100 protein-coding genes and 1 riboswitch (2 of these 101 only partly in view) are annotated in these 115,343 nt (G+C 46.7%); of the genes, 42 read left to right on the top strand and 58 right to left on the bottom strand.

Features of this window, described 5'->3' with window-relative positions; translation table 11 throughout:
- The 3 genes in view from NAF29_RS01940 to frdD are tightly spaced (each overlapping or abutting the next) and all read left to right on the top strand, a layout consistent with a single transcriptional unit that may run on beyond the window.
- A protein-coding gene (locus NAF29_RS01940) for a succinate dehydrogenase/fumarate reductase iron-sulfur subunit (protein ID WP_251259799.1) crosses the window boundary here: on the top strand, positions 1-472 show its 3' portion. The gene continues 275 nt to the left of window position 1, outside the view; 472 of the gene's 747 nt are visible here — the last part of the coding sequence; the start codon falls outside the window, past its left edge; it ends in the stop codon at positions 470-472.
- Entirely contained in the window at positions 469-870 is a 402-nt protein-coding gene (locus tag NAF29_RS01935; RefSeq protein WP_251259798.1) for a fumarate reductase subunit C, read from the top strand. The genes NAF29_RS01940 and NAF29_RS01935 overlap by 4 nt, the downstream gene beginning before the upstream one ends.
- Complete coding sequence (gene frdD / locus NAF29_RS01930; RefSeq protein WP_251259797.1) at positions 867-1,229, top strand: fumarate reductase subunit FrdD; 363 nt, start codon at positions 867-869, stop codon at positions 1,227-1,229. The genes NAF29_RS01935 and frdD overlap by 4 nt, the downstream gene beginning before the upstream one ends.
- A 41-nt stretch (positions 1,230-1,270) precedes the next feature.
- Here the strand turns inward: frdD and NAF29_RS01925 are convergent, their stop codons facing one another.
- Entirely contained in the window at positions 1,271-1,864 is a 594-nt protein-coding gene (locus tag NAF29_RS01925; protein WP_251259796.1) for a hypothetical protein, read from the bottom strand.
- A gap of 269 nt (positions 1,865-2,133) precedes the next feature.
- Between NAF29_RS01925 and NAF29_RS01920 the strand changes: the two genes are divergently transcribed.
- Positions 2,134-2,379, top strand: a complete 246-nt coding sequence (locus NAF29_RS01920) for a hypothetical protein (RefSeq protein WP_251259795.1) — start codon at positions 2,134-2,136, stop codon at positions 2,377-2,379.
- Here NAF29_RS01920 and epmA read toward each other — a convergent pair.
- From epmA to efp, 4 genes are all read right to left on the bottom strand, one after another.
- A complete protein-coding gene (epmA, locus tag NAF29_RS01915) occupies positions 2,376-3,335 on the bottom strand; it encodes an elongation factor P--(R)-beta-lysine ligase (protein WP_251259794.1) in 960 nt (319 codons plus the stop codon). The genes NAF29_RS01920 and epmA overlap by 4 nt on opposite strands.
- Positions 3,336-3,440: 105 nt before the next feature.
- A complete protein-coding gene (locus tag NAF29_RS01910) occupies positions 3,441-4,913 on the bottom strand; it encodes a glycoside hydrolase family 13 protein (protein WP_251259793.1) in 1,473 nt (490 codons plus the stop codon).
- A gap of 45 nt (positions 4,914-4,958) precedes the next feature.
- Entirely contained in the window at positions 4,959-5,492 is a 534-nt protein-coding gene (locus tag NAF29_RS01905) for a hypothetical protein (RefSeq protein ID WP_251259792.1), read from the bottom strand.
- A 74-nt stretch (positions 5,493-5,566) separates the two neighbouring features.
- On the bottom strand, positions 5,567-6,133 hold the full coding sequence (efp, locus tag NAF29_RS01900) for an elongation factor P (RefSeq protein WP_251259791.1): 567 nt from the start codon (positions 6,131-6,133) through the stop codon (positions 5,567-5,569).
- A 210-nt stretch (positions 6,134-6,343) separates the two neighbouring features.
- Between efp and epmB the strand changes: the two genes are divergently transcribed.
- Together epmB and NAF29_RS01890 are read left to right on the top strand one after the other, a co-directional pair.
- The gene (gene epmB / locus NAF29_RS01895) at positions 6,344-7,366 is read left to right on the top strand and encodes an EF-P beta-lysylation protein EpmB (protein ID WP_251259790.1); all 1,023 of its coding nucleotides are present in this window, start codon (positions 6,344-6,346) and stop codon (positions 7,364-7,366) included.
- On the top strand, positions 7,366-7,695 hold the full coding sequence (locus tag NAF29_RS01890) for a hypothetical protein (RefSeq protein WP_251259789.1): 330 nt from the start codon (positions 7,366-7,368) through the stop codon (positions 7,693-7,695). The genes epmB and NAF29_RS01890 overlap by 1 nt, the downstream gene beginning before the upstream one ends.
- 16 nt (positions 7,696-7,711) lie before the next feature.
- Here the strand turns inward: NAF29_RS01890 and NAF29_RS01885 are convergent, their stop codons facing one another.
- Positions 7,712-8,134: a hypothetical protein gene (locus tag NAF29_RS01885; RefSeq protein WP_251259788.1), complete on the bottom strand. Its 423-nt coding sequence runs from the start codon at positions 8,132-8,134 to the stop codon at positions 7,712-7,714.
- Positions 8,135-8,230: 96 nt separating this feature from the next.
- Positions 8,231-9,943, bottom strand: coding sequence for a methyl-accepting chemotaxis protein (locus NAF29_RS01880; protein WP_251259787.1), 1,713 nt, complete (start codon positions 9,941-9,943; stop codon positions 8,231-8,233).
- Between the two features lie 129 nt (positions 9,944-10,072).
- Between NAF29_RS01880 and NAF29_RS01875 the strand changes: the two genes are divergently transcribed.
- The 3 genes from NAF29_RS01875 to NAF29_RS01865 all read left to right on the top strand — a co-directional run bounded on the left by NAF29_RS01875 (position 10,073) and on the right by NAF29_RS01865 (position 12,947).
- Positions 10,073-10,663, top strand: coding sequence for a putative glycoside hydrolase (locus tag NAF29_RS01875; RefSeq protein ID WP_251259786.1), 591 nt, complete (start codon positions 10,073-10,075; stop codon positions 10,661-10,663).
- Between the two features lie 119 nt (positions 10,664-10,782).
- Positions 10,783-11,961: a glycoside hydrolase family 26 protein gene (locus NAF29_RS01870; RefSeq protein WP_251259785.1), complete on the top strand. Its 1,179-nt coding sequence runs from the start codon at positions 10,783-10,785 to the stop codon at positions 11,959-11,961.
- Positions 11,961-12,947: an aldose epimerase family protein gene (locus NAF29_RS01865; protein ID WP_251259784.1), complete on the top strand. Its 987-nt coding sequence runs from the start codon at positions 11,961-11,963 to the stop codon at positions 12,945-12,947. Before NAF29_RS01870 ends, NAF29_RS01865 begins: the two co-directional genes overlap by 1 nt.
- Positions 12,948-12,976: 29 nt before the next feature.
- On the opposite strand, the gene NAF29_RS01860 is transcribed toward NAF29_RS01865, so the two are convergent.
- Entirely contained in the window at positions 12,977-14,158 is a 1,182-nt protein-coding gene (locus tag NAF29_RS01860) for an alginate lyase family protein (RefSeq protein WP_251259783.1), read from the bottom strand.
- Positions 14,159-14,213: 55 nt separating this feature from the next.
- A riboswitch (cyclic di-GMP riboswitch) is annotated at positions 14,214-14,300 on the bottom strand.
- A gap of 416 nt (positions 14,301-14,716) precedes the next feature.
- Here NAF29_RS01860 and NAF29_RS01855 point away from each other — a divergent pair.
- Positions 14,717-15,706, top strand: a complete 990-nt coding sequence (locus NAF29_RS01855) for a Gfo/Idh/MocA family protein (protein ID WP_251259782.1) — start codon at positions 14,717-14,719, stop codon at positions 15,704-15,706.
- Between the two features lie 70 nt (positions 15,707-15,776).
- On the opposite strand, the gene NAF29_RS01850 is transcribed toward NAF29_RS01855, so the two are convergent.
- Entirely contained in the window at positions 15,777-17,117 is a 1,341-nt protein-coding gene (locus NAF29_RS01850) for an MFS transporter (RefSeq protein WP_251259781.1), read from the bottom strand.
- Positions 17,118-17,275: 158 nt separating this feature from the next.
- Positions 17,276-18,319, bottom strand: a complete 1,044-nt coding sequence (locus tag NAF29_RS01845; protein ID WP_251259780.1) for a LacI family DNA-binding transcriptional regulator — start codon at positions 18,317-18,319, stop codon at positions 17,276-17,278.
- Positions 18,320-18,711: 392 nt separating this feature from the next.
- On the opposite strand from NAF29_RS01845, the gene NAF29_RS01840 reads away from it, so the two are divergent.
- On the top strand, positions 18,712-19,587 hold the full coding sequence (locus tag NAF29_RS01840; protein ID WP_251259779.1) for a diguanylate cyclase: 876 nt from the start codon (positions 18,712-18,714) through the stop codon (positions 19,585-19,587).
- A gap of 62 nt (positions 19,588-19,649) precedes the next feature.
- Here the strand turns inward: NAF29_RS01840 and tkt are convergent, their stop codons facing one another.
- Positions 19,650-21,641, bottom strand: coding sequence for a transketolase (gene tkt, locus NAF29_RS01835; protein WP_251259778.1), 1,992 nt, complete (start codon positions 21,639-21,641; stop codon positions 19,650-19,652).
- Between the two features lie 9 nt (positions 21,642-21,650).
- A complete protein-coding gene (gene tal, locus NAF29_RS01830) occupies positions 21,651-22,616 on the bottom strand; it encodes a transaldolase (RefSeq protein ID WP_251259777.1) in 966 nt (321 codons plus the stop codon).
- A gap of 496 nt (positions 22,617-23,112) precedes the next feature.
- On the opposite strand from tal, the gene NAF29_RS01825 reads away from it, so the two are divergent.
- Positions 23,113-24,294 carry an AraC family transcriptional regulator gene (locus NAF29_RS01825; protein WP_251259776.1) on the top strand — a complete coding sequence of 394 codons (1,182 nt, stop codon included), beginning with the start codon at positions 23,113-23,115 and terminating at the stop codon, positions 24,292-24,294.
- A gap of 34 nt (positions 24,295-24,328) precedes the next feature.
- Here NAF29_RS01825 and NAF29_RS01820 read toward each other — a convergent pair whose 3' ends face one another.
- From NAF29_RS01820 to NAF29_RS01805, 4 genes are all read right to left on the bottom strand, one after another.
- A complete protein-coding gene (locus NAF29_RS01820; protein WP_251259775.1) occupies positions 24,329-24,565 on the bottom strand; it encodes a DUF2375 family protein in 237 nt (78 codons plus the stop codon).
- A gap of 77 nt (positions 24,566-24,642) precedes the next feature.
- Positions 24,643-25,152 (bottom strand): putative 4-hydroxy-4-methyl-2-oxoglutarate aldolase, encoded by a 510-nt coding sequence (locus tag NAF29_RS01815; protein ID WP_251259774.1) that lies wholly within the window; start codon positions 25,150-25,152, stop codon positions 24,643-24,645.
- A gap of 103 nt (positions 25,153-25,255) precedes the next feature.
- Complete coding sequence (locus NAF29_RS01810) at positions 25,256-26,542, bottom strand: ammonium transporter (RefSeq protein ID WP_251259773.1); 1,287 nt, start codon at positions 26,540-26,542, stop codon at positions 25,256-25,258.
- Positions 26,543-26,574: 32 nt separating this feature from the next.
- A complete protein-coding gene (locus NAF29_RS01805; RefSeq protein WP_251259772.1) occupies positions 26,575-26,913 on the bottom strand; it encodes a P-II family nitrogen regulator in 339 nt (112 codons plus the stop codon).
- Between the two features lie 333 nt (positions 26,914-27,246).
- Here NAF29_RS01805 and NAF29_RS01800 point away from each other — a divergent pair, with 333 nt between their 5' ends.
- The 7 genes from NAF29_RS01800 (at position 27,247) to NAF29_RS01770 (ending at position 37,118) form a co-directional block, all read left to right on the top strand.
- Positions 27,247-29,691, top strand: a complete 2,445-nt coding sequence (locus NAF29_RS01800; protein WP_251259771.1) for a putative bifunctional diguanylate cyclase/phosphodiesterase — start codon at positions 27,247-27,249, stop codon at positions 29,689-29,691.
- 47 nt (positions 29,692-29,738) lie between these two features.
- Positions 29,739-30,611, top strand: coding sequence for a 50S ribosomal protein L11 methyltransferase (gene prmA / locus NAF29_RS01795; protein WP_251259770.1), 873 nt, complete (start codon positions 29,739-29,741; stop codon positions 30,609-30,611).
- A gap of 70 nt (positions 30,612-30,681) precedes the next feature.
- Entirely contained in the window at positions 30,682-31,650 is a 969-nt protein-coding gene (dusB, locus tag NAF29_RS01790) for a tRNA dihydrouridine synthase DusB (protein WP_251259769.1), read from the top strand.
- A gap of 29 nt (positions 31,651-31,679) precedes the next feature.
- Entirely contained in the window at positions 31,680-31,973 is a 294-nt protein-coding gene (gene fis / locus NAF29_RS01785; protein ID WP_251259768.1) for a DNA-binding transcriptional regulator Fis, read from the top strand.
- Between the two features lie 106 nt (positions 31,974-32,079).
- Positions 32,080-33,672, top strand: coding sequence for a bifunctional phosphoribosylaminoimidazolecarboxamide formyltransferase/IMP cyclohydrolase (gene purH, locus NAF29_RS01780; RefSeq protein WP_251259767.1), 1,593 nt, complete (start codon positions 32,080-32,082; stop codon positions 33,670-33,672).
- 93 nt (positions 33,673-33,765) lie between these two features.
- Positions 33,766-35,052, top strand: a complete 1,287-nt coding sequence (gene purD / locus NAF29_RS01775) for a phosphoribosylamine--glycine ligase (protein WP_251259766.1) — start codon at positions 33,766-33,768, stop codon at positions 35,050-35,052.
- Between the two features lie 122 nt (positions 35,053-35,174).
- A complete protein-coding gene (locus tag NAF29_RS01770) occupies positions 35,175-37,118 on the top strand; it encodes a diguanylate cyclase domain-containing protein (RefSeq protein WP_251259765.1) in 1,944 nt (647 codons plus the stop codon).
- A 55-nt stretch (positions 37,119-37,173) separates the two neighbouring features.
- Here the strand turns inward: NAF29_RS01770 and NAF29_RS01765 are convergent, their stop codons facing one another.
- Positions 37,174-39,405 (bottom strand): cation:dicarboxylate symporter family transporter, encoded by a 2,232-nt coding sequence (locus NAF29_RS01765; RefSeq protein WP_251259764.1) that lies wholly within the window; start codon positions 39,403-39,405, stop codon positions 37,174-37,176.
- Between the two features lie 167 nt (positions 39,406-39,572).
- Here NAF29_RS01765 and tpiA point away from each other — a divergent pair, with 167 nt between their 5' ends.
- Positions 39,573-40,325: a triose-phosphate isomerase gene (gene tpiA / locus NAF29_RS01760; protein ID WP_251259763.1), complete on the top strand. Its 753-nt coding sequence runs from the start codon at positions 39,573-39,575 to the stop codon at positions 40,323-40,325.
- A 70-nt stretch (positions 40,326-40,395) separates the two neighbouring features.
- Here the strand turns inward: tpiA and hemE are convergent, their stop codons facing one another.
- Positions 40,396-41,463 carry a uroporphyrinogen decarboxylase gene (gene hemE, locus NAF29_RS01755; RefSeq protein ID WP_251259762.1) on the bottom strand — a complete coding sequence of 356 codons (1,068 nt, stop codon included), beginning with the start codon at positions 41,461-41,463 and terminating at the stop codon, positions 40,396-40,398.
- Positions 41,464-41,852: 389 nt separating this feature from the next.
- Between hemE and rsd the strand changes: the two genes are divergently transcribed.
- Positions 41,853-42,329 (top strand): sigma D regulator, encoded by a 477-nt coding sequence (rsd, locus tag NAF29_RS01750; RefSeq protein ID WP_251259761.1) that lies wholly within the window; start codon positions 41,853-41,855, stop codon positions 42,327-42,329.
- A gap of 72 nt (positions 42,330-42,401) precedes the next feature.
- Here the strand turns inward: rsd and fkpA are convergent, their stop codons facing one another.
- Positions 42,402-43,202: an FKBP-type peptidyl-prolyl cis-trans isomerase gene (fkpA, locus tag NAF29_RS01745; protein ID WP_285817536.1), complete on the bottom strand. Its 801-nt coding sequence runs from the start codon at positions 43,200-43,202 to the stop codon at positions 42,402-42,404.
- A gap of 155 nt (positions 43,203-43,357) precedes the next feature.
- Here fkpA and NAF29_RS01740 point away from each other — a divergent pair, with 155 nt between their 5' ends.
- On the top strand, positions 43,358-44,341 hold the full coding sequence (locus NAF29_RS01740) for a WD40 repeat domain-containing protein (RefSeq protein WP_251259760.1): 984 nt from the start codon (positions 43,358-43,360) through the stop codon (positions 44,339-44,341).
- Positions 44,342-44,349: 8 nt separating this feature from the next.
- Complete coding sequence (locus tag NAF29_RS01735) at positions 44,350-44,580, top strand: SlyX family protein (protein WP_251259759.1); 231 nt, start codon at positions 44,350-44,352, stop codon at positions 44,578-44,580.
- An 11-nt stretch (positions 44,581-44,591) separates the two neighbouring features.
- Here the strand turns inward: NAF29_RS01735 and NAF29_RS01730 are convergent, their stop codons facing one another.
- Positions 44,592-44,783, bottom strand: a complete 192-nt coding sequence (locus tag NAF29_RS01730) for a YheV family putative zinc ribbon protein (RefSeq protein ID WP_251259758.1) — start codon at positions 44,781-44,783, stop codon at positions 44,592-44,594.
- A gap of 119 nt (positions 44,784-44,902) precedes the next feature.
- Here NAF29_RS01730 and NAF29_RS01725 point away from each other — a divergent pair, with 119 nt between their 5' ends.
- The 4 genes from NAF29_RS01725 (at position 44,903) to NAF29_RS01710 (ending at position 48,719) form a co-directional block, all read left to right on the top strand.
- Positions 44,903-46,810: an ATP-binding cassette domain-containing protein gene (locus NAF29_RS01725; protein ID WP_251259757.1), complete on the top strand. Its 1,908-nt coding sequence runs from the start codon at positions 44,903-44,905 to the stop codon at positions 46,808-46,810.
- 187 nt (positions 46,811-46,997) lie between these two features.
- Entirely contained in the window at positions 46,998-47,495 is a 498-nt protein-coding gene (locus tag NAF29_RS01720; RefSeq protein WP_251259756.1) for a hypothetical protein, read from the top strand.
- A gap of 59 nt (positions 47,496-47,554) precedes the next feature.
- Positions 47,555-47,776, top strand: coding sequence for a YheU family protein (locus tag NAF29_RS01715; RefSeq protein WP_251259755.1), 222 nt, complete (start codon positions 47,555-47,557; stop codon positions 47,774-47,776).
- 64 nt (positions 47,777-47,840) lie between these two features.
- On the top strand, positions 47,841-48,719 hold the full coding sequence (locus tag NAF29_RS01710) for a phosphoribulokinase (protein ID WP_251259754.1): 879 nt from the start codon (positions 47,841-47,843) through the stop codon (positions 48,717-48,719).
- 76 nt (positions 48,720-48,795) lie between these two features.
- On the opposite strand, the gene NAF29_RS01705 is transcribed toward NAF29_RS01710, so the two are convergent.
- On the bottom strand, positions 48,796-50,802 hold the full coding sequence (locus NAF29_RS01705; protein ID WP_251259753.1) for a methyl-accepting chemotaxis protein: 2,007 nt from the start codon (positions 50,800-50,802) through the stop codon (positions 48,796-48,798).
- A gap of 210 nt (positions 50,803-51,012) precedes the next feature.
- Positions 51,013-51,825, bottom strand: a complete 813-nt coding sequence (gene speD, locus NAF29_RS01700) for an adenosylmethionine decarboxylase (RefSeq protein ID WP_285817535.1) — start codon at positions 51,823-51,825, stop codon at positions 51,013-51,015.
- Between the two features lie 303 nt (positions 51,826-52,128).
- Here speD and crp point away from each other — a divergent pair, with 303 nt between their 5' ends.
- Positions 52,129-52,764, top strand: a complete 636-nt coding sequence (gene crp, locus NAF29_RS01695) for a cAMP-activated global transcriptional regulator CRP (RefSeq protein ID WP_251259752.1) — start codon at positions 52,129-52,131, stop codon at positions 52,762-52,764.
- A gap of 40 nt (positions 52,765-52,804) precedes the next feature.
- Positions 52,805-53,062, top strand: a complete 258-nt coding sequence (locus tag NAF29_RS01690; RefSeq protein WP_251259751.1) for a hypothetical protein — start codon at positions 52,805-52,807, stop codon at positions 53,060-53,062.
- Between the two features lie 32 nt (positions 53,063-53,094).
- Here the strand turns inward: NAF29_RS01690 and NAF29_RS01685 are convergent, their stop codons facing one another.
- The 6 genes from NAF29_RS01685 to NAF29_RS01660 all read right to left on the bottom strand — a co-directional run bounded on the left by NAF29_RS01685 (position 53,095) and on the right by NAF29_RS01660 (position 59,576).
- Positions 53,095-53,892 carry a DUF1338 domain-containing protein gene (locus NAF29_RS01685; RefSeq protein WP_285817534.1) on the bottom strand — a complete coding sequence of 266 codons (798 nt, stop codon included), beginning with the start codon at positions 53,890-53,892 and terminating at the stop codon, positions 53,095-53,097.
- A 24-nt stretch (positions 53,893-53,916) separates the two neighbouring features.
- Positions 53,917-55,407 (bottom strand): succinylglutamate-semialdehyde dehydrogenase, encoded by a 1,491-nt coding sequence (gene astD / locus NAF29_RS01680; RefSeq protein WP_251259750.1) that lies wholly within the window; start codon positions 55,405-55,407, stop codon positions 53,917-53,919.
- Positions 55,408-55,426: 19 nt separating this feature from the next.
- On the bottom strand, positions 55,427-56,443 hold the full coding sequence (gene astA / locus NAF29_RS01675) for an arginine N-succinyltransferase (RefSeq protein WP_251259749.1): 1,017 nt from the start codon (positions 56,441-56,443) through the stop codon (positions 55,427-55,429).
- A gap of 22 nt (positions 56,444-56,465) precedes the next feature.
- A complete protein-coding gene (locus tag NAF29_RS01670; RefSeq protein WP_251259748.1) occupies positions 56,466-57,683 on the bottom strand; it encodes an aspartate aminotransferase family protein in 1,218 nt (405 codons plus the stop codon).
- Between the two features lie 209 nt (positions 57,684-57,892).
- A complete protein-coding gene (locus tag NAF29_RS01665; protein WP_251259747.1) occupies positions 57,893-58,921 on the bottom strand; it encodes a hypothetical protein in 1,029 nt (342 codons plus the stop codon).
- A gap of 67 nt (positions 58,922-58,988) precedes the next feature.
- A complete protein-coding gene (locus NAF29_RS01660) occupies positions 58,989-59,576 on the bottom strand; it encodes an anthranilate synthase component II (RefSeq protein WP_251259746.1) in 588 nt (195 codons plus the stop codon).
- A gap of 637 nt (positions 59,577-60,213) precedes the next feature.
- Between NAF29_RS01660 and NAF29_RS01655 the strand changes: the two genes are divergently transcribed.
- The 3 genes from NAF29_RS01655 to NAF29_RS01645 all read left to right on the top strand — a co-directional run bounded on the left by NAF29_RS01655 (position 60,214) and on the right by NAF29_RS01645 (position 67,009).
- Entirely contained in the window at positions 60,214-62,880 is a 2,667-nt protein-coding gene (locus NAF29_RS01655) for a glycoside hydrolase family 16 protein (protein WP_251259745.1), read from the top strand.
- A 76-nt stretch (positions 62,881-62,956) separates the two neighbouring features.
- Positions 62,957-65,902, top strand: coding sequence for a TonB-dependent receptor (locus tag NAF29_RS01650; protein WP_251259744.1), 2,946 nt, complete (start codon positions 62,957-62,959; stop codon positions 65,900-65,902).
- 93 nt (positions 65,903-65,995) lie between these two features.
- Complete coding sequence (locus NAF29_RS01645) at positions 65,996-67,009, top strand: glycoside hydrolase family 17 protein (protein WP_251259743.1); 1,014 nt, start codon at positions 65,996-65,998, stop codon at positions 67,007-67,009.
- A gap of 57 nt (positions 67,010-67,066) precedes the next feature.
- Here NAF29_RS01645 and NAF29_RS01640 read toward each other — a convergent pair whose 3' ends face one another.
- The 3 genes from NAF29_RS01640 to NAF29_RS01630 form a co-directional block, all read right to left on the bottom strand.
- Positions 67,067-67,876 carry a LytR/AlgR family response regulator transcription factor gene (locus tag NAF29_RS01640; protein ID WP_251259742.1) on the bottom strand — a complete coding sequence of 270 codons (810 nt, stop codon included), beginning with the start codon at positions 67,874-67,876 and terminating at the stop codon, positions 67,067-67,069.
- Positions 67,877-68,016: 140 nt separating this feature from the next.
- Positions 68,017-69,483 (bottom strand): MFS transporter, encoded by a 1,467-nt coding sequence (locus tag NAF29_RS01635; protein WP_285817533.1) that lies wholly within the window; start codon positions 69,481-69,483, stop codon positions 68,017-68,019.
- A 174-nt stretch (positions 69,484-69,657) separates the two neighbouring features.
- Positions 69,658-71,391 carry a glycoside hydrolase family 30 protein gene (locus tag NAF29_RS01630; RefSeq protein WP_251259740.1) on the bottom strand — a complete coding sequence of 578 codons (1,734 nt, stop codon included), beginning with the start codon at positions 71,389-71,391 and terminating at the stop codon, positions 69,658-69,660.
- Positions 71,392-71,748: 357 nt separating this feature from the next.
- Here NAF29_RS01630 and NAF29_RS01625 point away from each other — a divergent pair, with 357 nt between their 5' ends.
- From NAF29_RS01625 to NAF29_RS01615, 3 genes are all read left to right on the top strand, one after another.
- Complete coding sequence (locus NAF29_RS01625) at positions 71,749-73,104, top strand: family 16 glycosylhydrolase (protein ID WP_251259739.1); 1,356 nt, start codon at positions 71,749-71,751, stop codon at positions 73,102-73,104.
- A gap of 60 nt (positions 73,105-73,164) precedes the next feature.
- Positions 73,165-76,620 (top strand): 1,3-beta-D-glucan phosphorylase, GH149 family, encoded by a 3,456-nt coding sequence (locus NAF29_RS01620; RefSeq protein ID WP_251259738.1) that lies wholly within the window; start codon positions 73,165-73,167, stop codon positions 76,618-76,620.
- A 157-nt stretch (positions 76,621-76,777) separates the two neighbouring features.
- The gene (locus NAF29_RS01615; RefSeq protein ID WP_251259737.1) at positions 76,778-77,953 is read left to right on the top strand and encodes a sensor histidine kinase; all 1,176 of its coding nucleotides are present in this window, start codon (positions 76,778-76,780) and stop codon (positions 77,951-77,953) included.
- Positions 77,954-78,080: 127 nt separating this feature from the next.
- Here NAF29_RS01615 and NAF29_RS01610 read toward each other — a convergent pair whose 3' ends face one another.
- The 7 genes from NAF29_RS01610 to NAF29_RS01580 all read right to left on the bottom strand — a co-directional run bounded on the left by NAF29_RS01610 (position 78,081) and on the right by NAF29_RS01580 (position 90,261).
- On the bottom strand, positions 78,081-78,737 hold the full coding sequence (locus NAF29_RS01610) for a nitroreductase family protein (RefSeq protein WP_251259736.1): 657 nt from the start codon (positions 78,735-78,737) through the stop codon (positions 78,081-78,083).
- A 263-nt stretch (positions 78,738-79,000) separates the two neighbouring features.
- On the bottom strand, positions 79,001-81,199 hold the full coding sequence (locus NAF29_RS01605) for a glycoside hydrolase family 3 C-terminal domain-containing protein (protein ID WP_251259735.1): 2,199 nt from the start codon (positions 81,197-81,199) through the stop codon (positions 79,001-79,003).
- 16 nt (positions 81,200-81,215) lie between these two features.
- A complete protein-coding gene (locus NAF29_RS01600; RefSeq protein WP_251259734.1) occupies positions 81,216-83,588 on the bottom strand; it encodes an alkaline phosphatase D family protein in 2,373 nt (790 codons plus the stop codon).
- An 11-nt stretch (positions 83,589-83,599) separates the two neighbouring features.
- Positions 83,600-85,987: an agarase gene (locus NAF29_RS01595; protein ID WP_251259733.1), complete on the bottom strand. Its 2,388-nt coding sequence runs from the start codon at positions 85,985-85,987 to the stop codon at positions 83,600-83,602.
- A gap of 315 nt (positions 85,988-86,302) precedes the next feature.
- Positions 86,303-86,803: an anaerobic ribonucleoside-triphosphate reductase-activating protein gene (gene nrdG, locus NAF29_RS01590; protein WP_251259732.1), complete on the bottom strand. Its 501-nt coding sequence runs from the start codon at positions 86,801-86,803 to the stop codon at positions 86,303-86,305.
- A gap of 5 nt (positions 86,804-86,808) precedes the next feature.
- Positions 86,809-88,938: an anaerobic ribonucleoside-triphosphate reductase gene (gene nrdD / locus NAF29_RS01585; RefSeq protein WP_251259731.1), complete on the bottom strand. Its 2,130-nt coding sequence runs from the start codon at positions 88,936-88,938 to the stop codon at positions 86,809-86,811.
- 150 nt (positions 88,939-89,088) lie between these two features.
- Positions 89,089-90,261, bottom strand: coding sequence for an NnrS family protein (locus NAF29_RS01580; RefSeq protein ID WP_251259730.1), 1,173 nt, complete (start codon positions 90,259-90,261; stop codon positions 89,089-89,091).
- Between the two features lie 107 nt (positions 90,262-90,368).
- Between NAF29_RS01580 and NAF29_RS01575 the strand changes: the two genes are divergently transcribed.
- Positions 90,369-90,950 carry a TMEM165/GDT1 family protein gene (locus NAF29_RS01575; protein ID WP_251259729.1) on the top strand — a complete coding sequence of 194 codons (582 nt, stop codon included), beginning with the start codon at positions 90,369-90,371 and terminating at the stop codon, positions 90,948-90,950.
- Here NAF29_RS01575 and arsJ read toward each other — a convergent pair.
- The 9 genes from arsJ to rpe form a co-directional block, all read right to left on the bottom strand.
- A complete protein-coding gene (gene arsJ / locus NAF29_RS01570; protein WP_251259728.1) occupies positions 90,926-92,131 on the bottom strand; it encodes an organoarsenical effux MFS transporter ArsJ in 1,206 nt (401 codons plus the stop codon). The two genes, NAF29_RS01575 and arsJ, sit on opposite strands and share 25 nt — an antisense overlap.
- Positions 92,132-92,161: 30 nt before the next feature.
- Entirely contained in the window at positions 92,162-93,169 is a 1,008-nt protein-coding gene (locus NAF29_RS01565) for an ArsJ-associated glyceraldehyde-3-phosphate dehydrogenase (RefSeq protein WP_251259727.1), read from the bottom strand.
- Positions 93,170-93,183: 14 nt separating this feature from the next.
- Positions 93,184-93,576, bottom strand: a complete 393-nt coding sequence (locus tag NAF29_RS18145) for a metalloregulator ArsR/SmtB family transcription factor (RefSeq protein WP_349665544.1) — start codon at positions 93,574-93,576, stop codon at positions 93,184-93,186.
- Between the two features lie 105 nt (positions 93,577-93,681).
- A complete protein-coding gene (locus tag NAF29_RS01555) occupies positions 93,682-94,092 on the bottom strand; it encodes a YeeE/YedE family protein (RefSeq protein ID WP_251259726.1) in 411 nt (136 codons plus the stop codon).
- Positions 94,093-94,102: 10 nt separating this feature from the next.
- Entirely contained in the window at positions 94,103-94,516 is a 414-nt protein-coding gene (locus NAF29_RS01550) for a YeeE/YedE family protein (protein ID WP_251259725.1), read from the bottom strand.
- A gap of 2 nt (positions 94,517-94,518) precedes the next feature.
- Complete coding sequence (locus tag NAF29_RS01545; RefSeq protein ID WP_251259724.1) at positions 94,519-96,177, bottom strand: FAD-dependent oxidoreductase; 1,659 nt, start codon at positions 96,175-96,177, stop codon at positions 94,519-94,521.
- 167 nt (positions 96,178-96,344) lie between these two features.
- A complete protein-coding gene (gene trpS / locus NAF29_RS01540) occupies positions 96,345-97,349 on the bottom strand; it encodes a tryptophan--tRNA ligase (RefSeq protein WP_251259723.1) in 1,005 nt (334 codons plus the stop codon).
- A gap of 11 nt (positions 97,350-97,360) precedes the next feature.
- Positions 97,361-98,056 carry a phosphoglycolate phosphatase gene (locus NAF29_RS01535; protein ID WP_251259722.1) on the bottom strand — a complete coding sequence of 232 codons (696 nt, stop codon included), beginning with the start codon at positions 98,054-98,056 and terminating at the stop codon, positions 97,361-97,363.
- An 8-nt stretch (positions 98,057-98,064) separates the two neighbouring features.
- Entirely contained in the window at positions 98,065-98,739 is a 675-nt protein-coding gene (gene rpe, locus NAF29_RS01530) for a ribulose-phosphate 3-epimerase (RefSeq protein ID WP_251259721.1), read from the bottom strand.
- Positions 98,740-99,061: 322 nt separating this feature from the next.
- Between rpe and NAF29_RS01525 the strand changes: the two genes are divergently transcribed.
- The 3 genes from NAF29_RS01525 to NAF29_RS01515 all read left to right on the top strand — a co-directional run bounded on the left by NAF29_RS01525 (position 99,062) and on the right by NAF29_RS01515 (position 100,437).
- Positions 99,062-99,739: a TorF family putative porin gene (locus NAF29_RS01525; RefSeq protein WP_251259720.1), complete on the top strand. Its 678-nt coding sequence runs from the start codon at positions 99,062-99,064 to the stop codon at positions 99,737-99,739.
- A gap of 179 nt (positions 99,740-99,918) precedes the next feature.
- Positions 99,919-100,257 (top strand): hypothetical protein, encoded by a 339-nt coding sequence (locus NAF29_RS01520; protein WP_251259719.1) that lies wholly within the window; start codon positions 99,919-99,921, stop codon positions 100,255-100,257.
- Entirely contained in the window at positions 100,258-100,437 is a 180-nt protein-coding gene (locus NAF29_RS01515; protein ID WP_251259718.1) for a DUF2970 domain-containing protein, read from the top strand.
- A 7-nt stretch (positions 100,438-100,444) separates the two neighbouring features.
- On the opposite strand, the gene NAF29_RS01510 is transcribed toward NAF29_RS01515, so the two are convergent.
- The 9 genes from NAF29_RS01510 to NAF29_RS01470 form a co-directional block, all read right to left on the bottom strand.
- Positions 100,445-101,275 (bottom strand): Dam family site-specific DNA-(adenine-N6)-methyltransferase, encoded by an 831-nt coding sequence (locus tag NAF29_RS01510; protein WP_251259717.1) that lies wholly within the window; start codon positions 101,273-101,275, stop codon positions 100,445-100,447.
- Positions 101,268-102,779: an SPOR domain-containing protein gene (locus NAF29_RS01505; protein WP_251259716.1), complete on the bottom strand. Its 1,512-nt coding sequence runs from the start codon at positions 102,777-102,779 to the stop codon at positions 101,268-101,270. The genes NAF29_RS01510 and NAF29_RS01505 overlap by 8 nt, the downstream gene beginning before the upstream one ends.
- A 20-nt stretch (positions 102,780-102,799) precedes the next feature.
- On the bottom strand, positions 102,800-103,870 hold the full coding sequence (gene aroB / locus NAF29_RS01500) for a 3-dehydroquinate synthase (protein WP_251259715.1): 1,071 nt from the start codon (positions 103,868-103,870) through the stop codon (positions 102,800-102,802).
- A gap of 17 nt (positions 103,871-103,887) precedes the next feature.
- On the bottom strand, positions 103,888-104,406 hold the full coding sequence (aroK, locus tag NAF29_RS01495; protein WP_251259714.1) for a shikimate kinase AroK: 519 nt from the start codon (positions 104,404-104,406) through the stop codon (positions 103,888-103,890).
- A gap of 191 nt (positions 104,407-104,597) precedes the next feature.
- Entirely contained in the window at positions 104,598-106,601 is a 2,004-nt protein-coding gene (locus NAF29_RS01490) for a type IV pilus secretin PilQ (protein ID WP_251259713.1), read from the bottom strand.
- A 34-nt stretch (positions 106,602-106,635) separates the two neighbouring features.
- Positions 106,636-107,154: a pilus assembly protein PilP gene (locus NAF29_RS01485; protein WP_251259712.1), complete on the bottom strand. Its 519-nt coding sequence runs from the start codon at positions 107,152-107,154 to the stop codon at positions 106,636-106,638.
- Positions 107,151-107,762 (bottom strand): type IV pilus inner membrane component PilO, encoded by a 612-nt coding sequence (locus NAF29_RS01480; protein ID WP_251259711.1) that lies wholly within the window; start codon positions 107,760-107,762, stop codon positions 107,151-107,153. Before NAF29_RS01480 ends, NAF29_RS01485 begins: the two co-directional genes overlap by 4 nt.
- Positions 107,752-108,339, bottom strand: coding sequence for a PilN domain-containing protein (locus tag NAF29_RS01475; protein WP_251259710.1), 588 nt, complete (start codon positions 108,337-108,339; stop codon positions 107,752-107,754). The genes NAF29_RS01480 and NAF29_RS01475 overlap by 11 nt, the downstream gene beginning before the upstream one ends.
- Positions 108,336-109,409: a pilus assembly protein PilM gene (locus NAF29_RS01470; protein ID WP_251259709.1), complete on the bottom strand. Its 1,074-nt coding sequence runs from the start codon at positions 109,407-109,409 to the stop codon at positions 108,336-108,338. The genes NAF29_RS01475 and NAF29_RS01470 overlap by 4 nt, the downstream gene beginning before the upstream one ends.
- 190 nt (positions 109,410-109,599) lie before the next feature.
- Between NAF29_RS01470 and NAF29_RS01465 the strand changes: the two genes are divergently transcribed.
- Together NAF29_RS01465 and NAF29_RS01460 are read left to right on the top strand one after the other, a co-directional pair.
- Complete coding sequence (locus NAF29_RS01465; protein ID WP_251259708.1) at positions 109,600-112,191, top strand: penicillin-binding protein 1A; 2,592 nt, start codon at positions 109,600-109,602, stop codon at positions 112,189-112,191.
- 43 nt (positions 112,192-112,234) lie between these two features.
- Positions 112,235-113,413 carry a cyclic di-GMP phosphodiesterase gene (locus tag NAF29_RS01460; protein WP_285817532.1) on the top strand — a complete coding sequence of 393 codons (1,179 nt, stop codon included), beginning with the start codon at positions 112,235-112,237 and terminating at the stop codon, positions 113,411-113,413.
- 4 nt (positions 113,414-113,417) lie between these two features.
- Here NAF29_RS01460 and NAF29_RS01455 read toward each other — a convergent pair whose 3' ends face one another.
- Positions 113,418-113,711: a PilZ domain-containing protein gene (locus tag NAF29_RS01455; protein WP_251259706.1), complete on the bottom strand. Its 294-nt coding sequence runs from the start codon at positions 113,709-113,711 to the stop codon at positions 113,418-113,420.
- Positions 113,712-113,779: 68 nt separating this feature from the next.
- Positions 113,780-114,685: a DNA-binding transcriptional regulator OxyR gene (gene oxyR, locus NAF29_RS01450; RefSeq protein WP_251259705.1), complete on the bottom strand. Its 906-nt coding sequence runs from the start codon at positions 114,683-114,685 to the stop codon at positions 113,780-113,782.
- A 196-nt stretch (positions 114,686-114,881) separates the two neighbouring features.
- Here oxyR and NAF29_RS01445 point away from each other — a divergent pair, with 196 nt between their 5' ends.
- Positions 114,882-115,343, top strand: partial view of an amino acid aminotransferase gene (locus NAF29_RS01445; protein ID WP_251259704.1) — the 5' end (the start) only. The gene runs 732 nt beyond the window's last position; the window shows 462 of its 1,194 coding nt (coding positions 1-462); it begins with the start codon at positions 114,882-114,884; its stop codon lies beyond the right edge, outside the window.

Genomic DNA, 115,343 nt, shown 5'->3' with positions numbered 1-115,343 from the left:
GTCACTGGCAAACTTTCCAATTGAACGTGATTTAGTCGCAGACATTGGCGACTTCGTTGAAAAACTAGAAGAAGTGAAGCCTTACATTATTCGCAAAGATGCGATTGAAATTAGCGACGGCGAGCACCTTCAGACACCCGCGCAATTGACGCGTTACCGTCAATATAGCCTCTGTATCAATTGCGGGTTGTGTTACGCAGCTTGCCCACAATATGGCCTTAATAATGAATTTATGGGGCCAGCAGCACTCACATTACTGCATCGCTACAATCAAGACTCTCGTGACCAAGGGCGCGATGATCGGATTGATATTGTGAATGCAGAAGAAGGCGTATGGGGCTGTACCTTTGTTGGCTATTGTTCAGAGGTCTGTCCGAAAGGTGTCGATCCAGCAGCGGCCATTCAGCAAGGAAAAGTTGAAAGTAGCACCGATTTTGTATTGTCTAAGTTGCGTCCACGGAGGTCAAAATGAGTAAGCGTAAACCCTACGTCAAACCCATGCCAAGAACTTGGTTTTTGAACAACTCATTCCACACCTGGTACATGATTCGTGAAGGCACCAGTGTTTTTGTGGGAAGCTATTCGCTCATTTTATTATGGGGACTTGCAGCTTTAGTGAAAGGCGAAGCTGCATGGGAAGGTTGGCTTTCAGTCATGCAGCATCCCGCTATGATGATTTTTCACACCATTGCTCTAGCCGCCAGCTTGTATCATGCCATCACTTGGTTCTCGTTAGCTCCCAAAGCAGTTCACCTGCAAAAAGGTGATAAAAAACTACCCGATGACCCTATTGTATGGGCGCATTACGCAACGTTTGTCATAGCTACCATTGTTATTATTGGATTTGTCGCTTGGGGAGGTGCCGCATGAGCCATTCAAACAAACCACGTGAACGTGCAGATGAACCCATCTTTTGGGGATTATTTGGCGGCGGTGGCGTTGTAGCAGCTTTTGCAACACCAGTGCTCATCTTGATCACAGGCTTGCTTGTGCCATTAGGAATTTTGCAGCTTGAATACGCCAACGTGGCCGCATTTGCAAATCACTGGATAGGGAAAATTGTGATTGTCACTGTGATATCACTTCCCATGTGGCATGCATGCCATCGAATTTTCCATGCCATGCATGATTTTAAGATTGATACCGCTCGCGGCTTCTTTAAATTATTTTGGTACGGTTTAGCATTTGCAGTAACCGTAGCCTGCGTTGCTTATCTGGTCACTTTATAAAGCACACTTGCTCTTTTTGAACGGCGCATTTGCGCCGTTTTTCATAAGTTTTCCACACTACCAAGCCCCTGCGTAGCTTTTTCGATCAACGAATTCGACACGCTAAAACCGCTCGCATCATCTATACCCAACACTTCCAGTAAATTACGCCGCCCTACACGCTGCAACTGCCCAAAACGGCTAAAACTGACTTCCAGTTCCCGATCACAGGCCACCACAAAAGGCTGAGGTCTTGCCAATACTCGGTCATTTAAACGCGTACCAATAAAAGGCATGTACGAATTAGCTTGCCCTGATGCTAGGTGTACCCACTTAATCCGCAATAGCAGCACATCATCGTCATTCATGCTTTCACGATTACATCGCACAAGAGTTGGGCCGTAACCACACTGCTGCTGAATTTTATACAACAGATTCATCATTTCTTGGGCAGGAAACAGCGGCACAGAACAGGCTTTACCTGCAAAATTAAGCTGCCAACCCAGTCGGCTTTGAAGTTGACATGCACGAGCCGAAATTAGGAAAAAGGCCAGCAACTCACTGTCGTTCACAGCGTAGGGGAAACTCAAACGTGGAGCTGAAAGCCCGTCCCACTCAACAATTCCGCCATTCCAACATTCAAACAAGGTGTTCATAGGTAACTCTGCCAAACAATCGCCTGAAGCAATCCAAAAGGTCCAATAACTTGCATTTGGTCTATTGCTTAAATGTAGTCAATGTTTCTATTTTCACTACTGAAATATTCGATGAAAGCTTTATAAATAGGGCTTTTGGGGCGGATTCAGTAAGTTACGCGCCATAAAAAAGAGGTCTTTCATCAAACTTCCAATTGCGACCGCGTTTTTGTCACAATTTATTAACAAATCAGAGTTAGATTGAATGAGGAATAAAAAGGAGAAGTTTGATGCAACATACAGCCATATTGCCAACAGAGCGACGCGGCAGCAAAGCTCAAATAAAGCTGACCGACGCGCAACGGCTATGCGTTGAAGGCATGAAGAAACTAGGTTGGGATATCTGGTTTGTTCGCATGACCCAACGCGGTCCATTAGTGGTTGTTTGTCGTGGCGATGCCATGTGCACTATTGATAGCCTAGGCAATGCGAACTTCTCATCTGAAGTGATGGTTCGCCATACCGATGCCAATTAAGCCCGCTGGACTGAAAAAGCCATCACTTCAGCAATGCTCTGTTTTGACTGCTGTAACATCAGCAGTCGGTCGATACCTAAGGCAACACCTGAACAGTCAGGCAGCCCTTTTTCCAACGCTTGTAAAAACAGCCCGTCAATTGGAGCTTCTGCCAACCCCATGCCCACGCGGGTTTGGTTATCTACACGGAAACGTTGGAGCTGCTCAGCCGCATCGGCCAATTCATAAAAACCATTGGCCAGCTCAATGCCTTTAAAATAGACCTCAAATCTGTCGGCTACTCGCTTATCCTGTTGATTAATGCGCGCGAGTGCCGCCTGAGAAGCCGGAAAATCATAGACAAATACGGGGCTATGCAGGCCGATATGTGGCTCTACGCCCATACTAAATAGGAGTTGCAGCAAGGTGTCTCGGTCGGTTTCAATAGCGGCTAGATCGGTGCAAGAATCTGGCGCTGACTGCGCTAGTTCCGTCAAACTAGCACTGAGAGGGTCAACGTCGAGCGTTTGCATAAATGCTTGCTGGTAGGTGATTCGGTCACACTGGCCACATTCTAAAATCAGCACCAATAGCGCTTCCATATCATCCATTAATTGGTGATGATCAAAACCCACTCGATACCACTCGAGCATGGTAAATTCTGGATTATGAAAGCGCCCTTGCTCTTCGTTACGAAACGCTTTTCCAATCTGATAAATACAGCCACTGCCAGAGCACAACAAACGCTTCATATGGAACTCAGGGGACGTCATCAAATACAGAGACTGTTCATCGCTTGACTCAGGCGATGCAAATTGGGTTTGAAAGGTATGAAGATGAGGGTCCGTAACCGATGCTTGCGACAATGCAGGTGTTTCAACCTCTAACACATTGCGCTCGGCAAAGAAGTTCCTGATACATCGCAATAACGCCGCGCGTGCGCGCAACATGTCTAAGTTTGCATCAGGTTGCCACATACATCTCACTCCAATTTATACCTACAGCGTCTGAGACGCTCAACTCAGCTTACTTGTACAGCAACTCAAAGCGCATGAACACCATCTGCCAAAAAGCCAGCCACATTAAACGGCTTTAGCGAGGCTCATTGGAGGAGTAGTGCGAAGGAGTACGACTTGATGGCGCGCAGGAAGATTCACCCATAATTCACGGCCGTGCGGCAATAGCCGCTCTGCACCACCGAATAGCAAAGTCCATTGTTCTGCGTCTGCTAATCGAATGGTTTGCGCTTCGCTGCCACGGTTGATCAGCACTTGCACCTGCTGATCATCCAATGTTCTTTGGTAGCCAAGCACTTCAGGTGGTAAGTCGGTATCAAACTCAACTTCGCCGGTACGCAATGCCGGTACTTGATGCCGTAAATGAATAATCTCACGCACATAAGCTAGCATTCGTTTGTCGGCCAAATCAGGCTGGTGCCACGGGTAAGCGCCTCGACAATGAGGGTCGTCTTCCCCGGTCATGCTAATTTCATCGCCGTAGTAAAGGCAAGGAGCACCGGGCATGGTCATTTGAAACAACATAGCTTGCTGTAACGCACTAATATCTTCGTGCACAATCCAAAGCGGGCGTGCCATATCATGGCTGCCCAGTAAGTTAAATTGTACATCGTTAATGTCTTTAGGCATGGCTCCGAGCATATTGCCTACGCCTTCGATAAATTCTTCGGTGGTTAGCGGCTCTAATGGCAACGCGTTTTTCTTGTAGTCCGTGCGCAAAGAGTGGTGACCAAAGTAGCTCAGAGCAAGGCTGCAAAATTCATAGTTCATGGTTGCATCAAACATGTCCCCTTGGAGCCAATGCGTTGCCCGCTCCCAGATCTCCCCGCAAATATAGGCCTCTGGATTAATGGCTTTGACGCGCTGACGAAACTCTCGCCAAAATAGGTCATCGTCAATTTCACCAGGCACATCTAATCGCCAGCCGTCTATACCAAACTCCAACCAATATTCAGCCACAGAAAAAATGTACTGACGCACGCCCGTATTATTGATGTTGAATTTGGGCAGTGCAGGCAGCCCCCACCACGCCTTGTAATTAGGTGGGTTGTCATCGTCGGAGTGATAAGGCCTTAACGGCCAATCCTCAATTTCAAACCAGTCGATATAGGGCGAATCTGTACCGTTTTCGAGAATATGATGAAATGCCCAAAAACCTCGACTGGCGTGATTAAATACACCGTCGAGAATCACTTTCATGTCGCGTGCATGGGCTTCATCAAGCAATTGCCGTAACGCTTGATCTCCGCCGAGCAGAGGATCCACGGCGAAGTAGTCGTAGGTATGATAGCGGTGATTGCAGGCAGAACTAAAAATAGGATTGAGGTAAATGGCATTGATGCCAAGATTTTGCAGATAATCAAGGCGTTCGCAAACGCCCAATAGGTCGCCTCCCTGAAACCCCTGCTCTCCGGGACAACTCCCCCACGGTTTTAGTGAAATTCCGAGAGGTAAGTGAGCGCCGCCCTGCCGCGCAAAACGATCTGGAAATATTTGATAAAAAACTGCGTGTTTAACCCAATCGGGAGTATTGACCATGATGCGCTCTCCACAGCTTGTTGCTGTATAAAACTAAGCGCTCAACTATTGCTTTTCAGCAAGCGCCGTTATTTGATCTTGATACTTAGCCACTGCGGCTTGATCCGCTTCACTCACATTCGAGAAACGGTTCGCCATGCTTTGCGTGTGTTGCAATAAATTGAGCATGGCCTCTTTTTGCTCTGTTGTCATGTTGGGATCGTTACGAATATCTTCTATTTCTTTGGTGAAATCTTCTCGAACAGATGTTTGCACCAGAGCAGCATAAGCAAACATGATTTGTTCGCCCGTTTGAGACCATCGCTCAGGCGTTTCAAATCCGTATCCACGCAACAATTTGACCATGTCTGCATACACTGGGGAATTTTGCATGACTTCATTGGTATTACCAATACCGGGAGCCACTGAAGCTTGCAGTGCATCGAGTTCACTTTGATGCTCGTTCGTCCAAAGTTGCACAGCGTCATAGCTTTTCAGCCAATTTGCAACAGTTTGGTCGGTTAAATCAGCGGCGTGCGAGGCTATTGTTGAAAACAACAATGAGAGACTAATGATTGTTCGAATAATTAGTGATGACATGAGAGCACACTCCTAATGCAAATCATTCCATTGACAGTCAGATTGGGCGTCCTGCCCAACCTGAACTCGCGTGACTATTTTACGCGAGAAACGTACTCGCCACTGCGAGTATCTACTTTGATCACTTCACCAATTTGAAGGAACAAAGGAACACGAACAACTGCGCCCGTGATAAGTGTTGCAGGCTTACCGCCTGTTCCGGCTGTATCGCCTTTGAGACCCGGATCGGTATCTGTAATTTCTAATTCAACGAAATTTGGCGGAGTCACAGTGATGGGTGCACCATCCCATAAGGTCAATGTGCAGATGTCTTGTTCCACTAACCATTTTTCTGCATCAGCCACAGCTTTTGCATCAGCAGCAAGCTGCTCAAACGTTTCATTATTCATGAAGTGCCAGAACTCACCATCGTTGTACAGGTAAGCTAATTCAACATCCATTACATCAGCAGCTTCAACAGTTTCACCTGACTTGAATGTTTTCTCGAGAACTTTACCTGAGATCAACTTACGAATCTTTACGCGGTTAAAGGCTTGCCCTTTACCAGGTTTTACGAATTCATTTTCAATGATGGTACAAGGCTCACCATCGAGCATAAATTTGAGTCCGCCTTTGAACTCACTAGTGCTAAAACTTGCCATGTTTTTCCCAATTCGGTTTCAATACTTATATCGCGGTCATGATACTAGAAATCAACGCGAGTGGCAGCACTTGCAACCGCTCTGAAGTGTATTTCGTTATTTAATCGGCATTATTGAAGCCGCTGTGCCACTAAATTTAATGGCAATGGCACATTTGCATTACTTCAGATCTGGCTATATTGTTAGCCCGCATTCGCTCAGGCCAAGATTATGACTTACGAAATCAGCACTCAATCAACAGAACACCCACCTTGGCAGTGGCAGCTCAAGCATGCGATCACAACACCTGAGCAATTGTTGGCAGCACTTAGTATTAATCCTGAACAATTGTCAGACCAAGGGCTTGCCAGGCGCCTATTTCCATTGCGAGTGCCGCGCGCATTTGTTGAGAAAATGGTTCCGGGAGATATTCATGATCCGCTGTTTCGCCAAGTGTGGCCCGATGCACAAGAATTTATTGATGCGCCGGGGTACGTCGCCGATCCACTACAAGAGCATGGCTCCGCCACTCCTGGTTTAATCCACAAATATAAAAGCCGCGTGTTGCTTGTGGTTCGAGGGGGGTGCGCGATTAATTGCAGATACTGCTTTCGGCGGCATTTTCCGTACGCGGAAAACAAGCCGGGAGAGCACCGGTGGCAAGACGCTTTATCTCACATTGCAAACCACAGTGAGATCAATGAGGTCATTTTATCGGGTGGCGACCCACTCATGGCGAATGATCAGCAATTGTTCAACTTGCTCAATAGTTTAGAACAAATACCACATCTCAAGCGCATTCGAATTCATTCCAGAATGCCGGTTGTGATCCCCGAACGCTTAACGGATGCATTGAAACAACGCTTGGCAAATGCTCGCCTCAAAACAATTTTGGTCTTGCATGTAAACCATGCCAACGAAATTGATGACCGCCTTTCTAAACGCTTATTAGAATGGAAAAAGGCTGGCATTTGGTTGCTCAATCAAGCGGTGATATTGAAAGGGATTAATGATAGTGTCGCGGCTCAAGTGGATTTGTCCGAAGCATTGTTTGATGGCGGTATTCAACCGTACTACCTTCATGCTTTCGATCCAGTTTCAGGGGCTGCGCATTTTGATGTAGACGACGATACTGCACGACAGATTTGCCAAGGCATGTTGGCCGAGTTGCCCGGCTTTTTAGTGCCCAAGTTAGTCCGAGAAATACCCGACCGTTCGAGCAAGACTCCATTAGATTTAAAATTGAGGTTCTGATGACCACCACAGATAAACACGCATTGGCAATTTCAATGCTGCAAAGCGAATTAAAACAACTCTATCGAAAGTGTGTCGATGCCGACCAGAAACTGGATGCACTGCGCAAAGACGGAAAAGCCAAATTTGCCGCATTATTTGATAAAGACTCGCCGTTTGAAAAAGAAGCACGTCATTTTGTGGAATACTTGGCTGAGCTTGCAGGCGATATAGAAACACTTGAACAGGAAAAGTCCGAGCAGTGGCCACATCACCTGAAATTGCTTTTACACAAAATCCAGATGATGCACCAGCTGCTGGAACAATTCAGCACCAGCCTCAAAAAGTAATTTTTGAAGCTGAGCGTTATTGCTGCCAGTTTTTAACGTTGAAGGCTTCTGGCAGCCAGTTACGCAACGTACCGGCCACATCACCCACAAAGCATACGCGACTGCGGTCTTCAATCTTGCTGAAGGCCTGCTTCACTTCATTGATCAAGTCATCGCGATCCGAAGAATTGAGAACAAATACATCAATCCCTTCGCGAGTTTCTGCTTCAACGCGGCTAAGAGCTTCTAACGCTCCAACGCCAACTGCTGTTAATTCAACTTCTTTGTCTTTCACTTCACCACCAGACCAACAGCAGAAAAACTGCTTATCATCTACTTTGGTGTCAAAGACCATGTAAGACACGTCGCCCTTTTTGGGGCTATCGACGCCTATCATTTCCAACACAGCAGAAGTACATTCTTCTGTGGCAGTGTTGGCGATCAGTTCACTTGAAATCATGACAATCTCCGGTTGATTATGGTGTCAAAAATTCACCACTCCGGTACTGCTATCAAGATCTATACCAGATCGTTTTCTGTGCAATTTGATTGCAAATTAAACGTCGAATTTCGACACGATATCTCGTTGTTGGCGCGCCAAACTATTGAGTTTATTCCCTGAATTAGATAGCTTTTCCGTCGTATCGAGTGAGTGTGCTGCTCCACTCGAAATGCCATTCACATTTTTCGAGATTTCACCGGCTGTCGCTAACTGTTCCTCTGTGGCCGTCGCTATCTGAGTCGACATATCGACAATACCGGCAATGATGCTGTGAATTTGGCCAATGCTAATTGACGCTTCATTGTTCTTATCATTACTGAGTGTCATCGATTGCATGCATTCACTGACCATCGATACAGCATCATGTACACCGCTTTGCAATGACGTGATCATGCCATTAATCTCATTGGTTGAATCGGCCGTCTTTTTTGCCAAAGAGCGAACTTCATCAGCTACAACGGCAAAGCCTCGACCGTGGCTTCCTGCTCGGGCAGCTTCAATGGCTGCATTCAGTGCCAACAAATTTGTTTGCTCTGCAATCAACTTGATGACATCTAAGATGCCACCAATATCTCGGCTTAGTTTTTCAACCGTTGCAATACGACTAGACGATTCCGACAAGCTATGACTCAAATTCTGGTTCAGCACCACATTCTGGGCAATCACTTGCGCACTTTGATCAGCTACCGATTGTGCTTCGAGCACTCGATCATTGGTCAATGCGGCTGAAGCCGACACTTCATTGAAGCTGTGTTCCATTTCGGTCACCGCCGTTGCCACACTTTCGGTGTCATTCCGTTGGCGGCTATTTTCATCGGCAATGACAGCGGCCAATTTCTGATTATTTTCGGCCACATCCGACATCTGATCCACACTAACGTTGATTGAGTGCACAATTTTCTGAAGATTCGCCACTGTACTATTGAGATGCGAGGCTAGTAATCCAAACTCGTCATCTCTTTGATAGTCCACTCGTTTTTGTAAATCCCCTTGTGCCAACTGTTTCAACACTGTGGACACCCGAGCTAGAGGAATCCGAATCGAGCGCGACACATTGACACTCAGCAGCACAGTGACCAACAAGGATGCCATCAGAATAATCACCGTGGACACCTGACTTTGATTGAGATCGGATACTACTTCAGCCGAGGTTTGTTCTACGTGCTCATTGGCGAACGATAATATGAGCTGCGAATAGGGGACTCCCGCACTGACATGCTCACGAATTTTCGATAACTGCAGCTGAATATCTTGTTGAATCCCTAGCGACTCTGATTCGTCAAGTTGAGACAGCAAACGTTGCTTAGCTTCAAATATACCTTGTGCAAGACGCCTAATTTTTTGAGCGCGATCTTCCAACAAAATCACATACTTGAGCATACCGTCATTGACTTTTTTGTGGTTCATTTCAAGCCTTTGACGAAGTAAACTCAAATCTTGACGAAAGAAGTAATCGGAATCTTTAAAGTCCACTCGTCGATCATCCAACTCGTCTTTTGACGTTGCCGCAGCATAATCAGAGATTGATTTGGTCATGCTGAGCAACGAGATCAACATATAATTCGCTTCTTCTACAATTTTTAGGTAAGTGCCCGTCAGTCGCTCTAACTGCTGACCTTGGTTGTCGCCTGTTTTCCACGACAACGCACTGGTAGCCGTTAATAAAATAGCCACGGTCATGAAGCCTAAAATGACTTTGTGAACCACTCCAATATGCCACCAACGCGATTGCATGCTTGTATTACTCGTACGACTCACTGCACTCATTATTTGACCTACGACTCAATTTAAAAGGTTACCGCTAACATTATCTAACCACATCGTATTAAATATGCCTATAGAATCAGCTCTCACTTTCAACAAATGAATCAAATTAACACGAAAATAGGCCGCTCAATGCAATATCTGATTAGCATTTCATGCATCATTTCACTGTTATTTCCCGCTTCATTAGCAGCGGAAGAATTTGACGTATTTACCTCCAGAGGAAAGCCAGGACGCGGGCTTTTAGAGCTGTTAGGAGACCCAAAATCAAACGAGTGGGCTCGCCCAATTTCGGATCACCAAAGCAGTCCAGCCTTTAATGTTCAATCGATGAAAACTGCGGATGGTGAGCGCGGTCGAACAATTATCATGACGGGTGACAACTGCGGGAATGGCCAATGCTTAGCTATGTACTACATCAAGTCAGCCCGCGGTAATGTAGACTTGTCGAGTTATCGTGAATTGTCATTTGATATAGAGATCATCGACACACCCAAGTCACCACTGCTGTTAAGAGTCGGAAGCTGGCCGAGTCGCATAGAGGTCGATGTTACACCTATGCTGCCCTATTCGGGCCAAGGGTGGAAAACCATACGCTATTCAATGAATGTGCTTCTCAACAACACACACGACAACTTTGACATTGGCGTTGTTCCAGACGTATTTGCACTCAGCTCTGCGCAAGCAGCGAGTTTTAATATCAAAAATATTCGCTGGCAATAACGGAATGGACATCAGACTCTGTAATCCAGATCTCACTATTCTTGAGAGATGATTGACAGCACCATTGATAGCGCTAACACTAATTTAACGATTTTCGGGATATTCAAATTGGATTTTTTATGATGAAGTCATTTCTCTCTTTGCTGGGTGTTTTGTTATTTGCCGTATCTTCACACGTAGGTGCAACTTCAATTGAAGGTAAATACACGCCAAAAGACGGCAAAACATTATTGATTATTGGCCAAGAACTCAGTGCTCTTAGAGGATACAAAGAGAGCCTTTGCTGCCCTACTCCAGGCGGTGTCACCACATATTTAGGCATTTATGCGCTGGATAAAGACGATCTGTTTTTTGGCGGTTTGGGGCTAGACAATGAGCTCAAAGTCGATACACGAGAAGCCGACTGGGGAGGTGGCCCATCCAACGCAATCACCACCATCAATTTGTTTCCGGAATCATCTCTGGCGATTGGATTGTCGCTCACCGAGGACTATACCAAACACGGCTTAGAGCGCCTCGCGAAGGGCGAATTCGATCATAACATTGCCAAGCTTGCAGAGTTGATTAAACATCACTCTCAGCCAGTGTTTGTTCGAGTTGGCTACGAATTTGATGGTGCTTGGAACAAAGGTTATGGCAACGTGGCTCAGTATATTGCAGCTTACCGCCATGTTGCGGACCAACTCCGATCCCACAAGGCCAACAACGCCGTGTTTGTTTGGCAATCAGCATCGTCACCTGCGGATGATTATATCGATGGTGGAGTTGAAGATGCACTGCGCTATTATCCCGGCGATGATTATGTTGATTGGATGGCGATATCATGGTTCCTCACGCCTGACCAGCAAGGCGCAAATAAGGACATCCCTTCGACTCAAAAGAGTCTAGCCAATGAAATTGTCAACTTTGCGCGCGATCGCAAAAAGCCTGTCATGATCGCCGAGTCGTCACCACAAGGATTTCATATTGGCGACTTATATCATGCCAATATTGGTGTCGTGATCGACGGTCCATCCGGTGAAAATAAAACGTCTGTGACGCCGGAATACATTTGGAATACATGGTACGTGCCGTACTTTGACTACATTGAAAGCAATCGAGATGTGATTCGCGCAGTCGCTTACATCAACACTGATTGGGACTCTCAGCCAATGTGGGGCAAGCCTTATCATTCAGGATTCTGGGGAGATTCTCGCGTTCAGGCAAATTCATACATTTTGGAAAAATGGTTAGCCCAAATCAGTCAGCCTCAATGGCTTCACGGCGGAGCTGAACTTACATCGAGCCTGAATCATTAATGGACATTACAACACAAATCACCATCGCTTCCGGTGACGTAGAGGTTGATGTGCTGCCTTGGGGCGGCACGATTCGGGCCATCAGGTTTCGCCATCAAGGCGAGCTGATGAACACTGTTTTAAGCTATGACAAACCAGAGATGTATCGTATTGACCCATTTTACATGGGCTGTACACCGGGCCGATACGCCAACCGCATTGCCAGGGCTGAATTTAAACTCAAAGGAGTCACGCATAAACTCACCGCCAACGAGAATGGCAACATACTTCATGGCGGCCGATACGGTTTTCAGCATCAGCCTTGGCAGGTCATTTATACCAAGCCGGATGAAGTCGCATTGCAGTATGTATCTCGCAATGGAGAGCAAGGATTTCCTGGGCAGCTGACGGTCAAGCAAACCATCAGGGCGACCGAAGATTCGGTCTCTATTTCTTATTATGCGGAAACCTCAGCCGCCACAGTGGTCAATTTAACCAACCATTGTTATTTCAACTTGGATCGAGAAAAACAGTACATTGGTGATCATTGGTTGCAGATCAATGCGTCGCAATTTACTGAAGTGAACGAGCAAGGCATTCCAACCGGACACTCAGCGCCCGTCAACAATACGCCGTTCGATTTTCGCCAAGCTCAACAACTTGCCAAAGTATTGGATGCAAAACATCCGCAATTACAGCACTCCGAAGGATTTGATCATAATTTTGAAATTGAACCCAACGGGAACCCATTGCATTGGGCTGCCATTTTGTATTCACCACAAACCGATTTGTCGATGACAGTGCTCTCCACTCAACCTGGCTTGCAGCTGTATTGCGGGCAATATCTCACCGGTCCATTTAAGCCGAAACAAGGTTTATGCTTGGAAGCGCAGCAATTTCCTGATGCGCCCAATCAGCCTCATTTCCCGAATGCCGAAGTGCATCCAGGCAAACCCTATCAAGAGAGAATTGTGTATCGATTTTCACAAGGACATCAGTCAAAGTAGTGGCACTTTGACTGATGAGGGGGAAAGAATTAGAGCGACAAGTTACGTGAACCATACAGCATTAACATATTGCCACCCATGCCCGTGCTATAAAGTGTGTTGTTACATTCTGCACGTTTGTTCAGCACAAAGTCGGTCACATCATGCTTTAAGTCCAATGGTGTTCGGCGCAAGTAAATCTCTGCCCATGCGGCTTTGTAGCAAACCATCTCATCTTTTTTCAAGAATATTTCCGAAGGCTCAGTACGAAGCTGTTCTTCAATCATCAGCTGCGCTAAACGAACTAAAGCTTCATCATTGTAACCATATGGATAGAATGGATCTGGCATGTACTCTAAGTTCGCAATTGATAATTCAGCAAGGCCAATAAGCGGCTGTAATGCATAGATATGATACTGATGAGCTTTGCTACCTCGAGCCATTTCAAGCGGCAATGTCCCATCGGCTTCAACTTCATTCAGGCCAATTTTAAGCCCTTCCATCGCCCAACCAAACTGCGCTTGGTTTTGCAATAAAACAGCAGAACGCCCAACACTAAAGCCATCCCAATAGCGGTGGTTATTACGACTCGTTTTTGAGCCTTCGATCGAGTCATAATACTCAATCACGGTGTCACCGAGCTGTGTCATCCAGTAACCAATCGAAGAGTTTTCATCCAATAACGGTGTACCTTCTGCATTACGGATCTTGGCAAATGAAGACGCTACCGCACCGAGTAAATCTGCAGATTTGTGATACCCCAAATTCTCGGCATGATCCCCTAACATTGCATCGGCATTGGCCCAATGCTCCAAATGCTCCACCACACACTGAGCAATCTCTTCACGCTCAATTGGCGTTGCAACATAACGATCTGAGTTCGAAATCAGCACTTTATTGAAATCATCCAGTGCTTTCTTTTCTGCTTCGTATATCGCCTGCTTTACAGGGTCAATTTCGCAACGACATGGTGTATCAAGATAAATACTACCAGATTCGAACTGATGTAAAGGTTCGATTAAGTCAGGACATGTGAACGACTTATTCGATAAGCTTTGGTTGTCTTTCTGCCAGATATGGCGTGCGTTATACGTGTCGTTTACATAGCCTGGTAGCATTTCTGCAGAGACCAACGCAGAGGCAAATGTGCCCGAAACAGCAAGTAAAGCAGTGAATAAAGAAGTTTTAATTTTGCGCACACGAGCAGGTGCGAGACTCAAAGAGTTTTGCATGGAAATTACCTTATCTAATACATAACACAGAAAAGGAAATTACCTTGGTAGGTAATTTGGCAGCCCCGCTATCGTAGGAATAAATTCCCTTAGACCGGTGGTTTTGCGTCACTGGTTTTCGCCAGCTTTGCCCTTTTCAAATTCGGGAGAAATTTTACGAGATATAGAACAAAAATCAACCAAAAATTTAAATTTTTATTAAATCGACAAGTGAAAATAAAACTTACCAACAAAAATCATCAACTTACGATCTCTGAAATATCTGCAACAAACAAAAGTATAGAACGATAGTTAGCGCCCGCTAACATAATATTTAAATGGCTGACACAAACTGACACCGATCAACAAAATACCAACAAACAATAATTGATTGTTATCAAGGAATGATATTTGCAATACCTGTTCGCGGCTAATTTCATCACGTATCGTTCAAAAAACGATAAATAAGGCGAACGTTCCGTCATAACTGGCTCTTAAAATAGTCGATGTCAGTCGCCATAAATGACACACTGGTGCGTGTTTAAATCAGCATGAAATAGATCTAACTGAGGAATTGTTATGACCGCAGATTTTCGTTGGGGCTTGATTGGCCCTGGCCGCATTGCCCACCGTTTTGCACAAGCTCTTGCTCACCATGGGTGCGGTGTTCTTCAGGCTGTAGCAAGTCGGAGTGAGCAACGCGCACAAGCATTCGCAAGCAAATACAACGCATCCTTTGTTTATACCAATTACGACGACCTATTTGCAGCGGCTGACGTAGATGGAGTCTATATTGCCACACCTCATAACTTTCATTTTGAGCAAATCGCGGCCTGCATAAAAGCTGGAAAGCCAGTGTTGTGTGAGAAGCCACTCACAGTGACAGCCGCGCAAACCGAAGCTCTTATTGAGTTATCCAGAAGCCACCAAGTGTTCTTAATGGAAGCGCTATGGAGCCGATTTTTACCGGTTTATCAGAAAGTTGATTATTGGCTTTCAAAAGGACTTATTGGGACGCCTAGACTGGTACAAAGTAATTTTGGATTCAATGTACCTAGGAATGAATCCGATAGGCTACTCAACCCCAATTTGGCCGGAGGTGTCCTATTAGACATGGGCGTCTATTGTATGTCGATGAGCCAATGGGTATTTGGCCGAAGTCCGTTATCGGCAAATGCATCGGGTATTGTTGGAACCACGGGAGTCGACGAACTGATGGTTGCGAACTTAGACTTTGGACAACATCAATTTGCACAATTTAGTTGTAACTTTGTCTCTCAAACCGAAAACTCATTGACCATCTATGGCTCAAATGGCCATATCAAAGTTGATGAAATGTTTTGGGATGCCACATCAGCGTCATTGCATTTGGCAAATGGTACCGTCGAGCAATGCAATGAACCATATGCTCAAACGGGTTTTGAATATGAAATCATGGAAGCGGAGCGTTGCATTCAAGCCGGAAAAATAGAAAGTGACATGATAAGTCACAAAATGACACTAGAAACAATGCAATGGATGGACAATCTTCGCAACCAGCTCAACGTACAATATCCAGAAGATCGGTAAATATCGGCATCGTGCGCTTACCAACCACCAAGGCAATCAACAGCGCCTTGGTGGTGTAGATAAGAATATGTTAAGCCGAACGCTGCTGCTCCATCTCTTGATGCACGTGCACCATTCGGTCATCCGTTAAGGTATAGAAGTACATCACAACCCACATCAGCGCACCCACAATCACACCGATACCAGCGAAGATGATCATAATGCCAGCTAACGATTCTTCGGTTTGTGCTTGGTTGGCGACATAGCCATAGTAAGACAACAACCAACCTGTCAGCGCCCCACCTACCGCAAGCCCTAACTTAATGACTAATAGGTGGGCGGAAAAGGACATACCCATGATTTTTTTACCTGTTTTTAAACTACCGTAGTCGGCCGTATCAGCCACCATCGAGAAGTTAATCGGTACAACAATCATCTGGCAAAAATTGGCTAACACAAACGCGGCATAACATAGCCACAAATAGTCTCCGGGCAACACATATAGAAGTAGATGAGTCACAACAATCATCAAACAGCCAAACTTAAAGAAGCCGACCTTGCATACTCGTTGGCTTATGAAGTTGGTACACAAAGCGCCAATTAAAGCTGCGATCATGCCTGATGTTAAAAAGAAGCTAGTTAAGTCCTCTCGTTCAAGCACATACGTCATATAGTAAGGTGCCGCTGCCGAGCGCATGGCCGTTAATATCAGCAAGAAAAATGCAGCTGTCACAACCAATACAAATGGCTTATTGCCTCGCAACGACCATAGATCTTGCAGCATGTTGGTCTTTTTTTCATTCGCCGGTGGCTGGACTCGTTCACGGGTGGAAAAAAAGCATAGCAAGAAACAACCTACAGCTAAAACCGACAACGTACCCATCGCATATTGATAGCCAACCACACGATTACCTTCTTCCCCACCAAAGTATTCCACCAATGGCATGAAGCTAGACGTCACAATAGCGCCACCTGCCATGGCCATTGCAAAACGAAACGATTGAATCGACGTGCGCTCTTTAGGGTCGTCGGTTAAGACACCTCCAAGCGCCGAATATGGAATATTAATGGCCGTGTAAATGGTCATCAACAATGCATATGTGACATAGGCGTATAGCAACTTACCGCTTTGCTCTAAATCCGGTGTTGTGAACGCAAGAACGGCCAAAATTGCATATGGAATACTGGTGTAGAGCATGTAGGGCCGATATCGTCCCCATCGGGTATTCGTTCTATCAGCGATGCCGCCCATTACAGGATCGGTAATCGCATCGAACAAGCGTACAACAAGCATTAAGGTACCTACTGCTGCCGCCGAAATACCGAACACATCAGTATAGAAAATCATTAAAAAGTTGATGACAACCTGAAATACAATATTGCTGGCTGTATCGCCCAATCCATATCCTATCTTTTCTTTTATACGAATCATGATGAACCCACATTCCCACTGAGATAAACATGTTGAATGACACAAAAATGATACCGCTAACATATAGATTCAATATTAAAACGTCACGCGGAATATGGAAAAAATGGGAGCCACGTCCTCAGAAAGAGGACGTGTTAAAGCTTTAGCTTAAGTTGATATTATGACTTTTGTTTTGGCTGTAACGAATCTCGCTTAACCAATTCAAAGTCGATGACATTGCGATAGTCAGACCGATTTTGCTTGCGAGGTTCATTGAGCTTGCCGGAATAAATCAATTCAATCGCACGCTCTGCCATTTCATTAATCGGCTGGCGAATGGTAGTCAGTGGCGGCCAAATTGTGGTTGAAATTTGAATATCATCAAACCCAACAACTGACACATCCTCTGGCACTTTTAGACCGTGAATATGAGCAGCAGATGTCACCGCAGCAGCCATGTCATCATTACTTGCAAAAATAGCAGAGGGTGGGTGTTCAAGCGCGAATAATTTGTTCGCGGCCTGCAAGCCGGATTTATACGTAAAGTAGCCCTGTTCAATGTATTCTGGTGGGCAGCTAATGCGGTTTGAGCGCATCGCGTCTAGAAAGCCTTGATAGCGCAGTCGGCTTGAGCCTTGATTTGGATGTCCAATCACAAAACCAATTTCATTGTGACCTTGTTTAATTAACTCGTTGGTCATTTCATAGGCGGCTTGGTAATCATCCATGCAAACATATGCAGATGAATCTAAATCAACATCGGGTGAAATCCGAATATAAGGCGTATTGCTCTGACGTAAAATATCGATAATTTCCGGAACATCACACAAAGGCGGCAGTAAAATGACCCCGTCAACACGAGTGGAATTCACCAAGTCGCGTGTGATTTTTAGCTTATCTTGCAAACCACCATTACACTCATCAACCACCAAATGATAACCACTCGCGCGGCATCGTTTCAGAGCCCCTAGCAAAAACTGGCTCACATAGCCCTGACTCGGATTATCGTATAGCAAACCGATAAAATAGCTCTTCGAGCCCGCTAATTGACGTGCTGAAATATTCGGGCGGTAATTCATATCCTGTACCGCTTTCATCACTTTAGCGCGTGTGGTATCACTGACTTTACTGTCGTGATTTAATACGCGAGACACGGTCATCTTAGATACACCCGCCCGCTCGGCGACATCCTGAATTGTTGTAGGGCGCTGTTCTGTGATCATTTCACTTCCATTTATTCGTCAAACCAGTCCTTTGCTGTTACTGATAACAAAAAGGAGTTGCCATAGTTCAGGTGGCATTCACTATAAATGCCATCATAGCTGCAATATAAATATTGATTCTGTAATGATGCCGCAAATTGTCATTCAATTCAGCAATAAATCGATGTAATTCTAGGTCATGATCACCACTTTAGTGATTCGGGTCACATTTGCAATCTATCAGTGAAGCCTCAATCGATCCACCTCTCAAATCCAAAGTTCAATCACCGTAAACAGACCTATCGTTTAAGGTTAAACGTTTAACCTCTCACAAATAATGAACCACAAATGGGAATATAAATGGTATCGGTAACAACGATTAGTTAGTTACATAACACTCAGAGGTAATAGTAATGGCAAAGAACTTCAACCTGCGTCAAACAGCCAAACACTGTATTGTCGCCATTATTTGCACAATCAGTTTTCAAATTTCCGCCTCCACAACCATTCATTACTTTCCCGCTGAAGAACCTAAAGACAAATACCCGCTGGAACTGGTTCAATTTCTGTTGAGCAAACTTGATAAAGAATATAATTACAACGCGATCGAGTTTCAGCAGATGTCGGTCAATCGCCAGATCTCCGAGCTCGACAGTGGACATATATCGTTTGCTTCTTTTGCAACAAATGAAGAGTTAGAGCAAAACCTAAGACCCATACGCATTCCTATTCTAAAAGGGTTATTGGGGCACCGTGTGTTCATTATTCGAGATACAGACCAAAATCGTTTTGCCAAAATTACATCACTGACAGACTTACAGAATCTCCGCGCTGGGCAAGGCCGCTTTTGGGCCGATACGCCCGTCCTTAAAAACGCAGGCATTCCGACCGTCGATCCTGTCAAGTACTTCAGCCTATTTCACATGCTGGAAGGGGGGCGCTTTGATTTTTTTCCAAGAGCGGTTCACGAACCATTCTCTGAAATAGCTACACGACCAGAACTCAATCTAGCGGTCGAAAACAATTTGATGCTGGTATACCCATTGCCCATGTATCTGTATACCTCAAAGAATAATGAAGGTTTGGCACAAGATATTGAAACAGCCTTTGAGATGGCCATTGCTGATGGAAGTTTTGACCAATGGTTTAAAGCACATCCTTTGATCCTAGATGCACTGGGGCGAGTGAACGTTGCAAAACGCACGGTGCTGCGTATCGATAATCCATACTTACCCAAGCAGACACCGCTGGATCGTAAGGAACTCTGGTTAGATGTGAGAAGCTTATAAGCGAGCTAGCAGAAACAAAAATGGCGCCCAACGGCGCCATTTTTAATCACTTATAAATTAAATTATAAGCTGTTTGCTGCTTCCACAACCGCATCAGCTGTAATACCGAAGTGCTTGTAAAGATCAGCGGCAGGTGCTGATTCACCGTAAGTGCTCATACCGATCACTTTACCGTTCAGACCTACATATTTGTACCAGAAGTCTACGTGCAATGCTTCAACAGCAACACGCTTGCTTACAGCAGCTGGCAATACAGATTCTTTGTATGCTGCATCTTGAGCATCAAACACTGAAGTACATGGCATAGATACAACGCGTACCGCTTTACCTTGTTCTTTCAGAGTCGCTGCTGCTTGTGTTGCAAGCTCAACTTCAGAACCCGTTGCAATTAAGATCACTTCTGGAGCGCCTTCAGAGTCAACGAGTACATAACCACCTTTGGCTACATCAGCTTGCTGAGCTGCTGTACGTTCCATAGGAGCAAGGCCTTGGCGAGATAAGATCAGAGCAGTAGGTCCGTCTGTTTTCTCAATACCAGAAACCCATGCAACACCCGTTTCAAACTCATCACATGGACGCCATGTGTTCAAGTTTGGCGTGTTACGCAAGTTAGCCACTTGCTCTACAGGTTGGTGAGTCGGGCCGTCTTCACCCAGACCAATTGAGTCATGTGTGTAAACGTGAACCAAACGCTGCTTCATGATTGCAGCCATACGGATCGCATTGCGTGCATATTCCATGAACACTAAGAAAGTTGCGCCGTAAGGAATGAAACCGCCATGCAGTGCCAAACCATTGATCATTGCGCTCATACCGAACTCGCGAACACCGTAGTGCAAGTAGTTACCGGCAGGATCTTTGTCGGTAATTGACTTTGAGCTCTTGTGGAACGTCAAGTTCGAAGGAGCCAAGTCAGCAGAGCCACCCAATAATTCAGGTAACTCAGCACCAATCACGTCCAATACATTTTGAGATGCTTTACGCGATGCAACTTTCGTTGGCTCCGCAGCAAATTTAGCCAACATCTTAGAAGAAACTTCTTCCCAGTTCGCTGGCAACTCACCTGTTGAACGACGCTTCAATTCAGCGGCTTCGGCTGGATATTCAGCAGCATAGGCCGCGAATAATGAATCCCAAGAAGCTTCTTTTTCGCTACCAGCAGCTTTGCCATTCCAACCTTCGTAAACGTCAGCAGGAACTTCAAAGTCACCGTATTTCCAACCCAAAGCTTCTTTAGAAGCTTTGATTTCATCAGCGCCCAAAGGAGCACCGTGACAATCGTGGCTGCCGGCTTTATTTGGCGAACCGAAACCAATCACTGTCTTGCAACAGATGATGGTAGGTTGTTCAGTATTTGCTTTTGCAAGTTCAATTGCCGCTGCAATTGAAGCCGCGTCGTGGCCATCTACGTTATCAATGACCTGCCAACCGTATGAACGGAAGCGCGCAGGCGTGTCATCTGTAAACCAGCCTTCTACTTCACCATCAATAGAGATGCCGTTGTCATCATAGAACGCAATCAATTTGCCTAACTTCAGTGTACCCGCCAAAGAACAAACTTCGTGCGAAATACCTTCCATCAAACAACCATCACCCATGAATGCATAAGTGAAGTGATCAACAACGTCATAACCAGGCTTGTTGAAGTTAGCGGCCAAGATTTTCTCTGCAGCAGCAAAACCAACAGCGTTCGCAATACCTTGGCCTAAAGGACCGGTAGTGGTCTCGATACCAGGTGCGTAGCCATATTCTGGGTGACCCGCAGTGCGTGAGTGCAACTGTCGGAATTGCTTGAGATCTTCGATACCCAAGTCGTAGCCGCTCAAGTGGAGCAAGCTATAAATCAACATAGAGCCGTGGCCGTTTGACAATACGAAACGGTCGCGGTTAAACCAGTCTGGGTTTGCAGGGTTGTGGTCTAAAAAATCATTCCACAGAACTTCTGCAATATCAGCCATACCCATCGGTGCACCTGGGTGACCTGAGTTTGCTGCTTGAACGCCGTCCATGCTCAATGCACGGATAGCATTTGCTAAATCTTTACGAGATGCCATGTAAACCTCTTAACGAGCCGCTTGAATACCGGCTAATAAGTTACCTTCCATGATGCCTTGGTCTTTCACAAAGCCACGGATACCTTCAGACAACTTCTCAACAGCCATTGCGTCAGAGTTGTGTTGGAAACGATATTCAGCTTCAGTCAATTTAGCATCAACTGTCTTAGAAGCCGCAACTGGAGACAATTTAGTTTCCAACGATCCTTCCATGCCTTGAAGCTCTTCCAACAATGCTGGGCTGATCGTCAGGCGGTCACAACCAGCCAATTCAACGATTTCACCTGCGTTACGGAAGCTTGCGCCCATCACTACAGTTTTGTAACCATGTTCTTTGTAGTAGTTATAGATTGCAGATACGCCGATTACGCCTGGCTCTTCAGCAGCAGCGTACTCTGTACCTGGGTTGGCAGCTTTGTACCAATCTAAAATACGACCTACAAATGGAGAAATTAAGAATGCACCCGCTTCAGCACATGCGCGAGCTTGTGCAAAGCTGAACAACAATGTGAGGTTACACTGAATGCCTTCGCTTTCGAGCTGCTCAGCAGCTCGGATACCTTCCCAAGTGGATGCGAGTTTGATGAGTACGCGATCGCGGCTAATGCCTGCTTCTTCGTACAATGCAATCAACTTGTGAGCTTTCGCAACGCTAGCTTCTGTGTCAAAAGACAAGCGAGCATCAACTTCTGTTGATACGCGACCTGGAACTTGCTTAAGGATTTCTTGACCCATAGCAACAACCAATTTGTCTGCAGCAAGCTCAACAGCTTCTGCATCATCTTGGGTTTGCTCTGCGGCCCACTTGTATAGGTCGCTCAGCATGTCTTTATATGTTTCTAAAGACATAGCTTTAAGGATCAGAGAAGGGTTGGTTGTGGCATCTTCGGGCTTGAAGCGAGCAATCGCATCAACGTCACCAGTGTCCGCAACCACAGTGGTAACTTGCTTGAGTTGCTCAAGGATATTAGCCATGTGGACATCCTACTTAGTTAGTTACTGTACATTCGCAGTTATGTTGAACATCACGACACGATATATGTCGGATGCCGTGCAATAAGTTAGTCGACCCATTGCACTAAAAAAGGCGCGAAGTCGGAAATAATCCAAGAATAGTTTGAATCAACCAATCTCCACATTCGTCATTGAACGAGATCGCTTCGCGAGGCATGATGGTACACAGCCCAAGACGCAAGCTCAATGCTCCGCCTAATGAACAACTACTGTCCCAACCAGTCGGGTACAGTACGCATGCCATTCATTGGATCGTGACCGGGCGCACATTGTACATACACGTAACACCTTTTTGAATAAATATGCTCACATTGGCAATTTTTATTTACTTTTCTGCAATCGAAGCGTTCAAATCATCGAATCGTAACTTATGAGATCGCTTCCATTAAATAAATTGCTATTTTTAGTTTTTTGCTAATAAATTTCACTCGGGGTGAAATTCAACATTTTAATCGATATGAATCATAAAAAAATTACACTTCTGTTCAATCCAAATCAGTATTTTGACCGACTAATCATTGAAGGAATTGGCCAATATTTACAGGCTATTCAGCTCGATTGGAGCATGCATATCGAAACCGATGTTACGCAATGTGTCGGCCCAATTGATGAATGCTTAGGAGATGCTGTAATCGCCGACTTTGATCACCCGGATATACGAGAGCGTTTGAGAGATTACACCAAGCCTATGGTGGCTGTGGGTAGTAGCTACGAAAATGAATTGGCCTACCCTCACCGACCATTTGTCGCGTCAGACAACTATGCACTTATGAATGCAGCCTATCAGCACTTAACCGACCGTGGACTTCATCGTGTTGCATTTTATGGCCCTACGGAAACTCCGTCCACACGGTGGATCGGTGAACGTGAACGCGCGCTTATTCAGCTATCAAACGCACAAGGGCAGCCTCTGAATATTTATCGAGCCCCCGAAAGTGGCTTTAACAGCCCGCACGAACATATCTCGGATATTGCCCAATGGTTGACGAGTCTTGATTTACCTATTGGCTTGATCGCGGCCAACGATTCATGCGCTCGTTCTGTATTACTCGCAGCTCAACAAGCCGAAATTGCGGTGCCAGATCAGCTTGCGGTGATCGGGGTTGATGATGATGACATTACTCGCCACTTGCACCGAATCAGTCTTAGTTCAGTGGTTCAAAGCAATCAAGAAATGGGGTACCAGGCCGCGAAGACTTTACACTTGATGCTGCAAGGGCAAACCACATCGCCAAACATCATCAAATTTGGCCCCAGCAATTTAGTGGCCAAACAAAGCACTGAATTCACTTCACTCAATGACAAACTGGTGATCGAAGCCATGCAGTTCATTCGCCAACATGCAACCCAAGGGATAAAGGTAAGTGATATTACGCAGCATCTAGGCGTGAGCCGGTCCAACTTAGAGGCACGCTTTAAAAATGAACGAGGCCATTCTATCCATCACGAAATTCATCAGGCAAAGATTACCCGAGCACAACGATTGTTGAGTTCCACCATGTTACCTACGCGAGAGATCGCCGAGCTATGCGGCTATCCGTCACTACAATACATGTATGCTGTGTTTAGTAAGAACTTTGGATACACACCCAAAGAGTATCGAAACAAAAACCATAAGAAAAAGCTTTCTGAAGGTTAAAGGATGGCCGTCTACTGTCGCGTGCGTTGAGGTGTTATTCGAAGTCGACTTGATGCGCAATTGAGGCGGATGAAATAGGTAAGACTCGATCGCCGATCCGGTTGAGTAAATGGCACTCGCCGGCAAGCACAGCAACAATTTGCTTTCCATCTTTGTAGCCACGAGGAATAATCGCACGGCCGCCATTTCCAACTTCCAGCTCCAAGCTTTCATCTCTTAAGCGAAGATCGGAGTCGGTGAAGTATAAGACGGTAACTTGCAATGTGTTCATGAAGACTCTCCCTGTGAGCGCGTTATGATCTCGTGCATCACGACTACGGTATATTGTGATTTTATTTTAACAAGAGACTACCACTCTTTTATAGCCCCTTCACTATCAATATGAAACGCTGTGGAACTAATCGCAATACCGTGGCGATCAGCATAAACATAGTCGCCGGAATTCACCGCCACGCCTTCAATATGAAGGACACAATCCAGCTCTCCAATACCTTTGCGTTGCGTTTTAATTGGGCATGCACCTAACGCTTTAATTCCCAACGACATTCCTTTCAATGCATGAACATCGCGTACCGCTCCTAAAATAACGACTCCCGCCCAACCGCAATCCTGAGCGCTTTGCGCAATAAGGTCTCCGAGCAACGCTCTGTTGAGCGAGCCTCCGCCATCAACGAGTAACACTCTTCCTCGCCCCGGCATGGCCAACACTTCTTTCACACGACTGTTATCTTCAAAACAGCGCACCGTCTGAACTTCACCATAAAACGTAGGTACGCCACCAAAGTCACACCATTGAATGGGTAACCATTGCAATTGCTGTGCGTGTTGATCAAACAAGTCAGGTAAAATATCGAGCATTGTGTTGTCTCATCGCAAGGTTAAATGACAGGGATAACAGATAAAAAAATACCGGACAAGTGTCCGGCATTTAATTTATAACTCGTTCTAAAACAAGCTTCGGTTACAGATCGTAACCACGCTCATCATGCAACGTTAAGTCTAAGCCTTGCGTTTCCTCTTCTTCAGAAACACGCAACGGAACCATTACACCAATCACCTTCAGCAAGATAAAAGTGACCACTGCGGTATAAGCAAATGTAGAAGCCACACCAATGGCTTGAACAACGAATTGATCACCAATTGTTACGCCTTCAGCAAGCCCTTGACCGCTGAATATACCTAATTCAGATGACGCAAAAACCGCCGCCAATAAAGTCCCTAAAATGCCACCTACGCCGTGCACAGGGAACACGTCTAATGAGTCATCAATGTGCCATTTACGCTTAATCAAGTGCGTTGCATAGTAGCAAATCACCCCCGCAGAAAGACCAATCACAAGCGCGCCCATTGGACCGACGAAACCAGAAGCAGGGGTAATCGTACCCAAGCCCGCAACCATACCAGTCACAATACCCAATACAGAAGGTTTGCCATATTTGATCCACTCCATTGCCATCCAAGCAATTGAGCCTGCAGCCGCAGAAATATGCGTAACGGTCATCGCCATCGCTGCATCACCATTGGCCGCTAACGCAGAGCCGCCGTTAAAACCAAACCAACCGACCCACAGCATCCCTGCGCCACATACAGTCATGGTCAGGTTGTGTGGCGGCATCGCTTGATGAGGGAAGCCTTTGCGTGGACCTAAGACAATTGCAGCAACCAACGCAGCCACACCCGCGGTGACGTGAACCACGGTACCACCAGCAAAGTCGAGAAGCCCCATCTCGCCTAACCAACCACCGCCCCACACCCAGTGTGTGATCGGTGCGTACACTAAAATCAACCAAACGGCAGAAAATAAAAACATCGCGCTGAAACGCATGCGTTCAGCAAAACCACCAATGATCAGTGCTGGCGTAATAATAGCAAACGTCATTTGAAATAAGGCAAACAAAGATGTGGGAATGCCGCCACTCACTGAATCTTCAGAAATAGCTTTGAAGAATGCTTGATCAAGGCCCCCGAAGAAACCGTGTGTCACCTCTCCAAACGCTATGCTGTAACCAAACAGCAACCAAAGTACAGAAGCAATACATGCAATCGCAAAGCATTGCATGAGTACCGACAGCACGTTCTTACTACGAACTAGCCCACCATAAAACAGTGATAAGCCGGGTAATGTCATCATCAAGACTAACGCAGTTGCCGTCAAAATCCAGGCCGTGTTGCCGCCGTCTAGAACGTCCTCGGCAAAGGAGAGGCACGGCAAGCCTAACAGCGCTACCGCGAGAAATAATCGTGTCATTTTATGTATTCCAAAAATTATGAATGGTCAATTTAGAGAGCGTCGTGATCGGTTTCACCGGTTCGGATACGAACCACTTGCTCGATAGGCGTAACAAATACTTTGCCGTCGCCAATGCTGTTTGTTTTGGCGGCCTCAACAATAGTTTCCACCACATGCTCAGCACGATCCGTATTCACAGCGATCTCTAACTTAATTTTTGGCACGAAATCAACTTGATACTCGGCTCCACGATAAAGTTCATTGTGTCCTTTTTGACGTCCAAACCCTTTTACTTGGGTGACCGTCAATCCCAAAACACCAACACTTGAGAGCGCATCACGCACATCTTCAAGCTTATAGGGTTTGATAATTGCAGTTATCAATTTCATGAATTGTCTTTCCTAATTTTTCGCAAGCCACTTGAGCAGCAGCCGGGTCATTTGAAGTGCAAAACACACTTCTCACAATTTTATTTTCCTCTCAGTCGTAAGATTGCCTGTTTTTATGTGGCATACGCGCTAACGTTGCCAGGTCAATTTTTACGACTGCTTAAGATAATAAATTATTCCGTACACATAATTGTCCCCCGTCACAGTCAACAACAATTATTTAACAAAACATTAAATGATCTCCTTTTATTGGAGTAATTCTTTTGCATCTTCTACGCTTAAAGCACGAAGTTGCGTTTAAAGCGGCCTAGTGTCGCCAATTGAGGAAGGTCGTTGGTCACAAGATCCGATGCACTCAAGCTAAAGGAATTCAGCTCTGAGTTCAGCGCAAAACCATTTGTCAGTTTACGCTGGCAATTGGCGGCCTTCCTGTGCGTTACAAGCATGCTCGCCACCTCATTTTTGGTGTTTTGGGCTTATCTTGAAAGCGAATCAGACATCCAGCAGGCAATTCGCAATAAGCAACGCCTGATTCAAACCGAACTCCGAATTTTTTCTCAACAAGGATTTCAACTCCTCGAACAGCGCTCCGGTCAAATAGAGGACACCATCTCACTTGCTTCTTCCCGAGGAGTAAATTTTCGATCTGAGGACTTTCAAAAAGAGTCGCAAGCGTGGCACACCTTGACTTCAATTTTGTTTGCGCAAAACGCCAGCATTATGGGTAGCCCGACGTTACACCTTGCAGGACCTCCGCCTCCTTTAGATCCAAATGCGTCAGAGTGGTTGGAATTATTGTTTGATTCAGGAGGCCAATTCAGCCGTTGGTTTTGTAACGGCCAGTGCGAACTTCAACTATTCACGCTCATCGAGCAATCGACGGGCAACTTAGTCCTGTTACAACGACTTCCATTCAAGCCCACATTGCAGCGCGTCGATCAAACCAATAATTCACGACTTTGGATCGTAGCGGGCTACGACAAAGAAGATAAAATTTTGTCAGGCACCTCCGAGTTACCCCCTCACTTAAGGGCACTCGATTTAGCGATTCCTAGCCAACCCCAATATCTGCGAATAGATATTGACGGCGAGCCTAATGCAATTTGGCGCTTTTCGTTGAGAAATGACGGCATCCCAGCTTCTATTTGGGTAGCATACCCACTTACAGGCGCCATCGCCTCAGCTCGACAGAATTGGCAACATGCCGTGATTTACATCATTACTACACTGTTCTTAACGTCGCTCATCGCCCTAATTCTATTGTGGGCACCTTTGCGGCGACTTCACCATCTGGCCCGTATTATTCCGCAGCTGATGGACGAAAGCTCTGAAACAGAAATCAAAGTTGCCGTGCGCGAGCCCAACTTGGTGCGCGATGAGTCGCACTTATTTACCCATAGCGCACTTGAATTGCATCGCAAGATGAAGAGTAAAAATCGCCACATTCAGCAACAAACCGATGAGCTTAAACGTCTTGCACAATATGACCCCCTCACCGGCCTGTACAACCGGTCCATGTTTGAACAAGCTTTGCATCAATCTGTGATTCAACTGGAACGTCATTTAAGCTCATTGGCAATTATGTTTATTGATTTGAACAAATTTAAACAAGTGAACGATTCACTTGGCCATGATCAAGGCGACATTATGCTCAAAGCCGTTGCCGTTCGGCTATCTGCGGCTATCAGAAGAGCCGATGTTTTGGCACGCTTTGGCGGAGATGAATTTGTGATTTTGCTCCCCAATATGTCCGACTTAGATCAAATAAAGAATTTATCTAATAAATTATTCGCATCGGTTGGACAGCCTTTAGTGCTCAAAGACCAAACCATTTATCCCCAAATGTCGATTGGCGTGTCGCTTTGCACCAAGGCCGACTACTCTATTAGCCAGCTTATGCGCGAAGCAGATTCTGCCATGTACGACGCAAAACACAGTGGCGACAATCAAATGCGATTGTATCAACGTCGGCTGCGTAAAAAGGACGCTTGGAAGTCCAGTCTAGAATCAGATTTAAACACCGCATTAGACAATAATGAGCTAGATTTGGCCGTCTCACCTTTAGTTAATTTACAGACTGGCCTTGTGGATAGTTATGTATTGGATACATGCTGGGAACATCCCAGTCGAGGTCTGATTCATTCCGAAAATTTTTTACCGCAGCTTGAAAAAATGCAAAGTTCTATCTTGCAAAAGTTGTCATCTTGGCAGCTCGAAGCTGCACTTGATTTAATCGACTTGACGCTGGAAAAAGGCGCACATCAGCAACGTTTTTACATCTCAATGTCGCGGCATGACTTAGAGTTTCCAATACTGTTTGAACTCATCACTCGCCATTGCCAACAAGTACCAGAGCTTGCGCAACATTTAGGCATTGAAGTGAATGAGCAAATCTTCGCAGAGTTTTACTCTCAAACACACAGCGAGCTAATGCTATTAAATGAGTTAGGGGTCGCCTTATCATTCACTCAATTTGGAGTAGACCTTGGCTCACTCAATTACCTCAGAGAATTACCGCTGGCAATGGTGCGATTAGATGGCTCCTACACCAACACGGAACAACTTGAAAATGGCATGACTAAGTCACTCATTGACATGATGCATAAATTAAAAATTAAAGTGGCTGCAGATCATGTAGACACCTCGGAAAAACGCGCATTGCTCGTCGCTGCCGGATGCGATCTGGCTCAAGGTCGAGCCATGACATCACCTTTGACTGTTGAACAAACCATTTCTAAATTTATATCTTCAAGTGCAGCTTCCCCTGTGAAAGTCTAATAACACCCGCTACAATGCCGCCAATTTCGTGATAGGAGCCCTCAATAATGGCTTGGATACAGCTTCGTATTAACGCAACAGCCGACACCGCTGAATCAATCGGAGACGCCATGATGGAATGTGGTGCTCTGTCGATTACATTTCTCGATTCCAAAGACGTTCCCATTTTCGAACCTCTCCCTGGTGAAACTCGACTGTGGGGTGAAACGGATGTCATGGGGCTGTGGACGGCTGATGTCGATACGGACATCGCTTTGACCTATCTCAAAGGCTTGTTTGGCGAATTCCGCTATAAACTCGAAGCGCTTGAAGACAAAGACTGGGAACGCGAGTGGATGGATAACTTCCATCCCATGAAATTCGGTCAGCGACTGTGGATTTGCCCTTCATGGTGCGATATCCCGGAACCCGATGCGGTGAACGTAATGCTCGATCCCGGATTAGCCTTTGGCACCGGCACACACCCAACAACAGCACTTTGCTTAGAGTGGCTTGAAAGCCTCGATCTGCAAGGTAAAACAGTGATCGACTATGGTTGTGGTTCAGGCATTTTAGGTGTGGCGGCGCTCAAGCTAGGAGCAGCCCGTGTGATTGGCGTTGATATTGATCCTCAAGCCATTGAAGCCAGCCAAGTAAATGCTGAACGCAATGGCGTGGCAGGCCAAATCGAACTTTACTTAGCCGGTGAGGCTGAGTTGCCTAAGGCGGATGTATTAGTCGCAAATATTTTAGCGGGTCCCCTGACAGAGTTGGCTCCATCCATCACTGAACTGATTCAACCCAACGGTAAATTAGCCTTGTCTGGGTTGTTAGCAGAACAACAAGATCATGTTGCCGCAGCGTACCAATCTAGCTTCCATGATTTTGGCTTTCAGGAGCAGGAACAATGGATGCGAATAAATGCAAGTAAAAATGGCTAATTTTTAGCCTTTTCAGCAGCGCAAAAAGGGCGTAATATAGCCGCCCCTAAATAGTGATTGGTGGTTTTTCGTGCAAATTGGTCGTTACAAACTGGAAAGTCCGGTTATCTGTGCGCCCATGGCAGGAGTAACTGACCGTCCGTTTCGGCAAATGGCTCGAAAGTGGGGCGCAGCGCTCGCAGTATCCGAGATGCTATCGTCCAACCCAGACCTTTGGCACACCGAAAAATCACGAAACCGCATGGATCATAGCGGTGAAAGTGGTATTCGAGCCGTACAAATTGCGGGTTCTGAACCCGAGTTAATGGCAAAAGCAGCTCAACATAATGTCGCCCAAGGCGCACAAATTGTTGACATTAACATGGGATGCCCTGCCAAAAAGGTCAACAAGAAGTTGGCTGGCTCAGCGCTGATGAAAGATCCTGATTTAATCGAGTCTATCGTCACTGCCGTGGTCAACGCTGTGGATGTTCCGGTCACTCTAAAAATGAGAACCGGTTGGGCCCCCGACAATAGAAACGGAGTAGACATAGCTCGACGCATCGCGAATCGAGGTATTCAAGCTCTTACGGTTCATGGTAGAACCCGCGCTTGCGCTTATAGAGGCCAAGCTGAATACGACACAATCCGCGCCATCAAACAGGCAGTGGATATTCCAGTCATCGCCAATGGCGATATCGTGTCAGCGCAACAAGCCCGCCAGGTCATGGATTACACTGGGGCAGATGCCATTATGATTGGTCGAGGTGCTCAAGGGCGCCCTTGGTTGTTTGAGCAAACCGCTCACCACCTAAAGACCGGAAAAGAATTACCAGATCCACCTTTGCATAAGCAAATGCAGGTTCTGTTAAACCATGTGCAAGCACTGCATGATTTTTATGGCCCTGTGAAGGGCTTAAGAATAGCGCGCAAGCATGTGGGTTGGTTCGTCGAACCATTCGACCAGCCTCGGAAGTTTCGAGTAACGTTCAATTCTATTGAAACGGAACATCAACAACTTGCCGAAATCGCTGCGTTTTATAAATCGATTCTGTCCTAAAGCCGTTGTAACAAAAGAGCTAACAACAAATGTTCGAAAACAACTTCAAAACCGATGCAGTAGCAACCGAAACTTCTCCAACTTCTCAATCGGTTCAACCGACTTTGCGTGAGTCTGTGAAGCAATCTGTAAGTAATTATCTGGCGACTCTAAATGGCCAAGATGTGAGTGACTTGTACGAATTAGTCTTGTCAGAAGTCGAAGCTCCTCTGTTAGAGGAAATTATGACTTATACCCGTGGTAACCAAACTCGTGCATCAACCATGCTCGGATTGAACCGCGGTACTTTGCGTAAGAAACTCAAGAAATACGGCATGAACTAAGTGCCACACACAGGGCGAAAGCCCTGTTGTTGTATCTGGCTGGCTTCACCTCCAGCCAACACTTCATTTATTTATCCAATATTATTCAAAGGTTATAGGTATACCAATGGAAACTCCTCGACCGATTCGTCGCGCTTTATTAAGCGTTTCGGATAAGACCGGTATCGTTGAATTTGCCCGTGCTTTAGCTTCACGTGGCGTTGATATCCTTTCGACTGGCGGAACTGCCAAGCTTCTTGCAGAAGCGGGTTTAGCAGTGACCGAAGTGTCTGATTACACAGGACACCCAGAAATTATGGATGGTCGAGTCAAGACCCTGCATCCAAAGGTTCACGGCGGCATTCTTGCGCGTCGCGGCATGGACGAAAGCGTCATGGCAGAAAACGCTATCGAAGCGATCGATATGGTTGTTGTAAACCTATACCCATTTGCCCAAACCGTGGCAAAAGAAGGGTGTTCTCTTGAAGATGCAATTGAAAACATTGATATCGGTGGTCCAACAATGGTTCGCGCTGCGGCCAAGAATCACAAAGACGTGTCGATTGTTGTAAATGCATCAGATTATGACCGCATCATTGAAGAAATGAATGCAAATGATGGTTCGTTACTGCACAAAACGCGTTTCGACTTAGCCATTGCTGCGTTTGAGCACACTGCGGCATACGACGGCATGATCGCGAACTACTTCGGTACAATGGTGCCAAGTTACAGCGACAATATTGAAGGCGATGCAGAATCTAAATTCCCCCGTACATTCAATGCCCAGTTCATTAAAAAGCAAGATATGCGCTACGGCGAAAACAGCCATCAGGCCGCAGCTTTTTACGTTGAAAATAACATCGACGAAGCGTCAGTTGCCACGGCCAAGCAGTTGCAAGGCAAAGCTCTGTCTTTCAACAACATTGCCGATACTGATGCCGCGCTTGAGTGTGTTAAAGAATTTAAACAACCTGCATGTGTCATCGTCAAGCACGCCAATCCATGCGGCGTTGCAGTAGGCAACGACATTTTGGAAGCTTACAATTCGGCATTCAAAACCGACCCAACATCTGCATTCGGTGGCATCATCGCGTTCAACCAAGAGCTCGATGCGCAAACGGCTGAAGCCATTGTGGCTCGTCAGTTTGTAGAAGTGATCATTGCCCCTTCAATCAGCGAAGCGGCCGCTCAAATTGTAGCGGCTAAGCCAAACGTTCGTTTACTCGAATGTGGCCAGTGGAACTCTGTGACTCAAGGTTACGATCAGAAGCGTGTGAACGGTGGACTATTAGTTCAAGATCGCGATCAAGGCATGGTCACTGAAGCAGAGCTCACTATCGTCAGCAAACGCCAACCGACAGAACAAGAAATGAAAGACCTCATGTTCTGCTGGAAAGTGGCTAAGTTTGTTAAATCAAATGCTATTGTTTACTCGAAAAACGAAACCACGATTGGTGTAGGCGCAGGTCAAATGAGCCGCGTTTACAGTGCTAAAATCGCAGGCATCAAAGCCGCCGACGAAGGGCTAGAAGTGAAGGGGTCAGTGATGGCGTCAGATGCATTCTTCCCATTCCGAGACGGTATTGACGCAGCGGCTGAGGCAGGCATCACCGCGGTAATCCAACCAGGCGGTTCTATTCGTGACGATGAAGTGATTGCAGCCGCTGATGAAGCAGGCATGGCGATGGTCTTCACTGGCATGCGCCATTTCCGTCACTAATTTGTTCAAGGGCAGCTCTGAGCTGCCCTTGTTGCTCTTCGAGTATTATCAACAGCAAAAAACATGCTGCTGACGAATAACAAGGACAAAATCATGAATGTATTAGTGATTGGCGGCGGTGGTCGCGAACATGCTCTTGCTTGGAAAGTCGCTCAGTCTGCCAATGTGCAAACTGTGTATGTCGCGCCAGGCAATGCCGGTACAGAGCTTGAGCCCAAATTGGAAAACGTTGCAATTGATGGTTGTGATATTCCTGCATTAGTTGAATTTGCTAAAGCCAACAACATTGGTTTGAGTATTGTTGGCCCAGAAGCACCTCTGGTTATTGGTGTGGTCGACGCATTTGAAGCCGCGGGCTTGCCCATTTTCGGCCCAAGCGAAGCAGCCTCACAGCTTGAAGGCTCAAAAGCTTTCACCAAAGATTTCTTAGCCCGTCACGCCATTCCAACGGCTGACTATGCAAACTTTACAAACGTTGAAGAAGCGCTCACGTATGTTCGTAAAGTAGGTGCTCCAATTGTCATCAAAGCCGACGGCCTTGCCGCAGGTAAAGGTGTGATCGTAGCGATGGAACTCTCTGAGGCGGAAGACGCTATTCGCGACATGCTTTCTGGCAACGCATTCGGCGAAGCAGGTAGCCGCGTGGTGATCGAAGAGTTCCTCGACGGTGAAGAAGCATCGTTTATCGTCATGGTGGATGGTAAGCACGTCTTGCCAATGGCGACGAGCCAAGACCACAAACGTGCAGGCGATGGCGACACAGGTCCAAATACTGGAGGCATGGGCGCTTATTCCCCTGCTCCTGTTGTCACGGCTGAAATTCATGAACGGATCATGGCTGAAGTCATCATGCCAACGGTTGAAGGCATGGCGAAAGAAGGCAACCCGTACAAAGGTTTCTTATACGCGGGCCTGATGATCATGGCCGACGGCACGCCGAAAGTCATTGAATACAACTGCCGTTTTGGTGACCCCGAAACACAGCCTATCATGATGCGTATGCAATCAGATTTAGCGGAGCTGTGTCTTGCCGCAATCGACGGCAAGTTAGACCAAGCAACCGCTGAATACGATGCCCGTGTTGCGGTCGGTTTAGTGCTCGCTGCAGGCGGTTATCCAGGCAGTTATCCTAAAGGCGACGTGATTGCTAACCTACCCGAGCCAGCACAACACGATGCGAAAGTTTTTCATGCAGGGACCGCGATGAAAGATGGACAAATTGTCACCTCAGGTGGCCGAGTGGTGTGTGTTACTGCGCTGGGTCATAGCGTGACGGAAGCTCAAGCCAAAGCCTATGAATTGTTGCATGAAGTGAAATGGCCAACAGCTTACTTCCGCAACGACATTGGCTACCGAGCCATTGCTCGCGAAAAGTCGTAACGTAAATTCAGTCGTTACAAACAAAAACCCGCCTTGAGGCGGGTTTTTTTTAGCTCAGTATGGTAAAAAATGATCTAGTAAGATTTCTCGTCGCTCCAGCAAAGGCCAATGGATAGGTAATTGTGATTTCTCTAAAGCAACTCATTGTTGGGCACTTCAAAAAAATCTTCTTGATTCCAGTCCTTACGCTCGAACTCGCACTTCTATTGATGTATTTTCTGGTCAATGATTTGGTCATTAGTGACGCCCGAAAAGAGCTGCTATTTGAACGCTCGCAAAACGTTTATGAGCACCTTTCAATTCAAGCCCAAGACCTTAACTCACAATTTTTATACATTCGACAGTTAGTCGAATTATTACAACGCCAACACCAAGACTACTTCAGCGAGGATTACAACTGGCATCACACCGCCAAGAATCCAGCAGAATTTAAGATGACCGAGAACGGGGTGTATGTAAAAGCTGAGAACAATTCAGGTAGCAGTGTCTTTATTAGCCAGATGAATGCCAGAGACAGCGAAGCACGTCGAAAAGCCCAAGAAACCGAATATTGGGACGCTCAACTCAAATACACCGCAGAACAATCTCACATGGTGTTAGCGGCATACTTCAACAGCTACGATAACCTCAATCGGTATTATCCTTTTATCGACGATGTACAGCACCAGTTCCCCACTGACATGGTAATCTCTAATTTCAATTTCTATTATTTGGCAGATTATAGCCACAACCCGAACCGCGGAGTGGTTTGGACACCAGCCTACTTAGATCCCGCGGGGCAAGGTTGGCTTGTTTCCGCTGTGGTCCCTATATACAACAGCAACTTTCTCGAAGGCGTCACCGGCGTCGACATTTCGTTAGATAGCATGGTCAAAGAAATAGAACGCCTCATGCTGCCCTTTAATGGCGAATCGTTTTTAGTGGATGAGCAAGGTCGCATGATTTCGATGTCGAGCGGCACGCAAAATTTACTCAACTTACAGCAGTTATCCAAAGGCGTCGAAGGCCAAAAAGTTCATAGAGATACTGAACAACCCGAAGAGTTTTTAATTAACCGCCTACCTTACTCATCGTTCAGAGACACCATTAGCAACATGTTCAGCTATGATGAACGCACTAAATTTGCCGAGCATGATGGTGTTACTTATCTCATAGCAAGCCATCCGATCTCGGAGACTGGCTGGACACTCTTTAGCATCACCAATGCCGATAAAGTTCTCATCCGTATCAATGAACTCGACAAGATGTCGCGTGAATTTGGCATTATGGCTATTTCCTTGATGATCTTGTTTTACTTGCTGTTCTACTACATCGTACAGCGCCAGTCACAAGTCTTATCGAATAAAATTGCAGAGCCATTAGGCGATCTCAGCAACAACGTGAAAAGTGCTGCACGAGCCCGACGACTTCAGTCCATACATAGCTCAGGTATTGAGGAAGTTGAGGATCTTACAAATAATCTGACTTCCATGGTGGCAGAGCTCAACAAACAAGCCGATAACATCAACCGAAGCCACCAGCGGCTCAATGAAGAAATCAGTTACCGAGAGCGCTTGGAACAACAAGTGGGTACCGATGAAGTCACTCACCTCCTCAATCGACGCGGGCTATTACAGCAAGGCGAAATAGTCCTGCAGCAAGCCGTAAAAATGCGTCAACCCATGTCGATGTTGTTATTTGAAATATCGGGATACCCGCAAATCATTGAGCAACATGGCAGCCAGGAGGCCGAGCAGGTGTTGCTTCAATGCGCAGAATGTTGCCGCGCACTGGCTCCAGATCATGCACTTATGGCGCACTTGAGTACCGCACAATTTGTGGCAATTTTACCAAATACCGCACGCGAGCAGGCCATTAACTTATCACGCCGAATTCGTAGTGAAATTTACCTCACGGTAGAACTAGGAGGAAGCGCGGCCACAGTTAGCACTCACTTCGCAGTGACTGAAGCGGCCCTATCTCATTATGAAAGTTTATTGGTAATGATCGATCGAAGCCAACAGCTGCTAGAGCGCAGCCGCCGCAACCGAAACTTGGTCATTGAAACCGATAGCAAAACTGAGTAGCGAACCTCATACAGCGCAGCAAGGCCCGTTGATATAGCAGAGATCCACGTATTTGTTAGTGCGTAGGCTGTTCATGCAATTCCGACAGAGCATCGTTATTAGATTCATCGCGTCGTTGGTCTTCATCAAGCTTGAGTACATTGCGCCATATGGACCAACGTGGCTCAGTATTTTCAGCCCCCTCGCCCAAAATCCAAAAGCGGTATTCTTGATCAAGAACGCCTCTGACTTTTTGAATTTCAACCCAACTGTCGAGATAGTCGTGCAGGGCATCATTTTGCCAAGCCACAGCATACCCAACCGGATAAGGCGTAGCCTTAGATTTAGGGATTACGACATTGAACGTTGGGTAGAATAACGTCCAGGCATAGCCTTCCTCAGCACTAATCAATAGGGCGTCAGCCTGCACCTTTCCACTGAAGAAATCGCGCTCATGGTCGAGCTCAACAATCTCGACCTTTGGATGTTTCTCTCGCACTTCCCTAACGAGCCTCTCATGCTGAGAAACGGCGATGACCAAATTCCCTTCACGCGCTTTCTGGGTCAGAGCTTTGAACGCGTGACGGTCATGATCAAGCACCACCAAAGCTAGATTCAAGGTAAGTACGGGCGGTGTAAAGCGCATCTTTTGAATACTGTCGGCATCCATTTCTAATCCAGAAATAGCAATATCAAAATAGCCCTGCGCCAACAGCGTATTTAGGTTGGCCACCTCATAGGGCACAAATTCAACCTCAACACCCAAATCATCCGCCAAGCGTTTGCTCAACGAAATATCGAGCCCCACCAAATCACCACTGCGATTGAAATATGAAAACGGCACCTTGCCCGGTTGATATCCGATACGAAGTACACCACGCTTTTTAATTTGAGCCACATCAGTAAGTGAGTACTTACCACCCCGGTAAATTTCTGGAAGCTTTGCGTACACTTGCTCAGGTACTTTGCCCACACTTTTCATGGCCACCAGAGGATTGGTTTCAGAGCCATTGTTCACCAACCATCCGGAAAACAAACGTAAAGGCACCACCAGCATGGCTAACCCGATGCCTGCGATAGCAACAAATTTAAGCATACTGCGATTAAATGGCTTCCATTGACCTTGAATCAAACAAACCGACAACAGAACGAACGCGACTAAGTGCATCACTGCTGCTATGGACATCAGACGTGAGGTAATGACTGTTCCCACCAAAAACAACTGATACATATCGGCAGGAAGATGCGATAAATCGAGTAAAAATGGCACTGCTACATTCACCGCACCGAATAAGCTAAGCATGCCGGTAATGCCTAGTTGAGGCATCTCTGCCAACGGAATTGGACTGCCAACAAACCAGCCGGTGAATAAAACAAAAAGAATCACCGTAAGCTTGCCCGCATTTGGAAAACTAAAGGCAATCGGAATCAGCACATCGACCATTTGGTCAGTTTGTGGGTTATCCATCTCACGCTCTTTAAATAAGCGCTTACAGCCCTGTTCCAGCACAGGCAAGACAATTAATACATTGGCTGTTACGAATGCAGTGACGAGAGCATCACGGCTCATTTGCTCCACTTCTCGCCAATGAAAAGGGGTTAAGCGAGCAATTAAATTGGGCAACACAATGTAGGTTAGTAGTAACCCCACACCAATAAAACTCAGCAAAAACACCTGTAAGTTGTTCAGCTCATCAATGGTCATGGTGCCCGCTGCCGATGCTGTAATGGCAAAAATACCCACCGGCATCGTCTTTAAGGTGTAACTCGTGACTCGATTTAAACCTTTACCTGTGGTCCGGCAAATAGCGATCACGTCCATCTTATTTTCGGTTCGAATGAACGCAACACCTAAAGCGATAGCGAACACAACAACGGCTGGGATTGAGCCTTCCGCTAATGATTTAAACGGGTTTGCAGGAATATAAATGGGCAGCAAATTCGGGGGCGGGGGCGGCGAAATAACTGATGTTGAAAAAAAGGATGCTTTTTCCACCGACGGAAACGCCAGCGATGTGAGAAAAATAGTCACCAATGCAACGGCCCAGATCATCAACAAGACAAGACCCGCTTTGGTCGCAAGCAGCTTTGCATGTTCCTTTGTTAAGGAGCCAAAACCTGCAATGAGCGACACTAGAATATACGGGATAATCGTCATTTGCATGAGCATAATGACAGCTTCACCGATGATTTCCATCCAGCCGACTTTCTCGCCAAAAAACAACCCGACCACCAGCCCTAAAATCAGGCCCACCAAAATTAACTGTGACGACGTAATACGAGACCAGCGTTTTGCTACTTTATCCATAACCAGCTTATGAAAGAGATTAACCCCTACAGCATACAACATTCACACTTAAAGCCCAGCTTGACTCACATCAAACCAGAGCCGGAAGCCTCCGGTTTTGGTTGCTCTGCATGCATTGTAAGACTATGCTTTGCCCCGCTTAACTTTATTTTTTTAGGAGAAACGCTATGCGCCGCAAGATAGTCATGGGTAACTGGAAACTCAACGGAACCAAAGAGTCTGTAGAAGCTCTTTTAACAGGAATTTTGCCAGCTGCACAAGCAACAACTACGGCAGATGTTGCAGTATGTGCCCCAGACATTTTCATTGATCAAGTGAGTCGTAAGCTTGCTGACACACCAATTGCTTGGGGTGCGGAAAATAACGACGTTCACACAAGCGGTGCGTACACAGGCGAAACTTCACCCACAATGCTCAAAGAGTTTGGTTGTACTTACGTTCTTGTGGGCCACAGCGAACGCCGCCAATACCACGGCGAAAGCGATGCCAGCTGCGCTCATAAGTATGCATTACTGCAAGAGCACGGTTTGATCCCTGTATTGTGTATTGGTGAAACATTGGAAGAGCGCGAAAGCGATCGCACCAACGATGTGATCCGCAAGCAACTTGCCCCTGTATTGAACGACTTAGGTGTTGAAACACTGAAAAATGCTGTGATTGCATACGAGCCGGTATGGGCTATCGGAACAGGTAAAGCAGCAACGAAAGAAATGGCGCAAGAAGTTCACGCGTTTATTCGTCAGCTCATTGCTGAAAAAAGTGCTGAAGTGGCACAAGGTGTTCAAGTTCTTTACGGCGGAAGCGTAAAAGGCGCGAATGCTGTTGAGTTATTCGCTCAAGAAGACATCGACGGCGCACTCGTTGGCGGCGCGGCATTGATTGTTGAAGAATTCGACGCAATCATCAAAGCGGCAGGCTAATATCCAATTCGGATCTCGGACATAAAAAAGGGCAGCTTAGGCTGCCCTTTTTGTTTTGAACGGTTCAACGTTAGTCTTGGTGATATTTCACACTCTCACGCTGTACGGCTTCAATAAATGCGCCCGCATGTTCAGGGTTCACATCCGGATGAATCCCATGTCCCAAGTTAAATACATGCCCATTACCATGACCGTAAGAAGCCAATAAGCGTTTCACTTCTTGTTGGATCGCAGGTACCGGCGCATAGAGCATTGATGGGTCCATATTGCCTTGCAAGGCAACTTTATCGCCAACCCGAGCACGGGCATCCGATAATTCAGTGGTCCAGTCCAAGCCCAAAGCATCACAGCCGGTTTCAGCCATCGCATCTAGCCACTGCCCACCATTTTTAGTGAATAGTGTCACAGGCACTTTTCGGCCATCAGCTTCGCGCTTTAAACCATCGACAATCTTCGCCATGTATTGCAACGAAAACTCTTTATAGGCCGGTCCTGATAACACGCCACCCCACGTATCAAATATCATGAGCGCTTGCGCACCGGCTTCAACTTGAGCATTCAAGTATGAAATCACCGAATCTGCCACAACATCCAGCAACTTGTGCAAGGTTTGAGGCTCACCAAACGCCATCGCCTTGAGCTTGCTGAAGGTTTTACTAGAACCGCCTTCAACCATATAAGTAGCTAAAGTCCACGGGCTGCCAGAAAAGCCAATCAAAGGCACAGAGCCTTTGAGTTCGCGACGAATCGTACTGACCGCATTCATCACATATTGCAACTCTTGGTTTGGATCAGGCGCAGCTAATTTTGCTACGTCTGCGGCACTGCTAATAGGCGAACTAAACTTCGGCCCCTCGCCCGTTTCAAAGTAAAGCCCTAACCCCATCGCATCAGGAATGGTGAGGATGTCTGAAAATAAAATCGCAGCATCCAATGGAAAGCGTCGCAAAGGTTGCAACGTGACTTCACATGCCAATTCAGCGTTTTTACACAGAGACATAAAGTCTCCAGCTTCTGCTCGAGTGGCTCTGTATTCTGGCAAATAGCGCCCCGCTTGGCGCATCATCCAAATGGGCGTTCTATCGACAGGTTGTCGGAGTAGTGCTCGTAAGTATCGATCGTTCTCTAGATGACTCATTTATTTACAACTTATTAAGTTTGGCTGTTGTGATTATATGTTTTTACCAGACATAGCCCAAAAACAATAGTGTGAGACGCTGCATAGTTTTATAGAACTGCGGTTGTTACCTGAGCAGACCAGTGATTAAATCATTCTCGAGCTAGCGGTATAATAACAAAGAAGCTCGTCACAACGAGCCTGTACCTTCGCTGATTGCTGAGCCTCACATTTATGTGAGGCTTTTTTGTTTCCGCCCTATTTCTCCACTCTAAATTCTCCGAGCAAATTCCAAATCTAGTGCCATACTTCCTACATAGGAACTTGTTTATGCAGGAACTCATTGTGCAAATGGCGCAGAAAGTATCCACCATGCATAGCCATTGAAGTAGCGCAATTTGGAGAGCAGTATGTTAAGCCGATTAGAGCAAGCCCAAAAAACTTGGGGCGGATCAGATAAAGCAATTGATAAGTGGTTAAGTGAACGAGAGACCTTATTGGTGCAGTATTGTAAGTTGTCTGGCTTAAAACCATTTGAGCATGTGGATAAATTACCCAGCGCTAAAGAGCTACATAATTTTTGCGATGAATTACTAGACTACACTTCTGCCGGACACTTTGAGATGTACGACAAATTGGTGGGTACCGAACAACCTGAAGGTGCGCACCTCGCCTCACGTGTTTACCCTCAAATTAATGCCACAACCGATGTGGTTCTGAATTTCAATGATAGCTACGGTGAAAGCCCCGACGATTCTGAATTTCAAAACCTAGAGCAAGATTTATGCACGCTCGGCGAGGCTTTGTCTCAACGTTTTGAGCTTGAAGACTTATTAATTGCAAACCTTGCAGAACAAACCAAAACTAAAGATTCAGTGTCTGCCTAGTTGTCAATAATCAGCGATACGAACGCATAAAAAAGGCGCCTATTGGCGCCTTTTTTACATCACAACAAAAGCTTATTGAACAGCTTCTGCAGATGGGTTCACAGACAACAATTCAACATCAAAAATCAACGTTGAGTTACCTGGAACAGAATCACCTGCGCCACGCTCACCGTAAGCAAGGTCAGAAGGGATATAGAAACGGTACTTAGAACCAGGCTTCATCAATTGAACGCCTTCTGTCCATCCAGCAATCACTTGATTCAATGGGAATGTAGCGGGCTGGCCACGGTCGTAGCTGCTATCGAACTGAGTGCCATCGATAAGCGTACCACGGTAGTGAACTTCAACTGTGTCTGTTGCCGCTGGAGAATCACCTTCACCGGCTTCAACCACTTCATATTGAAGACCAGATTCAGTGACAACAATCCCTTCTTTCTTAGCATTTTCAGCTAAGAATGCAACACCTGCAGCTTTCGCTTCTTCAGTTGCTTTGGCTTGCTCTTCTTCCATCTTGGCTTGCAACGCCTGTACGGCTTCCATTCGCTCGCTTTCAAGAGCCGCTAGAACTTCTTGAAGTTCAGCTTCTTCTACTTGAGAGTTGTTGTTGATGCCATCAACAATGCCTTGTTCAATTTGCTTAGCATCTAACTCAATTCCAAGCTCTTTATAAGCTTCGAGCATACGGGTCATTTGCTGTCCCATGAAGGCGCCAGTCACGTAAGACTGTTTTTCGCGCTCATTTGCAAATGTTGCTACCGCGGGTTGCGCCTGTTCTGTAGCTGCAGGGGCCGCCGTTTCAACAGCTTTCTCTTCAGTACAAGCAACAGTCATTAATGCCGCAACTACGGCAGTTCCCAATGCGAGACGTTTCATCGATTATTAACTCCTAGTGGTATTGCCACACTATTTATTTGCTGTGGCCTATATCTATCATTCCAAATCGGCAGATAGCGAAACAACTTTACTAAAGCTATCATACCGTTAGGGTCTTAAATTTTTATGTCATTCATGAACCATAGGTGCGTCCAATGCTGACAGTCAGAGCGTTACTGATCACGTGTATTATCAGCTTAATAAGCGCCTGTTCCGACTTCCAACAACCTGCCGAGCGTTGGGAGCATGCCACTGAAGGCAGCTCTGCTGCAGCGCTCTCAGCCGATGGTCGTTGGTCTCTCCATGCTTCAATCCACCATAACTTAGCGCTTTGGGACAATGAAAAACAAGGATTGATTTACCAATGGCAACTTGGAGAGTCAAGTAATCCTGTTTATTTGACCCACTTCTCACCCAACGGAAACTTTGTGGTGACCGCTTCGGAAAACGAATTTGCCGTTTGGTCACTGCTTAGCGGAGAGTCGCTTGGCTGGTATTCCATTGGTAATGAGCGCATTCGCGATATCGCCATTGCCGATGACGGCATTCGTATTTTATACGGATTATCTTCCGGCAGTGCAATTCTACTGAATCGCGAGAGTGGGCGGCGTCTCGAATTTCTTGGCCATGGTGAAAAAATCAATACCGTCGATTTATCTGCCAACGGAGTGTACGCCCTAACCGGTAGTAACGACTACTCCGCCAAGCTATGGAATACCGAAACCGGTCAAATTATCCAGCAATTTAACCATCCAAGCCGCGTCACTCAAGTTAAGTTTGACCAACAAGGTCGCTATGCGTTCACTGCCGATAGCTTAAAACAGGCTCGAATATGGCAAATTCCTACAGGTCAGATGACCAGCCAGCTTAAATATAGCGCTCGTCAACATGTGTTCAGCGCGGCTCGTTTTTCAAGTGACGGACAATGGCTTGCCACTGGATCACCGTCAAGATCGGTGGAGTTATGGCATGTGCCCACAGGAGAGCGGGTGTCGCATTGGCAGGTGGGCACGCAAACGGATAATCGCTGGCGCAGCGCAGTAGTGTATGATGTGGCCTTTGTTGATCGCTGGCTGTTTAGTGTCAGCTCTTCGGGCTATACCGAGGCGTGGCCACTGCCGGAACAAGCCAGCCAATAAGGACGAATATGACGACCTCAAACGAGACTCAAGCGTTGCTTGAGCGCATCGCTGAACTTGAAACTAAAATGGCATACCAAGATGTCACTATTAGCGATCTAAATGAAGAAATAGCCGTTCACCAGCAGCGCATTGATGTTATCCAACAGCAATTAAAAGCGATGTTCGGTCAAATCAATAATATGAAAGGCTCGAATATGGCCAGCGAGAAAGAAGAAACACCCCCGCCCCATTATTAGCGCCCCGAAGTTTAAGAATCTACATTGGGATCGAACGTCGCAATCAGCCCCGGCGTTCCACTTTCTCCCGCAGGTTCATGTTGCACATGACCGCAATCGACACATTCCACATAACTTGAATCGTCAGTGGCCACCAATGCAAGGGTGTCTTGCGCGTTGCACTTCGGGCAGGTTGCCCCTGCAATAAATCGTCGTTTTAGCATAATTTTATTTTCTAATTCATTTTCGTTCAGTTTACCTTGTCCCTTGTCGGACTGCACGGTTGGGCTTAACGGCTAACTCAAGTAAACTAGCGCTCCATTTTCGGTAAATTCGGTGTTCCATGATTCAGTGCCAACAAATTGATCTTTCCCGCGGTACAAAACAACTGCTGAGCCAAGCAAATTTACACGTGCCTGACGGCCATAAGTTTGGACTGGTTGGATCAAATGGATGCGGTAAATCGACCCTATTCGCATTATTGCTTGGCCACATCGAACACGACCAAGGCGATGTGACCATTACACCGAATTGGCGCATTGGGCATGTAGCCCAAGAAACCCCCGCGTTAGACATTTCAGCCATTGATTACGTCATCTCAGGTGACCGTGAATATATGGATGTTGCCGATGCATTAGACATTGCAGAGCAGCAAGAGGATGGCACAGCCATTGGCGAACTACACAGCAAAATGGCGGCCATTGATGGCTACACTATTCGCGCCCGCACCGGTGCAATGCTCTCTGGTTTGGGCTTCACTCATGAAAAGCAATTACGACCCGTGCGCTCGTTTTCGGGGGGCTGGCGTATGCGCCTCAATCTGGCTCAGGCGCTTATTTGCCGAGCTGATTTACTCTTGCTGGATGAACCGACCAACCACCTCGACTTAGATGCTGTGATTTGGTTAGAGCGTTGGCTTCAACGTTTTGACGGCACACTATTGATGATTAGCCACGACCGTACCTTTCTCGACAATGTCATTCAAAGTATTGCGCACGTTGATGCCAAGAGCATCATCACTTATACCGGCAACTACAGTTCATTCGAACGCCAGCGCGCGGAACGATTAGCTCAACAGGCTGCGGTATTTGAAAAACAAGAGCGCCACCGTGCACACTTGCAATCATTCGTCGACCGCTTTAGAGCCAAAGCATCGAAAGCCAAGCAAGCACAAAGCCGAATTAAAGCACTGGAAAAATTAGAAGCCCAAGCCCCCGCCCATGCTGGCAGTCCTTTTAACTTTGAGATTCGTTCGCCAAAACATTTGCCCAATCCCTTGGTCAACTTAGAAAAGGCCGACTTGGGCTATGCCGACAACGTCATTTTAAACGGCGTGAATATTAGCCTAGTTCCGGGCAGCAGAGTCGGACTCATTGGTCCCAATGGTGCAGGTAAAAGTACACTGATTAAGTCGCTTGCTGGTAGTTTGTCGCTCTGCACTGGAGAGCGAGAAGCGAGTAGCAAACTTCAAATTGGTTATTTTGCTCAACATCAACTTGAACAACTCGACGGCAACCTGTCACCGCTCGAAGCAATGACCGCACTTAGCCCAGAACAAACCGAGCAAGCGCTGCGCAATTACCTCGGCGGCTTCAACATTAACGGTGATGACGCCCTACGGAAGCTAGAAAGCATGTCTGGCGGCGAGAAAGCGCGTGTGGTGTTAGCTCTGATTTGTTGGCAGCAACCCAACTTGCTACTAATGGACGAGCCCACAAACCACCTCGATTTAGAAATGCGCCACGCCCTCGAACTTGCGCTGCAGTCATACGAAGGGGCATTGCTTGTGATTTCGCACGACCGAGAACTTATCGCTTCAACCACCGATGAACTGTGGTTAGTGGCACACGGCAAAGTTGAACCCTACGACGGGGATTTAAACGACTATCAATCCTACCTACAGTCAAAATCTGATGAAGATGTCAGCACTGACAATGCACCAAAACCATCACAAAACAAAAAAGAACAAAAGCGACTTGACGCCGAATTTCGTCAACGCACTAAACCGCTTCGTCAAGCTGTTGAAAAAAATGAGAAAGCAATGGCCAAACAAGCGGAACAACTTGCTCAAATCGAATTAGAAATGGCTGATCCCGCCTTGTATGAATCAGAAAACAAAGCTCGGTTAAATGAATTAATCATGCAACGTACCCAAGCTCAAATAGATTTGGAAGCACATGAAGAGCAGTGGCTTGAGGCATCATCAGAACTGGAAGAGCTCACGGAATCACACAACAATAATGCAACATGAAGAACAAACAATTTACAACTAACTTTCTGTATTTATTGAAATTTAAAAATTTTATCAAATCATATTGGTGGTTCTTTCATGATTTCAGATAGTTAGCGTAATCATTATTTTTTGTTCAAAAAACAACCAAACTTATTCTATAATATAGTGTCTGAATAATTGTATGTAGAATTGAATTGGGGGTTTTATGATTGGTATTTCTTCATCAGCAGGGGCGTATTCGTATACAACCTTGCAGCAAAATCAGCAGAATCAGGCAAACCAACAGTCGCAAGTTCAAACACTTGAGACTGATCCGGTTGAGACGCGCCCGCAAGCGCCTGTTGCCGTTGCACCAGAGCGCCCGCCAGCAAACTTAGGTGCTGAAATTTTACCTGCTCCAGAATTTCCGATTGAAGATGACGAGACACAAGAGACAGTACAAGATCGAGATCAGCTGCGCGGAGCGGTCGTCTATACCTCAGAGATCAACCAAACCAATCGTGTAATTGATGCGTACGCCAGCCAATACCAAGATGAAGAAGACACATCATCTGTGGGTCTCACACCGGCAGATTATGGCATTGATTCATCCCAACTGCGCGTTGCCACTGGCAATAGTTTGATCAGCAATATTTACCAAAACAATCAGGCTGAACCCTATGGCAACCAAAGTATCGGCAGTATTGTAGACAACCAAGTTTAGCTTTACGCAATCCCTTCGGTCAGTTACTTTGAGCCCCCCATCACAGGTAACTGACCGACATGATCATACCCATCGAACAACTCCCTCCAGAAACACTCACTGCTATCATTGAGGCTTTTGTACTGCGTGAAGGCACCGACTACGGCGCAGACGAAGCTACATTTGACGACAAAATCGAACACGTCAGGATGCAACTAAATAACGGCACAGCCGTATTAGTGTATTCTGAACTCCATGAATCGGTTGATATCGTTCCTGCCAATCAGTTCGAATCCGACTGATTGTTGATTTTGTTGGGCAAGCCAGACAACATGGTACATTGATGAACTCTCGCTAAGGCTATATATGTCGGTTAAACATCCAATTATTGCGATTACGGGCTCCTCTGGAGCAGGCACTACTACTACAAGCACCGCCTTCGAACATATGTTTCGTCATCGCAACATCAATGCTGCACTGGTAGAGGGCGATAGCTTTCACCGATATTCACGCGCAGAAATGGATGTCGCCATTCGCAAAGCTCAAGAGCAAGGTAAACACATCAGCTACTTTGGTCCTGAGGCCAACGATTTTGGTCAACTAGAATCGTTTTTCAAAAGTTACAGTGAAACAGGTAGTGGCCAAGTGCGCCGCTATTTGCACAGCTTTGACGAAGCAGTGCCCTACAATCAAATGCCCGGCACATTTACGCCGTGGGAAGAGCTCAAAGAGAATACCGATTTACTCTATTATGAAGGGCTTCATGGTGGGGTTGCATCAGAAGAGCATAATGTTGCTCAACACGTTGATTTATTGGTCGGTATGGTGCCCATCATTAATTTGGAGTGGACTCAGAAAATCATCCGGGATACAACCGAACGCGGACATTCTCGCGAAGCGGTTACCCAATCGATTTTACGAAGTATGGAAGATTACGTGCGATTCATTACGCCACAATTTTCTCGCACACATATTAATTTTCAGCGCGTTCCTACAGTAGATACGTCGAATCCATTTGCAGCTAAAAATATTCCATCGCTTGACGAAAGCTTTGTGGTCATTCGTTTTCAAGAAACACGCGGTATTGATTTTCAATACCTACTGCAGATGATCGACGGTTCCTTTATGTCTCGCTTAAATGTGTTGGTCGTTCCTGGCGGAAAAATGGGGTTTGCGATGGAGCTTATTCTCACACCTCTTATTGATGAGCTCATGGAAAAGAAACGCCAAGCCATGGAATACTAAACCTTCGGTTCACAGCAGACCCATAAAAAGGCCGATGTGAAATCACCGGCCTTTTTCTTATCACATTGTGCGCTTGTTAAACTTCATACCGCGCAATCAATTCTTGCTGACGGTCTGCCAATTCAGCTTGGCTGCCACTCGCATTGCTAATGGTCGAGATCAGCTGGGCATTATCATCAGCGCTTTGGTTAATCTCATTCACCGTTCGAGTCACATCTTCGGAAGTCACTCGTTGCTCTTCAGTTGCTGCACTAATTTGCGCTGCCATATCTGAAATTTGTAGCACTGCACTTTGAATTGACCCCATTGCTTCATCAGCGTCAGACACTTTTTCTAAGTTGCGCTGCATGCTCTGTTGAGCTTCCCGTACCACGGAACCTGCACCATCAATACTACCTTGAAGGTTTTCAATGCGTTGCTGAATTTCAGTGGTGGACTCTGCTGTGCGCTGCGCTAAATGGCGAACCTCATCTGCCACCACCGCAAAACCACGACCTTGCTCACCCGCTCGTGCGGCCTCAATGGCTGCATTTAAGGCTAATAAGTTGGTTTGCTCTGCAATACCTCGAATCACATTGAGGATGTCGCCAATTTGCTCGCTGTCATGTTCAACATCGCGAATGCGTTCAACACTATTTTCCAGCTCGCCCGACACAACATTGGTACTTTCAATAGTCTGAGCCATGATCTGGCTGCCCAAAGTGGCCGATGTCTCGACATTGGACACCTGATCTGCCGTATCACTTGCAAGCTGGGCAACTTCAGCAAAAGATGCTTCCATTTGCGTCATCGCTGTCGCAAGCATGTCAATATTCTGGGATTGCATGTGTTGGCGATCATTCGCATCAGAACACACTTGATTATTGCCTTTGGCAAGATCTTGAAGTTGTGAAGACACATCTCGTATATCAGCCAACGAGCTTTGCATTTGTTTAGCGAGGCGATTGACATCCGTGGCAATGATACCAAACTCATCTTTATTGCCGTAATTTGCCCGCACACGCATATCACCATCACTCAGTAACTCTAGAGCGCCGCCCACTTCACGCACCGCCCGCTTCAATAAATGTCCCATACGAACGCCTTGAAACACACCAATCGCAACCGATGCAAGAACTGCGATAATCAACGTGGTTATGCCATTTCGATATTGCGTGGAAGCATTGTCACTTGCCTTGGTAACGCGCTTATCCGCATCATCAATCATGCTCCGAATCGCTGTACCAGCTCGCAATTGCAGATCAAACAATTGTGTTTTGTCTGAAGCACCTTTCTCGCGAAGTTGAAGCAACTCATAAAAAAGCTGGTAAGTACCGCCACTATTAATCAGTAAATTTTTCTTAATATTTAGAAAGCGCGGCTCAAACTCAGCTTTATAATCCGTTCTTGAGTCCTGATAAATGGCCATCTCACTCATCAAGGCATTAAATTTTTCTTCAAGTTGCGGCATGATTTTGGTGATGCGGGCCGAAGTGTCATTTGCAGATGGAATGCTCGCAGTGGTCAGCGATTTTGTCAGTAACACTTCAGCTTGTTCTAGTGGGTTTAGAAACTGAGTAAAAGTCCAACGCACATAATCATCACTCAATTCATAACTCTTGCCCATTAAGTGTTGTTTTAGCCGAGCAATTTCTAGCAACAATGTACGAGAGCTTTCATCATTTTCGCGCTCAGCAATAATCCGCTCAGCATGGTCAGATAAGATCTGCTCAGAAATAGCATCAAGTTGAGGAAGTGTCTCAACGAGAACGGCTAACTCGCTGGCATTTAGGTCCGTATTCGCTTTTAAATGTTCTAAAGCTTGCCCTGCTTGCTCACGTGCAGTGAGGTAATTACTTTGGGTATCGGCCAATTCGGCAGAGGTTTCGGTGGCGAGCGCGTCAGAAACGACTTGGTTGCTCGTTTGTAGGGCGCTTAAAAAATCTGAACTCGCCATCAATGCGGGCATTTCTGTGCCAGCAACCTGCTCCACACCATCATTCAGACGATTTAATAAGTAGTAATTTACAATGCCTGTGAGCACCAAAATTAATACTAATATGCCGGCACTTATATAAGTCCGTTGTAAAAAAGTGATATTCATTTGAACTAGCCTTTTTAGAAAAGATCAGCAATAAAACGCCAACCTGCTAACGTCAGTATAGAAGCTCGAACAATCTTGTGTTGTTTTCTACGCTCTAATTCCGTTTTCGGCATTATCCATAATATCTTGATTTACAAGGCGACTTTAGCTAATAAAAAACGCCACTAGAGTGGCGTTTTGTGAGCTAGAGATTTAAGTCGAGAATTAAATTTATTCCGGCAGGTTACGTGCGTAAAAAATTTCCTGCATTTCTCGCTGAATTCGAGCACTAATTTCATCTTGTTCGGCACGGGACAGCGTCTCGGCAGCCTTATCAAATAGGTACGTTGATAAGTTAAAGTCTTTCAACAACATCTTGGTATGAAACATATTGTCTTGATATACATTCACATCCACCATCTGATACAAGTTCTTTGTATCTTCCGATAAGAAATTCTGAATCGAGTTAATTTCATGATCAATGTAGTGCTTAACTCCATCCACATCGCGGGTAAATCCTCGCACTCGGTAGTCAACCGTAACAACATCGGAATCAAAACTGTGAATGAGAAAATTAAGCGCTTTGAGCGGTGATATAACACCACAAGTCGACACCTCAATATCAGCACGAAACGTCGCAATTCCGTTATCTGGATGCATTTCTGGGTAGGTATGTACACAAATATGACTTTTGTCTAAATGAGCTACCAATGAATCAGGCAAAGGGCCGGGAGTCTCTTCCATATCTTCAGCAGAGACTTTATGGACAGGCTCTTCAGCAATAAGAATAGTAACGCTGGCGCCTTCGGGATCGTAGTCTTGGCAAGCAATATTCAATACATTGGCGCCAATGATATCAACGACCTCTGTTAATAGCTCAGTGAGCCGGTCGGCATTGTATTGTTCGTCAATATATTCGATGTATTGTCGCCTTTGCTCCTCTGTCTCGGCATAACAGATGTCATAGATACAAAAACTTAGGCTTTTAGTTAAGTTATTAAAGCCATGAATACGTATTTTCTGTTGCGGTTCAATCACGCTCATTCGCCTCAAAATCCCCTTAGTTGAGGGTGTTTTACGACACAAAACAGCACAATTTAAATGACTCTAAATTATTCCTGCCTTAATTTTCGCGAGAATCTAACACAACAAACCTATTTAGACACCGCAAAAGCATCAAAAAAAAGCACAATTGTTGAACTTTTTACTTGTTTTATACTAGTGTGTTCGCAAAGCATTGTGTTAGTTTTAAGGAAAGGTCGTTTAACTTTAGCCCTCAACGTTAAATTGAACAAAGTTAGAAGCAAACAGTGCCGCGACCTACACGTATTATTATAAGGAGTTTACATGGCCATTATTGCGAAGCCTCAGCCAGATCCTACTCTGGAATGGTTCCTCTCACATTGTCATATCCATAAGTACCCCGCAAAAAGCACTATGATCCACTCAGGAGAGAAAGCGGACACTTTGTACTACATCATCAAAGGTTCCGTTGCTGTTTTGATTAAAGATGAAGAAGGTAAAGAAATGATTCTTTCTTACCTGAATCAGGGTGACTTTATTGGTGAGTTAGGATTGTTTGAGGATGAACCAGAGCGCACTGCTTGGGTTCGAGCAAAAGCTGCCTGTGAAGTTGCTGAGATTTCATACAAGAAATTCCGCCAGCTAATTCAGGTAAATCCTGAAATCCTCATGCGCCTTTCTTCTCAAATGGCACTGCGCCTGCAAAGCACATCGCAAAAAGTAGGTAACCTAGCGTTCCTAGATGTTGCCGGTCGTATTGCGCAAACATTATTGCACTTGGCAAAGCAGCCTGATGCAATGACACATCCAGACGGCATGCAAATCAAGATCACTCGCCAAGAGATTGGCCAGATTGTAGGTTGTTCTCGTGAAACCGTTGGACGTATTCTCAAAATGCTGGAAGAACAAAACCTCATCCATGCACACGGTAAAACAATTGTCGTGTTTGGCACTCGCTAAACACAGGTGAAGGCGCTAATGATTAGCGCCTTCTTTCACAATGGAATTTGCCTTCACGCTTCTATTACTTTGCCCCATGATAGCCTCTGCAACCATGCAGCAAGGGCTACCATTTCGCTCATTTGCAATTCACTTCCCGCTCTCTTTAGTCGCAGGCTTTGCTCTGGCCTACCCAGCAAGTATTTGGCTCGGCCCAAAAGCAGTCGCGGTTGGCTATATCGGTTATTACATCACGTTTTATGTGCTGGATAAGCCTATCCGCGAATTTGTGCGCAAATATTGGCCTAAAAAGAAATAGCCTCGGCACATCATACCTTGGCTCTTATTGAGCTAGTTTTTGTGGGTTGATTCGAAGATTTTATCGGCTGAAGCAGCAATAAACCCTGTATATATCTCACCCTGTTGATCGGCATAGCGCCTTGCAAACTCGTAAAAACAGCTTGGAATTTCAAGCACGCCATCTGAAAATTCGCAAAAGGCCGTATCAGCCATGGTGCTGGACTGCTCCAATAACTCCTCAGGCGTACCTTTGATACGTCCGCCACCAAGATTCAATACAAACCCTTGAGCCATGAGCGCACGGTTCACATCCTCGAGGCGCTCAAAGTTATCCAGATGGTTCACACTGACCGTAAAATGATTGGCCCGATAGCCCCAAGCAGCCAACCAACCGGCATATTCACTTTCTTCCAGCAAGGCATAATAACCCGCTTGGTCAACTTTCCATGGTGTACCCGAAAATACAAAGTCATCCCGAAGCGGTGTATCAGCCGCTACTTGCTCAATCAAACCATTCGCAATGTGCTGTAACGATAGCGAGCATTGCTCCAGCAGCAATTCGCTAATAAACACCTTGGGCAACAAAGGATCAGGATGTTCAAAATGCTGTGCGACCAACTTCTTCGTTTTAAATTCGTAATGACCGCAAGAGGTGTACCCAACCTTTAAAAAGGGCCGGGCAATGACATCAATATTTACTTTTGGGTGATTAAACGTACGCAGTGCAATATGGTCATTCACAATCGTACTATTGGCAGCTAATAACTCGTGAATGCGCTCAGCCGATGGCGTCACTTGTAAAAACTGACGCCAAAGGTTGTCAAAAATCAGTGTGGCGGGCATCGACATATCAATGACTCCTATTTTCAACCACTAAAATGTAAGACCTGGACTCAACGATGCAGGCATCGCGACCCGTTCGGCTTCCACAGATGCTACCGGGTATGCACAATAATCTGCTGCATAATATGCGCTGGCGCGGTGATTCCCGCTGGCACCTACACCACCAAAAGGAGCGGCCGAACTCGCGCCAGTAATGGGCCGATTCCAATTCACAATACCGGCTCGAATATGGCTAAAGAAAAATTCGTATTGATGTTTGGAGTCAGATAGCAATCCCGCGGACAAGCCAAACCGAGTGGCATTTGCTGCATCCACGGCATCACTCAGATGTTGATAACGCGACACTTGTAACAAAGGCCCGAAATACTCTTCGTCTGGGCATTCGCTTATGTTCGACACATCGATAACCCCCGGCGATAAAAATGCATCGCCTTGCTCTAATCGCGTTGAAGCTAGCAGTATTTTTCCACCGAGTTTTTCCAGTTGGGTTTGGGCCGTCAAAATGGCATCCGCTGCAGCCTTTGAAATAAGGCTTCCCATGAACGGTTGCGGCTGTGCATCATGCGGCCCAACCACGATGTTTTTCGTCACCTCAAGCAATCGTTCAAGAACTTGATCGCCATGCGCCGTTGCCGGCAAAAATAGTCGGCGAGCACAAGTACAACGCTGTCCAGCAGAAATAAACGCCGACTGAACAATGTCATGCACAACTGCGTCTATATCTGACACTTCACCCACAATGAGTGGGTTATTGCCGCCCATTTCCAACGCCAGTATTTTGTTGGGTTGGCGCGCGAAGGCCTGGTGCAATAAATGCCCGGTGCTGGAGCTACCGGTAAAAAACAAACCATCAATATCATTGTTTTGTGCCAACGCTTGACCCGTTTCAATAAGGCCCTGAACCAAATTCAGCACGCCAGCAGGTAAACCAGCAAGTTGCCATAAGCGCACATAAAACTCGGCAACAGCCGGTGTTTGCTCACTGGGTTTGTACACAATGGTATTGCCAGCGATAAGTGCTGGCACGATATGACCATTGGGCAAATGTCCCGGGAAGTTATACGGGCCAAAAACCGCCACAACGCCATGCGGTTTGTGACGCACATGCGCAGTGCCAACGGGCATTTCTGACTGTTTCTCGCCCGTACGTTCAGTATAGGCTTGTTTAGAGATAGCCACTTTTCCAACCATTGCAGCCGCCTCTGTGGCCGACTCCCACATCGGTTTGCCCGTTTCAAGCGCTATCAACTGTCCCAGCTCATCTTTGTGCGCACTGAGCACTTCAGAAAAGCGGTCGATGATTGTTAGACGATGTTCTAACGTTGTCATGCCCCAGATCACACTGGCCTGCCGTGCTGCAGTGATTGCCGCTTTTACTTGCGTTGAAGAAGCCGCTTGGCCTTGCCAAACCGTACCCTCAGTTGACGGGCTAATGGACTCAAAGGCAGCCCCCGCTCCGCTGAGCCATACTTCTGCAATATGATGCTGACCGGTCAACGACGACACTGATAGATTAGACATGATTCTTCTCCGCTGTCACTCAAGGTAGGGCGATGCAGCGAATGCTGTCACCGGGGTTTAGTCGCAACTGTTGGGCATCGTCAGCAGAAATAATCAGCTCATCATCATGGAGCCCACCGCGCAAGCAACCAGCACGGAAGTCTTTCGCGTTTATCGGTGCCACTAAAAACTGAGCCGCTTGCGATGGAACTTGGCCGCAAACCACCTGACAAACAATGCTATTTTGAACACTTTCAATCTTGGAGGTTTGACACTCAACCGTAGGGCCAGCATCAAAAATATCGACGTATTGGTTATACACAAACCCTTCTTGCTCAAGCAACGCTAAAGCCGGAGCCGTGTCTTTGTGAACTTGACCGATGACTTGCTGCGCGGGTTCACTGAGTAAATTCACGTAAATAGGGTATTTCGGCATGAGCTCAGCGATGAATTGCTTTTTGCCAATGCCGGTGAGGTAATCTGCCGTTGGAAAATCTAAATCGAAAAAGTGATCTTGCAGCCACACCCAAAATGGTGAGACGCCCGTAGCGTCAGACACGCCACGCATTTCAGCAATAATGGTTTGACCAAAGCGCTCTAGGTTTGAGGCAATGAACAGAAAACGGCTTTTTGATAGCAGTCGGCCGTTCAAGCCTTCACGATGAGTCGGTTTCAAAAATAAGGTACACAGCTCGGCAGCGCCCGTGTAGTCATTACACAAACTCAACGTACCCACGGTTTTATGTACACCTAATTCTGGAGAAGAATGCACCACACTGCCCAGTCGATAGTGGTAAAAGGCATCTTTAAGGCCAACAGCAGCCTCTATGCCTGCTGTGCCCACAACTTCTCCTGTGACTGTGTCTTCAGCAACAAATAGATAGCTTTCGCCAGCAGGCGCAGACACGCTTGACGCAAAAGACGCTTCAGACAATGCAATCTTTTGCATCAACAAATCATCGTTGACAGGCAGCGAGGTAAAGCCAACACCGGATTGAACCGCTATTTCTTTTAAAGCCTCGAAATCAGCGTTTTCAATCGGCCGAATAACAATCATGCTTTACCTCAATTCGCATTGGTTAGCCGTTCACAACAGCGGCAACGGCACGTTCGATTCGAGCAAAAGCTTCATCAATATCGGCTTTTTCAATATTCAGTGCAGGTGCAAAACGAATAACATTCGCGCCAGCAACCAACATCATCACGCCCTCAGCGACCGCTGCGACTAAAAAATCACGCGCTCGACCTTGATATTGTTCACTCAATACCGCGCCCAACAACAAACCTTGGCCACGGACTTCAGCAAAAACATGATGCTTTTGATTAATCGCTTCAAGTGCGTCACGGAACCATTGCTCGCGTTGAGCAACACCACTGAGGGTCGTTTCATTATTCACTTCGCTCAGTACTGCAGAAGCAACGGCACACGCAAGCGGATTACCACCATAAGTGCTGCCGTGGGTGCCCACTTTTAAGCTGCTAGCAATCTTGGTTGTTGTGAGCATAGCTGCAATTGGGAATCCACCGCCGAGCGATTTCGCCGTGGTTAAAATATCGGGAACAACATCTGTGCCCATGTAGGCATACAAGTCACCGGTGCGACCCACGCCCGTTTGCACTTCATCAAAAATCAACAGCGCATTATGCTTGTTACACAGCGCTCTGACGCCATTAATAAATTCAGCGGTTGCAGGAATCACACCGCCTTCGCCTTGCAGTGGCTCAACCATCACTGCACATGTTCTGTCTGAGATCAGCGCTTGCAATGACGACAAATCATTAAACACGCCATGCTCAATGGCTCCCGGTTTAGGGCCGAAACCATCCGAATATGCAGTTTGTCCGCCAACGGTCACAGTAAAGAAGGTGCGTCCGTGGAAGCCATCTTTAAATGAGATGATTTGGTCTTTGTCTTCACCAAAATTCTCAAGCGCAAAACGACGCGCGAGCTTCAAAGCGGCCTCGTTAGCCTCGGCCCCTGAATTTGCAAAGAATACTTTTTCAGCAAATGTTGCATCCACCAATTGCTGCGCCAATTTTAAAGCAGGCTCGTTGGTGTACACATTGCTTAAATGCCAGAGTTGATTACCCTGCTGCTGCAACGCTTCAGTCAGTACAGGATGACAATGCCCTAAACAGTTCACCGCAATGCCACCGGCTAAATCAATGTACTCACGTCCATCTTGGTCCCACACGCGAGAGCCTTCACCTCGAACTGGGATCATGGCTGCTGGCGCATAGTTGGGCGCCATGACTTCATCAAATGTCTCACGTGATACAGGGTGCTGATCGGTCATTATTATTTCCTCTACTCGGGCACTGGAGTCAGCAGTATTTGGCAGTTATTCTGCTCTGGCTAACAGTGCGATTCATTATCTTTAAGGTTTCTATCAAAGTACACTTTTGAATAAAAATAGAATTTTTATTCAAAATGTGAATATATTGTGACTATTTCATGCACAAAAAGTGCATAGTTCGACTTTCATTTCCAAAAAAACAGAAACGTTTATCGTCGTCGTAATCGGGAGAGAGTTGTTAAATCGTGCTCACTCAGGGCAAGCTCGGATAACAACATATGACTTTGGTGTGGTGTGAGAACGCACGCGTCATTCAACCAGCGATATTGGCTGTAGCCCCGCGCTTGACGAATGACTTGTGCTAATTCCGACAGTTGTTCAACGGGCAAATCGGCATCCACTTCACGGGTCAGTGACGCCAACAATTTACCCGTTGCCCCAAGCTCAGCCAGCAATGCATGCTGCAAGCCTGTGCTTCGCGTTAAGTGTGCCAGTAACACACGAACAGGAGGCTTAATACTATTCAGTTGGTCGTACGCTTGCTTCTGCCCAGAGTCACGCGCTTTTTCCAACGCGAGTTTGATCTGACCATCAAACAAATGTACAAAATTCTGGCTAATGGCAAGAGGCGCAAGGCCCTGCACAAGGGACGCCATGCTCACCGTTGCAGCGCATAAACCACGTTCATGCGCTAATGCAGCGGCACATTGTGCCAGCTCTTGCGACCATTCTAAAATCCGCCGATTGAGTAACTTGCAAAACCGTGCCTCGCGTGCAGCCGCTTGCACCATGGCAAATTCAATCAGCTGCCGAGCCAACATTTTACCGTTAAATTCCGCCAACGCTTCATCCAGAGAGGTGACAAAATCGTTGTGTGAACCTGTGATTTGCCGAAACCTTGGCGCATTCACCCACTGCAATAGCTCTTTGGAAAGCCACGACTCGCTATTTACCGCACGTCGCATGGAATCGTCGGTGTCAGATTGATCCATCACCAAATCCAGCATACCAGGCAGTTGTTCGCCTAATGTGAGCCTTACAAATAGAAGTCTGGCAGGGTTTTGCGACGATTGTTGCATCGCCAATTCAAGCCGCTCGGAAAGTTTGGTTTCAATCGCGCCAGCTGTGACTTGCTGTTGTTGATGACCAAACCACGTGAATTGCTGACGCACCAGATAATCAAAGAATAATCCCTGGTAGTCAGTGTGGCTTGTGTCACTTTGCGCAAAGGCGTTCATAGGTCTCAACTGTTTGAATCAACGGCAACATTACATCTATGTCTGTACTATCGCTCGAAATGAAGACTCAGCCAAGTTTTTGCGTTAAAAAATTGTTTAATAACGCATGGCCGCTCTCAGTTAGAATGGATTCTGGATGAAATTGCACACCCCACAAGGGCAATTCAAGGTGCTCTATGGCCATGATTTCTTGTTCACCCGTTTCGGGCTGAACGCAAGTTGCAGTCACCTTGAAGCAATCAGGCAAGGAATCTGGCGCAAGCAATAATGAATGATACCGCGTCACTTGCAGTGGATTGGCTAATTCAGCAAACAAGCCGCTCGCTTGATGATCAATCAGCGAAGTTTTGCCATGCATCACGCGATGCGCTCGAACCACCTTGGCACCGAAAACTTGGCCGATGGTCTGATGCCCCAAGCACACGCCTAAAATCGGTAATTGACCGGCAAAATGACGCACCAACGCCAGCGACTCTCCCGCTTCGTCGGGCGAACACGGGCCTGGAGAGATGACTAGGTAATCGGGATTTAGATGTTCGACCTCGGCAATCGACACCTCATCATTGCGACGCACCACAACTTCTTCACCCAACTGCTGAAAATACTGCACAAGGTTGTAGGTAAACGAGTCATAGTTATCGATCATCAGAAGCATTGAATAAGCTAAACCTTTTAAATGAATACAGGCCCTATCGGTATATCTCTGCTGCCCGCTATTTAGAGTATCGCAACTCACATAGTTACGAGCAATCAACTGCGCGCGCATTATCGGTTATATACATCAGAACTTAAAGTTCGTTCACACCAGTGCGCCACATCAGAAATGATCTAGCAAGGAGGGATATTTGGTGCAAAGCCAGTTCTTGGGCTGGCGATACTGGATATTTACTGCCCGTTAAAAGGCCTGACCATTAAAAACTCACAGCGAATACTGCTCAAAAAATTTAGGCGGTTTGGCTCGAACTTATCCTGCTTAAAATTCATCCAACATGTCGTAAAAACTCTCTATTTATCACCCTCCGATTTGTTTCGATGAGCGAACAAAACATTTAGCTGATACGCTACGCAAGCCTTGCTACATATAGACATAGCGTTATCTAGATCACACTAATTCATGAGTTCAACGGAGCCAGTACCACTTCATCTAGTGACCAGTCCATTTCAACGGATTTATCAAATTACACCCAAACAATTGAGTTACCGTTTCGCTACAAACTGATAGCAAATAAATGACTCATTCAAATCTGCTGTCAGGTTCGTCATAAGAACTTAAGGTATTACTGGAGACATGAATGAACACATGTAGCGCTAAGCACCTCAAAACGGTGATCATGACATCGCTTATTGCCGCAGTTGCCGGTTGTAACGGTGCCAATACCGACTCAAACTTTGAATCTGTTGACACATCGGCTCCGCCTGTCAGTTGGCAAATGATTTGGAACGATGAGTTTGAAGGAACAGCGATCGACTCAAGGAAGTGGGAACACGAAGTCAACTGTAGCGGCGGCGGCAACAACGAGAAGCAGTGCTATACAGATTCCCCAGAAAACTCTTTTATCAGCGACGGAATGCTGCACATTGTGGCCCATAAAGCCGAAGAAGGGGCTACTTTGCCGTACACCTCGGCAAGATTGAGAACCAAATACAAGGGCGACTGGACTTATGGCCGCTTTGAAATGCGCGCTAAGCTTCCAAGTGGCCAAGGTAGCTGGCCAGCTTTTTGGATGCTTCCAACCGACGAAGTGTATGGTGGTTGGCCCAAATCTGGCGAAATCGACATTGTTGAAGCAGTGAATCTCAAAGTAGAAGATGATGACGGAGTCGCCGAAGCATTTGTTCACGGCACCTTACACTACGGCAAGGAATCACCTAATAATTCAAATTCTGGACGCGCCTACGCATTGCCTGATGGCGTTAATCCAGCTGACGACTTCCATACATACGCAGTGGAATGGCAGCAAGGTGAAATTCGTTGGTACGTCGACGATTATTTATATGCCACTCAACGACAGTCTGACGTGGCATACAATGCCGATGGTGACCCCTTTACGCTCAAACATCGCGGCTGGTTCGCAGAATATTTTGATGGGGTGACCGGGGAACTTGAAACGCAGTGGAACAGCGCACCTTACGACCAAGATTTTCACCTGCTATTAAACCTTGCTGTGGGCGGTGACTGGCCAGAAAACGTCAACGACTTGGGCATTGACGACTCGGCATTTACCAACGGTCAGTCCTACATTGTTGACTATGTTCGTGTGTATCAATGCAGTACAGATCCACTCACAGGCAAAGGGTGTGACACGGTTCGTGCCGGCTACGACCAACTCGAAGACGAAGCAAATCCAAGCTATGCCTTAGTGGAAGGTAAAGCGCCCATGCCAACGCCTCCATCAACCGGGCCTGCATCGGATTTAATCATTTTTGATGATGCCATCAACCCAGATTGGCCTGCGTGGGATTGCTGTGGAGGGTCAACGCCAGCAGAAGTCCAAGACGATGCCGAACATGGCACAGCCATTGAATTCTCAATTGGAGCAGAGCCCACTGTGATGGGGTTTGTCACCAAAACAGGGAATGGTGGTGGCGGCACGCCCTATGATGCTTCATCCATCCTCGAAACCGGTACCATTACATTTGAAGTCAAAGTGGAATCGTTACCCACTGTAGCCAATGCGCAGTGGCTATTCAAAATTGAATCGAACGATACGTCTTCAGCCGTAGAAATGCCCCTTACAAGCAGTGTTGAAGGCGTTGCCCCCCCTGTAGGTCAATGGCAGCAATACACTTACAACATCAAAGACCTTGCCGATGCAGGTTTAGAACTGAGCGCCATTGATGTTTTGATGATTTTCCCGGCGTGGGGGGCGGGTGAAGGTGCGGTATACCGCGTTGATAACGTAAAAATTAATACCGGACTAACAGCACCTGAATTGGTGTTATTTGAAGACACTCAAAATGCTGCATGGCCTGCCTGGGATTGCTGTGGAGGGTCGACTCCGGTGGAACAAACAGACGATGCAGACCACGGTGCAGTGATTGAATTTTCAGTAGGCGCAGAACCCACAGTAATGGGATTCAGCACCAAGTCAGGCAACGGGGGCGGCGATCAACCTTTTGATGCCAGCAGCATTTTTGAGAATGGGGTTGTGCAATTCGAGATGAAAGTTGAATCAATGCCTACCACTGCTGATGCCGCTTGGTTGTTCAAAATCGAATCCGGCGATGCGACAACGGCAGTTGAATTACCACTATCAGACAGCGTTGAAGGCGCAGCCCCCGTCACGGCGCAATGGCAAACCTACACCTTTACATTAGCCGATCTTGCATCTGCAGGCTTAGACCTCAGCGCAATCGACGTGTTGATGGTATTCCCAGCTTGGGGAGCCGGTGAAGGCGCAATTTACCGCTTAGACAACGTTAAAATTTTTGACCCTACGGCGCAAAATTCCGCGGGCGGTTCGCTCACTTTGTTTGCCGATACCGCTGCCGACCAATGGAGCATTTGGGATTGTTGCGGCGGTAGCACCCCTCAAGAAATACAAGACGAAGACGGCACCAAAGGCACCGTTGCTGAGTTTTCAATTGGCGCCACTGAAACCGTTATGGGCTTCTTAGCAAACGATGACGTGTACTTCGATGCATCGAGCTTGCTCAGTGGTGGTTATATCCGCTTCGAGATGAAAGTTGTCTCTATGCCAAACGACACTAGCGCGCCTTGGCTATTTAAAGTCGAGTCTGGCGACACCACAACGGACGTTGAATTATCACTTTCAGACAGCGTAGAAGGCACCGCTCCTGAAGTAGGTGTTTGGCAAACTTACACCTTCATGCTTCAAGACTTACTCAGCTCAGGCTTAGACGTAAGTGCCATTGATGTCGTCATGGTGTTCCCCGCATGGGGCCAAGGCAATGGCGCGGTTTATCGCATCGACAACGCTGTCATTGCTGCGGATTAATCAACACACACTAGCGATTGCTGGCAGCCGAACTGCCAGCCCTTACGCACAAAGTACAATAATTAGAAGGGCAGTTATGAAAAATTTAACTTTCAAAAAGACTCGTCTGACACTTGCGATTTCACTATTACTCGGGTCGGGCGCAGCAGCACCAGCATTTGCTCAGGAACAAGCACTTGCCGAAAAAGATCTGGAAATCATTCAAGTCAAAGGGATCCGCGGCAGCTACATGCGTGCCAGCGATATGAAACGTGAAAATTTCGGTGTTGTAGATGGGATTTCAGCCGAAGACATCGGTAAATTTCCAGATACAAACTTGGCCGAATCATTAGGTCGGATCACAGGTATTTCTGTCAGCCGAACCAATGGCGAGGGCAGTGAAATTACGGCGCGAGGATTTGGTCCTGAGTTTAACTTGGTGACGCTCAATGGCCGTCAAATGCCAGGCACAGGCAACACGCGCTCATACGATTTATCCAACTTATCTCCCGAAGGTGTGAATGCCTTAGAAGTCTACAAAACGGCACGAGCAGAGCTCCCAAGCGGAGGTCTAGGGGCAACCGTAAACATCGTCACATCCAAGCCTTTTGGCGCTCCAGGCCAACAGTTTTCGGTAATGGCCAAGGGCATCCATGATTCGTCAGTAGAGACAGGCGATGACATCACTCCAGAAGTGTCAGCCATGTATAGCAACACCTTCATGGATGAAACTTTTGGGATAGGCTTGACGTTTTCAGATCAACGTCGTGATTTCCGTCAACAAACCGCCAATATTCAAGGCTGGCAAGCCAATGTTGACCTGCCCGACTTAGATGCCGCGTCGGTGGTTGATCCTCGTACTATCGACGCCGATGGCAATCGCGTGGGCAATCACTTCTTCCCGAAGGATATGAACTACAGCATTCGTGATGTAGAACGCACAAAAACCAATGGTCAGGTTGTGCTTCAATACGCTCCATTCGACAGCTTAGTCGCCACAATTGACTACACCATGACGAAGTCCTCCACCGCTGAAGAAGAGTCAGGCTGGGGGATTTGGAATGACTTTGGCAGTAACATCAATGCTTACGAGCTTGATGCAAACGGCACGGCCATCTACGCCGACATTTCTGGCAATGACGGGTCATTTACCGCCAGCAAAAGCACCACTGAAGTAGAAGCCAAATCACTCGGTTTCAACCTCGACTGGGCCATTAACGATGAATACAGCTTAGCCTTCGATTATCACGACTCCAGCAATGAGGTCGATAATGGTGCCGACAGCCAATTGGGCGGCTATGGCCAAGTTATTTTGGGTTCGGACCAACTCGATAGCAAAATATATGACTACCGCACCGGTGAAATTCCGCATGCTCAGATTTATTGGAGCAATGGTACAACCGAGCTAGCGCCCGGAGAAATTGACTCGAACTTCAGCCAGTTCATTCACAGCCCAGGCGAATCAACCATTGAGCAGTTTCAACTCGACGGCTCATGGACAGGCGATTTAAGTGTTGGCCTGATTCGGGTTGATGTCGGTGCCGCTTACACTGACCAAGAGATGAGCGGTTGGACTGCATGGAGTGGACTGCGAGGTGGGCCAGGATTTAATCCAAGCTTCACATCTGTCTTTCCCGATGTGATGTTCACACGCCAATCCACCAGCGGCTTACTAGATGCATTCAGTGGCGGTGGCAGCAGTCTGCAACCCAATTACTACTATACCTTCGACTTTGACGAAGCTGTTGCTCGCCAGCAAGCGATGCTCACTGAAGATCTATTGGGCGATAACTACTACGCCGTCGACCCATATTTTGATGGCATCGACAGTCAGCAATCGGTTCAAGAAGAAACGAGCAGCGTATACCTTCAAACTGCTTGGGAATGGGAGTTAGGTGACTATATTTTGTCGATGAATGCCGGTGCCCGCTACGAACAAACCGATGTGACCAGTGTGGTGCGTCAAGCGGTGCCAGAGGAAGTGCAATGGGCCGGTGCTTCGGAATGGATTATGGTAAACGAACAAGGAGGGGATGATAACTTCGCAACCTTCGAAGGCGACCACAGCGTGTTCTTACCAATGATCGATTTGAAGCTCGATATTACCGATGATCTTGTGGCACGGGCGTCGTGGGGGAAATCGATTTCACGCGCTCCTTTGAGCAACTTGGCCGGTGGTCGAAGCCTTACGGGAAGTCCAAAAGTGGGCGCACGAAGTGGCAGTGAAGGGAACACCAATTTACAACCATTTAAGTCGAACAATATCGACCTGTCGATTGAGTACTATTACGAAGAAGGCAGCTATGCATCTGTTGGCTACTTCAAGAAAAAGGTCGACAACTTCATCGCCACTGAAATTGTTAAAAAAGAAATTGATGGGCTGCACGACATTTATGAAGGGCCGCGTTACAACCAAGCCGTCGCAGATATCGAGGCTCGTGGAGATCAAGCCACCAGTACAGCTATCTTCGATCAAATGAAATCAAACTTGGGGCTCGGTGAATTGGATCCCATTCGTCCAACATCTGACGACCCGTTGATTGTTTGGGATATTTCAAGGCCTTTTAACAGCGACACCAAAACTGTAGATGGATTTGAAATTGCGGTGCAGCATTTCTTTGGGGACAGCGGTTTTGGCTTTGGTGCCAATGCCACCTTTGTTGATGGTGATGTTGACTTTGATACTGAAAGCCTTGAACAACAGGCTCCACTCGTAGGTATCAGTGACTCTGCCAACCTCCAGTTGTTCTACGAAAAACATGGTCTGTCAGTGAAAACAACCTATTCATGGCGCGACGACTACCTCATTGGTGTAGGTCAAGATCAAGGTTCTTCAGATGCACCACCGCAATACGCCAAAGAATTTGGACAACTCGATTTGAGCGTAAATTATGACATTAACGAAGACTTCACCGTGTTCTTCGAAGGCATCAATTTAAATGATGAAACAGAGCAAGGGTACGGACGTTACGAAGAGCAATTCTTATTTGCTCGCCAGTACGGTCCTCGTTATGCCATAGGCGCCCGATATAGCTTTAAGTAAAACATTGACTCCCCAATGTTTGGCGAATGTCAGCAACGATTGTCGGAGCTGACACTCGCCTTTTTTGGTTTCAGGTTTGAGATGATATAAACAATGAATATGATGACCGCAATTGCGCTAATTCTGACACTCGCCGCGCTTCCCGCACTCACTGCGCCTATGCAACAATCTCATGAGTTACTCGCTCAACAGACGATGGCGGTGGCTTATTCTGGCTTTCGCGAAGGTCAGCACCCCGATCGTGGTAGCGGAGCCGTGAACCCAAGCGATACAGAGATACTGGAAGATTTACAGATTCTGCAACGCCACGGCTTTGAACTCATTCGATTATATGATTCAGGCGACAATAGCGCCGCCACACTTCGTATCATTCAGCAGCACCAAATCCCCATCAAAGTATTGCTTGGCATTTGGCTAGACGCCGAAGTCAGTAATCATGAAGGATGTGCTTGGCTTGATGCCCCCATCCCCGAGGGCGAACTGCAACACAACATGCTAAAGAATAAGGCGGAAATTCAACGCAGTATCAGTTTAGCGAATGAATTTCCCGATATTGTCATTGCGGTGAATGTAGGCAATGAAGCCCTCGTCAGTTGGAATGACCATATGGTACCTGTGGCATCGGTTGTCCAATATGTTCGACAAGTCAAAGCTGCCACGACGCAACCTATTACCGTGGCCGACAATTACGAGTGGTGGATTAAACACGGTGCAGTACTTGCCAAAGAATTAGATTTTATTGGCGTACATACCTACCCCATGTGGGAACACAAAACCATTGAGCAAGCGATCGCATACACAGTCGACAATATTGCCGCCGTGCAGCAAGCTCTGCCCCACAAGCCCATTGCTGTGCTCGAAGCCGGTTGGGCGACCACCGCCCGCGAGTTTCCAGTACAGGCCAATGAAGCTGCTCAAGCGCGTTACTATGCGGAAGTATCGGAATGGGCCAAGGCCAACAATATGACGTTTTTCTTTTTCGAAGCATTTGATGAGCCGTGGAAAGGCGATCCTACAAAGGCTGACGGTGCCGAAAAGCACTGGGGATTATTTAATGTGAAACGACAACCCAAGCAAGCTATGCAACACACGCTTGAAGTAAAATAATAGCTCTGTAGGCGAGTCCACAATGCCGTATGTGAAACGCATACGGCACTGCGCTAACTACTCCATAGCGGTTAAGTACGACTTGATCACGTCTTTATAACTACGACTCACCTTGATTCGGTCAAACTCTCCTAGCTGTAAGAAGAATTCGCCTTTGGTGTGCGGAATCACTTTTAAAATACAATTGAGGTTCACAATTGTAGAACGGTGAACGCGTTTGAAGATTTCTGGGTCCAGCTCTTGTTCCAACTCTTTTAAGGTCGTGCGTTTAATATGAGTCTCACCTGCCACATGAATACAGCAATAATCTCCTGCAGCATCAATCCATTCAATTTCTTCTTGGTTAAGTAAGGTGATCTCTTCTCGGTCACGAATCACTACCTTGCGATCAATATTCTCACTGAGCGGCGATTCCGGCTCCTCTAAATGCGACTGCTCGCATTCATTAATGTCATGAATTGCTTGTATCACACGGGACTTCTCGTCACCCATGGGGCCTTCATTGAGCCTAGCCATCGCGCGTTTTACTGCCAGTTCAATGCGTTCTAAATCCAATGGTTTGAGAATGTAATCCACGGCATGCACTTCAAAAGCATCCAGCGCATACTGTTCATATGCGGTGGTAAATATCACCAAAGGAGAACTGTCATTTTGCAGTCGTTTAACCACATCAAAGCCGTTTAAACCTGGCATTTGAATATCCAAAAACATCAGGTCGGGCGTGAGATCCATCGCCGCTTTGATGGCTTCTCGGCCATTTTTGCAGTCACCTATAATCTCGATTTCAGGAATCGTGCTCAGCTTAGACTTTAAAAGGCTAATTGCTAAAGGTTCGTCGTCCACAATCAACGTTCGGAGTCGAGTCATAAGTATCATTCACCGCCATAATAAATCAGAGAGGGCTCATCAACGATGACACCTCAGGATGAGTGTAATAACACACTCTCAAATTTCATTGAGGGTTTGAATCAAATGAGAGTGTGATCGCACTTCTTCAGCACTGATGATTAGGTCTGAGAGCTGGATTCAGCTATACCCATCTTTCCTCGTCGGCGCTCTAATTTTAACCGAACTTGATGTGCAATATCTTCAGTAATGGGGTAATGATAAATCATCCATATCGCCAACGTTGAACACACCATAGGGACTAGCACATCAATCAGTCGCATCCAAAATAGAGTGTCATCCGATTGCGCACTGCCCAGCTCGACATCAAAGCCGGTTGCATTCAGCAAGAATCCACCCGCGGCGAGTGCTATTGCCATACCCAACTTCACAACCCACCAAAAAATAGAGCCAAACATACCTTCTCGACGTTCATTAGTTTCGATTTCGTCCAGGTCGCATACATCGGCAATCATAGACCCCATCAGGGTAAATAAACTGCCAATACCACAAGCGTAAAATGGCACTGGAAGCAAGAGTAACAATGGGTATTCAGGGTGATAACAAAACCACTTCAAACCATATCCAAAAACGGACATACCAGTGGCCAAGAAAAACGCTTTTCGCTTACCCATTGAGATGGATATTTTACTGATCACCACAATAATGCAGAACGTTGCGATTGCCGATACCGTGCCAGCCCAACCTGCGTATTCAGCCCCCAGAGACTGATCGCCACCGAATACATAGTAAATAATGACGTAGGTTTGAAACGAAGCCACCAGCATAAAGCCGTTAAACACCAAAAACGTAGCGGCACATAAACACAAGAATGGCTTGAATTTAATCGTGAGCAAGAAACCCTCAAAAAAACCTCTTACACCGCCATTAAAGCTCTGAGTATCCGTGTCTTGAGCGTCGCTGCGAATGGTATTTAGATACGGTTCTTTTAAGAAAATGGCGGGCAATACACCAACAAAGATAGTAAAGGCACCAATGATCATGGCCAACCAGGCTGCACCATCCACCATGTTGTCAAACAAACCGTCATTTTGCATAAACCATAAAAACCACGGCGACACTAAGTAAGCCATCTGCCCCATGAAATTTTGCACCGCCATCAAGCGAGTTCGTTCATGGTAGTCGGGAGTTAGCTCGTACCCCAACGCAACCCAAGGGGTTGCAAATAGGGTATATGCAAAATAAAACACCAACGATCCGACGAGAAAAAACCAGAAGTAAAAATCTTCGCTTTGCCCATGCGGAAGCTGCCATAACAGCGCAAAAATGATACCTGTAAGAATTGCCCCCCCGAAGATGTATGGACGCCGCCTTCCCCACCGCGAACGAGTTTGATCAGAAATGTATCCCACTAAGGGGTCGGTGATTGCGTCGGTTAAGCGTGGCAAAGCACTCACCAACCCCACGAGTGCCGGGTTCATGCCTAAACCTAGGTTCAGCACTATCACCATGCCGCCAATCGCAGCGCCCAATAGACTGTTCACGAATGATCCCAGTCCATAGATAAACTTTTGAAGGAAAGAAATTTTGTCACCTGCGGCCGTTTCGAAATGCTCTGCGTTGCTCATAGTTCCGCTTGCTCTTGATAAAGACTTAAAATCCCGAGTGCAACGGCATAATTGCATTCGACTGAATAGCCAAAAATACGGAAATAAAGTGTGGCAACAACGCCAACGCGGCAGGAAGTTTGTATGGTGCGATGAAGTGGATTCGAGGGTGACCTAGATCACCCTCTAAAGCGGTTATTGCGGCAGTTGTAATTGCACAGTTTGAAGTGAATTTGCTGGAACGGTTAAGTTTGCCTGCTGAAGGCCTACTTTAAGTTTGGTGGCAATGGCTTGCTTCGTTGTATTCAACACTTGAACACTCAATAATCCACTGGTACTCAAGGTTGCACTGGTATGGAGTGCATCATCGTCTAGATTCACCAGCGTTTTGTTCGCTTGGACAGCTTTGTCACCGGGACGAATGGTTTGGCTAAATTGTTTAAGAATGTGATACACAGGGGTGTAATAAATTTCGCCACTGTCGGTATCTATCATGATTGGCGCCCCACAAAAATTACCCACATGATTGGGACCGCCATTTGCATCTAGCACGACATTCCAGTCAATCCAACCACTCATCCAATGGTTCAAACTCACAATAATATTACGCGCGTAGCGATGCACGGGCGTATACATGGGATGATCTTCGGGAGACGGTGCCCAAGTTGCGGTATAAGCCCAATCCGTCGCGTTTTGATTCCACCAAAAATCGTCATTGGCAAACCATCCGGTTTCAGTAAATCCGTCTGGATCTAACACACCTTCTGGGGCCGGCTTCCCTAGATCATCAATGGTTCCTTCGGTATGGATAATGTCGAATTTAGGAAATTTTTGATGCACCCGCTCCAATATATCTTCATGCACTTTGAAGGTACTGGAATACCAATGCACCGCCGACCCATAGACATAGTCAGCGCTTTCAGCATCGCCCAAAATGGTGTCCGCCCAGGCTTCAAAACCATCTCGGTTTTGGTCATAAATCAGTAAATTAATGTCACCGTGAGCGCTTGCTTTAAGCGTGGGTCCTAAATGTTCTTTAATAAAGTCTCTCTGAGTTTCAGGGGTAAAGTGCATGCTTTCCCATTGGCCACTGTTGCCATGAGGCTCATTGACTGGTGTCAGCCCCCAAATATCAACCCCCGCTTGGTGGTAAGCATCAAGGTACTTCACAATATAATTGGCGTAAGTGGCTTCATATTCAGGTTTGAGTATGCCTCCGGTGCCTTGATGATTATTCTCGGCCGTTGGCTTGATATACCAAGTTTCAATATCTTTCATCCAAGCCGGAGCCGTCCACGCCGATGCCACAATGCGCAAATCTTTGTCGGCTTGAGATTGCTTAATTGCTAAGGCTTGCTGAATCATAGGCAATACATCAAATGATTCATCTTGAATGCCCGAATACTTAGAACGACTAAAACCGTCACGGTCAGGCCCAATAGAGAAATGCTCTAAGTCTGCATCATCTGCAACATCGGCATAGGAGTAGCGGCCTTGCACTGAGAAGTCGGTCGCGCCTATCGGCGTTCGAGTCAGTGAGAAGTTCGCCCCTGATTCACCATAAATATCCATCATCACTTGCTCTCGCTGCTTCGGCGTTAAATGCGCTAAGACGAAAGCCGATGATTCGGTAAATGACGATCCAATACCGGTGATAGTTTGTTTGACCTGATCAGGATGAATGCTCAATACATGGTCACCTGATTGCGGCGCTGCTGCATCAAAACTAATATTGTTCGTACGCTGTACTTTGTCTCCGGCTTCACTGGTCACCCAAATGGCCGATGTTTCACCAATTTGGTAGTTCATTGAAGGTGCTTGAGCAGAAGCTGTCTGATTCATTAGACTACTCAATTTAGGTTGGCCACATGCGCCTAAAGTAGCGGCCAGCATAAGCGCTGCCGGAGCCTTTAATGCATTAGGGTTCATAAGTTATTCTCTTCATTAGTCACGTTGCATGAAGCTTAAAAAAACGAGCTAAATACATCCAGAGAGCGAACACCCAACTCACCTTGTTGCCAGACCCGTTGAGCGAAAAACCCCCACAATAAGTGATCAATATCTCTGCATTGCCGATCACCTTCATCGCTCACATCAATGGGGCACCAAACATGCCCACCGCCTACCCCATATCGATTACATCGTGCTGAAGGATCACACTTCAGGATTAAACAAACGCATTCACCGCAAGGCGAGTCCCGCTTAACGCGTTTCGATTGAACCTGTCACTGGCTGAATTATTGTTCAATTCATTCTATTGAATCGCTGATTGGGAATGTTACAGCCATGCCTATTGAAATTTATGTCACACGTCTTTGCTTTTGGGCGACTCTTGGCTTCAGCAGCTTGGCGTTTGCAACACCAGTTCCTCTGAACAACACGCAGCATAGTTATCAACAGAACGTTGTGTACGCAGTAAACCTTGGGGGCAGCCAATACACCGCCACCGATGGCATTATTTATCAGGCCGACACACTCAAGACTAAATCCCAGAGCGGTCAATCAACAGCTATTAAAGGCTCGCAAGACAGTGCACTGTATCGCTCATATCGACTCGGCAATATGTCATTTGATGTGGCTTTACCTCCGGCTATTTACGACATCACTTTCAAGTTCGCGGAACCAACCAATACCCCCGTGGGTCAACGCGTGTTTGACGTAATAGCACAACAACAAGTGGTCATTCCAAATTTAGATGTGCGTCTGGCGCGAGACGGTAAAGCGCTGTCATCGCTGGATCGCACCGTTACCGATATTGAAGTCACCGATGGCATATTGACGGTCGAACTCAAAGGCCATGTTGGTTTGCCTGTTTTACACGCGATCATCATCCGACAAAAACAAGTGCCGAACACGCAATGGAAGCTGGTGTGGCAAGACGAGTTTGAACAGGCTGGTGCGCCTAACCCAGAGAAGTGGAATTTTGACATTTGGCCCGCTGGTAAGGTCAATAACGAAGATCAGGCTTACACCAATCGTCTCAAAAATGCCCGTGTCGAACATGGCAAGCTCATTCTAGAAGCCCACAAAGAAAAATATAGCAACGCGAACTACACATCCGCCCGACTCAATAGCGCACACAAAGGCGATTTACTCTATGGTCGAGCCGACATTCGCGCCAAATTAGCCTCCGGCCAAGGTTCGTGGTCTGCCCTTTGGATGTTGCCAACCAACCCCTTTAAGTATGCCACTCGTTGCAAGCCCGATGCCGATTGGCAAGGCAGTGAGACATGCGATGCATGGCCTAACTCGGGTGAAATCGACATCATGGAACACGTGGGATACGACATGAACCGGATACACAGCACTGTACATAATTTAGATTATTACTGGATTAAATGGGAACAACGAAAAGCCAGTATTGAAGGTAAGAATGTGGCCGAAGATTTTCACGTGTATTCCATTGAGTGGACGCCCAGTTACATCACCATCCTTTTTGATAATGTGCCTTATTTTTTCTACGTAAACGAAGGGAATGGCTGGCAGTCATGGCCCTTTGATCACCCCTTTCATATCGTCATGAACCTTGCTATTGGCGGCGATTGGGGCAAAGCAGGCGGCCCCATTGACGATGCAATTTTCCCCGCTCGGATGGAAATTGATTATGTCCGGCTTTTTAAGCCCGCAGCATCAGTCGAGTAACCCCCTAATTCATACAACACGCTTTACACCCTAAAACAATTACGCAGTGAGTAACCGACTATGACGACCAATGCTTCAGAGCAACCTGTGACAAGCGGTAAGTTTGTCACTCTTGATGGTGAACGTTTTTACGCCATCCACCATGCCGACAAAATGGACTCTTTTTTCATCACGCTGATATCGGACAGTGACCATTGGCTGTTTATCGCCTCTAACGGCGGCCTTACCGCGGGGCGAGTGTCTCCTGAAACAGCTCTTTTCCCTTATGAGCCGGTCGACAAAATTTACGACAGCACTGCACATACTGGCAGTAAAACCATCTTCAAAATTCAGCGCGATGGCACGGCACATGCTTGGCATCCGTTCAGCAAAGAGCATTCGCAAGATTACGCCATAGTGCGCAATCTCTATAAAAACACATTGGGCAATAAACTATGCTTTGAGGAAGTGAATCATTCCCTGCAAATGACGTTTAGGTATACCTGGGTCTCCAGTGACACATACGGATTCTCGCGTCAATGTGAGCTCATGAACCACGCCACAAGCGATGTGAATGTGGAAATGATAGACGGGTTGCAGAACATATTGCCCGCAGGGACACCCCGCTATACGCAAACAATTTCGAGTAATTTGGTCGACGCTTATAAATGGAATGAACTCGATGCCAAAACGGGAGTTGCCGTATTCACCTTGTTTTCGGGTATTACAGACAAAGCTGAACCCTATGAGTCACTCAAGGCGAACACTGTGTTTTCACTGGGGTTAGATCAAGCTTCCGACCAGCTCACCACTCTATTAAGCTCCCGTCAGCTGGCAACATTCGAAAACAATCAAGCTCTCAGCGATGAATACCATACTCGCGGTATTCGCGGCGCCTACTTCGTCAACGCCCGCTATACACTGGCTGCAAATAGCTCAAAAGCATGGCAAATTGTGGCGAATGTTGAGCAAAGCCAACGTCAAGTCACGGCATTAATGGCCGAAATGGAAAATCCACAACATGTCGCATCCAACTTGCATCAGTCTGTTGCGCAAGGCAGTGATGCATTGGCCCGCATCATGGCTTCTGCCGATGCTTTTCAAGTCACTGCTGAAGAAAATGTATCGGTTCACCACTACGCCAACGTGCTCTTCAATGTGTTGCGCGGAGGCATCTTTGACAATCAATATCAGATTGATAGCGCCGATCTTTCAGGTTCGATTCAGCACTTTAATCAAACGGTATTTGCCGCCAATCGAGAGCTGTTTGAATCACTACCTGCACATATTAACTTTAACGATTTACTCCAGCGCGTTGCGAAACAAAACGACTTCCAGCTCCTCCGTTTATGCATGGAGTATTTGCCCATTACCTTTGGCCGTCGTCACGGTGATCCATCGCGTCCTTGGAACCAATTTGCGATTCAACTCAAAGGTGACCAGGGCAATCGTCTGCTTTCCTATCAAGGCAATTGGCGAGATATTTTTCAGAACTGGGAAGCCCTCAGTTTCAGCTATCCAGAGTTTATCGAGAACATCATTGCCAAGTTTGTGAATGCATCCACTATGGACGGCTACAACCCCTATCGTATTACTAAAGAAGGCATTGATTGGGAGGTTGAAGAGCCCGATAACCCATGGAGCTACATTGGCTACTGGGGCGATCATCAAATAATTTACTTGTTGAAGCTGCTGGAATTGTCGCAGCAATTCCACCCCAAAAAATTGAGTGAAATGCTTCACCAACCCATTTTTAGCTACGCTAACGTGCCTTATAAAATCAAACCTTTTGACGAAATAGTGACGAACGCAAAAGACACAGTTGAGTTTGATTCCGAGCTTGACTTAGAGATCGAGCGCCGTGTCAAAGAGCTTGGTGCCGACGGTAAGTTAGTGCTCACAAAAAATGGACAAGTTTATCAGACAAACTTACTAGAAAAGTTACTTGTGCCCTTGTTAAGTAAACTCGGAAATTTGGTGATTGATGGGGGGGTTTGGCTGAATACTCAGCGGCCAGAATGGAACGATGCCAACAATGCCTTAGTCGGCCAAGGCTTGTCGATGGTCACACTATATTACATGCGCCGCTACATGAACTTTATGCAACAACTCCTGCAGCATGAAACACAACACCCTATGCTGTCGTTAGAAGTTGCGCAATGGCTGGCAAAAACATCGTTGATTCTTGAGCAAACTGTGGCTCAAACAAGCCACCAGCAAGTAGATGACACGCTTCGTTTTAATATTTTAAAGCAGCTAGGAGAGGCTGCAAGCGAATATCGCCAAACGCTTTATAAGGCCCAATGTTTTAGCGGTACCGTTGAAGTTAACCTCCAAGAAATACGCGCATTGCTCAACCATGCGCTGACCATTGTGGATCAAACTATTGCGAATAACCAAACCGACGACGGTTTGTATCATGCGTACAACTTATTGTCTGCTGAACATCAAACGGCGCATGTCGATCACTTGTACGTCATGCTTGAAGGTCAAGTTGCCGCATTAAGCTCTGGTGCAATCGCCGCCGAGCAAGCAGCTAACATGCTCGATCAGTTATTCGATAGTGACGTGTATCGAGCGGATCAACATACCTTCATGCTGTACCCCGATCGGGCACTTCCGTCTTTTTTCCAAAAGAATACAGTGCCGGCATCTATCGTGAGCAATATATCGGCGCTACAACAGGTGTTAGACACCGGTGATAGCCGGTTACTGACCATCGATGAACACGGGGTTTATCGCTTTAACCCCGACCTTCACAATGCTGCTGCATTAAATCTACAAATCAACGCCATGCTAGAACAGTTTCCAGCATTGGCTGAGGCTCGAGATGCCATTCATTGCACCTATGAAGAGGTGTTTCACCACAAAGCATTTACCGGCCGCTCAGGCGGCATGTTCGGGTTTGAAGGCTTAGGCTGTATTTATTGGCACATGGTATCCAAATTGTTACTGGCGACTATGGAAAACTTCTTCAAGGCCGTTGATGGCAATGCTGATCCTCAAGTGATTACACGCTTGGGCGACCTATATTATCGGGTTCGCGAAGGAATTGGCTTCAACAAAACACCGCAAGCTTACGGCGCGTTTCCAACCGACCCATACTCACACACTCCAAAGCATGCAGGCGCACAACAGCCCGGCATGACCGGTCAGGTCAAAGAAGAGGTATTAACTCGCTTTACCGAGTTAGGGTTGCGCATTCAAAGTGGCCATGTGGCATTTCAACCTGCTCTGCTACAAGCCTGCGAATTCAATTCAGAGACCCACGAATTGACCTATTTGGACGTAGCTGGGCAATGGCAGAAGCTAACCGTTTCCCAGCAACAATTAGCATTTACCTGGTGCCAAGTGCCGGTGCTATATTGTTTGACGGACAATGCTGCCCCCTCGGTCACTCTGCATTTTGCCAACGGTGTTGAACAGTCTCAACAAGAGCTGAGGTTGAGTGCTGAACACAGTCAGCAGTTGTTCCAACGTACGGGGTTCATTCAACAAATATCGGTGTCGTTGAATCAAAGTATGTTGCTCCGTTAAGGCCAATCAAACCTCCAACGTTTTTAAAGAGTTGGCGGTTTGACACCACACATTCGGTCACAGATTGCGACAAGAACAGCCTTTGGTGAGATGTAAGCCACGTGCTTCACCCATCACTTTATATTTTAGTACATGAATAAATGGGAGCTTCGTAGACTTGAACACTCAATCCGATCATCAGCCTCCACGGCGGATGCTAACTCAAGCGACGATGGTGCAACGCGTGAAAGAAGCATGTAAAAATCACCCAGTTTTTTTATTCTGGTCTTGGCAAGCTGGTTTTTGGATGTTTTTTAGTGTCGAAAATTTCATCACGCTGACGCTTTGGTATAGTGCGCCGAGCTGGCCTTATATTGTTCATACTGCGCTACAAGCCGTACTGGGATTATTGCTGTCGCTGTGCATGTATCCGGTTTATCTTAAACTCTGGTATAAGTCGGCGGTGACGCGCATCTTTTGGATTCTACTCATGGTCAGCGTGGTGTCATTGGTGTGGACACTTATCCGTATGCAGACCTTTATTTTAATGACCGGAGAACAACATATTTGGCCTGATTTTGGCGGTTGGTTGCATGCCAGCGTATTTATTATTTTATGTTGGACCTGCATGTTTCATGGCGTTCGCTATTACCAATTACTTGAATCGGAGCATCGAGATTTTCTTAAAGCAGAGGCCGAAACTCGCGAAGAGCAGTTGAAACGTATGAAAGCCCAGACCGTGGCTCGAGACGCACAAATCAAAATGCTTCGCTATCAACTAAACCCACATTTTTTGTGTAATACGCTCAATGCCATCAACTCTTTAGTTGAAGCTAAGATGTCGGAGACCGCGCAGGAAATGACGGTCAAGCTCAGCCGTTTCTTGCGCTATTCGCTCGACAACAACCCCGATACCGAAGTGCAATTAGTAAAGGAAATAGCCGCACTGAACCTCTATTTGGATATTGAAAGTACTCGCTTTGGCGAACGACTTAATGTGGATTTAAATATTGAACCCAATGCCGAACAAGCATTGGTTCCGAGCTTGCTTCTGCAACCCATCATCGAAAATTCAATGAAATACGCTATTGCAGTCAACGAAGACGGTGGCACCATAGGTATTCATGCTTCAGTGAATGAGCATCAATTGCTGATAGAACTATGGGACACAGGATCCGGCTGTGATATTCAAGTCAATCATATTAAAGCGGGCAATGGCTTAGGCGTAGGCTTACGCAACACAGAAGAGCGACTGAATACACTCTACCCTAATACGCACCAATTTGAATTGAGCATTACGCCCAATGGTGGTTTAAAAACAACCATCTCAATTCCATATCGCTGCGCCAATTAATGCGACGGTAACAGAGTGAGTCGAGATGTGCAGAGGAATGAATTAAAGCAACTTACAGCTCCATTAAAAAAAGGTGCCCGGCCTAGACCGCGCACCTCATGACGACTCACAAAGCTCAATGAGGTCGTTACAACGTAGTAATGACCTCATCAACACTTAAACGCGCTTTCGGCAAACCGTGATTGTAATCTTCAACAGGCAAGTGGTACCCCATGGCTAAAGCCACTTCACATACATGACCATCTAATTCTTGTTTGAACTCTTCACCAATAAGCTCGCGATCAACCCCTTCCATCGGTGTTGAATCGATCCCCAAACGCGCTAACGTGTGCAACAAGTTACCCAAGGCGATATAAACCTGAGCTTTGGTCCAGCTGCCGTTATAACCGGTGTCGTCAGTATTCGACTCAGCAAAAGCGTATGCCCCCATCATTGAGTCGTACATTTCTTTAGGCAGGTGTCCCGAAGACACTTCAACGTCAACTCGTTTGGCATATTTGTCTTGGGTAAATTTAGGATCGTATGCAAGCAAAATCGTGTGTGACGCTTCTTTGGCATGCGGCTGATTAAATTGATACATGTTGGCGAATGTGTTGTGAAAGCGCTGCTTTGCTGCGTCTGATTCCACCACAATAAACTTCCAAGGCTGCGAATTGATTGAAGAAGCCGACATGCGAGCCGCCTCTTTAATGACCTTCATGTCTTCATCGGAAATGCGCTTACTAGCGTCATACTTCTTGGCGGTGTAACGCTTATTTAAGTCACGAATAATTGGGTGAGTCATGGCAATTCCTTTCAAGTTGAACAATCAAAGCAAACGAACTTAGGGTGATAAATTTAGTGGTGAATGAGCTCAACGACAATCAAAAAAGACTTAAAACAGTTTCAATTTTTCATTGATAATGGGGTGTCTATTGGCTTTACACCTCGCCCAAATGAACACTAGCCCCTAAATATTGCACTCTACATGACTCTCCGCAATGAGGGCTAACGTGCTTAAGCGGCGCGACCGAACGAATTCGATCATGCCGCTTGGGTGTCAACCTCTTAGTGAGTGAATTCAATCACCTGGCTGATAGGTTTAGCCGCGCCCAACTCTAAGCTTCGTTGAATAGGGAGTGCGTTTGCTACATGAAGTCGATATTGACCAGCAAGCGCTACTGACTCACCCTTTTTGGTCATTCGTGTGAGCGCACTATGTGGTACAACAAACTCATGACGCGTGGCATCTCCGGCTTCAACCTGCAAGCGCTTAAAGCCTTTAAGATGGAACTTAGCTTCCTCATCGCTTGGATTTATGGGGGTTAAATACAACTGCGCCACATCACTTCCGGCCCGCTTACTGACGTTAAGCACTTCAAACGAAACACGGTAGCTCGAGTCATTCTGAGTGATTTTAAGATCACGATATTCAAACTCAGCATACGACAACCCAAAACCGAATGGGAACAATGGCTCTTGTTCCATAAATTTATAGGTACGTCCTTGCATGCGGTAGTCTTCATACGGTGGTAGTTGCTCAACTGAATGCGGGAAAGTGAGCGGTAAGTGACCCGAGGGATTAGCATCGCCAAATAGCACATCGGCGACTGCATTGCCGCCCTGCTCACCTGGATACCAAACCTGCACCACGGCATCGGCTAAATCATACAACTCACCCAAGGCAACGGGGCTACCACTCGCAACCACTAGCACAAGGGGCCCTTTTTTGTTTTCTGCCAATTGTTTTACATAGTTGATTTGGTTTTGTGGCAGCTTCAAGTCAACGCGATCGCCTTTATGCTCAGAAGCAATCGCATCCACTTCTTCGCCTTCCATGTCGGCAGAAATGCCTACCACAGCAATCACGGCATCAGCAGTTTTAGCAACAAAAGGTGCCCAGTTTTTAGGGTTTTTGTTGTCATTGAAGGGCAATGCCCCCATGCGATAGTTCAATGCAGAGCCCTGCGATACTTTGTTGGCAATGCCTTCCAAAATGGTCACCATGTTGCCCGAGATACCATAGTAGTTGGCCATCAACACATCACTTGATGCAGCGAATGGGCCTGTGACATAAGGCACCTTGATGTTCTTATCCAACGGCAACACGTGGTTGTTATTTTTAAGTAGAACAATCGATTTAGTCGCCACTTCTTTTGCTAACGCAAGATGCTCTGGAGAGTTAATGACCGATGCGGGAATAGCGTTGTATGGATTTGCCTCTGCACCATCAAAGAAACCTAAACGAAAGCGAATTAGATACAATTCTTTTAAACGCTCATCAATGGTTTGCTCGGATGCAAAACCTTGTTCTACCGCCTGTTTTAAGCTGGCATTGTAAGTAAATCCACAGTTGAGACTGACACCCCCGTTGAGCGCCTTCGCCGCCGCCTGCTCTGGAGTTTTAACCTGTTTGTGACCATGATGAATGTCGTATAGCGCTCCGCAATCCGACACCACATAGCCCTTAAACTGCCATTGTTTTTTGAGCAACTCCGTCAGCAAAAATTCAGAGCTACAAGCAGGCTCTCCGAATACCGCATTGTAAGCACACATCAAGCCTGCAACATTCGATTTGGTGATCAAATATTCAAACGCGGGCAAGTAGGTTTCATACAAATCTTTTTGGGTTGGCACTGCATCAAACGAGTGGCGCAGCGCTTCAGGCCCCGAGTGCACACCAAAATGTTTGGCCGCGGCAGCGGCCTTCAAGTACTTGGAATGATCCCCCTGAATCCCCCGAACAAAGGCATCGGCCATAATGGAGGTCAGTAACGGTGATTCACCAAACGTTTCTTGCCCTCGACCCCAACGTGGATCGCGGAAGATGTTGATATTCGGACTCCAGAACGTCAGTCCGGTGTATTTTTCTCGATTGCCCATGGCTTGAGAAATATTGTATTTGGCGCGAGCTTCAGATGAAATCGCATCAGCCATTTGATATGACAGCTCAGGATCAAACGTGGCTGCTAAGCCAATCACCTGTGGGAAAATCGTCGCTTTACCGTTGCGCGCCACGCCATGCAACGCTTCATTCCACCAGTTGTATTTGGGGACTCCCAAACGTTCAATGGCAGGACTCTCATCTGATAGTTGGCTGATTTTTTCATCCAGCGTCATCGCACTAATGAGCGCATCAGTTCGAGCATCGAAGCTGAGCTGTTCATTATTCCAGGGCTTTTCAGCCGCAAATGTAGATGCGGTGATGAGAGTAACAGCCCCGATGAACAGGCGCTGCAACCGTTTTTTGTGTGTACATACAAGCATGAGTTTTAAACCTTCCTTAGCTAAGTTTATTGTCACCACGGTTTTCGCGCTGATGAATGGTGACAGGCCAACCATCAAACTGGTTACTAGCCTTTCCGTCGGTGGCATCGACCATGAACTTATAAGCTTCGAGCGTGTAAGTTTTTGCTTCTGTGTCGATATACACAAAGCCAAAACCACTGCTTTTTTCATGTGCGCGCACATAGCGATTACGCGCCTCACTAACGATGGGATTTCCTACGGCATACACATAGTTTCTGTTACCGAAGCTATCTAAATACTCACCGGTATTGGGCAGACCGTGGCTTGGGCGCTGTTGATGCTTTAAACCGACACTGTCGGGCAGCCACCAGCGTTGCCATCCCACGGCAATGGCAGGCGTACAGAATACCCAGTTACTATCGCGCTGAGCTTCAATGCCATATTGCGACAGGCTTGGAAGATGGGTATCGCCACACAAATGCAGTGCTTGTGATTTTTTAATCGCCTGAATGGCTCGATTACGCGCAGTTGCAGGCCAACCGTTACTGTCAAAATCATATTTAAGGTAATGATCAGCCTTCCACTGATGTGTGGCTAAACTGGCTAAAATAGTCTGACTCAGCAGTACCTTAAGTTTGTGGCCGCGCCAATCATCGCTCCACTGCTCTAAGAACTGCTCTTGCCGTTGACCCAGTAATTGCAAATCTTCTCGATCAAATTTGGGGTTAAATTCATTGGGCTCTTCGTCATTACCGGAGGTTCCCACAATAATGTCTAAGTGCTCTGGGCCACTTTTCCACTGTCGATCGGCAACAATCGCAAAGCTCACATCGCCATAAATCATTTCACCGTAGTAAACGCTCATGCCGCGCAATGAAGGCGTTGGATCATGCGGTTTCATATGGTGCGCGGTGTGGGTGAGATGCACAGCATTAACCATACGGATAGGTTCGATATAGCCACCGGTTTTATCAATGGTGTTTTCAGCTATCGCTCGCTCTGGCATTGGCGCACCGCCTTCCCCCCATAAGTTGCCTTGCAGCACATCATGGTCATCTGGCAGGCATATCGTGGGTTGATTGCGCATCGCTTCGCGGAACGCCCATCCAAATTGATAAAACTTGCGCAGATAATTCAGAATGGCGGGTCCGGCAGGCGCTCGTACCACACCAAAACCTCCGTGTGATTCATAAAGCTGATCGCCTGAGAAAAACACCAAATCTGGGTTCATATTGACCACATTATTGGCCACCGGCTCATACGGAAAGGCGTAGTCATTTTGGCAGGTTAAGCCAGCCATTCGCAACGGTCGGCCCACAGGGTTGGCTTGGACTTTACCGGGGTATACATCAATGGCCTCAGTGCCATCACTTAATTGCTCGCGATACACCACACGATAATCGGCTTCTAATGTTTCATCCCAGTTGGCAATTCGAAAAGTAGCGGTCCATGCATCGGGGTCAAGCTGGGCTTCACCTTGAGACTGCCAAATTCCATCGCGCTGTATTTGTAGCTCAACCGTGTGCTTATCTTGCGCTCCCATTGGGCCGGTTAGCGCACTAAGGCTCATCACAAAGCCTTCATCCGAACGGGAGTCACTCAGGGTATACATGGTCCACAAAATGGGGCCAAACTTTTGTTCAGGTTTACTGGCGAACGCCGCGCCCGAATGTGTCCAATCGGCAAAGCGGTAGCGCCCTTGCGGTGTTAGTTTGTCATCGCCGTATTCAATCACCGGAATTGAGAAATTACTGACCACAGCTACGTTGCCCACAATATCTTCTGCGGCAACCAAATGCTCTAATTCACCAATTAACTCTTGGCTATTGGCAAGGCGCACTTCCAACCGCAAAGACGAACTGCCCACTTGGGGGGTTCCTATCAGCACCAGTTCAATTTCGTCTGATCCAGCACTGCGCTTCAGCGTGCCGCGTTTATCGCCAATCACGATCTCATTACCAACCACACCGGCATCAACACCATTCAGAGCAAAGCAGTTGCTGCGATATTCATTGAGCTCACTGCGAACACCAATGCGAATGCTCGCGCCGCCGTCATTAGCCGCAATATCAAGCTGTTGTGCGCGTGCGGTAATTTTAAAACTCTGTTTGGGATCAACAAGCTGATGGGTCAGTGAATGAACGCTTCGGTTTCCACCGTTGTCGACGCATTCAGCGCCACCGCTTTTAATTCGCCAATCTTCCATTGGATTGGCCCAATATTCACCGCCTAACCAAACGCGGTCGTGGCGGTTGTGCCATTGGTCCTGAATGGTTTTATAACCCAAATTCTTCTCAGTTTCGGCTGTCGATTTAGAGCCGCTACCACTCACGCAGCCTGCTGTTGTGGAGGCCACTCCTGCGGCTAATATTTTGAGCGCGTCTCGGCGTGAAAAATGACTCGTCATGTGTGTTCTCTCTATTTTCGGTTATAGCGACGCTGATACATGGTGCTATGAAGCGTTTTGGCAGCTTTGATCATTTCTTCGTATGGCACATCGGCAACGGTAACGAAGCCAACATTGTAGTTTTCACCATCAAAGGCTCGGCCCGTCAGTGGTGAATCCATGTACTGAAACCAGTGCGCACCAATGAAATAGTTATTATCGAATACGGAATTCATGTAGTCCGAATACATGCGGGCACGATCGGTTTGGTCTGCAGCGTAAACCAAACCTGGGTGGTAATACCCGGAGTCGGTTGCGCCAAAGTGAAACTCACCAATCATGACAGGCTTATCCAGTTCCTCTAAAAATTCCCACTTGCCTTCAGTCACCCCTTGTTTGTAATGATTTACACTTACTACATCGGTATATTTAGCGGACGCATCGACGACTTCTTTGGGCATACCCCAATCTGCAAAGCGCACACCGAAGTACATATGATTGGGTAAATGTTTTTTAAGCGAACCTTGAACAACGCGGAAATATTGCTCTGCATAGGTTGTCAGCAGCAGGCTATAGTCAGCGTCTCGCGCTTCACTGAGTTGGCTGTCAAAATCACCTCGATTGAAGGCTTCCCAAGAAGCAAAGTCGGTCTTCCACACAGCATTCAGTGCAGCAATCTCGCCATACTTGTTGGTCATTACACGGGTAAATTCAGTTTTGGTAGGCACGTCTTGACCATTGCGCTTGAGGGTATGAATGACCACCCCTAACTGTGCTGCGCGAGAGTCAGCGCGGCCCCAACTTTTCTCATTGTCGATAAACACACCAACACACCAAGGAGATGCTTGCGTTTCGTCAGCAATGGTTTTTAAAGTCACGTCGGCGCGGCGGGCAAACTCGGGGTCAAACACATCAGGCAATGGATGCCAGAAGTCTGATCCGCTAGACACTGTTTTAAAATCGCCAATGATCCAGCCATTGGCAAAAAATGGCACTCTGGTGGTGTCGTAAAAGCGTGGGTCTGTCCAATTTCCCAATGAGGTGAAGCCCCAATTGCGCATGCGATCAATCGTCACATCCTCCCAGTCTTGTAGGAATGATTGGGGCGATGTTTCGCCATATTTGCGCTCGAGGTTTGCACTGTAGAAACTGAATACCTCTCCGCTTTTGAGCGGGCCTGAGTGCACGTCTTGCCGGTAACCGAAATGATTACCAAGCGGATCGTCATATGAACTAGGCAGCCATTCAAACATGTTCGCGCGTGTGCTTGATACCAACTTGCGTGTTTGCTGAGCGGCCTTGTCAACTGGATTGAGCCCTTGCGAATCTTCTGGCGTTACATCTTCGCTGTCGCGTGCTCGAATGGTTTCTTCATCAAAGCCGTAACCCGTCATAGTGGTTGAGTTAGCTAAGCGGATAATATCTACACCCGTGGCCAAATAAAGATAACCTTCGGGATCCACCAACCACCATTTTCCGTCCACTTTCTCAGTTCTAAAGTAGCCGGTTGCATTCAACTTTGGACCTTGCTTCCAGCCACTAAAAGTGGAGCGGTCAGGCATGAGCGCACCGCCATTTAAGGCTGCAATTTCAGCGTCTTTTTTGGCGAAGAGCTCCTCATCTGAATGTACTTTTTCGGCAAATTCAACATTAGGGTTCTGTCCAAATTTGTCCACAATGGCCACTAAGAATCCATCATTCATAGCAGGATTGGGCATCAGACGGATGTTGTCTAAAGTAATTTCGGTATCGTGCAGGTTATATTCAGTGCGCAATACAACGCGGGTAATGGCTGAAAGATCAAGGTTTTTAGTCCCCCACATCCATACCATTTGATGATCGTCGGCAGTCCATGTGGCGGGGTTTGAGCGAAGACCTGAGCTTAAATTCAATTCAATAGCGGCATCTTCTTGATGATTTGGAGAACCCAGATCATGACCATCCATTTTGTTGTAGTACGTATTACTTGCCCCCACGGGAATATTGATCGCGCGGGTGGAAGTTTGACCTGTCGCATCTTCAATACTTACAAACAAGAAGGTGGAATACTGTCCTTGGTTTGCAATATCAAACGCTAAATTAAAGTCCTTAAATTCACTCCAATCGAACGGGGTTTCCGGAACAATGGCTACTGCATTGTGTTCATGTGATTTGGAAGAAAATTGTATTCGGAGGGCCTGTTTGCCTTGCGTCACGGATGAAGCTTCAGTGGTCATTGAGGCTTTGGCGTTATTCAATTGAATCGCAGAGGGAGCGGTATCATTTTCAAAACCAAACAAAGTTTCAAGCGGCTGAGCGGCGAGGTTTACATCGATGGCTGCATCTGGCGCGGGGTCTGTTTTTGATGCTTCTTGGCACCCCATGAACAGTAAAGCTGAACAGGTTAATAGTAATTGGGGGTTGAATTTTATGTGTGGCACAAGGTGGTCTCGCTCACGTTGATGTGCTGAAAGGACTCGTGACGACTCATTCTTCAGATACTAACCACAGTAAGAAATGAGTCATCAAAATATCGAAAATGTAGTGGCTTAACCTATTACCCTGCAATGTTAATTGTCAACAATTCGAGTTGAGTTATGTTAATCCCCTCATACTTTTAAATTCCAGGTGAATTTAGTGGGGGGCGGTTGAGATTTCGGTCGCGATAAAGAACGGGACGTGCGAGGGGTAAAATGTTTACACCTGCAATAAAAGCACGAAAGGACTCCTTATGCAGGTCATGAAAAAGCGATAGATTAGGTCATTAAGTCAACGGCTTGGCGCATATCTCCACAACGTGAATGATAAATAATCTGGTTGCTACTGCCGCGCCACTTTAGCGAAGGGTCCGACTGTTGGCGGCGATATTGCCCATCAATAATCACATCAACTTCACGAACGACTTGGCGCTGTTTGTCATTCAGTTGCGCCACCTCATACCCTGACCAAAGCCAAATATCTTTACCAGAGCAGTGCTCTCTAACCGTTTTAACAAGTGATAAAATGGCGTCAACATTGTTCGGATGCAACGGGTCGCCTCCGCTCAAAGACAGTCCTCTGCGGCGGACTCGTGTGTCGTTTAAATCAGCAATGATGCGCTTGACCATTCCCTCATCAAACTCATGTCCGGCATCGCAAGACCATGTTGACTTGTTATAGCACCCCTTACATTGGTGCTCACAACCCGACACAAACAAGGTGGCACGGGTACCGGGCCCGTTTACCACATCGACTGGATAATATTGACTGTAATTCATGATACTTACGCGGGTTTTAAGTGTTTCACTCGACGAATCACTTCTTCTTGTTTGCCGGCATTGAAAGGTCTGGCATCGGGGCTACCTAGATAGCCACACACACGGCGCGTGACCGATACGGTTTCGGGTTCAGAATTACCACACGAAGGACAGCTAAACCCCTTGCTAGTGCAATCGAACTCACCAGTAAATCCACATGAATAACACTCATCGATGGGCGTGTTTGTGCCGTAGTACGGCACGCGCTCATAACTGAAATCCCAAACATCTTCGAGCGCTTCTACATTATGTTGAATGTTGGGGTACTCGCCGTAACAAATGAAACCACCGTTGGCGATATCGGGGTAGCACATCTCAAATTCGATTTTGTCGAACGGATTAACCTTTTTCTCAACATCCAAATGGAAGCTGTTGGTGTAGTAACCTTTGTCAGTTACACCTTTAACAACACCAAATTCTTTGGCATCAATCTTACAAAAACGGCTGCATAAGTTTTCGCTAGGCGTGCTGTACAAACTAAAGCCGTAGCCCGTTTCATCCTTCCAACGGTCAACTGCATCTCGCAAATATTGCACGATGGCAATGGCTTTTTTCTGTAGTTCTGGCGTGTCGTATACATGATCATCGTCGCAATACAGTGCGTTCATTGTTTCATGCACACCAATGTAGCCCAATGATATGGATGCTCGGCCGCGCCGGAATATTTCGGCCACGCTGTCATCTGCTTTGAGGCGAACACCGCAAGCTCCTTCCATGTATAAGATGGAAGCAACCTTGGCTTTCACATTTTTAAGACGATCGATACGGGTATCGAGAGCGCGTCGCGCCAGCTCCAACCGTTTATCTAACAATGCATAAAACGCACGTTCATCGCCTTTGGCTTGCAATGCAATGCGTGGCAAGTTGAGGCTAACCACACCAAGGTTATTACGCCCTTCGTGAATCAATTCACCATTCTCTTCATAATCTGACAAAAAGCTTCGGCAGCCCATTGGGGTTTTAAAAGACCCTGTTACTTCAACCACTTTGTCGTAGTTCAAAATATCTGGGTACATGCGCTTAGATGCGCACTCTAATGCCAGTTGTTTGATGTCGTAATTAGGATCTTCGGCTTTGCGATTCAAACCTTCTTTAATGGCAAACACTAGCTTAGGAAATACCGCTGTACGACGATTCTTGCCCAAACCTTCAATACGATTCTTCAAAATGGATTGCTGAATTAACTTCGCTTCCCATGATGTTCCAAGCCCAAAGCCAAAGGTCACAAAGGGTGTTTGACCGTTGGCGGTATGAAGCGTATTCACTTCATATTCAAGCGACTGAAAGGCGTCATAACACTCTTTATCAGTGCACGATCGGGCATATGCTTCAACATCAGGAATGTCCCATTTTTGCGCCACTTCGAGATGCTTTTTGTAACTCGCTCTGACGTAAGGTTCTAACACTTCATCAATACGATTAATGGTCGTACCGCCATAGATATGGCTGGCAACCTGCGCAATGATTTGTGCGGTCACTGCGGTTGCTGTGGCAATAGATCGCGGTGTTTCAATTTCCGCATTACCCATTTTAAAGCCATTGGTGAGCATGCCATTGAGGTCAATCAGCATACAATTGAACATTGGAAAAAATGGGGCGTAATCTAAATCGTGGTAGTGAATGTCGCCACTTTGATGAGCGCGTGAAATTTCCTTGGGCAGCATGTATTGCAAGGCATAGTGCTTCGCCACAATTCCCGCTAACAAGTCACGCTGTGTTGGAATAATTTTGCTGTCTTTATTGGCATTCTCATTGAGTAAGTCCGAATTACTCTGCTCCACCAAGCCTTGAATATCTGAACTTAAACGACTTTTCTGCTCGCGGATCATATCGCGGTCATGTCGATATTCAATATATGCGCGAGCAAGCCCCTTGTATGGGCCTTGCATTAACTCATTTTCAACCGCCGATTGGATCTCAGCAATATCCACTTCTTCGTAATGTTCGAAGTGAGCCGTCACGGTTAATGCCACTGAATCAGCATAGGCATTGTCTTTGTAATTGCCAGCAATACTGGCTCGGATCACAGCTTCCCTGATACGCTGACTGTCGTACGGAACACGGCAGCCGTCACGCTTGATCACCACTGGTTTCACTTTTAAACCCTCTCACAAAAAAACACTACATATGGACTAATGAGGGTAAAGATACACAAGATGTAGAAAATTCGCTTCTATTAGTCAGACAATGGATTGATCTAGATCAGTACATTGAACGATCATTTAAAAGCTGTGATCTACGTCTAATTAGCCAATTTGACCGTCAACTCTGGGTTGCAAAAAGTAACGAGTATAAACCATTAAGAAAGTCACAATACTCAATAACCACAAGGTGGCCGCAAGGTGATAAGCACCTACCGTCCATATTGGGAAAAACCAAGGAATGACCACCCGTGAAACAGCCGCCAACAATATCGACGCCATTGACACCCAAGCCAACGGATGTGACTTCAGCGGACGCCCGGTATGGCCCAAACTCACCCGACACATCATTGCCATAATCATGCCGCCGATGAGGCCCACACTGAGCAAATGCATGACGGGGCTGTATTGGTTGATCCCACTGACGGCTAATAGAGCAAGCGCCATGGGCAAGCATAAATAACTCAAATACAGTGACCACAATAATGGTTCTTGCCAAATGCCATTGCGGTACCAAATGAACGCTCGCCGTGCATGAATTAAAAATGCCATCGCTGCTACGATCTGCACCCATAGCTCAGGCGCACTGAACAATGCGCACAGCGCCAATAGAAATAGCGGGAACTGAGCCAACACAATCCAAGGCACAGAATCTCTTTGTAATGTATCGCTCAAGCGTCTTTCAATAAAAAACGGGATGACTCGCGCACCAAGTAAACTAATCAATAAGGTGAAACACCAAATGGTCGTGAAGCCAAGCGCGCGCGCCAACATCACATCATGATTCATGGCCCAACTTTGCGCTAAATGTAATACCAAGAAGATTGACAATACCGGCACAAACACCAAATTTTTATAATTACGCACGAGCAGCACCTGACGCGCCATTACGCCAATTGCCACCAGCATAAAGCCCGCATCTGCAAGAACTTGCAGCAATGTGGCTGGTGCAAAGTTTGCGGTGATTCGAGCCACCACCCAAAGCGCAAAAAGCCCCATCAATGGAGTGCCATTAATGCCTCGGTGGCCAGTCCAATTTTGAACCGCAGTGGTCAAAAATCCCACAACTATGGCCATGCCAAAACCAAATAGCATTTCATGGCTATGCCATGCAGTCACAGGCACCGCGTACTCCCACGGCAGAACACCGCTCAATACCAAGATCCAACGCACCATGGCCCACCCCGCATAGACGGTGCCAAACAAAAATAGTGGACGAAAGCCAAGGCGAAACAATGGCATGGTTTTGTCTTCAACTGCGCGATCAGTGATTTGCATAGAGCGTATTCAATGTTGGAAGTATGTTTTAAGTGTAATTGATTTCATTCGAGTTGGTTGCGCTGAGTTTTGCTAGAATCACAGTTTTGTTGACGCGGAACGATTTAATGGAGCTTCAAGCAGGCTTGTTCACCTTTAGCTTAATTGCCTTGGCTGAACTTGGCGATAAGAGCCAATTGGTGTGCATGACGTTGGCCGCAAGACGTTCAGCCAAAGCGGTATTCTCCGGTGCAGTGGCTGCATTTGCAATGCTCAATGGGTTGGCGGTATTGGTAGGCGGCTCTATCAGTCATCTGATAGCCCCGGAATGGGCTGTGTTAGCTGCTGCCGTATTGTTTGCCGTGTTTGGTCTTCAAGCACTGCTTGAGTCTGCGGTCGCACAAGATTGCGGTGAGATAAAAGTAGGCAAACGTGTGTTCTTTTCTGCCTTCAGTGTGATTGCGTTGGCTGAATTGGGCGACAAAACTCAACTCAGCGTAGCAGCGCTAAGTACACAATATTCTGCCGTGGTGGTTTGGGCAGCATCAACCTTGGCGCTGAGCACGACCACGGGTGTGGCAGTTTGGCTGGGGCGGTCGGTGCTACGGCAAATGAATGTGCAGCTTGTACACCGCCTGAGTGGTGTATTGTTTTTGCTGATGGGCGTGGCTTTAGCGTGGCATGCTTATGCATTGTTAACTTCGGTGTAGCGCGGTAAGGCAACCGAGATACACGACGTCAGCACCAAGAACACCACAGACACCCACAAGCATGCGGTAAGCCCAGCAAACTGATACACAGCGCCAGACAACACAGTTCCAATTAAACGTCCCATGGCATTGGCCATGTAATAGAATCCCACGTCTAATGACACGCCGTCTTCTTTGGCAAAACTTACAATTAAGTATGAATGTAACGATGAGTTCACCGCAAACACGGCACCAAACACCAAAAGTCCAATCACAATACTGAACTGAGGATACCACTGCGCGCTCACGGCAATCGCAACAGCGGCAGTCACAACGGCAAGAGCAGAGGCCCACCATAGCGCTGTTGCACCGTCGGGATGACTCGTTTTACTGCGTGTAATGGCGGGGGCAAACCCCTGTACAATTCCGTAACCAATTACCCAACATGCCAAAAAGCCAGCCACTTGGGTATGGTGCCAATGAAAGACAGCACTCAAATACACCGGCAAGGCCACCACAAACCATACATCGCGCGCGCCAAACAGAAACATGCGGGCGGCTGAAAGCACATTCACACTGCGACTTTTAGAGAAAATGTCTTTGAACTTAGGTTTGCTTTTGGCTTTGCCTAAGTCGCGTTTTAACACCAGTAAGCTCAATATCAGCACCAGACTTAATACACCAGCCATCAGCCACATCGATGCCGAGAAACCAATCGCTGCTAACAACAGCCCCCCGACAAAAAAGCCCACGCCTTTCAGCGCATTTTTAGAGCCAGTAAGTATCGCAATCCAGCGGTAGAGAGCGCTTTGCTGATCGCCTTTCACCAACATTTTAATGCTGCTTTTGGCGCTCATTTTATTCAAGTCTTTTGCAATACCCGACAAGGCTTGCGCAGCCATCACATAGGGAATGGTCAACCATGCAGACGGCATGGCCAAGGCAACTAAAGCCGCTATTTGCAAAGCTAAACCTATGTTCATGGTGGTATTCAAGCCTAAGCGGGCACCTAACCAGCCCCCGACTAAGTTGGTCACTACACCAAACACTTCATAGAACAAGAACAGCATGGCAATACTAAAAGCCGAGTATCCTAACTGATGAAAATACAGCACCACCAACATGCGCAATGCACCGTCAGTCAGGGTGAAGTTCCAGTAGTTAAAGGTCACCAGCGCATATTGCTTTAAGTTACTGTTCATTGCTCTCCCCTCATCCACTATCAGATAGGCTTACTGGTCCGATTGCCCAACTTTAAGCACCAGTTCACTGGTCCGAGTGGCATAGCCCATTTCATTGTCATACCAAGCGTAAATCTTGAGCATGCGAGATTCGAGCATCATAGTACTTTGCGCATCCACCACTGTTGAGCGCTGATCGCCCTTGTAGTCGATCGACACCAGAGGCTTTTCTTCGTAGCCCAAAATGCCCTTCATTTCGTTCTCTGAGGCCGCTTCAATCGCCGCATTTACCGCTTCAACTGTGGTTTCTTGGCTCAGCTCAAACACCATGTCGGTTAACGAAGCATTGGCCAATGGAACACGCACTGCATGACCATTAATTTTGCCTTTGAGTTCTGGAAAGATCTCTACAATCGCTGTGGCTGAACCTGTAGACGTTGGAATTAACGACATGCCACATGCGCGCGCGCGACGTAAGTCTTTATGCGGCGCATCTAAAATGGTTTGGGTATTGGTTAAGTCATGAATGGTCGTCATCATGCAACGCTCAATACCAAACTGCTCTTTGATCACCTTAATCACTGGTGCTAAACAGTTCGTGGTACAGCTTGCTGCGGTAACGATCGGGTGCTCGTCAGGCTGATAAATGCCATCATTTACGCCCATTACAATATTGGCAACACCCGGCTGTTTTACTGGCGCAGAAACCACGATGCGTTTCACGCCCTGGTCAAGGTAAGCTTGCAAAATAGCCTTGTCGCGGTGAACCCCTGTGGCTTCAAGCACAACATCACATTGCGACCAATCAACAGCATTAATATCTTTTTGCTGATGACAGGCAATACGTTGTTCGCCAATCACCATGACTGAGCCTTCAGCATCAACTTGATGATGCCAACGACCTTGAACGGAATCGAATTCTAATAGGTGCGCTAGCGTTTTGGTGTCGCCAGCAACGTCATTAATCATTACAAATTCAAGTTCAGGCCAATCAAATGCTGCGCGCATCGCTAAGCGACCAATGCGGCCAAAACCATTAATTCCTACTTTAATCGTCATTCTGTTCTCCTCGTTTAGTCAGTGGTGCAACATTTTGCAATGCGCTCGGGCCGCTGCCCCATCAATTCTAGGTGCTGCCGCATTTGCGATAGCAAAACACGCTCCTGTTCAGCCATAGCCTTCAACATATTGAACAGCCAATCTGGGATAACATCTGATAGGCGATAGAACACCCATTTGCCTTGCCTACGGTCACTGAGTAGACCCACACCACGAAGCTGAGCAAGATGGCGCGATACTTTGGCTTGTGGTTGCTGCAGAGCTTGCATGAGTTCGCACACACACAATTCTTGTTGTTCATGAACCATCAGGGCGATCGCCAAGCGATTACTGTCTGCCAACGCCTTTAGATAATCCGTCGTCACAACAGGGTCTGTGACATTGGCTAAATTAGGGGAGGTGTTCACAATATATTGATGCTCAAAGCTATAGTAGAGCGCACATCATATTCGATATCTCACATATATGAAATATCGAATATATTAATATTTCATGACAATAGGTGAAAGGTTCTACGCTTGTTTCCATTTCGCTAATGCGAAACCAATGAACATAGAAACAACAAATAATCCGATAGATGGATTGCCGCTCAGCAAAGAACTCAGCGCGGGCCCAGGGCAAAGGCCTACTAAGCCCCAGCCTAAGCCAAATAATGTTGCGCCCAAAATGAGCTTTCGATCAATTCGTTGAGATTGCGGCCACTGCATATTACCGCCACTAATAGCCTGATTTTGATGGCGCCCGTAAAACCAATAGCCGGGCAGATAAATCATCAATGCTCCGCCCATCACAAACGCCAAAGATGGGTCCCAGTGCCCGGTCACATCAAGAAAGCCGATCACTTTGTCTGGGTTCACCATGCCCGAAATGGTTAAACCAATACCAAACAAAACGCCTGAGATGAGAGAAATAAGATGTGTCATATCGAGCCTTCTAGAGAATTTGTGCGACAAAGACAGTTGCAACGGCCACGCTCATAAATACCAACGTAGCCACCATTGAGCGCTTGGATAAACGACCCAATCCACAAATGCCATGTCCCGATGTACAGCCGCTACCTAGTCGCGTTCCTACCCCCACCAACAGACCGCTAATCACAACTAAAACCGTGTTTATCGGTGCAATGTCAGGCAACCCATAACCCAATAAGGCCGCGACCAAAGGACCCGTGATCAGTCCGACAACAAAAACAAAACGCCATAACCACTCTTGGCTAAACCGAGCCAAGAGCCCAGCAGAAATGCCACTAATGCCTGCAATACGACCGTTGCCAATTAATAACAGCAATGCGCCAGTACCTAATATTACGCCGCCGATGAGCGACGACCACGGGGTAAATTCTGTCATGACTAGGCCTTAAATTGTTGCTTTACCATTTGATACGTCTTGAAACCGCCGGTCATGTTCTTGGCCTTGAAGCCTGAATTGACCAACAACCGATACGCGACATGTGCCCGCAATCCCACCATGCATGTCACTAAATACTCTTTGCTGCGATCAAGCTCATTGAGTCTATCGCGCAGCGAATCCAATGGAATATTCAACGCGCCATTGATGGCCCCCACATTTTCAAGCTCTGGCGGATTGCGTACATCGAGCACCACTTGATGTGGTTGAGGGTCAATGATGTCTTCAACTTGGCAAATATCAATTTCTCCACGCAATAGATTACTGGCGACGAACCCCGCTAGATTCACCACATCCTTGGCAGAGCCATAGGGCGGTGCGTAACACAATTCAAGCGTTTCTAGGTCAAACACTGTCATCCCGGCTCGAAGCGCTACGGCAAGCACATCAATACGCTTATCAATACCATCTTCTCCCACCGCTTGAGCGCCCAAAATAACGCCCGTGTCAGGCGCAAATAATAGTTTGAGCGATACAGGTTTAGCACCTGGGAAGTATCCGGCGTGACTCATGGGGTGCACATAGATTTTCTCGTACGCCACACCATGTTTAAGCAAAGACTTCTCAGAACTACCTGTACATGCAGCTGCTAAGTTAAACACGCGACAAATTGCCGTTGCTTGAGTATGACCATAGATTTTTTGCCCACCGAGCATATTATCGGCCGCACTTCGCCCTTGTCGATTGGCCGGCCCTGCCAGTGGGATCAGTGCCGGCTGTTGCGTGACCAAGTCAATATGTTCGACGGCATCTCCCACCGCATAAATGTCTGAAACGGAAGTTTGCATTGCCTCATTCACGGCAATACCGCCAGTTTTGCCAATATTCACTCCCGCAGATTCAGCCAAGCTTGTGTCGGGCTTCACGCCCATAGCGGTGATCAGCAATTCGGTATCTAATCGATCACCATTATTGAGCGAGAGTGTCAGCCCATTTTCAGTCTCACTCACAGATTCAAGTGCGGTTCCCAACCGCAAATCAACCCCGTGATCACGCAGCGTTTGATGCAATGGTGTCGCCATTTCAGGGTCCACTGCGGTCATCACTTGCGGCGCAAGTTCCAGTAAGGTGACATTGATATTGAGTTGCCGAAGAGCTTCTACCGCTTCAAGACCAATGTAACCGCCGCCCACAACCGTTGCATGCTGCACCGAATGTTGTTGAATGATCGTCTTGATCTGATCCATATCGGGAATCGTGCGCAAGCCAAATGTGCGAGCATTGTCTAAACCGGGAATATTCGGTCGCACTGAAACTGCACCGGGCGAGAGCAACAACTTGTCATAGGATATTGAGTAGCTTTGTTGGGTTTGCAGATCCTTGACGGTAATAGTTTTGGCGGCAGCGTCGATGTGGGTGACTTCTGAATGAACTCGTACATCAACATTAAATCTTTGTTTGAAGCTCTCGGGTGTTTGCAGCAGCAGAGCATCGCGCAATTCAATATCACCACCAATATGATACGGCAAACCGCAGTTGGCAAATGACACATATGGGCCACGATCGAACATGATAATTTCTGCTTCCTCACTCATTCGACGGGCTCTCGCTGCGGCCGAAGCGCCTCCCGCAACACCTCCAACAATTAAGATACGTGTCATTTTGTTCTCCCTAATTAAGATATGTGCCAGCTTCCGCACCAATACATTAGAATATACTAATATAAATTAGCACATTCAAATTAAAAGTGAACGAGCAGATACAAAAAAGCCAACCCGGAGGTTGGCTTTGTATGATTTATATCAAGTGAAGCTTGATTCTGTCTCGTTTACGGACGAGGGATAAATCCTACCTTTGCATATACATCAGCGAGTGTCTTAGAAGCACGTTCGCTGGCTTTGTCCGCACCGGAGCGCATCACACTGTGCAAGTAGTCTTGGTTGTTGCGCAAGTCGGTATACTTTTCTTGCACAGGAGCCAGCATAGCAACCACTGCATCAGCAACATCACCTTTTAAGTGGCCATACATTTTGTCTTCATACTCAGGCACTAAATCGGCAATTGGACGGCCCGTTGCGACCGACAACAAGGTCAGCAAGTTGGACACACCTGGCTTTTCTGCGGTGTCGAAGTAAATACGCGCTTGCTCATCTGAATCGGTCACCGCTGACTTAATCTTTTTAGTCATTTGCTTCGGTGTGTCGTTCAGCAGAATGAAACTCTTTGGGTTGTCATCTGACTTCGACATTTTCTTAGTCGGTTCTTGCAATGACATGACGCGCGCGCCGACTTTTGGAATCATCGGTTCTGGCATCACAAAGGTTTCACCGTACAGATTATTGAAGCGGGTGGCGATATCACGCGTCAACTCTAGATGTTGCTTTTGATCTTCACCCACCGGCACTTGGTTCGCTTGATATAATAAAATGTCAGCAGCTTGCAATACTGGGTAGGCGTACAAACCCACATTAATATTGCTCGCATTCTTGGCCGACTTATCTTTGAATTGCGTCATGCGCGTCAGCTCGCCCATTTGCGCATAACAGTTCAATGCCCATCCCAGTTGCGCATGCTCAGGTACGTGCGACTGCACAAATATTGTGCTTTTTTCTGGATCGAGTCCACATGCCAAATACATGGCAAGACCGTCATACACGCGCTCTTTGAGTAACTCTGGATCTTGACGAACCGTAATGGCATGTAAGTCTGCCAGCATAAAATGGCAGTCAAATTCTTGCTGCATCTTTAGCCACTCATTGATGGCTCCAACATAATTGCCGAGGGTAAAATTACCGGAAGGTTGGATGCCACTCAGGACAATGGGCTTAGTCATTCGTCATTCACCTAGATTGTTTCAGTTGCCGGTATCAACACCGGCAGTAATTCGATTAGCGAGTCTGCGGTCATATCCGGAGCACTCAGGCTGATATGTTCCCCGTAGTTGTAGCCATAGGTCAAGCCCAGTGTCGGACAACCGGCATTTTTTCCTGCTTCAATGTCGTTTTTTGAGTCTCCCACCATCAATAGCTGGTGCGGCTCAACATCGAAGGCTTCGCATACATGCAACAAGGGTAACGGGTGAGGTTTCTTCTCTAACAGAGAATCACCGCCAAGCACAACTTCAAACATCTCGTCCATATGATAGGCGCGGAGAATATCCGGCAAATAGCATGACGCTTTATTGGTAATTAAAGCTAATCGATACCCTGCCTTATATAATGCCGTCAAAGACTCCATGACTCCGTTATACACTACGGTATTGATACTGAGATGTTGAGCATACGCTGCACTGAATAGCGCCAATGCATGTTGAATAGCTGATTCAGAAGCATCTGCCGCGTGATGAACCAAAGACCGTGTGACTAACATTTTCATGCCATTGCCAACCCAACCGCGCACCTCGGCCATGCCCACGCTGGGCAAATTGAGCTGTGTTAGCATTTGATTTAAAGCTGCACCTAAATCTGGCGCGCTGTCGATAAGCGTGCCATCTAAATCAAATGCAATCGCGCGAACGGTTTGAGGTTTTATTGTGTTCATCGGTTGCCCTACGACGTTGCTTTGGCAATTTGCTCTCGCATCTGCGCAATAATGGATGGGTAATCGTCTTGACCAAAAATAGCCGAGCCCGCAACAAATGTATCCACGCCCGCCGCTGCAATCTCACCAATGTTGTCGATTTTAACGCCGCCATCAATTTCTAAGCGAATATCCCGACCTGACGCATTAATTAGAGTTCGCGCTTGTTTAATTTTGTCTAACGTTTGCGGAATAAATGACTGCCCACCAAATCCTGGGTTTACCGACATGAGTAAGATTAAATCCACTTCGTCGATCAAACACTCGATGGTAGAAAGCGGCGTTCCAGGATTTAACACTACTCCAGATTGACAGCCACCTGCTTGAATCGCCTGCAGCGTTCGATGCGGATGACGAGATGCTTCAGGGTGAAAACTAATTAAACTTGCACCGGCATCAATAAACTGAGGCACCAAACCGTCCACCGGTTCAACCATTAAATGCACATCAATAGGAGCAGTCACACCATGCTTTCTCAAGGCCGAACAAATGGCTGGACCAAAGGTCAAGTTCGGTACGTAATGATTGTCCATCACATCAAAATGGACCCAGTCGGCCCCCGCTTCTAGCACTGCATCAACGTCATCACCTAACCGTGCAAGATTAGCGGATAGGATCGACGGAGCAATAATTGGAGTTTTCATAGTTTGTCACTCAAAAAGGCTTACAGGAGGTTTCTACGCGCTAGTTTACCGAATACGCCATAGCAAATCGAAACTTAGTCGTTGCACAATCTTCGAGCAGCTAAAAACAATGCGCACCAGAATAGTGAAGCGCATTGCAACAGTGCTACATAAAAGTGCACAAGTTGTTATATTAAATTTAATTAAACTATAGAACAAATTGTAAAACACTGATATAAATCACTTTACTGATTTTGGCACAGGTAGTGCTTAGTACTTGGCCAGCTATCAGCTAAAAACTATAAAAAAGATTTTATAACTCATATTCCAGGAGTACACACTTATGAAAGCAACTAAAACTTTAATCGCATCTGCGATTCTTGCTGCATCAATCGCAGCTCCAGCGGCCGCTGTTGAAGGTCTTTCTGCAAACGCTGCAGTTGCAAGCGACTACGTATGGCGTGGTCTGACTCAAACTGATAACGGTCCAGCAATCTCTGGTGGCATTGACTACGATGCAGGCAACGGCATCTACGTTGGTACTTGGGCATCTAACGTTGACTTCGGTGACGACGACGCAACTTACGAGTGGGATTTCTACGCGGGCTATGCTGGCGAAATTGAAGGTTTCAGCTATGACGTAGGCGCGATCTACTACGCATACCCAGACGCTGACGAAGATACAGACTTCAGTGAGTTGTATGTGTCTGGTGGTTACAGCTTCTTGACTGTTGGTGTTGCAACGTTGATCGACAGCGACGCTGGCGGTGACTTCGCTGATGATTTCTACTACAACGCTGATGCAACTTTCGAAGTTGCTGAAGGTTTGGAATTAGGCCTTCACGTAGGTTACTACGACGTAGACGGTGCTGATGACGAAGTAATCGATTACAGCGCTTCTTTGAGCAAAGACGGTTTCACTTTCTGGGTTGGCAGCACTGACATCGATGATGACGCTGACGAAACGAAAGATGACGAAGTACGCGCAGTTGTTTCTTACTCTGTCGATTTCGACCTGTAAGACACGCTCGAATACTTAAAAATATAAAGAAAAACAATGCGATTTCAAAAACACCGCCCAATGGCGGTGTTTTTTTATGTCAAAATGTTTGGCCTCACAGAATTTCGATTGTATACTCAGTGAGCGATTTTGTGTAATTACACTATCCACTCACGACTGTTTAAATATTGGTTCAACGGATGAGCAAGTTAAAAACTACATCGTTATTACTGACTGGCGTATGTGCTGTTGCTGGCGTAACACTAGCAATGCAAGATACTCGGGGTATTTCGGTCGCGAATTTATCATGTGACTGCGAAGCAAATATTCAATACAACACGTCACTGCCCAAAAGCCATCCGGCAAATCAGTGTGCAATCGCTGAGACTCAACAATCCACAACGTGGTTTGGCTGGGCAACCGGCAATAGCCGCTCAATCAGTTTTCACTTTTTAGACTTACTTGAACTGATCTCAAAAACAGACAACAAGCAGATCGACGCAAATAAAAAACAACGCCCCGTAAGAGACGCCGCTTAATTGTCGTTTTGGCAATATTTTAAAAGTGCAGCAGGTGCATTGTTTGGCGTGCAGTCAGAACAAACAAGACAACGCGATTTCCAACAAAATAGCATTGTGCCGTATCTGATAAGTGGCGTTGTGCTCATTATTTTGTTGATTGCTGGATTACTAGTGATTGTGAATTGGGTCATTGATTAACGCTGCTTTAGCGTCGATTATTCAACTGATACAACGCTAAGAGTTCACTCACCTTTCCACGCCCTTTACCATTTCTGCTAATAGTACGGCGCACATCTAACTGAGTAACATCGGCTCTGCGATACCATTCCCGCGTGGACTCTAAATCATGGTTACTGATCAACACAGGTACTGCGTCTTCCGCGCACATGGCAGCTTGCTCAGCAAGCTTCTGCTGCTCTACCAGACCAAAGCCATTGCCTGCATATGCGGTGAAGCTTGCAGTGGCGCTCAACGGCGCATAGGGAGGATCACAATAAACAACATCGCCCTGTTCAACCGTGGCAAATACTTGCTCAAAAGGCAGAGAGGTGAATGTGGCGCGAGTCGCTTTCTGGGCAAAAGCAAACAATTCATTTCGTGGGAAATAGGGCCGTTTGTATCGGCCAAAGGGTACATTAAAACCACCTTTTTTATTGTAACGACACAGGCCGTTATAGCCATGGCGATTCATGTATAAAAATAAGGTTGCTCTGCGTAAGCCTGGCACCGTGCAATTAAATTCTTCTCGATATTGATAGTAGCGTTCAGCGTCATTATTGGCAGGTATAAACAGCCCCGCTGCGGCTTCAATATAAGTTGCTGGGTCGCGCTGCAGCCAAAGATAGACATCAATCAGGTCTTGGTTGATGTCGTTCAGCCAATAATGCTCAAACTCTGTATTTAGAAATACACTGCCTGCGCCCACAAATGGCTCCACCAAGCGTTTCCCTTTTGGCAAACGCTTTTGGATTGGTTCGATTAAGCCATACTTTCCACCCGCCCACTTCAAGAACGCTCGTTGCTTCACATTACTCAAGGATCACCGCTTCTTTTTGGATGGAAGCAATTGACCGGGGCCAAGGTTTCAGCTGCTGTACATTGCTGGCAAAGCTTTTCAGTGCCGAGCGTGCTGCATCCGAGCTTGCATACTCTCCATAGACTCCAATGTAAACCAAGCTACCTTTTCTTCGAGCAGTGTACACTTTAAATCGCTCATCATTGCCGAGCCCATAACGAGCTGCAAATTTGTCGATACTCTGTGGGGAACTCATCACCACCATTTGCAACACGTATTGTGATGCTGGGGCTTGCTGCCACCACACTTTCGTCATAGGTACTGGCGCGGTTTCAGGTTGTGCCACCGATTTTGAAGCTTGCGTCTTAGGCGCTTCGTTTTGAGCAGGTTCGCTTTTTGGCTTCGGCTCAATAACAGGAACCTCTTGTACAGCAGTTTTCTCACCCGCAAGAGCCGCTTCAGCTTGCTCAATGCGTGCGAGGGTTTCCTCGTCTACTTCAATCCGTGCTTTGTTACTTTCATCATCGACGTCGGTCGTCATGGTGTCTTGTGGTAATCGCTCAGGCAGAACTTCGACCGCTTGCTCCTGCGCATCGGACAATACTTGTTCTAGCAGCTCACCCTCGTCTCGCATACTGTCGCGACTCGGTTCGACTATTTCAAGTGCCGACAATTGCTCTTGCATCTCTGGTGATGGTGTTTTGGCCGATGAGTTATCTTCATCGCCAGAAAGCGCCCACATTAAGATGAGCGCCATCAATATCAAGCCCGCAATAGCAGCTATCCAAAGGATAGGTAGCGGTTTTACCGGCGCTTTGTGTTCATCGGTATCAGTCAAATTTACAGGTGTTTGAACCCCTGCCAGCAGTGCAACCACTTCACCGGGTAAGCCTTCTTGATCATTCAGCTCACGTTCGTTTAAGTCCACATCAAGTTCATCCCCGTCCAATCGACTTTGAAGACTTACAAACAGGGACTTACGCTCATCGAGCGTCAGCGGTGGAATTTGAAGTAGTGCCTGATCTTGGCCGGTAATTGAGTTCATCTCTTTGGAGATGCGGTTCGCCCAAGCTGGCTCTGAGAATAATAATACGCTCGAATGCTGAAGTTCTGGACCCGCTTTACGGCTCGCTTCGACTAAGCCCCACAATTCAACCAGTAACTGATTGCTCAATTGCTCGGCTTGATTGATGACGATCATCCAGCGGCATGCCGAGTTCATTTGAAGGTGACTCAAACTCGCTTGCAACGACTCGGATTCATTGAATGTTTGGTCGGGAAAGAGTTGAGTTAGGATTTGCTTGCGAATGCTAGCCGGCGTCGATTTCTCGTGACAGATCACCCAAGCTACATCAAAGTCGTCACCGTATTGCTCGAGTAAAGCCCCGGCAATGGTGTATTTACCTGCACCAGCACGGCCGGTCACCATCACGAGGTTTGAGTCGAGTCCAGCAAGGTGTTGGATTCTCAACAATAACTGCTGTTGAGAAGGAAGCAACGACTGACTAACTTGAGGCTCAGGCACTTTTTAAGTCCTACAGTTGACTAAGAATCAATCACCCGAGAAAGAACAGACTCAGAAACTGACTGGTAAATGCCCGCGCGTCCGATACCCTCAGGTAGTATTAAACGCAAGTTACCATGTTGAACTTTTTTGTCACGCATCATGTGCTTCATGAAGGCATCAAAGTCCATATCTTCAGGTTTAGTCGTAGGTAGCGAAGCCGCTTCGATTAAATCAACCATGCGTTGATAATCTTGCTCGCTAATCATCGCTTCTAACAACGATGTTTTGGCAGCCATCACCATGCCAGCCCCTACGGCTTCTCCATGGAGCCAGTTGCCATAACCTTGCTCTGCCTCAATGGCATGACCAAAAGTATGCCCCAGATTCAATAGCGCACGCTTACCGTGCTCTTTTTCGTCTGCGGCGACAACGTCGGCTTTGATTTGACAACACGTCTTTACGGCTTCAGCCATGAGCTGAAGATCGAGCGTCATCAATGGCTCAATATGCGCCTCAAGCCAAACGAAAAATGCTTCATCTTCAATGATTCCGTACTTGATGACTTCAGCCATACCTGCGGCCAGCTCTCGCTGAGGTAAAGTGTTCAAACACAAAGTGTCGATCACCACCGCCTGCGGCTGATAAAAAGCACCAATCATATTTTTGCCCATAGGGTGATTCACTGCGGTTTTACCACCCACAGATGAATCAACCTGAGCAAGCAAGGTCGTTGGAATCTGAATAAAGTCCACGCCACGTTGATAACACGCAGCAGCAAAGCCGGTCATATCACCGACTACACCACCACCGAGAGCAATCAAGGTCGTGTCGCGTCCATGACGCTTTTCAAGCAACACAGAAAAAATACTGTTGAGATGCTCAAGCGTCTTGAACTGCTCTCCGTCAGGCAAAATCACGTCATCGACTTGATAGTCAGACAACGTGGTTTTTAGCGACTCTAGGTAGAGCGGAGCAATGGTCTCGTTGGTCACAATTAAAATTCGCTGACCTCGAATGTGAGGTGCGAAATATTTAATATCGCCCAGCAGACCTTCTCCAATCGAAATTGGATAGCTTCTGTCGGCTAAGTCAACTGTGACTTGCTCCATAAGTCGCTCCCTGCGCTTTAGAGGTTAAGTTGTCTAATAATCTGGCTTGCTACGACTTTCGCACTTTGGTCGTCAGTCTTCACGACCACGTCTGCGATTTCGGAGTAAAGCTCATTGCGTTCATCAGCCAATTGTTCAAGAACATCACGTGGATCATCAGCGTTTGCTAACAATGGACGACGCTTATCGCGTTGCGTACGGGCAAATTGTTTATCAATGGAAGTTTCCAAATAAACAACAATGCCACGCGCAGACAAACGATTACGGTTTTCGCGGCTCTTAATTGAGCCTCCGCCAGTCGCCAGAACAATGCCTTGCATATCAGTCAAATCATTGATGACCTGTTCTTCACGTGTTCGAAAGCCGTCTTCGCCTTCTATATCAAAAACCCACGAGATATCCGCACCTGTGCGGCGCTCGATTTCTTGATCAGAATCGAAAAACTCAAGATGTAACTCTTGAGCCAATTGACGACCAATTGTACTTTTGCCAGCTCCCATAGGGCCAACAAGAAAAATGTTACGTTTTTCAGCCATTGCGTTTTTACGGGTAATACCAGGAAGCAACAGAAAGCTTCTTCCGCTAACGTCTTTAAGAAATTAGAGACTCGAATATGCAATATTAGTCCCGTTTTGGGGGCTAATATTTTCAATCAAATTTGCGCTAGTTGTAGCTAGCAGCAAATCCGACCGATGTTTATATGTTTTTTTTGCCCGAAAGTAAAGAATCAGAGACCATCAGTTATGATTCTTGGTGTCACAAAGATAAGCAATTCACGCTTTTCGTTCGAATCTTTAGTGTTTCTAAACATCCAACCGATTGCTGGCAAGTCCCCTAGAATAGGGACTTTGCTGACAGAATGGGTGATCGATTGTTGGTAAATTCCACCTAAAACTACCGTCTCACCATTATCCACAAGAACTTGAGTACCAATTTCTTGTTTATCGATAGCAACCGCTCGACCGCCTGCTGAGGTGGGTACTTCTTCACCTTGGCTATCTTGCGTAATCACCAAATCTAAAATGATGCGATTGTCTGGCGTAATATGAGGCGTCACGCGTAGACTCAACACCGCTTTTTTAAACTCGATGTTGGTTGCACCACTGGATGTTGATTCCTCATAAGGGATTTCAACCCCCTGTTCAATGTATGCCGGTTTTTGGTTCGCAGTGGTAATCCGAGGACTTGCAACCACCTCGCCTTTGTTCTCGATTTCCAAGGCCGACAATTCGAGGTCGATAATTGTGCCATCGGCCAATTTAGCCACCTGAAAAGCAATCGACCCTGCGGCATTGGCCACGGGTAGATCAACATTCAATCGGTCACCCACAGACGGAACTTGCCCCTGATTGGCAGATTCTGCACCTTCGAGACTGCCCGATGTCGAACCATCATTAAAGGTATTGGTAACGCCCCAGCGAATACCCAGTTCTTCAGACACGTTATCTCGCACATTCACCACACGCGACTCAATCAATACTTGCTTTACCGGTCTGTCGAGCACAGCAACCAGTCTACGCACCTCTTCAAGCTGCACTGCAGTATCTCGCACCAATATCGTGTTGGTGCGCTCATCTACGGTGACAGAGCCACGCTCAGACAACATGTTCGCTTCTTCATTTTTAAGCAAAGAGGCAATGGTGTCAGCTTTGGCATAATTAATTTGCACGTATTCAGCAAACAGCGGCGCAAGTTTTTCAACTTCTTGCTGCGCTCGTAACTCTTGCGCTTCTCGAATGGCCAGCTCTTCAGCGGGGGCAACCAATAAGATATTGCCTTCCATTCGTTTACCCAACCCTCTGATTTTTAGGATCATATCTAACGCTTGATCCCACGGAACACCGTCTAACCGAAGCGTAATATTGCCATTGACCGAATCCGTCGTCACCAAGTTAAAACCGTTATAGTCAGCAATGATTTGCAGCACTGTACGTACAGGAATATCTTGGAAGTTAAGCGAGATTGCTTTGCCTGTGTATTGTTGCTCTAGTGCTATTTGTTGGCCAGATTTAGGCACTACTTTTAACGAAAATAAATTATCAATCTGTTCATGAGTGAAGCTAAACGAATCATTCATTGCAAGGTTCATCATGACACGACGTTTGTCGCGCGTAACATCAACCGATTGCACCAAAGTGCCAAAATCGCTCACGTCCAGTAAGGCAATCATGGCATCACCAATGGCGACGTCAAAAAATGACAGCGTAATGCGATTACCATCTTGTCCCACATCAGCCGCCATGGCGCTATTATCCATGAAGACCAATAGCTCGCCCCCTTCATCTCCTGCGCGACGAAAATCGATTGAGCTAATACGATTTAAATAGGCTCCGCTGTCTTTCTTGGTATTGGATTCGGCTGCACCCAAGGTAAGAATATAGCTATTCCCTTGAAGCGAACCTTGATAAGGACGGAGGCGATCGACCAACGTATGCACAGCAAGTCCTTCATTGGTTTGGAACAAATTAACGCGTTGCACGCCTGAGCTAGACACAGGAATGCTACTTAACGCCATGGCCGAGTTCGCTTCAGGAAACTTGAGAATCACTTGCTCTGGTAAGTTCGCCACTGTTGTCGATGGCGGCAAGAAGGGTTGGTCAAAAACCAACTCTAAGGCAAATTGTTGATCGTCTAAGCTGTTATAGCGCACGTCTATCAACTGCGGATTAGCCATTGCAATAAGCGGCAACCAGCACAATTGAACCAGCAAAGTGCGCCATCTCCATTTCATCAACACGTGCTACTACTCCCTTCCCAAATGAGGTTTAACCTGTTTTTAATTCAAGGTTACTGATACGTTCAGACCAACACCCATCACCCTCCGGCACCAATTCCACTAAGGTAATTTGGCGGGGCGAAATATGAGTGATTCGGCCATGAAATAAGCCAAGGTAATCGCCTACGTTGACGCGATACAACTTTCCAACTTGAGCTTCAATGAGCGCATATAATTCGTTTTCTTGCCCGAGTGTACCGCGCATCGTCAAGTCATCAATTGCATACGACTCAAGAGGATGTCTTGCGCGTTTAGCTTGTGGTGTGAGGCAATCTTTGCGCTCAGCTACCTGCACCTCAATCAACTGTGCATCAGGTTCAGCAAATGGACTTCTAACGGCCTTCGCTACGTAAGGCACGTGACTAAAAGCGGGAATTTCAGGCAGTGGTTCAGGCCGAGGGCGTCGAGAGTCTTGAACTTGCTGAACAAATGACTTCACCTCTGCTAAGTCATCACCGCAGCCAAATAACATGCATACACTTAGCACGACGACCAAAAGTCTTATCACTTTTCAGACTCCTTGTAGCGGTAAGTGCGCGCCTGAACATGCATCGACAGCATGTCCTCTTCATCTTCAACTGCCTTGAGTTGAAAGTCATGTAAACTAATAATTCGAGATAGACCCGCCACATCGCTCACGAACTGGCCAAGCTGATGATATTGCCCTACCACTTCGAGTTCCATGGGTAACTCAATATAGATTTCTTGCTCGCGTTCGGGTTGCCATTCAAGCTTATCAAACCGCAAACCATTGGCAGTTCCAATGAATGTCATGTCATCTAGCAAAGCGGCCGTTTCGTGCCGCGTGGGCAACTGCTTAAGCATTGACTGGAATTGTTGTTCAATGGCCTTAAGTTGTTCGCGATACACTTCTACATTGACCGCAATACCAAACTTCACTTCATAGGCTTGGCGAAGCTCTACTTCTGTATTGCGCTCGGCTTCAAGTTCGGTCAGCTGATCGCTAATCACAAAGTAATACACAAGAAAAGCAGCAAACGCCGCGACCATGCTCGCAAAGGCCGCTTTGACGAGTCTTGGCCAAGACCCCATGTTGTCGAGGTCTAAGTCAACTTGCTTGAGCTGCTCTAATTCTGCTTTCCAATCAATTTGCATTTGCCATTCCTTGCACACTCTCAGAGCTTTCCAATGGCGCTTCAACGATTTGTACCGTCATCACAAACCGGCTTAATAATTTGGGACGAATATCATCCATGGTGATGGTTTGAATACTCGGTTCATCGAGCCAATCCACCCCATCAATATTTCGAACTAACGCTGCTAAGCGGTTGTTCGATTCGCTGACCCCTTCAATTTTAAGCTCTCGGTCGGATTTCTCGATATGAGTTAAATACACGCCTGGTGGCACAATTTCTGCCATCACATTGTAAAGTTGAGTCACTAAATTACGGCTTTGCTGAAGCTCTTGTACCAACTGCAGGCGCTGCTCCAAGTCTTGCTTTTGACGCTTTAGGTCGTTTAATTGTTGGATTTTCTGGTCGAGGATAGCGCTTTCTTGGCGCAGGTATGTATTACGGTCTTGCTGAGTTTGAATCTTACTGCCGTAAAACGATGACACCGCTAACATCAATAACACCGCAGCCACCGAGGCTACTAGTAAAATAGAAAGGTATTCTTGGCGTTGCTTTTGCCGAAACTCTTCACGCCAAGGCAGTAGGTTAATTGAGGTCATAACGCACTCTCACTTCGCAACGCCAAACCACATGCTAATGCATACTGCTGAGCCGCGTCTTTGAGTTTATCAGCGTCTACCTCTGATCCAAACTGCATGTCGACAAATGGGTTCGCTAAAATTGCGTGAACTGAAAGTTCTTCCCGAAGAATTTCTATCGTGCCAGGCAGCGCTGCGCAGCCGCCAGATAACAACAGGTAATCAATTTGATTAAAGCCACTAGAAGTGGAAAAAATTTGCAAGTTTCTACGTACCTGTTGCACCAACTGCGTTTGAAAGGGAGCTAACACTTCAAAATCATAATTGGCGGGCAATGTATTGTTTAACTTAGCCTGCTCAACGGTTTCGCCATCCATGCCGTAGTAACTCGTCACGGCTTGGTTAAATTGCTCACCACCAAAAGGTTGTTCGCGGTTGTAGATCGTTTCGCCATTGCGCACAATTGTAACCAGCATCATGTTCGCGCCAATATCAACCATTGCAACGATTTTGTCTTCTAACGCTTCGGGTAATTGGTTTTGCATGAGCGATAGCGAACGTGTTAACGCAAACGCTTCAATATCCATCACCTTGGGTGTGTAGCCTGCGGTTTCTAAGGCCGCGATTCTCGACTCCACGTGCTCACTTCTGCAAGCACTGAGTAAAATATCAGTCCGTGTTGGATCTGTGGCATTGGGGCCCATGACTTCAAAATCGAGACTGACCTCTTCTAAGGGAAATGGAATCAGGTGATCGGCTTCAATTTGGATTTGTGCTTCGAGATCTGCATCGCTGCCACCGGCATCGACGAAGATGATTTTGGTGATCACTGACGAACCAGCAACTGCGGCGGCCACCAAGTTATTCTTTTTGCCAAATTTCAGCAACAAGGGTTTGAGCGCGTTACCCACGGCTTCAAAATCATGAATTTCGTGTTCAATAACCGCACCGACAGGAATAGGCACTGTTGCCACAGCATCAACAACGAGCGTTTGACCGTCACGGTGAAGTATGACTGCCTTGGCTGAATGAGAGCCGATATCAAGCCCTATCAGCGGGGGAGTCATCCGTTTCCACAATCGATCGAGCATAAGTGCTACTACTTCCAATGTTACCAATACGTTATTGGTCGATTATAATGTGATACTACCGCTAAAAAACAAGGACTTTTGCGGCAAGTTCTAATCTGCCTCGCTATTTTGTGTAATTTATCGCTTAAGTTCATTATACTCAGCGTCTCATTCAGCATGGCTTTTGCCTTACCGTAAGCGATTCAAAACTGTGAAATTTGTTCGTTGGCTTATCACTATTTCTTTAACCCTTGGCGTACTCGGCACTATGTTTGTTGCTGGCGTTGCGGTGTTTTTCAGTCGAGATCTTCCTGATGTAACGACCCTCAAGGACGTTCAACTTCAAACGCCAATGCTCGTCTACAGCCGCGACGGTAAGCTGATGTCGCAATTTGGTGAGAAGCGTCGAATCCCCTTAGCAATTGAGCAAGTGCCTCAACAAATGGTTGATGCCTTCCTTGCCGTCGAAGACGCTCGATTTTATGAACACCCAGGCATCGACGTGATTGGCGTTGCGCGTGCATTTGTATCGCTCGTCACCACCGGAGAGCGCAGACAGGGTGCAAGTACGATTACCATGCAGGTGGCACGTAACTTTTACCTTACCCGAGATAAAACTTTCCGCCGCAAGATACGCGAAATTTTACTTGCTTGGCGTATCGAGCAGTTACTTACTAAAGATCAAATTCTAGAGTTATACGTCAACAAAATCCCCTTGGGATACCGCGCTCATGGTGTGGGGGCAGCTGCCGAAGTCTATTTCGGGAAAACAGTGGATGAACTCACCTTGCCTGAAATAGCCGTGATCGCTGGCTTACCTAAAGCGCCGTCAGTACTGAATCCTATTCACTCTATCGAACGCGCAACTGAGCGTCGCAATGTTGTTTTGTCACGGATGCTTGCTGTCAATGCAATCACTCAAGCGCAATTTGATGAAGCCTCCGTTGCTCCGTTGCAAGGCAAGTATCATGGCCCTGCGGTTGAAATGAACGCGCCTTACGTGGCCGAAATGGTGCGCCAATTCATGGTTGAAAAATACGGAGAAGAGGCCGCTTATACACAAGGATATAGGGTTCACACCACGGTCGATTCCACACTTCAGCAAGCCGCTATTCACGCAGTTGTGCAAAATTTGTTGGATTACGATCAACGCCACGGCTATCGAGGAGCCATTGCCAACCCTTGGTTGATGGGTGAAGAAGACAATGTCACTTTACAAATGCCGTCGCCACCTTGGGATACGGCTCAAACCAAAAAATATCTCAAAAAATTTAAGTCATACCAATCTCTGAGCCCTGCAATGGTTCAGGAAGTCGGCGAACAGAGCGCCACCATCGCATTGAAAACCGGGCAACTTTCGTCCATCAATTGGGATGGCATGAAATGGGCACGCGCTTTTATTAGTGACGACAAGCAAGGCCCAGCCCCTAAAACTGCTGGTGAAATACTTCAACCCGGTGATGTGGTAATGGTTCAGCCTGCTCCCGAATCAGGTGAATACTTGTTGTCCCAGCTTCCAGAAGCCTCGGCAGCACTGATCGCAATGGATCCTAAAGACGGTGCAATTCAGGCGTTAGTCGGTGGTTTTAGTTTTAATCTAAGCCAGTTTAACCGTGCGTTCCAAGCCAAACGCCAAATGGGTTCGAATATTAAGCCATTCATTTATTCCTCCGCATTTGCTCAAAATTACACGCTGGCCAGTCTCATTGCTGACGCTCCTATCAGTCATTGGGACGCTTCTGCGGGTGTCACCTGGCGCCCTAAAAATTCTCCCAACACCTATGATGGTGACACGCGTTTACGTTTGGGCTTAGCCCAATCGAAAAATGTCATGTCTGTGCGGTTGCTTCGCAGTGTGGGTATTGAGAAGGTCCGCCAGCATTTGGCGAAATTTGGATTTCCATTGAGTGATATTCCTCCCAATGAATCACTGGCATTGGGTTCTGCAAGCTTTACTCCAATGGAAGTAGTAAACGCCTTTTCGATGATTGCCAACGGTGGTTACCAAGTAAAAAATCATCTGATCGAAGAAGTGGAAGATCAGCACGGTAATCGAATCTTCCATCACCAACCTCTTGTGGCTTGCCCTGAGTGCGAAAAAATCGATGAAGAACGAGTTTCTGCTCAAGAAGAGTTGGATGCACTCGTTGATGAGCCCGCCGACTTGTTCGCGCTTTGCCCTGCATACCCTGTGGATGAAGCCAATCGAGCACCTCATGTCATTCCAACACCGAACACATTTTTGGTGACTCAGGCCATGAACAGCGCGATCTGGGGTGGTGGTAACTGGTCCGCAGGTACAGGCTGGAATGGCACCGGCTGGCGTGCTGCTCGTGCTTTGAAGCGCCATGATATAGCAGGAAAAACAGGCACAACAAATGACGCCAAAGACGCTTGGTTTAGTGGTTTCCAGCCCTCAATTGTTGCGACTTCATGGATTGGGTTTGATGACCATAAGCGCAAGTTGGGCTCAACAAAGTACAACAACAACCTAAATAAAGAACAGATCATCGGTACCGAGTTCGGAGCCAAAACAGCTTTGCCTGCTTGGATCAAATTTATGGAAGTTGCATTGAAGGATATTCCTGTTCAGCCCTTTACAGCGCCAGACAATATTGTCAGTGTACGCATAGATCGTTCGAGTGGAAAATTATCTCAACAGATCGGCAACAACTCTCGATTTGAGTTTTTTGTCGCAGGCACAGAGCCAACCCAATATTCTGAACCCCCTCGCACAACAGTCGATCCATTTACTGATGCAAACGCAGATACGCCAGTAACCGATGATGATGAGCTGTTTTAACCGGCAACTTTTATGTAAGCGAGCAGAACCACACTAATTGCGTATGATAAAAACAATATCCATTTCAGAATTAGAAGTTGGCATGTACATTACCGAAATTGTGGAATGTACAGACAATTTCAAGCTGAAAAAACCAGGATGGGCAAGTTCGGAATCGAGCATACAACAGCTCACCGAGCGCGGCGTTCTTCGGTTGAATATTGATACAGAAAGAACCATCACCTCAAAGCCAGAAGCACCGCAGTTGCGTGCGTATCAGCAGCAAACGCGCTACGACCAGATCAACCCCGTATCAGTGGCTCAAGAAATAGACAAAGCCAAGGTACTTTATTCACAGGCAAAACAGCTTCAAAAGCGCTCATTCGACGATTTGGAGCAAGGTCATAACCTTGATGTGTCTGCATTTAAGGAACTCAGTGAAGGCTTAATTGACTCGGTTTTTCGCAATCCACAAGCGTTAACCATGATGACCCGTATTCGTCAGAAAGATGAATACTTGTTAGAGCACAGTTTAAATGTAGGGATCTTACTAGGTGTATTTGGACGTTTTCTACGCCTAGATGAAAGCACAATTAGCGATTTGGTATTGGGCGGGTTATTGCACGACATTGGCAAAATACGCATCCCCGAAGCAATACTCAACAAACCTGCACGGCTAACCTCTGAAGAATTTCAAGTCATCAAGCAGCATGTACTGCACGGCCAATCAATTATTACTGAAAGTGATGTGAAGCTACCAGATATCACAGTGCAAGTGATGATACAGCATCATGAACAACTCAATGGTGCAGGCTATCCTCACCATTTAACCAGCGCTGACATCAGCCCTTACGGAAGAATGGCAAGTATTGTTGATATTTTTGATGCACTGACCGGAGAGCGGGTTTATAAAAAGGCAATGCTTCCAACCGCGGCACTGAGCATTATCAGAAGCATGACGCCAGAAAAGCTCGACAGCGATCTGGTGGACTCATTTATTCGATGTGTGCACGTTTATCCAATGGGGACGTTGGTGCAATTGAAAAGTGGCCGTCTAGGCATTGTTTCAGAACTCAACGAAAAGATGCCAACCAAACCTATCGTGAAACTAATCTACAGCGCAAAGCACAACCGCCACATAAAAGTGGAGTTTCTGAATCTCGCACACGCCACTGCCAATGACTCAATTATTAGTGCGGAGAAAGCCGAGACCTTTGGCCTCGACCTCTCCAATTATATTTAGCGCGCTAAATGTAGTTGGTGATCACTAACCCAATTTCATACATATCTGTGTCATTCGCTTCAACTCGCTGCACAGTCGCGCTTGCTTCTAATGGTCGCACGCCTTCACTGGTCGACGCAATAAACAGCTCCACGGATTCACCCACCGAGAGTCTTTCGGTGACTTCGGCCAGCAAGCCTGTTGCACTTAAATTAATACAGCGTCCCACTAAAAGGCCGCTGCCATTCAAACGTTTTATTGTTACTTCGGCATCAACTGCCATGCGGATAAAGTTGCGCTTTTCACCCTGAGTAATCATAGCGTTTCCTCGCTTTCAGTACCCTACTTGTATCGCCTGACTTCGCTCACATTGCAAGTAAGGAGCAATCAAGCTGTCGGCATGGTCACACTTTGCTTAATGACATTAGCAATTGCCTGAAGTGTTCTTATCCGGCTCGTACCTCTGCGATACACCAAAGCAATCTCGCGAGCCGGCTGAGGATCACTGAACGGCCTATAAGACAACATGTCACTGGCTTGCGTGTTTTGTTCTATCGCTAAATATGGCATCAAGGTGACACCTCGTCCAGTTGCAACCATATGGCGCAAGGTTTCAAGACTCGTTGCGCGGAAGGTTCCGTCTTCTTTCGCCCCTGCACTAAAGCAATAACCCATGGCCTGATCACGAAGGCAGTGACCATCCTCAAGCATTAGCACCATTTGTCCATCAAGTTCGTCTAATTCAACGCAATCGCGAGACATCAACTCATGACCTGAAGCCGAGGCTAGGTACAAAGGCTCATCATACAAAGAGATATGACCAAGGCCCTCCATTTCAGGCAGCCAGGCTAAAATAAGCGCATCAATTTGTCCTTCTTTAAGTTGATTGAGTAGCACATTAGTTTGCTGCTCTTCGAGCTGCCATTTGATATTGGGGCATTCACTAAATAGCGCAGGCATCATTTTTGGTAGTAAGTACGGAGCAACGGTTGGGATCAGCCCCACACGCAAATCTCCCGACATCGGATCCCGAAATGACTGCGCCGTATCTTTAAGGGACTTTACTTCATCGAGCACTCGCCGAGCGCGATTAACAATCGATTCGCCTGCACTGGTAAACATGACATTACGGGTATCTCTCTCAATGAGGGTTATATTTAATTCATCTTCCAATTTACGAATCTGGCCACTCAATGTGGGCTGACTCACAAAGCAGCGCTCAGCCGCTTTTCGAAAGTGGCGCTCGTCATACAACGCACTTAAATATTCTAAATCTCTTAAATTCATACTCATCAACCATACCGATTATTATCAGTACTTTTTTAACATATTAACTATTAAAAATCTTGTCATCGTGCAGATTAAGAAAAAGCTGAATATATATGCAGTTTCTGCTTTCGAGAAGCCGCCTCTTAATGGTATAAATCGGTTGTTTTATTAACGCCCTGATGTCACCCCTTCCCTTACTCAAAAGGAGTAATAAACCGCTATGTTTGAATCGGTCCCCCTTGCCCCCGCAGACCCAATTTTAGGTCTTACAGATGCATTTTCTGCAGACGCGCGCAGCACCAAAATTAATTTAGGTGTTGGCGTTTATAAAGATGAAGCAGGAACAACACCTATTCTTGCATCGGTAAAACGTGCCGAGGCTCTGTTGCTCGAAAGCGAAAAAACAAAGTCTTACCTTGGTATTCAAGGTTTGCCAGAATATGGCGCGCACGTACAAAAGTTATTATTCGGTGCAGATAGTGCAATTATTGCCAACAACCGTGCACGTACAGCGCAAGCGCCGGGTGGAACAGGCGCTCTTCGTATTGCAGCCGACTTTGCAGTGTCTCATCTGAATCGCACTAAGATTTGGGTCAGCAACCCAACGTGGGCGAACCACGGCGCTGTATTCAAAGCGGCAGGCTTAGAAGTGGCCCAGTACACTTATTACAATGCTGAAACC

Source organism: Echinimonas agarilytica (assembly GCF_023703465.1).
Classification (GTDB): domain Bacteria; phylum Pseudomonadota; class Gammaproteobacteria; order Enterobacterales; family Neiellaceae; genus Echinimonas; species Echinimonas agarilytica.
This window is presented reverse-complemented; position numbering and strand designations above follow the sequence as displayed.

Bases quoted from the DNA above. Each gene is read 5' to 3' on its own strand.
- NAF29_RS01935 (WP_251259798.1), top strand. From the start codon at position 469: ATGAGTAAGCGTAAACCCTACGTCAAACCCATGCCAAGAACTTGGTTT.
- frdD (WP_251259797.1), top strand. From the start codon at position 867: ATGAGCCATTCAAACAAACCACGTGAACGTGCAGATGAACCCATCTTT.
- NAF29_RS01925 (WP_251259796.1), bottom strand. From the start codon at position 1,864: ATGAACACCTTGTTTGAATGTTGGAATGGCGGAATTGTTGAGTGGGAC.
- NAF29_RS01920 (WP_251259795.1), top strand. From the start codon at position 2,134: ATGCAACATACAGCCATATTGCCAACAGAGCGACGCGGCAGCAAAGCT.
- epmA (WP_251259794.1), bottom strand. From the start codon at position 3,335: ATGTGGCAACCTGATGCAAACTTAGACATGTTGCGCGCACGCGCGGCG.
- NAF29_RS01910 (WP_251259793.1), bottom strand. From the start codon at position 4,913: ATGGTCAATACTCCCGATTGGGTTAAACACGCAGTTTTTTATCAAATA.
- NAF29_RS01905 (WP_251259792.1), bottom strand. From the start codon at position 5,492: ATGTCATCACTAATTATTCGAACAATCATTAGTCTCTCATTGTTGTTT.
- efp (WP_251259791.1), bottom strand. From the start codon at position 6,133: ATGGCAAGTTTTAGCACTAGTGAGTTCAAAGGCGGACTCAAATTTATG.
- epmB (WP_251259790.1), top strand. From the start codon at position 6,344: ATGACTTACGAAATCAGCACTCAATCAACAGAACACCCACCTTGGCAG.
- NAF29_RS01890 (WP_251259789.1), top strand. From the start codon at position 7,366: ATGACCACCACAGATAAACACGCATTGGCAATTTCAATGCTGCAAAGC.
- NAF29_RS01885 (WP_251259788.1), bottom strand. From the start codon at position 8,134: ATGATTTCAAGTGAACTGATCGCCAACACTGCCACAGAAGAATGTACT.
- NAF29_RS01880 (WP_251259787.1), bottom strand. From the start codon at position 9,943: ATGAGTGCAGTGAGTCGTACGAGTAATACAAGCATGCAATCGCGTTGG.
- NAF29_RS01875 (WP_251259786.1), top strand. From the start codon at position 10,073: ATGCAATATCTGATTAGCATTTCATGCATCATTTCACTGTTATTTCCC.
- NAF29_RS01870 (WP_251259785.1), top strand. From the start codon at position 10,783: ATGATGAAGTCATTTCTCTCTTTGCTGGGTGTTTTGTTATTTGCCGTA.
- NAF29_RS01865 (WP_251259784.1), top strand. From the start codon at position 11,961: ATGGACATTACAACACAAATCACCATCGCTTCCGGTGACGTAGAGGTT.
- NAF29_RS01860 (WP_251259783.1), bottom strand. From the start codon at position 14,158: ATGCAAAACTCTTTGAGTCTCGCACCTGCTCGTGTGCGCAAAATTAAA.
- NAF29_RS01855 (WP_251259782.1), top strand. From the start codon at position 14,717: ATGACCGCAGATTTTCGTTGGGGCTTGATTGGCCCTGGCCGCATTGCC.
- NAF29_RS01850 (WP_251259781.1), bottom strand. From the start codon at position 17,117: ATGATTCGTATAAAAGAAAAGATAGGATATGGATTGGGCGATACAGCC.
- NAF29_RS01845 (WP_251259780.1), bottom strand. From the start codon at position 18,319: ATGATCACAGAACAGCGCCCTACAACAATTCAGGATGTCGCCGAGCGG.
- NAF29_RS01840 (WP_251259779.1), top strand. From the start codon at position 18,712: ATGGCAAAGAACTTCAACCTGCGTCAAACAGCCAAACACTGTATTGTC.
- tkt (WP_251259778.1), bottom strand. From the start codon at position 21,641: ATGGCATCTCGTAAAGATTTAGCAAATGCTATCCGTGCATTGAGCATG.
- tal (WP_251259777.1), bottom strand. From the start codon at position 22,616: ATGGCTAATATCCTTGAGCAACTCAAGCAAGTTACCACTGTGGTTGCG.
- NAF29_RS01825 (WP_251259776.1), top strand. From the start codon at position 23,113: ATGAATCATAAAAAAATTACACTTCTGTTCAATCCAAATCAGTATTTT.
- NAF29_RS01820 (WP_251259775.1), bottom strand. From the start codon at position 24,565: ATGAACACATTGCAAGTTACCGTCTTATACTTCACCGACTCCGATCTT.
- NAF29_RS01815 (WP_251259774.1), bottom strand. From the start codon at position 25,152: ATGCTCGATATTTTACCTGACTTGTTTGATCAACACGCACAGCAATTG.
- NAF29_RS01810 (WP_251259773.1), bottom strand. From the start codon at position 26,542: ATGACACGATTATTTCTCGCGGTAGCGCTGTTAGGCTTGCCGTGCCTC.
- NAF29_RS01805 (WP_251259772.1), bottom strand. From the start codon at position 26,913: ATGAAATTGATAACTGCAATTATCAAACCCTATAAGCTTGAAGATGTG.
- prmA (WP_251259770.1), top strand. From the start codon at position 29,739: ATGGCTTGGATACAGCTTCGTATTAACGCAACAGCCGACACCGCTGAA.
- fis (WP_251259768.1), top strand. From the start codon at position 31,680: ATGTTCGAAAACAACTTCAAAACCGATGCAGTAGCAACCGAAACTTCT.
- purH (WP_251259767.1), top strand. From the start codon at position 32,080: ATGGAAACTCCTCGACCGATTCGTCGCGCTTTATTAAGCGTTTCGGAT.
- purD (WP_251259766.1), top strand. From the start codon at position 33,766: ATGAATGTATTAGTGATTGGCGGCGGTGGTCGCGAACATGCTCTTGCT.
- NAF29_RS01765 (WP_251259764.1), bottom strand. From the start codon at position 39,405: ATGGATAAAGTAGCAAAACGCTGGTCTCGTATTACGTCGTCACAGTTA.
- tpiA (WP_251259763.1), top strand. From the start codon at position 39,573: ATGCGCCGCAAGATAGTCATGGGTAACTGGAAACTCAACGGAACCAAA.
- hemE (WP_251259762.1), bottom strand. From the start codon at position 41,463: ATGAGTCATCTAGAGAACGATCGATACTTACGAGCACTACTCCGACAA.
- rsd (WP_251259761.1), top strand. From the start codon at position 41,853: ATGTTAAGCCGATTAGAGCAAGCCCAAAAAACTTGGGGCGGATCAGAT.
- fkpA (WP_285817536.1), bottom strand. From the start codon at position 43,202: ATGAAACGTCTCGCATTGGGAACTGCCGTAGTTGCGGCATTAATGACT.
- NAF29_RS01740 (WP_251259760.1), top strand. From the start codon at position 43,358: ATGCTGACAGTCAGAGCGTTACTGATCACGTGTATTATCAGCTTAATA.
- NAF29_RS01735 (WP_251259759.1), top strand. From the start codon at position 44,350: ATGACGACCTCAAACGAGACTCAAGCGTTGCTTGAGCGCATCGCTGAA.
- NAF29_RS01730 (WP_251259758.1), bottom strand. From the start codon at position 44,783: ATGCTAAAACGACGATTTATTGCAGGGGCAACCTGCCCGAAGTGCAAC.
- NAF29_RS01725 (WP_251259757.1), top strand. From the start codon at position 44,903: ATGATTCAGTGCCAACAAATTGATCTTTCCCGCGGTACAAAACAACTG.
- NAF29_RS01720 (WP_251259756.1), top strand. From the start codon at position 46,998: ATGATTGGTATTTCTTCATCAGCAGGGGCGTATTCGTATACAACCTTG.
- NAF29_RS01715 (WP_251259755.1), top strand. From the start codon at position 47,555: ATGATCATACCCATCGAACAACTCCCTCCAGAAACACTCACTGCTATC.
- NAF29_RS01710 (WP_251259754.1), top strand. From the start codon at position 47,841: ATGTCGGTTAAACATCCAATTATTGCGATTACGGGCTCCTCTGGAGCA.
- NAF29_RS01705 (WP_251259753.1), bottom strand. From the start codon at position 50,802: ATGAATATCACTTTTTTACAACGGACTTATATAAGTGCCGGCATATTA.
- speD (WP_285817535.1), bottom strand. From the start codon at position 51,825: ATGAGCGTGATTGAACCGCAACAGAAAATACGTATTCATGGCTTTAAT.
- crp (WP_251259752.1), top strand. From the start codon at position 52,129: ATGGCCATTATTGCGAAGCCTCAGCCAGATCCTACTCTGGAATGGTTC.
- NAF29_RS01690 (WP_251259751.1), top strand. From the start codon at position 52,805: ATGGAATTTGCCTTCACGCTTCTATTACTTTGCCCCATGATAGCCTCT.
- NAF29_RS01685 (WP_285817534.1), bottom strand. From the start codon at position 53,892: ATGTCGATGCCCGCCACACTGATTTTTGACAACCTTTGGCGTCAGTTT.
- astD (WP_251259750.1), bottom strand. From the start codon at position 55,407: ATGTCTAATCTATCAGTGTCGTCGTTGACCGGTCAGCATCATATTGCA.
- astA (WP_251259749.1), bottom strand. From the start codon at position 56,443: ATGATTGTTATTCGGCCGATTGAAAACGCTGATTTCGAGGCTTTAAAA.
- NAF29_RS01670 (WP_251259748.1), bottom strand. From the start codon at position 57,683: ATGACCGATCAGCACCCTGTATCACGTGAGACATTTGATGAAGTCATG.
- NAF29_RS01665 (WP_251259747.1), bottom strand. From the start codon at position 58,921: ATGAACGCCTTTGCGCAAAGTGACACAAGCCACACTGACTACCAGGGA.
- NAF29_RS01660 (WP_251259746.1), bottom strand. From the start codon at position 59,576: ATGCTTCTGATGATCGATAACTATGACTCGTTTACCTACAACCTTGTG.
- NAF29_RS01655 (WP_251259745.1), top strand. From the start codon at position 60,214: ATGAACACATGTAGCGCTAAGCACCTCAAAACGGTGATCATGACATCG.
- NAF29_RS01650 (WP_251259744.1), top strand. From the start codon at position 62,957: ATGAAAAATTTAACTTTCAAAAAGACTCGTCTGACACTTGCGATTTCA.
- NAF29_RS01645 (WP_251259743.1), top strand. From the start codon at position 65,996: ATGAATATGATGACCGCAATTGCGCTAATTCTGACACTCGCCGCGCTT.
- NAF29_RS01640 (WP_251259742.1), bottom strand. From the start codon at position 67,876: ATGACTCGACTCCGAACGTTGATTGTGGACGACGAACCTTTAGCAATT.
- NAF29_RS01635 (WP_285817533.1), bottom strand. From the start codon at position 69,483: ATGAGCAACGCAGAGCATTTCGAAACGGCCGCAGGTGACAAAATTTCT.
- NAF29_RS01630 (WP_251259740.1), bottom strand. From the start codon at position 71,391: ATGAACCCTAATGCATTAAAGGCTCCGGCAGCGCTTATGCTGGCCGCT.
- NAF29_RS01625 (WP_251259739.1), top strand. From the start codon at position 71,749: ATGCCTATTGAAATTTATGTCACACGTCTTTGCTTTTGGGCGACTCTT.
- NAF29_RS01620 (WP_251259738.1), top strand. From the start codon at position 73,165: ATGACGACCAATGCTTCAGAGCAACCTGTGACAAGCGGTAAGTTTGTC.
- NAF29_RS01610 (WP_251259736.1), bottom strand. From the start codon at position 78,737: ATGACTCACCCAATTATTCGTGACTTAAATAAGCGTTACACCGCCAAG.
- NAF29_RS01605 (WP_251259735.1), bottom strand. From the start codon at position 81,199: ATGCTTGTATGTACACACAAAAAACGGTTGCAGCGCCTGTTCATCGGG.
- NAF29_RS01600 (WP_251259734.1), bottom strand. From the start codon at position 83,588: ATGACGAGTCATTTTTCACGCCGAGACGCGCTCAAAATATTAGCCGCA.
- nrdG (WP_251259732.1), bottom strand. From the start codon at position 86,803: ATGAATTACAGTCAATATTATCCAGTCGATGTGGTAAACGGGCCCGGT.
- NAF29_RS01580 (WP_251259730.1), bottom strand. From the start codon at position 90,261: ATGCAAATCACTGATCGCGCAGTTGAAGACAAAACCATGCCATTGTTT.
- NAF29_RS01575 (WP_251259729.1), top strand. From the start codon at position 90,369: ATGGAGCTTCAAGCAGGCTTGTTCACCTTTAGCTTAATTGCCTTGGCT.
- arsJ (WP_251259728.1), bottom strand. From the start codon at position 92,131: ATGAACAGTAACTTAAAGCAATATGCGCTGGTGACCTTTAACTACTGG.
- NAF29_RS01565 (WP_251259727.1), bottom strand. From the start codon at position 93,169: ATGACGATTAAAGTAGGAATTAATGGTTTTGGCCGCATTGGTCGCTTA.
- NAF29_RS01555 (WP_251259726.1), bottom strand. From the start codon at position 94,092: ATGACACATCTTATTTCTCTCATCTCAGGCGTTTTGTTTGGTATTGGT.
- NAF29_RS01550 (WP_251259725.1), bottom strand. From the start codon at position 94,516: ATGACAGAATTTACCCCGTGGTCGTCGCTCATCGGCGGCGTAATATTA.
- NAF29_RS01545 (WP_251259724.1), bottom strand. From the start codon at position 96,177: ATGACACGTATCTTAATTGTTGGAGGTGTTGCGGGAGGCGCTTCGGCC.
- trpS (WP_251259723.1), bottom strand. From the start codon at position 97,349: ATGACTAAGCCCATTGTCCTGAGTGGCATCCAACCTTCCGGTAATTTT.
- NAF29_RS01535 (WP_251259722.1), bottom strand. From the start codon at position 98,056: ATGAACACAATAAAACCTCAAACCGTTCGCGCGATTGCATTTGATTTA.
- rpe (WP_251259721.1), bottom strand. From the start codon at position 98,739: ATGAAAACTCCAATTATTGCTCCGTCGATCCTATCCGCTAATCTTGCA.
- NAF29_RS01525 (WP_251259720.1), top strand. From the start codon at position 99,062: ATGAAAGCAACTAAAACTTTAATCGCATCTGCGATTCTTGCTGCATCA.
- NAF29_RS01520 (WP_251259719.1), top strand. From the start codon at position 99,919: ATGAGCAAGTTAAAAACTACATCGTTATTACTGACTGGCGTATGTGCT.
- aroB (WP_251259715.1), bottom strand. From the start codon at position 103,870: ATGGAGCAAGTCACAGTTGACTTAGCCGACAGAAGCTATCCAATTTCG.
- aroK (WP_251259714.1), bottom strand. From the start codon at position 104,406: ATGGCTGAAAAACGTAACATTTTTCTTGTTGGCCCTATGGGAGCTGGC.
- NAF29_RS01490 (WP_251259713.1), bottom strand. From the start codon at position 106,601: ATGAAATGGAGATGGCGCACTTTGCTGGTTCAATTGTGCTGGTTGCCG.
- NAF29_RS01480 (WP_251259711.1), bottom strand. From the start codon at position 107,762: ATGCAAATTGATTGGAAAGCAGAATTAGAGCAGCTCAAGCAAGTTGAC.
- NAF29_RS01475 (WP_251259710.1), bottom strand. From the start codon at position 108,339: ATGACCTCAATTAACCTACTGCCTTGGCGTGAAGAGTTTCGGCAAAAG.
- NAF29_RS01470 (WP_251259709.1), bottom strand. From the start codon at position 109,409: ATGCTCGATCGATTGTGGAAACGGATGACTCCCCCGCTGATAGGGCTT.
- NAF29_RS01460 (WP_285817532.1), top strand. From the start codon at position 112,235: ATGATAAAAACAATATCCATTTCAGAATTAGAAGTTGGCATGTACATT.
- NAF29_RS01455 (WP_251259706.1), bottom strand. From the start codon at position 113,711: ATGATTACTCAGGGTGAAAAGCGCAACTTTATCCGCATGGCAGTTGAT.
- oxyR (WP_251259705.1), bottom strand. From the start codon at position 114,685: ATGAGTATGAATTTAAGAGATTTAGAATATTTAAGTGCGTTGTATGAC.